Source organism: Citrobacter sp. Cu096 (assembly GCF_030332285.1).
GTDB classification, from domain to species: Bacteria; Pseudomonadota; Gammaproteobacteria; order Enterobacterales; family Enterobacteriaceae; genus Citrobacter; species Citrobacter meridianamericanus.
On the sequence record NZ_JAOWID010000030.1, the window covers coordinates 1667527 to 1782869 of the forward strand.

Genomic DNA, 115343 nt, shown 5'->3' on the forward strand with positions numbered 1-115343 from the left:
ATATCCGGTCCATGATCGGTAATGGCAAACAACTTGATGCCTTTGCGACGGGCTTCAGCGATGTAATCACTTAAGGTGCTGTAAGCGTGGGTGCTGGCGACGGTATGCATATGCAGGTCAACGGGATACATAACTCTCTCCTGTAGTCATTTTCCGTCAAGGATAGCAGGTATCGTCGCCAATAATACCCTAAATAATTCGAGTTACAGGCTGGCGGCAAGGGGGTGATACCCGATGAGCTTACTGAAGTAAGTTATTCGGGTGAACAACCGCAGCCAACGCACATGCAGCTTGAAGTATGACGGGTATTTAGCTGAAACCCGGCATCGACTGGCTTGGCTTTAGTAGCCTCGCACGCGATCGACCTGACCCGTAACAGATTTCCCGCTCTCAAGATCCAAAATCGTGCGGGAGATATAGTCCACCGCCTCTGCCGGACGTGTTACGGCAGCAATATGCGGTGTCATGGCCACACGTGGATGTTTCCAAAGAGGGCTGGTTTCCGGCAGCGGTTCACGGCTATAGACATCCAGCATGGCACCTTTCACCTTGCCACTGTCCAGCGATGCCAGGAGATCGTCTTCATTGAGATGAACGCCACGCGCCAGGTTCAGCACGTAAGCGCCATCCTGCAATTGGTTGAGTAACTCCGCGTTAATGATGCCCACGGTTTCTGCCGTATTGGGTAGAAGGTTGATAAGCACGCGTGTCTGACTCAGAAACGCGCCTAACTCTTCAGTACCGGCAAAGCTTTCCACACCAGACCAGGATTTACGCGTACGACTCCAGCAGCGCAGCGGGAAGCCCCATGTTTGCAGACTTTCTGCAACTTTCGCCCCTAAAACACCGGCACCCATGATCCCGACGGTAAACTCATCGCGGGTATATTCTGGCAAAGGTTGCCATTTCGCCTGGTTTTTTAATGCCTGGTAATCATCAAAGCGACGAAACCAGTGCAGTACCTGACTGACCGCATATTCCTGCATTTGCAGGCCCATACCCGTATCTTCCAGACGGAAAAGCGGGATTGAGGCATCCAGCATTTCCGGATGAGTGTTGAGTTTACTGAGGATAGAATCGACGCCCGCGCCCAGCGCAAATACAGCTTTTAATTTTCGTCCGGCGAGCATTTCAACCGGAGGATGCCAGACCAGCGCATAGTCTGCATGGGCATTATCACCCGCTTTCCACTGCCGAACGTTCGCTCCAGGAATGGCCTTTATCAGCGCCTTAAGCCACCAGTTCGTATCGAATGTTGGGTGATAGAAAATTATATCCATATTGTCTCCTGAACATTGTTATGCGGAGCTTTCTCGCACTTATAATCATCATTTTTAGAGGGAACATCAGAGTAGCAAATTTTAGGATGCTGGCAAAAAAAACAATTCCCGCTTATTTAAGCTCCATATTGATTGAAGTTTGTGTAAATGCACGTTTTTTTCAAAAAGTTGATTGACGCCGCAGCGGTATTTCCCTAAATTAGCGCCCGTTCCGGTAGCACAGGAACAACAATATGGTGAGGTGTCCGAGTGGCTGAAGGAGCACGCCTGGAAAGTGTGTATACGGCAACGTATCCGGGGTTCGAATCCCCGCCTCACCGCCATATTTAAAGAAGAGCTCGTACGCAAGTACGGGCTTTTTTTTTCGCATAATGCACAGCATGGCGGGGATGAGAAGCCCGGACCGGGGTTCGACTACTGGCGCAGCCAGTTGGACAGACTGCGAGTGCAGCGAGCAGGCTGCCCGCAGGGCGAGCTAAGCGAGTCAATCCCCGCCTCACCGCCATATTACGAGTGCATATTATTAATTAACATAGGATTTTTATTTTATCTTTGCTGCAATGCAACGGCTTAAAGGTACTGATAATGTTCTCTTCGCTGATGGCGGGGATATCGTCCCACTCAAGGTTTCTGCTCCACTTATCGCGGGCAACAGAAGCCATCACCCATTGCCCAGTCCTGCACAGTTGGCCCGCCAATACTCCCGATTAGTGCTGAGATATCAGCAAGCTGTTGGGTCAGCGAGAATGGCCGCATTACCTGTGGCTGCTCAGAAATGTCCTCCATCAGTCCGCGATACAAATCGGAAGTCTTCCCATTGATTTTTATCATCATTTACCGATACGACTATGATAAAATTGACCTTATTTTTTATATCAACCTGACTGTAAATGAGATTGAGTTCTGTAACAGAAAACTTTGCTCTTAAGAGCAGGTACGAGCCAGAATGAAGGGCTAAAAATGCTCTTCAGAAGGACATGTCGGTATGGCAAGCAAGGATACACATAAATGGTAAAGTTTCTGCGAAATGGACCCGCAGTTGTTGTTCTGGCATTTATATTATGGGGCCTGATCCCATTGTTTTATCAATATCTGTCCGGCGGAGCCCTTGCTGAGATTTTGATGTACAGAGTTTTCTGGTCTATACCTCTATTACTGCCAATAAGACTGTTATTTCGTAAGAGAACGTTTTTTCGCGATTTACTGAAAGATAAAACATCCTTCATATCCTGCATGATAGCAGGTTTGTTAATGGTAATTTCGTGGTCAGCTTTTATTTATGCACTAACAAATCATAAAGTACTTGATGCCAGTCTGGGATATTTTATCAATCCACTTATTGTCATTTCCCTTGGCTGTATTTTCCTTAAAGAAAAACTATCATTATTTCAGCTTATAGCGGTAATATCCGGGGTATGTGGTCTTGCCTATCAGATTATTTCCGCGAACAGTTTCCCTTCACTGGCGCTAATCATGGGGTTTTCTTTTGCATTGTACGGACTGGCGCGTAAATTTATCCATTACGATGCAATAACGTCAATCACACTTGAAACATTCTGGGCTCTGCCTGTCGCTATTATCATTTTTATATATACTGACTCTAGTATAACAACATCATCTGATATCCCTGTCTTTCTTTATATATTAACCGCTCCCGTTACAGTCATCCCGTTAGTGTTATTTGCGGTAGCGTTAAATCATACATCCCTTATTGTGACAGGTCTTGCACAGTATATAGAGCCATCACTGCAATTTCTCATTGCCATACTTATATTTAGAGAGGTTATTAATTACCCCGAGTTATTGTGTTTTTCAGCAGTATGGTTTGGATTATTGCTATGTATATTTGAGAGTCTTTACTATCATTACCGACGTTATCCTCCAGGAGCTAAAAGGAATCATCCGGAAGGCACTTTACGGTAATGTACATGCTGAGTGTATAACTCAGTATGCATTTTCGTTTTACTGGAACACGCGCTCAGATATGAATGAGTAAACAACTCGAGTTTGTTTACTCAAGATTACCCCGTCATTTATCGAGATTATATAAAACGCCAACGAATCAGGTCTCCCCTGGTATTTTTTTTGCTGACCAGTTTCATAAACATACAAAGCGAACGCCTTTCAGCACAAAAAGTTACCAAAAATATACAGGGCATTATATCCGGAAAGAAGTCAGGAATGACGCCCCCCCCATTTAAGATATTCAATTTGAACTTAATCTACGAAAATCGGCATATTTCGCGGGATTACATCCAATTAAGTTAGCCGTCATCGTTCGGAAATTTGTCCTGTCGTTCAAAATCGTGCATTCCCCCCATGTTCGCTGAAGCACATGATTTACTTCGCTATGTTGTTGACAACTCAACTCACCAGTTTACTCAATGAACAGCGATATGTTTGTAAAACACATTTTGTTTAACAAATATATATGTTCTTCTCTGTAGAATGAAAAATTGTTTTATCAGGACAGGCTAACGAGAGAGCACCCTAATGATTATCAATAAAACTGGCATGTCAGACATGAATTCATTTAACAGTAATTTTTCGCATTAACAAAACAGTGTAGAGACTCCAGCATTTACACCTTGCACGTAAATGAATTTATACATCCTGGCTTAATGATAAATACTTATGAAAAATACATCATACCTAAGCTTTTTTAACAAAACTTTATTGGCACGTGACCCGTTACATGGCAAATGGAAGAACAAAAAATTTCGACTCATGTATCTTTTACGCTCTATGATAAGTCCAGCCTCCAGTGTTCGATATTATCAAGAATTACTTTCTCTTAAATCAATTGATAAGATTCTGGAGATGCAACCTACGTTACCAGCAAAAATTCATCGTCCCTATTTGTATAAAGGAGGGTTGGCACGAAATCGAAGGAAAAACATTGTCGGACACTACCGTTTTGTCCAAAGTTTACCAATGAAACAACAGGCGTTTTTATTACCAGACAAAGATGTGCTATTGGTTCAATTCACCGGAAAAAATGGTGAGGATTTTAATATTCACTGTTCTTCAGGCGGTTTTGATCGTGAAGGCGAACTGATGTTGTCTCTTAGTTTTAACAACATCCCGGTGGCCCGATTGTCCTTCTCGGTTATCCCGTCAAAAAAAGGACATTGTGCATTTATTGGCGGTTTGCAGGGGGCGCCAAAAAATATTGGTCCAGACATTATTCGGGACGCTACTAAAGCCTGCTATGGACTATTCCCTAAGCGGATCGTTTTTGAGGCACTTTGTTCATTGATGCGTTGCTGTGAAATCACTGATATTTTAGCAGTCAGTGAACAGAGCCATGTTTTCAGGCAATGGCGATACCGGTATAAGAAACGTAAATACTTTGTTGCCCTGTACAGTGATTTTTGGGAATCAGTTGCTGGTCGTCCATACGGTAAGTGGTATAAGTTGCCAATTTCTGTAGAGCGTAAGTCATTTAATGAGCTTGCCAGTAAAAAACGCGCGGAATACCGGAGACGGTATGCCTTGTTGGACCATATAAATGAGGAAATCATGATTCTTCTGCAAAATCAGATGTAAGATAATGACGTTACTCTGCTCGGAAACAGGCTGATGAATGCGACGTCCCATCAAAAGCGCTGCTGCCATTCCACGTCGGCCAACAATTATACGAACGTCCGCTGAGAGCAGTGATTTCAACGGGTCTATGCAACGCTATCCTTAATCAAAGGGGGACGTTGCAATAAAACGAAGAACGCTCATTTACTACACGCCCGAACAGAAAGCGACTATCTGGGACTGTCATAAATCCCCTCAAGCCCCGGATGCTGCCATAAACTGGCGGGTGTGACCGTTTTTCTGTCCCACGGAATGGCGCCCAGGAACCAGAACCGCCAGAACAGCAGATCGGCTCCCGGGTTATTTTTCAGTAACTGGCCAAAGGTCTCCACGCTGCCAACCTGAACACCCAACGCATCTCTGTAAATATCAAACACGAACTTTGAACAAAATTGCCGGGAACACTCGTAGTCAAACCCCGTATGGTACAGTTTATGCAGACGTGTGGGGACCTGCTGCATCACTGCCAGCTTTTGTTCCACGGTCAGCCCTCCCTGCAGACGACGCACGGCATAACGTTGTCCGGCAGAACGCTGAATGAATGCCGACAGAGTAGTGACGCCGGAGAGGGGAATACGGCTTTCAGCCACCTGATAATCATCACCATGATATCCGGTGATGATCCCGACATGGTTGCACCAGCACCGCGAGGCGGTCGACACTTCACGGAACAAGGACGCTCCGATACAGGTAAAAACGATATCACCCGTTTCAAAAACGGCTGGGTAATTATTCTTCATGTTTTTTTCCATTCTTTTTCTAAACACGTTAACCGGTTTCAGCGCTGTTTTCCTGTATATCCCGCTATTAGCATGGCGATATTCCTCCATTAGCCTTTTAAGAATAAGAAAATAATGTCAAACATAGATTTAATGTCATACACAATTAATGAAAAAGTGATTAGATAAAATTCAACATTATCAAACATTGCCGCAACAACCTCTCCTTTTGATACATTTTGAATTTTCCTTCTTATTGGCTCAAGATAGTTATTAAGATAGAAAGAATATAGAACAGAAAATATAGCCACTAAAAACAGAGGGATAACTATTGTTTTTAAAATTATTGAATCGCAAAATTCATTAATAATTGAACCGATTACTTGCGAATAGATTGCAGTTGCAAAAAAACAATCAAATCGCTTATCAAAAAAATTGTATTTTTTGAATTTAATACCATCTTTAATATCTTCATTATTACTTGCCATCATCATTTTATCTCAATAACATTGTATTTCTCTTTAATTTCATATAAGGCAGCGCCAGAATCAGATTTTCTCTTGAAGCATGCTTCACCATGGAGTAGCCGCAGCGGTGGAAGTAGTTTTTCCAGGCGTGAGTGATTGTGGAAAGCGACTTGCTCACGCCCAAAGTCATTGCAGGCGCGGCCTTCGGGGAGTAATTTCTCGTTAACAAAAACCATGACTGAATTCTCAGGAAGGAAATATAACGATACCGTAGCGACCTGGGACGAGATTTGACAGAGGGTCAATAAAAATCAGACTAATTCAAATGATGGTTATCTCTGCTATATGTTAATGCCATTGAAGTGTCAGCACGGGAGTTCATGGGCAGCAGGTCTTGTTAATGTCGAGAGCTACATGGTGCAGAATGCCGCCAGGGTGTCCAGCTATCCGGGCCCAATATGGTACTGCAGCGCCAAACACCGCGGCTTACAATTTTCAAATATCGGATTAATGAAAAATCAATAATACCAGGAGTTTTCCTGCTCATCTGATCACCTTTGAACAGAATATTAATTTGCGGCATATCATATTTTTTTTGCTATTTATTTGGCATATAAGTATTACCCAGACTGGATTCTGGGTGACAAACTAACGTTATCCCATACATGTTGCAGATTTACTCTTATCAACAAGGAAATAATCAGTGAAAAAAATCATCATCCTCTCCCTGAGTTTATTATTTGTAAACAGTGCCCTTGCTGCCACTTCAGAATCATGCGAATCTTATAAAAAGCAGATGGATTCATACTTAATTAAAATGAAAGAAATGGGTACTCAGCAAACTCAGATAGATATGTTGTCACAGCAATTCGAACAGTCTTTTACACAGATTAAAAACCTGCCAGCAGAAAGTCAGGAAATGACATGTAAACAAGGACTTGACGCGCTCAAGCAAACAATGGAAGCCGCAAATATTAAATAAAAACCTAACTAAAACCACCTGTTAACGGTGGTTTTAGTTTAAAATTCTTTATGAATATACTGTTTAATCAAACTTTTATATTTCTTAATAATTACAGTTTCAGTTTATTTAACTCTTTGACACATAAGAAAACGGGACGCGCTGGTAAGATCACTCTCGAGCCCGGCAGGCACTTAAATCACATCACGGTTATCCTCAGAAAGATATAAAGAAAAAGGCGTGTAAACACATCATTGATAGTGTCCAGGCATTTCCAGAATGACAGGCGTCGTGGAACGGTTAATTCCTGCCCTCCGGCCAGCCATCGCTGCTCCGTGTGATTGTCTCCAGGCTTTTCAACACAGCCACCTCTTCTTTCATTTACCGCTACTCTTCGTGGCAGAGCTGTCAGCCTGGAGTACTTTTTAAAACAGGGTTCAGTATGAGGAATGGAAAGGTCGAGTAGCAGCATCGGTAACTGGTCACCAGGATTAATTCACCATCAAATGATAATGATTGCCATTTATTATAATAATTTTTATCTTTAAAATTCAATCTCTTTCCTGAGCCTGTCAGGCCCCCAGTCAAAAAATTTCCCTCCGTTTTTTTCTTCAACTGTCAGAGTTGAATCGAATGAAAAAAATCCATCTTATTTTCGCTTCAGTATCAAAAAAACCCCGCGATTGCGGGGCCTCAGGATAGTAGAAATTTCGCTATCAGGATTTTGAACTCACTTCGAGGAGTATCTGATACATTGCATCTTTAGTTTGTAGCTTTTCTTTTTTCAGCTTTGCCACCTCCTGTCCATACCCGTGTCCATCTTCACCTTCCAGTCGTGCTATTTCATGATCAAGCGCGTTGTGCTTCTCAAACAGTGACTGAAAACGTGGGTGCTGTGTTTTTAAACGTGTAATTAACTCTCGATACTCTGGAAACATTAAACATCCCGGGATACGTTAAACACATCGCAGATAGCTCTCTTCTGCATCTCCAAACTATCGCCATCTGTGATATTTATGTGTGAGCATTGCCACATAACAGAAATCGTTTGAGGCTCCGTCGATACAGATTTTCACCAGCAAAAAGCAGTGGCAATGCTATCTGCAGGCATTGGCAACAGGATAAGTGATGGTGATCTGCCTGCCATTACGGCTGAAGGTCAGTTTTGACACAGCTTCTTTCGGGGACGGTTTCAGACCAGCCGGACGGACATACAGCTTTATACGGGTGGCGGCCGACAGCATCAGAACGTTTTTCCCTGCAGTCCCGGATTTGTCAACAGCCGGAATGGCTTTGACCGAGAGATATAAAGAGGGTTTCACGGTCAGACGGTAGAGCGGGACCGGCATTCATCAGACGCAGGGTGTTCTCACTCCCCGGATTGCTGACATAAAGCGGTGGAGTGATGATAAAATCGGCAGCCTTTTTACCGTTGCGGTCTTCTGCCCGGGACTGCACCAAAAAGCGGGACGTGTCCGACGTGTTACGCACCGAAATGCTGGCTTCTTTTTGACCGGCAGGATAGATAATACAGGTTCCGCCCAGCACGATACCGCCGCCTGCATAGGCCATTGCCGGGAACAACCCGGCCAGTAATACTGATACCACCCACTTTTTAGTAAAAAATGAGACACGCATGATTTATTCCTGAAAGAGGAAGTTCTTCCAAATTGTCGACGTCTTTGCAATTGTTATGTCACAGTCGTCCAGTACGATAGAGAATGCCGTGTCCCTGGTTGTGGTGCCGGTGCCTGTAAATGCATTTGCGGATACATCACCCAGAGGAACAGACTGATTTTTTTGACGCCGAGGCCAGGCTGCGGGTATCCACAACGACATTACCCTCGAATTTGATAACGCTAGTTTCCCCCGCAATATTCGACGCTGAAGATGCAAAAATAAAGAGTAAAAAAGACACTAAATTTAATCGCATAACCGGATATAATCTTAGATTGTTAATTAATTATTATTATTCAACCCATTAAAGATAGAATAAATATTCAATACACGTACTGAGTTAAGTATCAATAAATATCGCATGATAATAAAAATATTATTTATAGCATTCTCATCATAATGATATAATTTTTTTCTTCGTACAGAGAATCAGTTATCATCAATATAAAACAATGAGTAACTCACAAAATAAAATCTTATATCCTCGGTAATTCTACCACACTCCGACATGAAGTAATGTTATTTATATTCATGCTCTCTATGAATACAAATAACATTGAAATAAGAAAAGTAATAATTTATTTTATTAAAATCTTCAAAAATGCCAGGTGTTTATTTGTGAACAAAAGTTTCAAAGGAATCACTGTTCTTTCCGCTGCCCGCAAACGCATCTCATGGACATTTGATACATTCAGGCATATCTGTGTTTCTTTTTCTGGGGGCAAAGATTCGACAGTACTCCTGCATCTTGTCGCTGAGTCTGCAAGAAGACAAAAAAGGAAAATATCGGTACTGTTCATCGATTGGGAAGCGCAATTTTCTCTGACTATTGAGCATATCGAAAAGATGAAACATCTGTACGCTGATGTTATTGATAATTTCTACTGGGTGGCACTCCCCATGACGACTGTCAGTGGAGTATCCCAGCATGAGCCCGAATGGGTGGCCTGGGCACCGGGCGCTCAGTGGGTTCGAAAACCACCACATGGTGCTATCACGGATGAGTCTTTTTTCTCCTTTTACAAACATGCAATGACATTCGAGGAATTCATCCCCGCATTCTCCCGCTGGCTGACAAAAAAGAATGGCGATTATTCCCAGATTATACTCGTGGGTATACGGGCTGATGAATCACTGCACCGAATGATGGCCATCAGCTCGCACTCGAAATTGCGCTACGCCGATGACAAACCGTGGACAACAGCATCAGTTGAAGGTACGTATTATACTGCCTATCCCCTTTATGACTGGAAAGCCAGTGATATATGGACGTACTGTGCCAAAGAGAACAAAGCATATAACTCACTGTATGATTTAATGTACCAGGCAGGAGTTCCTCTTGGAAGTATGCGCGTGTGTGAACCTTTTGGACCTGAACAAAGACGAGGCCTCTGGCTTTACCATGTTCTGGAACCTGATACCTGGGAGCGGATGTGTTACCGGGTAGCTGGCGCGAACAGTGGAGCCTGTTACGGAAGTCAGAGCGGGGAATTTTTTGCACTACATAAAAGCATCACCAAACCAGAACATCACACCTGGGAAAGTTATGCCTATTTTTTACTGGAAAGCATGCCCGAACACACAGCAGAACATTACCGGAACAAGCTGGCGATTTATCTCAAGTGGTATCTGGAGCACGACTGGCCGCACGGCATTCCTGACGAGCAAGAAAAGGACCTGGGTTGTAAAGATATTCCGTCCTGGCGAAGAATATGCAAGACACTAATAAGAAATGATTTCTGGTGCCAGCGACTTTCTTTCAGCCCCAACGCCCCCCGACATTACAAGCGTTACCTTGAGCGAATGAAACAAAAGCGTCAGCAATGGGGAATAATATAATGATGTCTTTAAAAGATTTACTGGCTGAAGTTGATACTTTTTTCGAAAATATAATTGACGAGAAGCAAAAAATTGAAGTGCTTAACACCTTTAAAAAAGCACTACATCAACATAGTCCGTTTTCAGGTGAACCGGTTGACTGTGTACTCTGGATTCAGTCAACGGCACTACATCCCAATGATTATAATCCAAATGTCATGGCTCCCCCGGAAAAAAAACTGCTTCAGCGGTCCCTTGAAACCGATGGGTATACCCAGCCTGTTGTTGTGACAGCGTGTGCTAAAGGCTATGCCATCATTGATGGCTTCCATCGTTATTCTCTGGGCAAATCTAAACCTGTGCTGCGGAAAAAACTGAATGGTTATCTCCCTGTTACGCTGGTAACGGAACGAAACCTGAAACCGGCCGATCGCATTGCAGCAACCATCCGTCATAATCGTGCCAGAGGAAAACATCATATAGCCGCAATGAGTGCGATTGTACAGGACCTGTATAAACTGGGCTGGGGTGATGCTCGAATTTCTGAAGAGTTAGGCATGGATGCTGACGAAGTGCTGAGACTAAAGCAAATCAGCGGGCTGGCGGAATTGTTCCAGGAAAAGGAGTACAGCGAGGCGTGGACCGTGAAGTAGTGATGGCTGGTATGTGCGCCAGTTTAAATGGAGATTTGAATCGGCGCTAAATTTACTGTTCTTTAATTTAACGTCAAAGCAGCATAACTGCGTATTACCATGAAGGAGATCGGTGAGCAACGGCGTTTGTCATAGAAATTGTCGCTTAATGCAATAAAATTACGTTATGACGTTTCTTTTTCAGGGTTCAAATAAACTTCTGATATGTAGTCCCAGTGACGTAGTTGCTTACTCTAATGTTCAGGATGAGCGCCCAGGCTAATCAACAGACCGATTTTCTGGCTGCCAGTATTTTCTCGTCCAGACTTTGATGGCGTTCTTCTGGCGTGATATATTTTATCACACTATGTTTATGGTTTATGTTCAACGTTGTACCAGTTTGTGAAACTGCCACCCTATGCTCTGGCATCATCTCAAGTGCGATTATGCCGGAGGATCTCTAAATGTGAATGGCACGATTATGCGGGATACTTACAACAGTTTTTGATAGTTTTAGATATACTTTTTTTATTAAAGATCGCGAAGAACTTTGATGCCTTCAAGAGTAATTAGATCTTGCAATATCCTTGCATAGTATATTGAACTGGCAGTACCCTTCTCATTAAATGTAGCCTTTACAATATTATTTTCGAGGGCACTATCCACACAGAGTTGGGCATGTAATAATGCTGGACTACATGTACCAAATTTTACAATCACGTTCCGCCTGTCCTCGCTGACCGACCTTATACTGAGCCCATATGTTTCAGCATATAATTTGCAACTTTGATTAGAAAGCATTCCCACAATGGACGCTTTTTCGGCAATGGTAACTCTATCGACAATAGATTGTTCCGGCAGTGTCCCAAAGTTATTTTTTACTTCATCCGCAACACTATTCAAAATGTTTTTAAGATGACTGGTGATCGCCTGAAGACTAATTGTTCCATCCAAATAATAGACATAATCACGCTGAAGGTGCAGATGATAGTTTGATAATGCTCTAGATCTAAGCTCAATAATGATTACTATCATGGAAGGATCTGTGATGACTTGTGTAATAATTTTATGTTGTTTTTCAGTATAAGGAAGCCCACCCGTCATAACAAAAATATGTTTATTAGACAAAATGCTACGCGACGGTAGATTCTCTAAGATGTTACAAACCCCTATGGCTGCTGGAGAATTATCATTCGTTAATAATAACCTCATATTTCCCATCATATTATACTTCTCCTGTTCATCTCATCAAGAGAATTAGCAACTCATTACAAAAATACCACCAACAACCATGCTTCGTATTATCACACTTGCACTCAGTGAAACACCCACCATCATAGTTAAATATTATAAATTTACTTCATCAATAGCATTAATTACTTCTTTGGTAGCGCCTGAAGCTACCAAAGAAGTAATAGAGAAATCGTTGGTAAGTTCTGTGTGCTATTTATTTTCTTGCGTTGATATTTTCAGAAACATACCTACTAATTAACCCCTCACGAATATAACGATGAAAAATGTCATCACCCATAATTTTATGCCAGTAAAGATAATTTGTGATTTTTATTTTATTCTTAGTTTTTACTTGGGCAAGCCCACGCTTATTAATAATATCATCAGATAATGAACATATTGCATCAGAATGACTTAGCAACGTAATTGCCGCATTCGCTGAAGATGTTTTTAATACACACCTCATGTTATTAATTGCCTCTCCCCAATGTTCATTCGCATAAGAATTGGCTTTTTCTCGAAAAAGAATATCTATCCAAGGATATTTAACTATATCTGCAAGTTGAACTGTTTTATTTGCCAGAGGGTGATCTGCTCTAACTGCCAGGCAAAATTCTGTTTCTATTAATTTACTGGAGCATATAGCTCCTGATAAATTGTCGCTGGAACCAAAGAAAAAGTCAATTTTCCCCTCATTTAAATCTGAAATGCAAGAATCATATCTATTAAAAACTTCGAAGGTTACATTATCACGAATATTTTCATCATGAGCAAAATCATAAAATAGTACAGATACATCCTCAATATAAGTATCTTCAGGCACACATATTCTATAGATATCCTTTATTGGATGTGGATGTAAATTTTTATTCTTCTTTTTTAGCAATACCTCAAGGTCAGCAACAACATTTCCAAGTGTCGGATAGATTTGTTCAGCAAAGGGAGTTAGCATCATCCCTGCTGCGGTTCGAACTAATAATTGATCATCAAACATTTCACGCAAACGATTTAGCTGATGGCTAACTGCAGACTGACCTATATATAGTTGTTTTGCAGTTCTACTCACTTGCCTGTTTTCCAATAAAAAATATAAAGTAACTAATAAGTTGATATCACTCCTGATTACTTTTGAAAAATTATTTTGCAACATATGATTCCCTTTGCACTAGAAAATTTATGTTATGAAGCATAACATTTTATTAATTATTATCAGCATATTTTCTTAAAACTAAATGTAAGTATCATTTACATCATTGGTAATGGAGGGTTTATGCACCCTTTATCATGAGTATGATAAAGGGTGCAGAACATCTTAAACAGTATACTCGTAAGTCGCTTGCTAAAAAATACTCAAAAGGTATATGTAATGCCCATAGACAATATACTATCCCAAGAATCTTCCACCATTGGACTATCAGTTATTTCATCACTTAAACGTGTCCAGCGACCTACACCATATATATTCCAGTTGGATAAAAACTCATAACTGACTGATAATTCAGCATAAGGATTGATACTTGCATCTGGAGTATACGAGTTAATTCCACTACGTTTTGATTCGTATTTTGACACTCCATAATAATAATCATTCTGATTATCACTGTTCCATTTGAAACCTATTGCAGGGGTAATTGTGAATGCTCCATTTTCATAGCGGTACAACCAAGCCATGTCGACTACCATCCCATCGCTGTTATCGAGTACATCGCCAGCTAAGGCAGCTCTTAACGATCCATAACGCGTTTTGTGAACATATGAAAGCCCGGCCATCATTGTTCCTTTACGTGTTAGTAAACGCCGCATTTCCCGGCTATCGCTATCGTCATGCTTAAATTGTGTAGGATCATAATAACCAATAATCGACAATTTATCTGTGGCATCATTGAAGAGATAGTAACCCGCCCCCAGTCCATTTATCCAGAAATTGTCGCCTTTGTAATTAATGACAGGAAACGGGGTGGTTTGCATGTCATAGTCTTTATAGGGAGTATTTAATGCAATAATCCCGGTACCTAATGACAGTTCCGCTCGCGCAGAAACAATGATGCAGTTTGTAAGTAACAGTGTTAATGGTAATATAATGTGCCTTTTTTTTAAATTCATTTTACTACCTATTAAATAGTTTTCTTTCACAAATATTCTTATATGATATTTTTTTATGCTCATTTTGCAAGTCATTAATATTCATTATTATCATGAGTACAATTAATAATTCTATACATAACTTATATTCATTTAATAAAACACATCACTCTTTAATATTGCTGGAAATGTATTTTGCATAAAAATAACTCATAACCAACCCAAGAATCAAATAAAATAAATGACATTGTTTTTATATGATTAGAGAATATAAAAAAGCCTCAAACATACGTTTGAGGCAAAAATAAAATAAACATCAAAATATATAGCAAACAGTGGCAAAGACAAGCTTAACGTAGAGTATTCCAGCTGTAAAATTATTAACATTCATAGCTATTATGCTTAACCACGCCAACAAGAAATCAATTAAACTGTATTTTCTAACGCTGGCGTCTATCTTAGGGGTGACCATAAAAAAGAAGAACCACTGGTTCTTCTTTTGATAATTGCTTTAAATAAATAATTTTCTTGAAAACTAGAACTGGTAAACCAATCCTAATGCAACAATATCATCAGTACCGATACCATTACTCTCGTAGAATGAATCATCTTCGTCCAACAGATTGATCTTGTAATCAACGTAGGTAGACATATTTTTATTGAAGTAGTAGGTTGCGCCTACATCAACATATTTAACAAGATCTTTATCGCCGCTGGTTCCCGCAGGGCCTGTTGCATTTCCTCGCAGAGTCAGATCTTTACCTTTAGACATCAGGAAGGATACCGCCGGACGCAGACCAAAGTCGAATTGGTATTGCGCGGTAACTTCAAAGTTCTGCGTTTTGTTGGCTATGGTATTACTGCTGTCACCATAAGGCGTCATGTTGCGAGTTTCCGAGTACATCGTTGCGAAATAGATGTTGTTTGCATCATATTTCGCACCAACGGTCCACGCATCCGCTTTGTCGCCGCCCGCAGTAGACTTGCTCGTTTGCTCACTGGTACGATCGGACGTACTGTAAGCCGCGCCGGCACTGAAGCCCATGCCAATATCATAAGTAGATGAGATACCAAAGCCGTCGCCGTTAGAGCTCTTCATATTGCGGTCACCGCCGTTACCTGTACCTTCTTGTTCAGGTGACTGATTTTCGTTAGCACCTTGGTACTGTAAAGCAAAGGCCAAACCATCAACCAGACCAAAGAAATTGCCATTTCGATAGGTTGCCAGGCCACTTGCACGATGAGTCATAAAGTTATCGGCTTTGGAGTAAGAATCACCACCAAACTCAGGTAATGTATCGGTCCACGCTTCAATGTCATACAGTACGCCATAATTACGGCCATAATCGAATGAACCGTAATCACCAAACTTCAGACCAGCAAAGGCAACACGAGTCCATGAATCATTACCGCCATTCTCGGTTTGATTAGCCTGCATCTGGTATTCCCACTGACCATAACCAGTCAGTTGTTCGGAAATCTGTGTCTCACCTCTGAAACCAAATCGAACATACGATTGATCTCCATCATTATTTGAGTCATCAGAAAAGTAATGCAGGCCATCTACCTTACCGTAGAGATCAAGCTTGTTGCCATCTTTATTGTACACTTCTGCAGCATGTGCTGTCCCCATTCCCAGTAATGCGGGAATAACCAGAGCCAGTGCTTTTCTTTTCATGTTTTAGGATCCTTTATTTTATAAAACCATGCTAGATATTGATGAGATTGAGCGAGGTGCACAACCTCTGTTATTACATCTCCTTCGTATTCCACTAACGTTAACACTGGATGTACGCTATCATTTGATAATATCCCAGCCACGCTTAATGCAATACATTACGCCATATATATAGCACAAGTTAATCTTTAAGTTCCGCACAAGAAACGGATTAATTTTAATCACCATTATTATTGAGATTAATTATAATGATTTATAATAAAACCCCATAATTTTAACTTCTGAGGTAAGTGAAACAGAAGCACCAGAAAGCAATTAAAAAATCAGTGGCAGGTAGAGAGTAGCATTGTAAAGACGCCTAAAAGAATATTAATAAGGGTACTTAACTGAGAATACGTTTGGATGTTCCAGACAACAATATAAAAAATTAGCGTAAAGCGTAATTCCGTAATGCGGTCATTAGACAACTTTGCGAAAGCAACCACATTTTCAGGTAAACGCGAACTATGTTATATTCAGAATTAGCTGGAAAGAATGAGGCTCACTACAATGAAACATTGATGAACAGGTGTTACGGTACCGAGATTAACCGGTGAGTTTTTGGTCAGCCACAGTCCTATTACGTGTTCGTTCGAGCATTGTTTTGCCCCACCGCTCAGGGGATTCACTACATATTAGTGATTTTAATCCTATCGGGCTGCCTTACCGATCATTCCACCGGCACCAGCGCCAACGGTAGCCCCGGCAATAGCTCCCCCAGCTGTTTTATCCATCGCAACAGCACCTGTTGATGTTAATATGTAACTTAACCCAATAATTGACATTGCGTCGAAAACCAGACAGTGAAGTCATTGTGTGTTCGAATCTGAGCGGATACTCTGGCAGAGGTTTTGAAAACGGTTCTATAAAACCCGGGCTCTGATCTTCGATTACATTGAAGTGTTCTACAACTGGGTCTGACACCACTGTCACCTTGAAGATATAAGCCCTGAGACTTTCGAACAGGTTTTGTTACAAGAGCATAAAATGTCTATTGTCATGAGGTCCGTCCATAAATGGCTCTGAGGTGTAGATTCATTGTTATTTACAATCCCCCCTCGCCCCAGGAATATTAATAAAGATATTTAACACAATTAATTTGCAAGATAAGCATTACACTGGCAATATAGTTTTGCGTATATGAGTAGGTGAACTGTTCTTACTTTCCTTTGAAGTTTTATTGCCTCAACCTTTTTGGGTTGAGGCTTTTTTTTTCTTTTTAACTCACTGATTCAATGATGTAATTGCTGTCCAGTTTAATCCTTTCTGGCTGTCACTTGCCACAAATTCATCATATCTGATGCACAGTCAATATTGGAAATCCGTTTCAACTCACCCCCTGTATAAACGATGTTACGTTCATATTAATTTCGTTCAGCCAAGTGAACTAAAAGGTGCCGCAAGCAATCCAAAAACCAAGATCTTTACAAAAGCTCTGATTATCGCATTATTTTTTATCACCAAAGTAGCTAATTAATGTGGCTACCGTCCAGCTAACCATTAATGTACCAACAAGTCCTTCAGCCGCCCCAGTTAATCGGAACCCCTCAGGTAAAAGTACATCACCGTAACCAACAGTTGCATAACTGGCCAGTGAAAAATACATGGATGTTTCCATATCTGGCAAAGCATCATTAACATAATAAAATATTGCAAAAATGGATGCTTCCATACAATGAATCAATAAAACAGACACCATCACAAATAACATCTCAATTTTTATAAAAAATGAACTCCTGACGCACTTCACTGTTTTTCTTTGAAGTAAGAAGCTGCTCCACGCCGTATGCATCATGACCATAACAGAGATTAACCCTGTCAAATAATACAATTGCTTAATCATTACCCACCTACTTAGTAGTCAAAAAAACACTCAAGAGATATGCCAGGAAAAATTATTGACAGGATATGTAAATTTTTTTGGTGTTATACACTGGATATCTTGTAAAAATCGGCCGACAACCCCATCAGTCTACTCTTGAGATACAGGTAGGCTTTCCATAGAGCAGGGATTTTGTGTTCAGTAGTTTTTTCTATGTTTACCCTAGCTTCATTTCTCATAGAAGGTAGCATTACAGCTTGTAAGATAAAATACAGTGTAACTGTCACGAATTGTAAGCAACATTTTACCCGCACTTAGTGGATTACTTCCCCACACCTTTCATTATGCGTTAGCACCATCTCACACACAGTGAATATATCTGTAATAAGGACAAAAAGCACCCCCTCGCTGATATTGTATTCTCTGGATATCGCAATGATGTTCTTTTTCATTTCATCATTTGAATCAGGGTTATCAACCAACCTTGCTATAACATAGGTTAATCCTTCCTTAGCCCCATCATGAAGGTTATCAATGCTATTAAGACATTCAGCTACTGTTCTCGCGACGATCCTCTTACACATATCATCTTCCTCTTTGCATGAAGACATCCTTCCCTCCTTTCTTTATTGAAAATAACATTCCCATGAGCTTTAACTGGGAATACTTTAGTACTCGAAATCTATGAAAACCATTGAAATAACAGAAAAGATGTTAAGTATCGGAATGTTGTATTCCTTTGATACCTCATGTACCTTCAGATTTATTTTTCTCCTGCTTTCTTCGTCTTCGTTAGCATTCGTCTCCACAGCTTCCACTATGATCGAAAGCAAATCGTCTTTTGCTTCATCACTGAGATCACCCATTGTGTTCATGAACCCAACCATCGTATCACTCACCATTCTACGATATACTTTTTCATCTCTGCTCTGGATATTTTTCATATTTATCCTTTTGAATGTTTTAGTTAATAAACTACGTTACGGTTACGGGATATGCTCCATTTCTGCGATTAACTCATGCCCCCAGGCAGTCCTCCTTCCTTCCTGCGCCATCACAATTTTGAACATTCTACTTTCGTGCTTTTCCGCAGTGCTTATCATCGCCTCTATCGCATAATTTAGAGTTGCTCTTATCTCATCGTTAATCCAGTCGATGTTGTTTAAATATTCTTCTACCGCTTCCAGCGCGATCGTTTAATCGCGTTCTTTTGTCACCAAACTAATCCCCTTTTCTCTGGGTCACGAGTGCATAATTACCCGTTTTGCATTTTGTTTTTTTAACAAAAAAATGTTTTTCATGACAAATACTTCATTCATTACATGATAATTATTAATTCCATATATTAATAAATCGCAAAGTCGATGATTAATAAGGAAATTAAAACTACTAATTATACTCTTTTCCAGATTCGGCATACTGACGCAGCCATAGAGGAGCCCCAAGAGGGAAAAATGAAGATAAAAGACGGATTCCTGGCCAGAATGGCATTTTCCTCCGTAACTGTTCACTCGCAGCACTGTCCGGGATTAGGTGACATATGCCAGCTTACATAAACAGTATAATGATGCCGATACTGAACTTTGGCGTGCATACATACCATCCGAACTTGAAGGTTCGAACGGGTAAAATATCCGGATCATACAGCAGTCGCCCCAATATAAGCGCCATAATCAAACCGATACAGCGGGAATCGTCCTTCCTGAGGAAGAATTTCGCGCCGGCAGAACCGAGAAACAGTGGCCAGGGCGGTGATGATGACAATCAGCATAGCATGGGCATTTTCGTTAACCAGGATACCAGACAGATGATTCAGTCCGGCATTCAGCTGCAGGACGCCGTCCCCCCAGCGCTAGTGGTAACCCGTGCCGGTAGCTGAAAAAGGCCGGAATATAAAACCAGCTGACATTTGTGAAAATTTGTTGCTGTAGGAGTCTGAAGTTTTTACTCAATAAACCTTGCTTTACTCCATTATAATAATGACAATTAAAATCATACGTGCTAACACATTGACGACAGATAATAACAACACAACTTCAAACACTACCTTCCCCATCATCTCCGTTGGGGATTTTTTTATCTCACACCGTCCCGTTTCGCCCGTCTGATGATTTCTGTTATTACACCGATATAGATCATCGCACGAACATCATAATAATCCACCCGGTGCGTGATGAAAGTCTCATTGCTAAATATCCAGTCGTAGCCTGTGAAACTCTGCCAGCAGAGTGGCCGGGTGTGTACGACCCTTCAGTTGTGCTCTGTAACAGAATGCCAGACATTGAATAGCACCACGTCGCTCTGTGTCGCAACTGCCGTCCGCCACCGGGGTTCAATAAACTCGTCAGCAATACCATCATCCGCATTCAGGACACCACCCACTCTCCCTGATGCAACGCCAGCGCAGCATTACGGGCCGCGTAGCCCCTGATTAGATTGTTCGAGAAAATGAGCGCTCATCGCGGATTTGTCGGATAACGCGACTGGTGTAAAGACGTCATATCAGTGCGCAGTATTCCGACTTATTGTTCAGCCTGATATGCCAACGCCGGTGAACCTGTGAAAAACGGTCCGTCGCCACCACTCAGGTGGTTCTTAACAAATTGATCCAGAGACACCGGACGGCCATAGCGATAGCCTTGTAGATATTTCACATTACGCCCCTGTAAATATGCCTCCTGCGACGCAGTTTCAACGCCTTCAGCGATAATATTGATATTCAGACTTTCTGCCAGTGCGATGACGTTATCTACAATATGCCGGGATATATCATCAACACCTGCCATCTGAATAAAGCTTTTGTCTATCTTGATATAATCAGCACTGAAATTCTGCAGACAGGCGTGCGTCGAATATCCGGTTCCAAAATCGTCAAGCGCGAACTTTATCCCCTCCTGCTTTAATTTGCTGAACGCAGTTTTCATTTCAGCAGTGCATTCAGCGGTATCCCGTTCCAGTAACTCGAGGACCAGCTCTGCCCTGCAGGGCAACAACTCGGCCAGGATATTCTGACAATCCTCCATGAGGTGACGGTCTGCAAGGTGAGACTTGCTGATATTGAATCCCAGGTGAAAACCGGCTGGAAGCCGGGCTGTGTGCGCCTGAAAAAAGCGGCCTGTATCTGCAAACAACTGCCGCGTCATGGGCACAATCAGACCTGAGGTTTCCGCCAGCGGGATAAACTGGTCCGGAGGGATGAGGCCTGCTTCCGGATGTTTCCAGCGAATTAAAATCTCACCACCTTTAATGCGATGTGTAGTGATATCGACGATCGGCTGAATATATGGCACGAATTCATGGCGTGCCAGCGCGTTTTGTAATTGCTCCACAGGAGTCAGAGGGCGAGTCAATATCCGGTAACACAGAAGTGAGGCCGCCAAAGCAAGCAGCAGGCAAACCAACACACTCCTCCAGTAGTTATGCACGATGTTGCCGAACAGTGTCCCCGTCGGCGTGACGATAACAAGCCGGTAAGACCAGTCCGGAGATGTAATGAACTCGCGTTTCCCGGCGGGGAGTTGCGCAGGTGTCAGGATTTGGCCGGATTTCGACATCAGAGTATTCCCGACCTGAAAATAAACCAAAGGGAGTGTACGAATCGCAAAGAGCGTTTCAGCAACAAAATACCCGTCAATACTAATAAGTAACGTGCCCTTGGGCCGGGTAGTACGGTATACCAGCACAGATAAATGCGGTGTGGCTGTGTTACCGGGAAGCAACTGCAGGTTGTTCCGGGCAGACGGGAGGGAGAGCCTGTCGGGTTCATCTGTTGCGCCATACAGCGAAGTGCAGTAAATGCGACCCTGACGTACCAGGTCGATAGCGCGCACATTCGGTGTGCGGATTACATCATGACGGAGCTGGGAAAGTGTGTTTCCGGTACAGGGCATCCCGGCAAGATTTCGGGTCACATTCGCCACCGCTCTGGCATTTGAAATAATGGTGTCAATGTGATGTTGTGCAAAATTTATACGTGTGAGAGTGTCTTTCCGGAGGGATTCGACAGACCACCAGGTCACAGTTGCCAGAGTTACGGCCAGTACCAGCCCCCCAGAAAAAGCGACATACAAGGCTTTTTTTCCGCAGGAGATAGCGAAAAGCATCTTGTTATTTATCATTGCTTCTGTCCCTGGCATCATTCAGCTCTGGAAGTTGGTGCTAAGACCGGTTAAGTGCATACGCTCAAAACTGGATAAACACCATATACCAGGAATACGGGTAGTTCATCATATAAAAATATGAAACAATTATTTTTCTTCAATAATTAATGTCGCATTCGCGTTAAAACTACCGGTAGCAATATCACGTGTAATTACGCTTGGATTCTTGGCTAAGGCCGCCTTTACTGTCACATTTAGCGCCCCACCGCTTGTTGACCCAAGATCGAAGGGTGAAGAATTTGCATTGACGTCCTTGCCCGCAATATTAAACTTCACACCAAGTGCGGGGTTGGAAGTCTTAAGCTGTCCACCAGCCCATGTTACTCCTGTACCACTTAATTTGGCCTGAAAAGTATGAACGGGAAGCACGGAGACCCCACTACAGTTAATACTCAATTTAACAGATTTTTCGTAGGCTCCAGTATTCGTTATACCGGCTCTATCAACCTCACCAAAATCAATATTCAGCGTACTAGTCGCTACACATTTTTCGATCGGAGGTTTACTTTCTGAGCCCCCCATATCACTCTTACAACCAAAGCCTTCCACTAAACCAGAAATACCCGTGGGGTTACCAATACCAGTGTCATAGAATAAACCCACGCAATAAACATTACCCACACCCGTAGTAATCGTAGAACCGAGCTGAGGGTAATAATAAGCGATGCCCTGAGCTAAGTAACCGGGATCGGTTTGATCTATATTAACCCATTTCATAGTTTTAAACCCCCCCGCGGACTTAGACAAATCGTGGTATGCAGTCAGCCAAATATACTTATTTGAGTCCGTATACCTATTGGTACCCACTGAACTTTGACGAACACCAAGTGCAATTCTAATTGCGCTTGATTTAGCCCAAACAGCAGGATTACCATTCATTACTACATCGAATACATGTGGTACGGCAGTGACATAATTATTAGCTGGACCGCTTTTAACACAAGCAATTCCAGAGGTGCTCCCACACCCCGCATCACCCGGCTTACCATAAAAAAAACTTGCAGATACTGGGGGTGTGACTAAAGTCACAACCACGAGAAAAATATATACCAATGATTTAATCACCTATAGCCCCTCCACAAGAACAAAATTGTTAAGTAATATATTAAAACTCAGTTAATGCAAATCTATCCTGGAAATAAAATATACTATTCTCATAAATAGTGTTGAAAAACATAGTTTATGACCCTCGCTAAGGATAAAGTACAGTACACTCTCTTTTCAGTGCGGAATATTTATCTGCCAATCGAAAATGCTTCGCAATATTCACCCTCGTCCAACAGACGTTTCGATCGTTATTTCGGTCGCTATAGTCACGGGCCCAACGCTCAAACTCAATTAGTAATTGATCATTTCGCGTAGTATTATAACTCAACAACATACTGATATGTCGATCGAACTGATAGCGCTCCCATTGAAGCATGGGCATATCGATTCGTGCCAGATAGTCTTTATTCTTCATCCCACTACGCTCAAACTGATATAAATAGAAATTAGCCTGTAGCATAAAGATAAAAATCGCAGCAAGAAGAAAAAAAACAACGCCAAAAGTTATTCTAAGCAGACGTGCGCGCCCCCTGAGAATAGGTCTTCCATCATCACGCAAGAAAGAGATGCACAGCAAAGAAATAAATAAATGCGGCATTGACAGATAAAAGGGAAACTCGGTCATTGTATGCAAGGCAATGGGAATCATCACATATAGCCATAAGTAATTCTCATTACATTTAGGTGTGGTCGCCTGACGCAGAATCCCATAGATGATACAACCGATCCCAACAAGTGCTAATATTCCTCCTTCAACCCACCAATATAGAATTTCATTATGCGGGTGTGTCACCCGCCAGGCCTCTTGCGCCTGGGGTGCAGAGAGGGTACGTAATAAGGTATAGGCGTATTCACCATATCCCACCCCGGTGAGTAAATGGGCCTTTATCATTGACCAAGTGGCAATCAAAAGGATCCATCGCAAGTGGCTCGACATCTGCTTATCAACCAATAAGCCGTCCAAAACCCACCAACCTTGTTGCACGGCATACATGATCCCGATGCCCACTCCCGCGCCGAGCAAAGGGTACAACAAGACAGCAGCAACCGTATCGTGCCGTCTGGTCAGATAACGGCCTAAATACAGTGTATAGACCACTATCCCCGCCAACCAGCCGACTCGCGATGACAACATCACCAAAATCAGAGATATCATAATCTGGCTAAGTGCCAGGAAAGCCCTCACCCAAGCTGGCTTACTCATCGAATAGAGGATAAAAGAGATGGCCAGCCCCGTCGCAAGAAAAGAAGCCAGTACGTTAACTTGTTGAAAAATTCCGCCGGGGCGGCTTCCCGCTCCCATCAGCAATTGACCGATCTGCCATAAGGAGACAACCGCTTCAATCACGGTAGCGCCGAAGATCGCCCACATTACCCTGATCTTTTGCGTGAAACATAATCTCAATTGGTATAGCAGGACGTAAATAAACAGCCCACCCCATAATGCCATTACTCGCCAGACAGCATTCATCATGCCTGCGCGGCTGGCCCAAAACAGGGGAACCGTCAGCAGAAAGCCCCCCAAAACCATAGCGCTGATGTAACGCGGATAGATAAAGCGGCCTCGATTGCCACTGAACGCAATTACGCACATCAACATACAGATCCACAGCCATGAAAAGATATTGAGAGGAAGATTCAGGCCATTTCCGCCTCGGTTTGGTAAATAGATATGCATCAGAACCAGGAAGTACAATGCAATCAGTAGGCATATTGCATTCTTATAGGTATAGCTTCGCAGTAGATTAATCGTCATACCAGCCTCAGGGGTACTCGATAGTAAAGGTTGATACGGCGCTAAAGTTACCGCGAACAATACTATGCGAGGCAATCGCGCTAGGTATTCCCTGTATAAAAGCACGAAATCTCAACGTCGTCGTACCATTAAACAGTGGCGAGGTCGGCATAGCCTCATTAAAGGGTAATAACTGTACGATTGGGCCAGAACCGTCATTGACGACGCGCTCCATACCCACGGCGATACCCGTCTTCTCACCGGACGATGGAACAATATAACCAGGTAATTCTGTGCTCGGTGTACCGCTAAACGTCATCTGTACGATGTTTCCAGAGTCAATATCACAATCTTTTAAATTAATAACAAATTGTTGGCTATGCGTTCTCTGGTTCAAATACAAATACTTGTCGACAATGGTTCCAAAAGATACCTCAACATCAGAGGTATCTGGGTCCAGTTCACATGGATCCATAACTAAAAAACCACTAAACTTTAAGTTATCATCTGCCTGAGCCGAATGTATTCCCGCCATATCTATTAAACAAATCAACATAAGCAAACTGATTCTAATACTCATGTCTCCCCCTTATAAATACTCTGCGAGTAGCGTCGCCGTGGCGCTAAAAGCTTTCTCAGGTAGCGTTGCACCTGGTTTCTGCACGGGAACCGCCTCAAGGATTAGACTTCCCGAATCGAAATTAATCTGAACCGGTTTATTCATTTCAAAGTCTGCACCGTTAGCAAGTAATTTTAAGCCTAACCCATCTACCGTTGTCGTTAGCACGGACTTCTCGAAATAACTGGCTCCATTAATCGCCAGAGTCAGCTTTAACTCTGGAGAATACTCTTCGCATGTGATGGAGTAAGGGATTTTTTGTTTATAATTTAATCCATCTATTTTTTTGATCCTTACTTTTCCAAAATCGATATTTATCAAACTGTCACCATTAATATGGCATGGTTTTCTTTTTAATACCCCATAGAATCTTAAATTAGTCGTATCACCTGTTAGATGATTATCAGAAGTTATTGCTTGACTAACTGGCATTATTAATATCCACAGGCCTAAACAAAGCATCAACGTCCTCATTAAAACGCCCCCTTCACTTAATTAAATGCCACAGTCAAGGTTGCAGAGGTAAAAAACCTCACACCATTTAACTTAGAAACATCGGCATCACCAATAACTACCGCAGCCCTTAATTTAGGTGCTATGGATGGATCGTCACCGAGTGAAATTATTTCATCTGGCTTAAGTTGAATATTATCACGAAATAGCTTAATACCGACGCCTGGTACATTTGTTGCTAAAAGAGACCTATCACTACTACTCACAGTGCCCGATATATGTAACTGAATATCGCTATACGCATAGTCACCCGTACAGCTAAGGGTATAGCCAATGTCTTTACGGTTGCTATCTCCTACCAAATCAGCAATATATACGTCACCAAAATTGATATCGAGCTCAGTCTTATTAAAACTACAAGCTCCGGTCGAAATTACAGTCCCCGATATATTAATACCCGTAGAAAAATTTAACTTTCTCGTATCGGCCCTGCCAATAATGGTAACGCTGGATAACAGTATAAATAAAAACATCCTGTACATCATAGCACGTCCCCTCCAATAAATACCTCCCCCTGCCTTATAATTCGTCAATCGTAATCCAACTTAAAGTTAAGCGTCGCACGGTAAGGTCCGGCGATCAACTTATGGTTATTACGTACAACTTGCACATTATAAATAAGCTTATCATTGATAGAATTGATGACGTAGGGCCTATTATTATCATTCAAATAGACAGGACGATATTGCGAGTCACTCAATCGTAAAGAGATGCCCTGTGCCATGCCTTCGACCTCGATAACGTTTTTTTGCTCTTGTTCTTGTACTGTAGCAAATGAGATCTTAACAATAGGCTGCATGCTGTTCGTCGTCAGATTACCGTTACGCGCGTCACGCATATCTCCAGAATAATAAATGCAATCACGCAAGGCGATAAAGAATCGGCGAGGCTGAATATTCGCATTCTCATCAGCCAGTTCGGCAAAGTTCACTTCACCCAGCTCGATTTGTTGATACACCGAGCCATTATCGATCCAGCATGCCCCTTCGACTAACTCACCAATTACATTTAAAGTCCCATGCTCACCATCAATGGCCAGCGAGTCAAGGGCTCTGGCATTAACACTCACCGTGATCATCAGAGACGCGAGTACAATATACAGTCTCTTTATATAGGAGCTAATCATATGCCTCCACCGATAAAAGCCACCAATATCGCGCCGTTTCAATCACACATTAACCGTTAATATTCGATGTGACTTTACACTGGCTTCCGCTACAGCCAAACACCAGTTTCGGTCGGCCACCAAAGTCATTGATATACGTCAGAACTGGCGTGCTCCCCAACGCCTTCTCATCTCCCTTATAATCGGCACTCGACTTCGGTGCAATCATGATGGGCTCAAACCCGCCAAGCGCTTTTCCCTTCTCTGAATTAGAAGCATAAGCAATAGTTACGTTATAAGGTGTCGGGTTATTAACCACGAGTTTATTCCCCTTGCGCTCAATAGTTATCCCCTTTTGAAAAGGATCGCCATAGTCCTTAATGACGATAGCTTTCGGTCGATAAAAAATCTTGATTTTTGTCTGCAAGGCAATCTGCAACGTATTAGGCTTATTGCTTTTAGGTGGAATCTCTCTCAAGTTAAAGAAAAAAAGACTCTCTCTGTCTTGAGGTAACCCTCTGGCCGCCTCGTTGGTCAGCTGCAATTTTACCTGGCTCTTTGCTCCCGGTTCAACGCGCTGCAAAGGAGGCAGAATAGTCAATGGCGAGGTGATCTTTTTCCCATGGGCATCCTCTGCCCATGCCTGCGCTAAATAGGGTAGCTGTTTATTATGATTCTGAATATTGACGCTCATAGATGAAGCGTCACCATTAAACACAATGCGCGTCCGATCCAGGGCAATTGCCGCATGAGCGTAGCCAGACAGTGCATACAGAACGCTAATCAAGGTCATCGACAGCTGTTTTTTTAAGTTCATTAAAATTCAACCTATATCATTTACATAACAACAGTAATTTAGTGTCAAACGCAGTGGGGATCTCATGCGGCAAGGTGAATTCACATGTATTCCCATCCCCCCAGGCAACTTTCATTGTTTCATCAGGGTTCATCCCGGCCAGCCATATCACGCCATTATCCGCGACCATACCTGTAGAGATATCTTTCAAATTGCTCGCCATCGCGCCGAACGGTGGATAACTCCCATCGGCAAAGCGGATTACCGCCATTGCCTTACTACCGGCTAACACATTAAAGGATTGATAACCAATAGCACCTTCCGTCAGGGCCGACTGTTTGAGCGAAACAATAGCCTCGGCGTTATCAGGTAATTTATTTAAATCGATATAATAACTATTCTTATAATAACTCTGGACATCGGGACTAACGGCCTTGCCGAAACGGTTAGTAAAGATGACCCCGCCATACTCAGCACGTACCGGGATCCCTGCCACCCCTGTATCCAACATAATCCGAGTATCACCCGGGCTATTGATGCGATGCAGAGCAATCCCTTGTGTCGTTGCAGTCACCCCCCCCTCCATGGAAAGCCCCAAACTGCGATAACTCTGGTTGTAATACCCCGCCGACGCCGTGACTGAAGCCATGTCACCATCATGTTGAAAGTAACCGCTCGCCCGCGAGCGATCGCCATTGTCTAATCCAGCTCTAACCTGGTAAGAGTTATTATCGTCAATAGCATTGTAATAACTTAAACCCGTGGATACCTTGCCTCTATCTTCTTGCAGGTTATAGCCTATACTTCCACGATCGCCGATAGGAATCGACATACCGAGATAATATGAAGTCTCATCATTTTGATAATTATTCTTGGTCTTCGTCGCCGATAAACTGACATTCACATTCTTAAAATTACCAATATCAAAATAACGAGAAACAGTCAGACTGTAGGTGCTGTCGGGCTGTCGATCCCAGTAAGTCTGGCGACTGTAGTTAAGAAAAAAGTTTAGATTTAGTTTTTTTAATTGCTGATTAAATGTGACAGTGTAAAGTTCCCTCCCCCTCGAATAGATAGCATCATCGCGTAACAGATCGATAAACTGATCCATACTCAGGAAGTCTTTATCGGAAAAGCGATATCCGGCAAACGTTATCTGGCTATCGTAATCACTAAAAGTCTTCGAATAGTTAATGCGATACGATCTTCCCGACAGGGAGTACTCCCTAACCTGCGCTTTCGACTGAGAGATATCCAGCGATATTGCCCCGAAAGTCAATAAATCGCGGCCAATCCCCACAGCACCAATTCCGTAATCCTTTGCAAAGAGCCCCCCACCATAGATTGACCAACCATTATTCACCCCATAGGTCGCCTCTGTAGAGGCAAACAATGGACCTTCAACACTATGATCCATGTTGCTTGGTCGCCCGGAGGCAAATTTATAGCGTACAGTTCCCGGACGAGTCAGATAAGGCACGTAGGCAGTATCGACCTGGAACGTATTGACCGAACCATCCTCTTCCTGCACCTTGACGTCGAGCTTACCGTTCACCGTATCTCCCAAATCCTGAATACGGAACGGCCCGGCTGCCACTTGCGTTTGATAGATTATCCGACCCTTTTGGCTCACCGTTACCTTGGCGTTACTTTGCGCAATCCCTCTCACCTCCGGCGCATATCCCCGCAGGCCTGGCGGTAACATGCTGTCATCCGAGCGCACACTTAGCCCTGCAAAACGAAATGAATCAAATACATCCGAACGAAAATAATCCTCTCCCAAAACCAACTTCAATTGCAGATCCTTTAAGGCTCGATAGGCATAAAAACGCGAAAAATCGAACTGAGAATCCGTCACGAACTTACTTTTCTCATACTGTTCCTGCCAGTCGGCACGTAGACGCCAGGGACCAGCATTCAACCCTAATACTCCATTGGCACTAACGTTCGTTGAATTATCGCCCTGATAGATATATTGCCGCTGCGCATTAATGTTGTAATCAAGCATGACACCGGAAAGTCCCTCATCCCAACGTGCAGAAGGCTCCCAGTTTTCATCCACATACTCAACATAAGCCTGAGGAACATTAATGTATAATGCCCCCGCCGACAGATCGCCTTTCGCACTAAATCCCTTGAGGCTAGACAAATCTAAGCATTGATTATCACGAACCCACTTTAGATCGCTAAGAAACTTCTTCTTAAATCCTAAAGAATCAACAATGTCTTTATTGACACAGGGTAAACTCTTATCATCGGACTCAGCATAAAATTCAACCAACTGCTCAGGCAAGGTACTCTCACCGATCTGAATAACCATCGGATATTTGCCTGGCATAATGTAACCACCAGCAGAAAACTTCGACAAATCCACTGAGGAGCGATCAGCAACATCCAAGACATCTGTATTAAATTCAATTTGTTCTTGCGCTGCATTACTACAATTAGAGTATATAATCAGAATGAAAAACATAAACAATTTTTCACCTGAAAAGGAAATGTATTGAAAATAATGAGTCATAATATTAATAATAATTCATGGCGAATCGAATCACTGCACTATAAGTACCACGCTTAATCTTTTGCCCATTTGATTCTAAATACATGGAGTACGCCAGTATGTTCTCGCCCTTAGCTATCATGTGATTATCAAAGGAAGCCCCTGGAGTAGCTTGCTCACCCGCAACTGTTCTTATCGCCAGCCCAACTCCCTTTGCCTCACCTTTTACATCAAATAATCTCGAAGGGTACGTTTGGCTGGTATTATCACCATAGAATGTAATACTATAATATCCCCATTGATGATCTGGTTTACTCACTGAAACTGTGTCGCAGTTGATTAACTTAATAAAAAAATCTTTTTTATTCTTCTTGTTTTGTCCTAATATAGAACCAACCGTCATCGTCGGCATAAGCACAGTCTGATCCTGGCTTTCGGTATCAATAGCACAAGGAGTATCAACAATCGAACCACCGACATTGACATTACCATGTCCAAAATCTGTCGCACCCACCCAAGCTGGCGTCAATAATAAAATAGGTAAATGCAGGCTAAACTTATCAATAATAAAAAGCCGCCCCATACATTTAACCTTTATTTATCAGAATTGATAAAAGGGGATTGCTCCCCTTTTCGTTTACTCAGTACTTAGTTATAAGCCAGAGTGAAGTTTGCTACAGAAGTGAAGTCACCTGGAACGATGGCGCTCGAAGCATCCAACGCGGTCAGATAGGCGGCAAAATTCAGCTCATTGTCACCGCTCATAATACCAGTGGTTGAGGCCGCTTCACCTAATGTCACGGGAACGCCATCGTCAGCAGTAACGGCAACGCCTGCGCCAGAAGCAGTACCTGCAATGGCAAACAGATCCGTTGCAGAACCGGCCGGAGTACCATCAAACGTTGTCGTTACTGTTTTATCTGTCAGCGATTCGACATTACAATCTTCCAGTTTGATCTGGAAAGGAACCGGTGTTGACTTGCCGCCACCTTCCAACACCTTGTTAGAGATCTGTCCCAGACTAACAGTCTGATCGATAGAGTCAGGGGCAATGGAGCACGGCGCATCAATAATGGTCCCCGTAAAAGTCACGGTACCATGACCAGAGTCAGCACCCGGCAAAGCTAAGGCGCTACCTGAAGCCATTACCAAACCTACTCCCACAGCAATGACAAGTTTATTAATTTTCATATATGAAATATTCCGTTAGTTTTAACTAAAAATAGAAAATGAATTAATCAAGATTAAATTCACGTCTGCATACTAATCACATCAAACAATAACATCAAGAGCATTAAAATGATGTTTTATAATATAAAACATTAATTCATTTAATATCGCCATATTTATTAAATTAAGAATCTATCTCAATTAGAGTTTATTCCACAACCGCGAATCCCCTGCATTTTCAGGACGCCAGCTGCGCAAAATCTACAACAGCCGCCAGTTTTTACAACTTGTGTATATTTCGCTTCTGAGGAACGTGAACGCGTTATTTCTTAACATGCCCTAACATTAATTTATCAGCTCCACTATTCATTTTGTGTCAACCTGTACCAGCATATCTCGTTGGTTCACCTTTCATCCCAACCGGTGAGTGTTATGCTCAGACAGTCCAGGATAAGCAGTTGTGTTTTTGACAACTGAGCAAACTGTTTTCTGTAGCTGTCATCAAGAAGAACCAGGAGGCGGAAAGTATCAGGATTGACTATCAGCGTGCCGTGTAGCACACCTTTGTATTCATATTTAGCAGTTCCCTTCACCGCCATCTTTAAACAAGATCTCGTACGCAAGCACAGACTTTTTTTCGTATGTGATCCGTCCGGAATAGCATTAAATCCCCTGGCAACCCCAATAAATATTCTATCTCTATTGAGTCGCATGCTACCGTGGTATCCCGCATGTATACATGGACAATAAAATGAGCGTTATTAGTGTGGTCGTTTTAACCTATGTCAAACCGTTAAATGAAGTTGATAGCCTACTTCCTGCACACGTCGAGTGGCTGAAAAAGGGTTATGCCGAGGGTTTATTCCTGACTTCAGGTCCTAAAATCCCACGTTCTGGTGGCGTGATATTGGCAAAATGTGATGATACTGAAAAACTTAAAAACTACCTCAACCAGGATCCCTTCCAACAGTCAGGTATCGTAAAAGTTGAGCTGATCCCATTTGAAGCAACAATGACGACGGCAGCTATAAAAGATATTCTGTAATACCGTTAACAAATAACAAAGCCCGGTTTCCCGGGCTCTGGAGACGGAGTACTTATCAGTTGTAAGCGTTGAGCGTCCGCTGACAGAGCGCCGAACGGACGCAATCGTCTTTATTGAAACGAACTATACCAACCATATCATCTTCTTCGAAACGGGCCAGCGCATCGCTTAGCCCTGAGCGAACGTGCGCAGGTAGATCGCACTGGGTCACATCCCCATTCACAATCACCGTCACATTCTCCCCGAGGCGAGTTAAAAACATCTTCATTTGCGCAGCAGTAACGTTCTGAGCCTCGTCAAGAATGACCACTGCATTTTCAAATGTACGTCCACGCATATAGGCGAACGGTGCGATTTCCACCTTACCAATCTCAGGTCGCAGGCAATATTGCATGAAGGAGGCTCCCAGGCGCTTCACCAGTACGTCATACACTGGGCGAAAATAGGGAGCGAACTTCTCAGAAACATCTCCAGGTAAGAAGCCGAGGTCTTCATCAGCTTGCAGAACTGGACGGGTTACAATGATCCGGTCCACGTCTTTGTGGATCAGGGCCTCTGCTGCTTTTGCTGCGCTGATCCAGGTTTTACCACACCCGGCTTCACCGGTGGCGAAGATCAGCTGTTTACTCTCGATAGCATTCAGGTAGTGCGCCTGAGCCTCATTTCGCGCCGTGATTGGCGTGGCATCGCGACTATCACGCGCCATACCGATCGCTTCTACGCCGCCCATCTGCACAAGCGATGTGACCGACTCATCTTCACGTTGTTTATGACTACGCGAATCCCGCCTCAGCACACGTTTTGCTTCACGACGAGCTTTGATCACTGCTTTTTGTCTTCCCATGGATAGCACCTTGAGTTGTAGGTATACATCACACGCGCCGTTGGCGGCACGATTATGCGCACGAACATCTGAGGGTTGGCTTCCTTGTAAGCCATTGCTTGCTTTCGGATAAGACGCCACACACGGCTACGCGCACCGTACAGGGTGTCAGTTACAAGGAGAAGAAGTGAATGAGAGAGAGATTTAGCGGTGACGAGGAGGCTACCGGAAGAGAAACGTCCGCGTAGGGTACAGCTGCTATTGTGAAAAACATGTCCAATGCAGGACTTTTCCATTCGCGATCTCCATAGTGAACAACCATCACCGCCGGGAACTACCGCTAATACTTATAAGTACATCATAATCTTTTGCTAATGCAACAATATTTTTACTTGTCGTTAACTTAATATCTATCTTATCACCAGAGACAGTCTCTTGCAGAGAGATGACAGAAATATTTCAGTCCCCCACCAAGCATAAAAAATAATTTGTTGATTCATCAAGATGTCAGGAAAAGCCCCGCTGTACAACGGGGCATAATTATCAGGCTTCGATCAGGGCCTGTCCCAGATAATGGTCTGCGGTTTTGACGCCCGGCAAAGCAAAGAAGTATCCCCCACCAATCGGTTTGACATACTCTTCGAGTGCTTCGCCGTTCAGACGTTTCTGCACCGTCAAAAAACCTTTTTCCAGGTCATGCTGATAGCAAACAAACAACAGTCCCATATCCAGCTGACCGGAACTGGTCACGCCGAGTGAATAGCTATAGCCACGGCGCATCATCAAACTGGAGTCAGTCTCTTTGGTGCGAGGATTTGCCAGACGGATATGGCTGTCGAGCGCAATCACCTCACCGTCAGGATCGTTGGCATAGTCAGGCACATCGTGCTCGTGCCGCATACCCAGCGGCGCGCCGGTATGTTTATCGCGACCAAAAATCGTTTGCTGCTCTTGTAGCGGCGTACGATCCCAGAACTCAACGCGGAACTGAATGAGCCTGACGGCCTGATAACTCCCACCTTGCGCCCACGCGGGTTCACCCTGCCCATCCGTCACCCACACGACCTCTTGCATCAACTTCGCATTCGTAGCGTCAGGATTCGCGGTGCCGTCCTTAAAGCCAAGTAAGTTGACCGGGGTCTCTTTACCCTTACTGCGCGCGGCGTGGTCGGAAATAAACCCTTCACGTTTCCAACGTACGCTGAGGAGATCAGGCGTATGTTTAATAATATCGCGCAGCGCATGGATGACGGTGTCCTGCGTGTTGGCACAAATCTGCAGCAGCAAATCACCATGACACAGCGCCGCATCCAGCGAATCATTCGGGAAGCGGGTCATTTTTTGCAGCTTTTTCGGCATCTGCGATTTCAGACCATAACGTTCATCAAATAGCGAGGAGCCGACTGATAACGTCATCGTCAGGTTGTCTGGTGCAATATATGCGCCGAGGATACCGGAATCCATAGGGGGGAGACGCGGATTCGGCGTTTCCGGCGCCGGCCCGCCGGTGGTCAGAAACGCAAATCGGCCGGTCAGTAACCGGAACAATCGTTCAAGATCGGCTTTATCGCTGGCGAGCACATCGAACGCCACCAGCATCATTGATGCCTGCTGCGGCGTCAGGATCCCAGCCTGATGCTGACCATAAAACGGCTGCGCTTCGCTACGCGCATCAGGGGACAGCGTTCCCGGCGCGCTTTGTGGTTTTTGCGCGTGAGCAACCGGACACCCACCCGCCAGCGCCAGCGCCCCACCCAGAGCGCCCATCCCTTTCAGTAAACGTCGGCGTGACGGTTCGCTCACGCCGTTTTCATAATCTTGCTGCATAGTGCTTAATCCAGGCCCAGAACACCGCGTAATTGCGACAAGTCTTCCGCCAGCGTCGTGATCGGCCCTTTCAGCGCATTGCGATCGGCATCGGTCAGTTTGTCATAGGTTTCAAAACCGTCTTTGGTACGGTACTTACTCAGAATGCTATCGACTTTTTTGAAGTTCGCATCCACCTTCGCCAGCAGTTCAGCATTGGATTTTTGTAACTGAGGACGCAGGAGATCGACAATTTTCTGTGCGCCATCGACGTTGGCCTGGAAATCCCACAGATCGGTATGGCTGTAGCGATCTTCTTCCCCGCTGATTTTGCTGGCAGCGACTTCTTCAATCAAACCGGCTGCCCCGCCAACCACTTTTGACGGTGGGAAGGCCAGTTCGCTAATGCGCGTTTGCAGATCGATAACGTCACTGTTCAACTGATCGGCGTATTTATCCATACCCTTGGTGGTATTGTCGCCAAACAGCGCTTTTTCCAGGCGGTGGAAACCGGTGAAATTAGGATCAGCGGCTTTTTGCTCGTAGTCGTCTTCACGGGCATCGATGCTGCCGTCGAGATCGGAGAACAATTCAGCAATCGGTTCAATACGCTCATAATGCTGACGCGTTGGCGCATACAGCGATTTCGCTTTTTCCACATCGCCGGCTTTAATCGCATCGGTGAAGGCTTTAGTCCCCGTAACCAGCTGCGCGGTTTCTGCTGTCACATAGGCTTTGTATCCGGTAATCGCACCGTCCAGGCTCAGTAGAGCATCGCTCTGCGCAGCATCCGCCGTTGCGCTACCTTTTACGATCAGTTTGCCTTTCGGGTTAGTCAACAGACCACAGGTCATCTCATATTCGCCAGGCTGCAGATTAGCCGTCATTTTCTGGCTAAAGCCTGGCGCAATGTTTTCACGCTCTTCAACCACCATGACGCCTTTAAGAATTTCCCACTCCAGCGCTTTCTGACTATGGTTCTGGATGATGAATTGCGTTTTCCCGGCGTTAACCGTGAGGGTCATCGGCTCACACTGTTTGTCGTTAACCGTGACTTTTACCTGCGGAATATCGGCGGCTTGAGCAGAAAAAGCGGATGCAAACAGCACAGCAATACCCAACTGCAGCGCACTACGGCGAAAATGAAGCGTCATAACCTGGCCCTTTAATAAGTATGTTGTAACTAAAAAATATTCTGCATCGCATTTTTATCAGGGTGCGGTACGCGATGCCGTAGTACCTGAGCGCGGCGGTAGTGCAAACATAACCAAAGCTGGAATCAGGTAGATAAACCAGACAGCAACTTCACTGACGCTTGGCGCTTCCTGATAACCGAAAATACCTTCCATTAATGTGCCAAACAGCGAATGCGTCGAAAGCACGCTACTCATGTCGAACGCCACATCCTGAAAATGATTCCATAACCCGGCTTCGTGGAACGCGCGGATGGCCCCAGCGGCAAGACCGGCAGCCACCAGCAGAATAAACAGGCTGGTCCATTTGAAGAATGCCCCGAGATTGAGTTTGATCCCGCCGAGGTAAATCAGGTAACCCAGTACCACCGCAGTGCCCAACCCCAGAATCGCACCTAACGGCGGCCAGATGCCGACATCCTGCTGGAATGCCGCCAGCAGGAAGAACACAGATTCCAGTCCTTCACGGGCAACAGCAAAAAAGACCATCATTACCAGCGCCCAACCGTGATGATTACTGCGTTGCAACGCGTTATCGACAGCCTGTTCAAGCTGGACTTTGACGTTGCGGGAAACGTTGCGCATCCAGAACACCATCCAGGTGAGGATCACTACGGCAATCAGCGCCACGATACCTTCAAACAGCTCCTGTTCTTTTTGCGGAAATTCGCCGGTGGTTTCGTTGATGAAAACGCCTAAGGCCAGGCACAATGCCGCCGCCAGCAGAACACCAATCCACATCACCCCAATCCATCGACCACGCTGAGTCCGTTTCAGGTAACTGGCAATCAGGCTGACAATCAGCGCGGCCTCTAAGCCTTCGCGCAACATAATGAGAAATGGAACAAACATGCGAAGAACCCTTAAACGTTATTCTCAGTCAATTGATGAAAAGAAAAGTAAATTACAGTGATAGTGATTATCATTACAGAAGAAAAAAACTCAAGCAGAATGTTTTAGGAATGATGACTGAATGTAAAAAGTTAGGCTAGTAACGGTTATGACTGTTTTACGAGCGGGTAATAAAAAAGCCCGCACGCGGCGGGCTTAGGGACAGAGGCTGATTATTCTACCTGTAAACGCGACGGCGGAGCGGAGTGATAATGGGCGTCGGCTTCAGCAAAACGTTGCTGCATAGCCACTGACGGCGCTTTACCTACCAGGCTGAAAATCACAATACCGATGCTGCCGAAAACAAAGCCCGGGATGATTTCATACAGACCCAGCCAGGCGAACTGCTTCCAGACGATTACCGTTACCGCACCGATGATCATCCCTGCCAGCGCGCCGTTGCGGGTCATACGCGACCACATTACCGAGAACAGAACCACCGGGCCAAACGCCGCGCCGAAGCCCGCCCAGGCGTAGCTTACCAAGCCCAGCACGCGGTTCTCCGGGTTCGCCGCCAGCGCAATAGACACCAGCGCTACAACCAGCACCATGATGCGACCAATCCAAACCAGCTCTTTCTGGCTGGCATTTTTACGCAGGAACGCTTTGTACAAATCTTCAGTGATTGCACTCGAGCATACCAGCAGCTGGCAGCTCAGCGTCGACATCACCGCAGCGAGGATCGCAGACAGCAGAATACCGGCAATCCACGGGTTGAACAGGATTTGCGCCAGTTCAATAAACACGCGCTCGGCGTTCTGATTAACGGCACCGGCCAACGTCGGATTGTTGTTAAAGTAAGCGATACCAAAGAAGCCAACGGCAACTGCTCCTGCCAGACAGAGGATCATCCAGGCCATACTGATACGGCGAGCATGAACAATACTATGATGAGAATCTGCCGCCATAAAGCGCGCCAGAATATGCGGCTGACCGAAATAGCCCAGACCCCAGCCCATCAGCGAAATGATGGCAACAAAATTCAGCCCTTTGAACATGTCCACGTTCTCAATGCTCTTTTGTTTAATCACTTCCAGTGAATCATCGAACCCACCCACGCCAATAATAACCATCACCGGCGTCAGGAGCAGGGCGAAAATCATCAGGCTGGCCTGGACAGTATCGGTCCAGCTTACCGCCAGGAAACCACCGATAAAGGTGTAAATGATAGTCGCGGCCGCCCCCGCCCACAGCGCGGTTTCGTAGCTCATACCAAAGGTGCTTTCAAACAGACGCGCCCCTGCCACAATACCGGAAGCACAATAGATGGTGAAAAACAGCAGAATAACCAGCGCGGAGATAATACGCAGAATCCGGCTTTTATCTTCAAAGCGTCCGGTAAAGTAATCCGGTAACGTCAGTGCATTGTTATTGTATTCGGTGTGTACGCGTAAACGTCCGGCCACCAGTTTCCAGTTGATCCATGCGCCCAAAATAAGACCGATAGCGATCCAGCTTTCTGAAATCCCCGACAGGAAAATTGCGCCAGGCAGCCCCATCAGCAGCCAGCCGCTCATGTCAGATGCCCCGGCGGATAACGCGGTCACGAATGGACCCAGACTGCGCCCACCAAGAATGTAATCGTCAAAGTTTTTGGTCGAACGCCATGCAATAAACCCTATCAATATCATGCCGAAAATATAGACACAGAATGTCACTAACATCGGTGTGCTAATAGCCATCAAAACTCTCCAAAATTATGTATCAGCAATGCCGTGGCTTGCCGTTTTATTACCCTGCCGGAACGTGGCAAAGATATCTATGTTTACCAGGCGACCGTATCCTGCCGGAAGCGATGGTTATTCACAATCGATTTAACACACCATTTACATCAAATTTAATCCAGAGTAGATAGCATTTTTCTGTAGGTTGCACTCTCTCACATTTTTTTCGGTTGCACCTTTTAAAAGTGTTAACTACCGCAGAGAAAAAGATTCAGTAACTTTTTCAGTCCCTGGCATAACGATCATATTTATTAACATTTCATTCATTTCCAAGCTTGCAAACCAAGTCACATTTAACATGGTTGCACAAAGTTGCAACATGATGGATATTTCTCGGTAACTATCAGACCCGTATTTAAGTACAACAGGAGTAAATGGCATGGGAACCACCACGATGGGGGTTAAGCTGGATGACGCCACTCGCGAGCGTATTAAAACAGCAGCATCACGAATCGATCGCACACCACACTGGCTGATTAAGCAAGCCATCTTTAATTATCTCGAAAGACTGGAAAATGACGATGCGCTTCCTGAACTGCCAGCTCTGCTGGCGGGCGCTGCGAATGAGGGTGAGGAATCCACCACGCTGCAGAATGAAGCGTATCAGCCTTTCCTGGAGTTCGCCGAACAGATCCTGCCACAGTCTGTTTCACGCGCAGCAATTACCGCCGCGTACCGCCGTGCCGAAACCGACGCAGTGCCAATGCTGATGGAGCAGGCTCGCCTGCCGCAACCCATCGCCGAGCAGGCGCATAAGCTGGCGTACAGCCTGGCCGATAAACTGCGCAACCAGAAGACCGCCAGCGGGCGCGCCGGGATGGTACAGGGTTTATTGCAGGAGTTCTCTCTTTCTTCGCAGGAAGGTGTCGCGCTAATGTGTCTGGCCGAAGCCTTGTTGCGTATTCCTGATAAGGCAACCCGCGATGCGTTAATCCGCGACAAAATCAGCAACGGTAACTGGCAGTCGCACATTGGACGCAGCCCGTCCCTGTTCGTCAACGCGGCGACCTGGGGGTTGTTGTTTACCGGTCGTTTGGTTTCTACGCATAACGAAGCCAGTCTCTCACGCTCACTGAACCGTATTATCGGCAAGAGCGGTGAACCGCTGGTGCGTAAAGGCGTCGATATGGCAATGCGCTTAATGGGTGAGCAGTTTGTCACCGGGGAGACCATCGCCGAAGCGCTGGCTAATGCGCGTAAACTGGAAGAAAAAGGCTTCCGCTACTCTTATGACATGCTGGGCGAAGCGGCGCTGACCGCCGCTGATGCTCAGGCTTATATGGTTTCATACCAACAGGCGATCCACGCCATTGGTAAAGCCTCGAACGGTCGTGGTATCTATGAAGGACCAGGTATTTCTATCAAACTGTCGGCGCTGCATCCACGTTATAGCCGCGCGCAGTATGACCGCGTCATGGACGAGCTCTATCCTCGACTGAAATCGCTTACTCTGCTGGCACGTCAGTACGATATCGGCATTAACATTGACGCTGAAGAAGCCGACCGACTGGAGATCTCCCTCGATCTGCTGGAAAAACTGTGCTTTGAACCTGAGCTGGCGGGCTGGAACGGGATTGGCTTTGTAATCCAGGCTTACCAGAAGCGCTGCCCGTATGTGATTGATTATCTCATTGATCTGGCTACACGCAGCCGCCGCCGACTGATGATCCGCCTGGTCAAAGGCGCGTACTGGGATAGCGAAATCAAACGCGCTCAGATGGACGGTCTTGAGGGGTATCCGGTCTACACCCGTAAGGTGTACACCGACGTCTCCTATCTGGCCTGTGCGAAAAAACTACTGGCCGTCCCCAACCTGATCTATCCACAGTTTGCCACCCACAATGCCCATACGCTGGCGGCCATTTATCAGTTAGCGGGTCAAAACTACTATCCAGGGCAGTACGAGTTCCAGTGCCTGCACGGCATGGGTGAGCCGCTATATGAGCAGGTCACCGGCAAAGTCGCTGATGGCAAGTTGAACCGTCCATGCCGCATTTATGCGCCGGTCGGCACGCACGAAACGCTGCTGGCGTACCTGGTGCGTCGTCTGCTGGAAAACGGCGCCAACACCTCATTCGTCAACCGTATTGCAGACACCACCCTGCCGCTGGATGAACTGGTTGCTGATCCTGTCGAAGCCGTTGAAAAACTGGCACAGCAGGAAGGTCAGGCCGGGCTGCCGCATCCGAAGATTGCCCTGCCGCGAGACCTGTACGGTAAAGGCCGGGAAAACTCAGGCGGACTGGATTTAGCTAACGAACATCGTCTGGCCTCGCTGTCTTCTGCCCTGCTCAACAGCGCGCTACAAAAATGGCACGCCAAACCAATGCTCGAACAACCGGTCGCTGACGGTGAAATGACGCCAGTCGTCAACCCGGCTGAACCGAAAGACATTGTCGGTTACGTGCGTGAAGCGACACACAGCGAAGTGGAACTGGCGTTGCAGAACGCGGTAAATAACGCGCCGATCTGGTTCGCCACGCCGCCCCAGGAGCGCGCCGCTATTTTGCATCGCGCCGCCGTGCTGATGGAAGGTCAGATGCAGCAGTTGATTGGCATCCTGGTGCGTGAAGCAGGTAAAACCTTCAGCAACGCCATTGCGGAAGTACGCGAAGCGGTCGACTTCCTGCACTATTATGCCGGCCAGGTCCGCGATGACTTTGATAATGAAACTCATCGTCCGTTAGGCCCGGTGGTCTGTATCAGCCCATGGAACTTCCCGCTGGCTATTTTCACCGGACAGATTGCCGCCGCGCTGGCAGCGGGCAATAGCGTGCTGGCGAAACCGGCAGAACAAACCCCGCTGATTGCCGCTCAGGGCATCGCAATCTTGCTTGAAGCGGGAGTCCCTCCGGGCGTGGTGCAACTGTTGCCCGGTCAGGGTGAAACCGTTGGGGCGCAGCTCACTTCCGATGAGCGCGTTCGCGGCGTGATGTTTACCGGCTCCACAGAAGTCGCCACGCTGTTACAACGCAATATCGCAACCCGCCTTGATGCTCAGGGGCGCCCAATCCCACTTATCGCCGAAACGGGTGGGATGAACGCAATGATTGTCGACTCCTCCGCCCTGACGGAACAGGTCGTGGTCGACGTCCTGGCCTCTGCATTTGACAGTGCCGGACAACGCTGCTCCGCGCTGCGCGTCCTGTGTCTGCAGGATGATGTGGCCGACCACACGCTGAAAATGCTGCGCGGCGCGATGGCGGAATGCCGCATGGGCAACCCGGGCCGCCTGACGACCGATATCGGGCCGGTTATCGATGAAGAAGCGAAAAGCAATATTGAGCGCCACATTCAGACTATGCGCGCCAAAGGACGTCCGGTATTCCAGGCCGTGCGTGAAAACAGCGACGATGCCCGTGAATGGCAAACCGGTACCTTTATCGCGCCAACGCTTATCGAGCTGGAAAGCTTCGACGAATTACAAAAAGAGGTGTTCGGCCCGGTACTGCATGTCGTGCGTTTCACCCGTAACAATCTGGGCAGCCTCATTGAGCAAATTAATGCCTCCGGCTACGGCCTGACGTTGGGTGTGCATACCCGTATCGATGAAACCATTGCCCAGGTCACGGGATCGGCACATGTGGGTAACTTGTACGTTAACCGCAATATGGTCGGTGCCGTCGTCGGCGTGCAGCCATTCGGCGGCGAAGGCTTGTCAGGAACCGGGCCAAAAGCAGGTGGACCGCTGTATCTGTATCGCCTGCTGGCTAACCGTCCGGAAAATGCGTTAGGCATCACGCTTGCGCGTCAGGATGCAGACTACCCGGTTGATGCGCAGCTAAAAACTGCACTCATTCAGCCGCTGGAAGCGCTCAGTGAATGGGCAACCGATCGTCCATCGCTGCGTGCGCTCTGCCAGCAGTTTGGCGAACTGGCGCAAGCCGGTACCCAACGTCTGCTGCCAGGCCCCACCGGCGAGCGCAATACCTGGACGCTGTTGCCGCGCGAACGCGTGCTATGTATTGCCGATGACGAACAAGATGCACTGGTACAGGTTGCCGCCGTGGCTTCCGTAGGTAGCTTAATCCTGTGGCCTGATGATGCATTCCATCGCGACCTGGCAAAATGCCTGCCAACTGAGGTTTCCGGGCGCATTCAGTTTGCCAAAGCAGACAACATCACCTCGCAGCCGTTTGATGCCGTTATTTTCCACGGTGATTCCGATCAGCTTCGCGCATTGTGCGAAGCGGTGGCGGCCCGCGAAGGGGCGATTGTCTCGGTCCAGGGCTTTGCCCGCGGCGAAAGCAATATTCTGCTGGAGAGGCTGTACATTGAGCGCTCCCTGAGCGTCAATACCGCCGCTGCCGGGGGGAACGCCAGCCTGATGACAATCGGTTAAGGTTGTGGTTAATTAAGGCTCCGGTAACGGGGCTTTTTTGTAAAGTCAGAGGGAAACATGAAACGAATTTTACTGACATGTGCAGCGCTGCTGCTTAGCGGCCAGGTACTGGCGGATGACTGCGCCAGCGCGAACACGCAGATTGAAATGAACACCTGTGCGGCAGAACAGTTTAAGACAGCAGATGCCAAACTGAATGAAACCTATCAGAATGCGCTGAAGCGCGCCGCCCCAACTCAGCGCGATTTACTGAAAAAAGCGCAAAACGCATGGATAACCTTGCGCGATGCGGACTGTGCGTTAATCAGTTCCGGTACCGAAGGCGGCAGTGTCCAGGCGATGATATCCAGCCAGTGCCTGACGGATAAAACCAACGAGCGCGAAGCGTTTCTCGCCTCGCTCTTACAGTGCGAAGAAGGTGATTTAAGTTGTCCGTTACCGCCGGCCGGTTAACGCACGCGGATCCCTTCAATAATCATCCGCTGCACGCTCTCAACGGTTTGGTTAAAAAAGGCTTCATCACGCAGCGTTGCGCCCGTCACCGCCTCCACCTGTGGAGCAAAATCGGCGTAATGCTGGGTTGATGCCCAAATCATAAAAATCAGATGGTGCGGATCGACCGGCGCCAGCTTCCCGCTTTTAATCCACCCGGCGATCAGCGCGGACTTCTCATCAATCAGCGTTTTGAGATCGCCCGTTAATTCAGCCATCAACAACGGTGCGCCTGCCAGCATCTCCATACAAAACAGCCGTGACGCCTGAGGGTAATCCCGGGACACTTCCAGCTTAAGACGAATATATTCTTTGATGGCCACCAGCGGCGCAAAGTCTTCGCGAAACGCCTTCAACGGTGCCAGCCAGATGTCGAGGATTTGCCGTAAAACGGCAATATAAAGCACCTCTTTTGACGAGTAGTAATAAAGCAGATTGGTTTTTGACACCCCCGCCTGCTCAGCGACCTGTTCGAGGCGCGTGCCGTGGATCCCATATTGGGAGAAGATATTTAATGCCGCGGTTAATATGGCCTGGCGTTTTGCACTGACGGCCTGCGAGCGCTTACCTGTTTTTTTCTCTGCGCGTTGAACCATGCGCCCTCTCCTTCTTGTGAGGGCGTCAGCATACCAAATCACGCGGTGAATGGTTAAATTAAAGCGACTCCGGCGGTACCTCTTGTACCACCGTTTTTTTCTTTTTGAACTTTAGTTCACTGACCAGCACGCCAACAATAATGAAGGCCGCGCCGAGCAAAGCCAGGAGCGGTAAGCGTTCCCCCGCCAGACGACCAAAGATCCCTGCCCATACCGGCTCGCCGGTATAAATGACCGTCGCGCGCGTCGGCGAAACGCTGCGCTGCGCCCAGTTCATGGTAACCTGGATAATCGCACTGAAAATCCCCAGCCCCAACGCCACAACCAGCAATCCGGTAGACATCGACGGTACGGACTCTCCGGCAGGGGCCATCGCAATAAACGCCACGATAGAAGCAGTTGCCAGTTGTACCACCGTTACCCGCCGCACATCCACTTTCCCCGCCCACGCGCTAATCAGGATAATTTCCGCCGCAATCGCCACCGCGCCAGCGAGCGTTATCCACTCCCCTTCGCCTAAAGCCAACACATTGCCTCCCGGCCCGGCAAGGAAAATCAACCCGATAAAGGCCAGAACAATACCGATACACGGCATCAGTCCGGGCATACGTCCCAGACACAACCATTGTAAAAGCGGTACCAACGGCACGTACATCGCAGTAATAAACGCCGATTTACTGCTGGGAATAAACTGTAGTCCCCAGGTTTGCAGACTATAGCCCAGCGCAATGGCGATACCGATTGCCACCCCTGCTTTGAATTCCAGCCACGTTAGCTGATGCAATGTGCGTAACGACAAAAGCGCGACCGCCAGCGCAGCGGTGGCAAAACGTACGCCAACAAAGAAAAAAGGTCCGCTCAGGGTAACGGCATATTGCACCGCCAGAAACGTGCCACCCCAGAACATGGTGATCACAATAAGGATCGCTTCCTGAGGTTTAACAGAGAAGGAATAACGAGAAAGTAATGACATGAGACACCCGATTAACTGAATATCGTTAGTCTGCGTTGCGTTTTGTTACAGTTCAACCTTGCAGATAAAAAAAACCGCCGGAAAAACCCGGCGGCGGTGGCTTCGTAACGTCTGACTCTGATCCTCAGCCGTCACGCTATATCTGACAGATAACCTGGCAATTACGATTTGTTGTTGCCGTGGCTATTTTTGCCCCCTTTTTTGCCTGCCTCTGAAGCGCGTTGCGGGTCATTCTTAAAGTTGCCCCCGCTGTGCTGGCCACCTTTTCGACCTGCTTCTGATGCTCTTTCGCGGTCTTCCGCAAAGTTACCGGAACCGCCCCGATGGTTTGCCATTACTGACCTCCGTCATTGTTTAGACATCATATTGCATAGGTACTGAGGAGTGATACCTCACGCAGCGTTATGGGCGATGCCCTGAAAATAACTGCGTGGGATTAAGCATAGTGAAGCATGGCCTGAACAATGGCTGGCTGTAATATTCTGCAACAGGATAAGTGGCGATATACAAATAATCACACAAGAAATCAATAAGCCTTTCTTATCATTACTGAAATCAGCCCGTTTAAATATGTATCATTTTGCTACAAAACGTGGTTGTGTAAAAATTGTTATAAATCAAAGAAGTGATTGTGAAATTTGCACTCCTGACAGTACGTCATATCTTTAAATGTAGGTAGCGAATCGCTACGGACACGGTTAACTCGAGGAGTAGTGTAAAATGGCAAAAGTTCTGGTGCTTTATTATTCCATGTACGGACACATTGAAACTATGGCCCATGCAGTCGCAGAAGGCGCAAATAAGGTAGATGGTGCGGAAGTGATTATTAAGCGCGTACCAGAGACCATGCAGCCTGAGATTTTCCTCAAGGCTGGCGGCAAAACCCAAAACGCACCAGTCGCAACCCCGCAAGAACTGGCTGATTACGACGCCATTATTTTTGGTACCCCGACACGCTTTGGCAATATGTCCGGCCAGATGCGCACCTTCCTCGACCAGACTGGCGGACTGTGGGCTTCTGGCGGCCTGTACGGCAAACTCGCCAGCGTATTCAGCTCAACGGGCACCGGTGGTGGCCAGGAACAAACCATCACCTCAACCTGGACTACGCTTGCCCACCATGGGATGGTGATTGTGCCCATCGGTTACGCGGCGCAAGAACTGTTTGATGTCTCTCAAGTTCGCGGCGGTACACCTTACGGCGCAACGACCATCGCCGGAGGCGACGGCTCTCGCCAGCCAAGTCAGGAAGAATTATCTATCGCCCGCTATCAGGGTGAATATGTCGCGGGTCTGGCAGTAAAACTCAACGGCTAATCTTCAACAGGAGGATTCGAATGCCAACTCAAGAAGCGAAAGCTCATCACGTCGGTGAATGGGCAAGTCTGCGCAATACATCGCCGGAAATAGCCGAAGCCATTTTTGAAGTCGCGAATTATGACGAGAAACTGGCGGAAAAAATTTGGGAAGAAGGTAGCGACGAAGTACTCATCAAAGCCTTTGAGAAAACAGACAAAGATTCGCTCTTTTGGGGTGAACAGACTATCGAACGCAAAAACGTCTAGCGCTCTGACTCCCCCGCGCTCGCGGGGGAGTTTTTCTTTTACTTCGCCGCCTCATTCAACACGCTGTCGAACTTATCTATCGGACAAAAACCATCCGCATCTATCGGGCAGCCTTTCAGCTCCAGCGTTACGCGCTGCGCCGGAGACTTCAGCGTCAGGGCCTCAGCATTACGCAACTGCTGCGAGCTCTGATACACGTACTCGATCTTCATCAGGTCACGATTCGCGTTACTGTCATGCCAGCGCTGGAAGACTATCTTCCCGCCAATCGGCGTACGCTCGTTCTGATCGTGAAGCTGGTATGGTTTGAAATCCAGCGCAGTGAGCAGCGATGCGATGTTTGAATCATGGCCCACCAACACGGTAATTTTCGGCGCTTTCACGCGTTCCGTAACCAACGCATTATCAATATATTTCACCAGCGGTTTGGCGACGTTCTGCGCCACTTCAGGGGAGGTGAACAGGCTGTCCTGATAGCCGTTTTTCAGCTTCGACAATACCTTCCATTGTTGATCGGATTTAATCTCGCCCCAGGCGACCTGGTCCATCGGGAAACCTTCGTAATATTGCAACGTGAAGGCATCAACCAGCGAATTCCCCACCTTCAGCGGCCCCGAAACACCAGGCTCCTGCTGATATTTCGCGCTGAACGTATCTTTGGCATCGGTCAGGGAACACTGCTGCTTTTCTTTACAGGACGGTGAGTCCTTGTAGTCGGTCATTTGCTCAAGCAACTGATAGCTGTCGTTGAGCTGCATTTTGCTACGCTCTTTCTCCATTGCCTGAACGGCCTGCTGGCTGAAGGCGGCAGAATCATCGGTGATCACCGGGTTAAAGGTGGGATCCATGGTACCCATTTTTTCCTGATGATGAACCGGAACGTCACAACCAGGGAAAGCGCCGGTGACAAAGAACTGCGCCGTGGCGACCGTACGCTGCAGACTGTTAGCATAGGTATAGACTGTATCCGGTGCCGGACATTCGCCCGATTTCACCATCCCCTGCTCTGCCAGCCACTCCCGCATATAGTGGCCCATATAGATTTCCAGCACACCGCCTTTAGTAGTCAGTTGTCCGCCGGGGACATCCCATTCTGGCCATTGCTTGGGGGTGGACTGTTCAAGAACGCTGCCGTTATTGGCTAAAGGTGCGCGTAAGTTATGCCGACTCATCATCAATACTTGTTGAAGCTGATAGCCTTCCGGCGCGGTCTGAGCCTGCGCGGCGGTAGACAGTAATACAGCCCCTGCCACGGCTGCGGCGATTAACGATTTATTCATCCCTACGACCTCTTGTTGTTATCAATCACAACAGAGTGTGACAGAAATATGACATTTTTCCGGGAACGCTTTCGCAAAACGAATCATCTACCGCGTTGTTTTAACGCCGAACTCACTTTCAATTTTCCTGAAAAGCGAAGATAACCTGTTCTGGACGTTGAACGCCGTGCCAGCTTCGCCAGGCAACGAAATATGTCTTCCCATTTACGGGGAATGATAAAAAAATGCCGGGTTTCCCCGGCACGAATATCAGAACGTTTTCGCCCACCACAACCGAAGCTTCATGCCCCAGTAGCTGGTCCAACCGCTGGTTGTTGATACTACCCGTCCTTGTGACATCACCACCAATGTCGGTGTGACGCTAATATCCCAACTACGGGAGATGGCTCCGTTCGCATCATTGATCACCGGAAACTCCACGCCTTTATGCAACAGCCAGCGAGATACCTCGGCTTCACTTCCGGAGCGTAACGCAATGGTCATCACGTTTTCCCCTTCTGAACGCAGTCTGGCAACTTCCGGCGTTGTAAAGCGACATACACCGCACCAGCTCGCCCAGAAATAGAGCAACACCGGTTTGTCTTTACTGAGCGTCGCCAGGGTGACGGTTTCCCCCTCCAGCGTTTGCAAAGGCGTGCTGTCAAAAGAGGCAGGGACCTGCGGCGCGCGCCAGACATCCATCAGTAGCATCGTCCCTGCCAACAGCGCCAGTAAAATCAGTCCTTCGCGCAGCCAGCGGCGCAGCTTACTGAGCATTGGCCGCCGCCAGCTTTTCTTTTACCACTTCCTCAAGAGTTTCCCACGGCACTGCACCGGGAATAAGTTCATCGCCAATAATCGTTGCGGGAGTTCCCTGCACACCCACCAGCCGCGCCAATTGCAGGTTAGTGCTCAGCGTTTCCGCACTTTGGGCGTCCAACGTCACCGGATTGACACCCGCTCTTTCCTGCGCCTGTTTGATGCTGACGTCGGTATGGTAACCTTTCTTCTGCATCAGTTTTTCATGTAGCGCCGGAAACTGCTGCGGATGCTCACGCCAGGTAGTCAGCACGGTCCGCGCCGCAAGTTCCGAACTTTCCCCTTTAAACGGTAACGGTTTAATCACTACCGCCACGTCAGGGTATTTCTGCACTATTTTTTCCAGCATCGGATCCAGTTGCTTGCAGTATGGGCAGTTGTAATCAGTGAAGTTTATCAGGGTCAGTTTTGCCTGCTTTGCGCCAATCCGCGGGCTGTTGGGATCGTTGAACAGGGCTTCCTGAATTAATGCTTCAATTTGCTTTTCCTGTTCCGGAGTAAACGGTGCCGGCTCTTTCGCTACGCTGACGGCAGAAAACAGGGTTAACAGCAGAACAATCATCATCTTCATGGAGTGACTCCTTGGGCATTGGTCAGCGTTTGCAGTACCGCATCGCGGGTTAACAACGTGGGTAACGCCTGGCCTTCCGGCAGACCGGGGCCATAAATTTGGTTATACGGCACAGCAACCTGGCCGCGTTTTTTGAGAAATTCGGTGATGGCTTCAGAAGGGAGCGTCCAGTCGCCGCGCAACGCCACCACATCCGGTTGTTGTAAAGCGGCTTGTACGTCATCTGTATTCAAGACGTTGTATTTATTTACTTTACAGGTAATGCACCAGTCGGCAGTCACGTCAATGAACACGCGCTTATGTTGCGCCAGTGCATCCTCTATCGCCTGCTCGCTTAGCGGTTGCCAGTTCACGCTTTCTTTCGCGCCACCTTGCCCACCAAATCCTAAATGCGGGAGCAGCAGTGTCGCAAGCCAGATAGCCGAACCCAGCATCATCACACCGAGCAGACGCCGCAAAATATTCATCCAGCGCCCTGGCCGCGGCAAACGCAGCGCCAGACCGGGACGCAGGGCCACGAGCAGCCACGGCAAGCTCATCCCCACCCCAAGTGCGATAAACAGCCCCCACAATGTTGGCAGCGAAGCGGTTAAAGCTACCGCCACCGCTGTTCCCAGAAACGGGGCGCTGCACGGCGTAGCAAGCAGCGTCGCAAATGCGCCTTGCCAGAAATGTCCCGACAGGCCGTTGCCGCCGTGAGTCGCCAGCGTCGTGGTCATCGCCGACGGCAGGCGGAATTCAAACCAACCAAACAGGCTGGCGCTGAACGTCAGCATCACCAATACCATCACGCCAATGAACCACGGATTCTGAAACTGGATCCCCCAGCCGAGCGCCTGATTGGTTAAACGCAACACCGTCATCATTAGCGCCAGGGCCATAAAGGAAACCAGTATTCCGGCTACCGATGCCAGAAACTGACGGCGGATCTGGCGACGGCTTTTTTCCTCAACCAGCAAAATTGAGCCCAGCTTCATGCCCAGAACCGGTAACACACAGGGCATCAGGTTGAGAATCAAACCGCCCAATAACGCCATTAACACCACCTGCCACAACGGGAGTGAGGCGTTTTCAATAACCGGGGCTTCGCCAATCGTAAGACGACTTTCCTGGGCAACACCGTTATCCGCCAGAACCAGCGTGACTGACTTACCGCGTAAATCCGGCGCGCCTTCCCCCCAACCGTCATGAACAGGTACCGTAGCGCGTAGGGTCTCACCTTCGACGTGAATTTGCGGCATACCAAAATCCGCATCATCAACGGTATCCAGAAAAAGTTCAGGCTGGGTCCAGCCGCCCTGGCGATGAGCTTCGACGACTAACTCTCCCGCCCGTGCGCCGGCGCTCAGAGCATCGGTCAGGCCGCTGGCCAGCGGAACCTGCCCCATCGCCTGAGCATAGTCATGCGCAAAAGCCGGGTCCTGAGCTGTGGGCGTCACGGAAAAGGGAAAATCCGTCAGCAGGCATACGTTGCTACAGGTGGATAGCGTCAAAATACCGTTGAGCGTGGCAGGTGATCTGTCGCGCACAACCATTGGGAACGTCACCTGATCGTGATACCCCTGGGTAGTAATGTTGGCAACTTCAAAGCGTGCAGGGGTTGGCCAGAACCAGTCGACCACGGGCATTTCCCCTTGCCAGGCGACAGAAGGTGCGACCCCGCCCTCACCCGGCGAACGCCAGTAAGTTTTCCAGCCATCTTCCAGTTTAACATCCAGCAACAGACGGGTTTCGCCACCAGCGGACGTATCAGCGCGTAACCGTACGCTGGCGTGATCGTTATCGGGTGAACGCAGCCAGCCGGGTTCAGCCGCCCAGGATACGGGCAGCCATAGCAATAACAGACAGAACAGCGCCTGCCTGAAAACAGTCATCATAAATTTTCTCCGTGAATAATTATCTAACAGTCAGCAACAGCTGTTCTGTCATTCACGGAAGACACAAAATCGCAGATGTACCCTGAGAGTGGGGGGCGAGATGGCTCGCGGTGGGAAAAAAGGCAAACGAAATGCCCGCACTGGCGCCAGCAGCGACAAAAGCAGACACAGCACCAGAATAGCGCCTTCAAACAGTACAGGAGGTGCGGCAAGTAACGACTTCGCGCTCAGTTCACACGGGGTAACGGGTGAGGCCTCATCGGTCTGCGCGGGTGCGCTTACGACAATGCTGGCGGCAACAGTGTTCATCTGCAACGCATGCAGACCTGCCATGCGTTGTGCGGTGCAAACCATCACCACAACACATGCCAGACAGAGGAACCACCATCCCATCCGTTGACGTTTCGCCATTATACCCTCACTGATTGATGCGAGTTATCTTAACCACTCGCCAGGTTTTGGCAACCTTTGTGCTGTAAAGTTATGTCCTGCTGTCGGCTGGATATACCGCAATTTCAATCAGATTAAGATCGGGATCTCTGATGTAAACCGAGCGAATCGCTCCTGTCGCGCCAGTGCGCGCCACCGGTCCCTCAACGATATCGATCCCATGCGTTTGAAACGTTGCCATCACTTCATCCAGCGTACGCGTGGTGATAAAACACAGATCCAGCGCCCCCGGTGTAGGCAGATAAGCTTTGGGTTCAAACTCTTTTCCCCGAATGTGGAGGTTAATCTTTTGATTACCAAAGACGAAGGCTTTGCGCCCTTGCGCGAAAGTTTCCAGCCTCATCCCTAATAGTTCGACATAAAAACGTACGCAAGCCTCTTCATTATTGGTGGTCAGTACCAGGTGATCCAGGCGGTCAATCATAACGATATCCATTTGGTTGCTCGTCTCTGACACTTACCCTATTCATTCCTGTGCGACAAGAAAATCTTTCAGATACTTTGGCATAATGTATGCGCAACGCCTTACCACTCACGTTTTACAAGCGAAATGATAATGACTCTATTTTCGCCTTTATTCATTACACTATAACATTGCTAAAAATAACCACAGAAATATCACGGAAGTTATTATTCACTATTTGCGAAGAATACCCGTGAGTATTTCTATGACTGCACATAAATAATGACCACAACTTACGAATGCGTAAATGAAAGTAAGGGTCAGCGCATTTTCAGGTCATTATCGTATTATAGCCAGACGCAATGAATGGTGTATTCATTCGCCGAAATTTGTTTGTTAAATGTTATTTAGAGTATATGGAAATGAAAAAATATTTATTACCCCTGATTGCGTTACTTTTTACAATGAGCGCCCAGGCAGCATCATTTACCGACGGCAAAGAGTTCATCTCACTGGAAAAACCTGTCGCTTCCGCACCAGCTGCATTGAAGTTTTTCTCATTCTATTGCCCTTCCTGTTATCAGTACGATGAAGTTTTTGAAATCACCGATAACGTGAAAAAAGTCTTGCCTGCTGATGTAAAACTCACCGAATACCATGTCGACTTTTTAGGCCCGTTGGGGCAAGACATGACGCATGCCTGGTCCGTCGCCATGCTGTTGAATGTACAAGATAAAGTTAAACCGTTGCTTTTTGATGCCGTGCAGAAAAAACAAACCATTAAAACAGCGGACGATATTCGTAGCGTATTTATCAGCGCGGGCGTCAGCGCCAGTGATTATGATGCCGCATGGAACAGTTTTGCCGTGAAATCACTAACCGCAAAACAGCAAGAAATGGCTAAAGCTGTAGATTTAACCGGTGTGCCCGCCATTTTTATCAACGGTAAATATATGATCAATCCGAAAGGACTGAAATCGGATGACCTGAACTCTTTTGTGAAGAGCTACGCAGATACGGTCCGCTATCTGATCACCAAATCCTGACCTTTCGCTAATCTCACTTTTCGCACCACACAACTGGCAAAAAGCGCTGTTGGTGGTGCGCAATCACATCATTTATACCAATATCCTTTCTTCCCGGTTGGCATTCGCCGTTATCAGGATTACCCTAAACTTAGCGGTGTTACCTGTTGTCGGGGTACACCTTCTTCAAGTGTTGATTTACACGAGAGAACGCTATGGAATTAAAGGATTATTACGCCATTATGGGCGTGAAACCGACAGACGATCTCAAGACAATCAAGACCGCCTATCGTCGACTCGCCCGTAAATATCATCCTGATGTCAGCAAAGAGACTGACGCTGAGGCCCGGTTTAAAGAGGTTGCTGAAGCCTGGGAAGTCCTGAGTGATGAACAGCGACGTGCCGAGTACGACCAGCTGTGGCAGCATCGCAACGACCCACAGTTCAACCGTCAATTCCAGCAAGGTGAGGGGCAAAGCTACAGCGCCGAAGATTTCGACGATATCTTCTCCTCCATTTTTGGTCAGCATGCACACCAGCCGCGCCAGCGTCATGCCAGCCGCGGACACGATATTGAAATTGAAGTTGCGGTGTTCCTGGAAGAAACGCTTACTGAGCATAGCCGCACGATCAGTTACAACCTGCCGGTCTACAACGCATTCGGCATGGTAGAACGTGAAATTCCCAAAACGCTGAATGTGAAAATTCCGGCTGGCGTCGGCAACGGTCAGCGTATCCGTCTTAAAGGCCAGGGCACCCCAGGTGAAAACGGTGGGCCGAACGGTGACTTGTGGCTGGTAATTCATATTGCACCGCATCCGCTGTTCGACATCGTTAATCAGGATCTTGAAGTGGTGGTTCCTCTGGCACCATGGGAAGCCGCATTGGGCGCGAAAGTAACGGTTCCTACGCTAAAAGAGAGCATCCTGCTGACCATTCCAGCGGGTAGCCAGGCCGGGCAGCGGTTACGCATTAAGGGCAAGGGCCTGGTAAGTAAAAAACACACTGGCGATTTGTATGCAGTGATCAAAATCGTCATGCCGCCAAAACCAGACGACACCAGCGCCGCCCTGTGGCAGCAACTGGCGGATGCACAAAAGTCCTTTGATCCGCGCAAAGAGTGGGGGAAAGCATAATGGCTAACGTCACCGTCACCTTTACTATTACCGAATTTTGTCTGTACACCGGGGTATCAGAAGAGGAGCTGCATGAGATTGTCGGCTTAGGAGTGATAGAACCCCATGAAGACGAAACGTTCGACGATCATGCGCTAACCATAATGCGTCGCGCGGTGCGCCTGCGTCAGGAACTGGAGCTTGACTGGCCAGGAATAGCCGTTGCGTTGACGTTGCTGGAAGAGAACGTTCAACTGCGGCAGGAAAATCGCCTCCTGCGCCAGCGTTTGTCTCGTTTTATCAGTCATCCTTAAATTCTCAGGGCCGGCATGGGGCTGGCCCTTTTATTGTCCGAAACCTGCTCTTAATGACATTAAGCAGTAGATAGCATACAGTCAGTGATAAGAATTTTCGCAAACACTAAGACGTTGAGTCATGCAGCTTAAGCCCCTCACAAAAGGTCGTTTTCACAATATCTGGCAGCAGGATGATGCCTTAATTGAGAAGATATTCCAGGAGCTACTCTCTGAAACGCAGATTATCCACGAAGATGAGTATCTCTATCACCAGGGACAGGTAGTCGATCGACTTATCATGGTGCAATCAGGGAGAATTTCCCTGCGTTACAGTGCGGAAAATGGTCGCCGTTTTCAGCTTGGCGCAATGGAATGCGATGAGCAACTGTTTGGTGAAATGGAGTTTTTTACCGGGTATCGCTGCCAGCTCGATATCGTGGCCGAAGAGCCGCTGACCGTGGCGGTGTGTAGCTGCGAACGTCTGGAAGAAGCGCTGAACCAACATCCCAGACTGGCGATATTTTTTGCCAGTGCGATGGCGATTGATTATCAGGATATGCTGGAAATCTTCCTGCACCGGATGCTCTACCCTATCGTTCATAACGTGGCGTATGACCTGTATCGCCAGCATCAGAACAAACAACCGATGGATGGTTTCCATAAAAAATATCAGGAAGCAGAACGATTCGGTACCACCGATCGGGTCTATCGGCGGGCGGTTAAAGCCCTGACGGATGCCGGGTTGGTAACGCGCACGAAACAAGGACTGGAAATTAAGGATCTGGATGGGCTACGAAAATTCCTCGGCAATGACATCATTGACTGACACACCATCCCCGCAAAGAGGGTAAGTGTGTCAGTTCAGCACAATCAGAATTTATAGCTGAGGTTGAAATAGTGACCGAGTCCGGTGGTGCGCCCTGCTCCACCGTGATTTTCCATCAATGCCATGTTACGGAAATACTTAAGGCCATAACCTACCGCATAATGCTCTGAATGCCAGTAGATGCCGTTATACCATTCAATCGCGTTATTGCTGTATAACGGTTGATTAGCAATCTTGTTAGCGGCGAACTGATAGTCAAAGTAACCCTGATAATTCAGGTAGCTGCCGTTGGCAAAGGTATAGAACGGCGTCGACCAGTTGGTCGAGAACATATAGCCATCCCACTTGCCTTCATTATCCGCACCGTAGTTTTCTCGCACATAATGCGCATAGATGTTCATTCCCACAAGGCCAAACCACGGAACCTTAACATCCGTGCCCAGACCGACATAATGCTCAAATAACTCCCGGTCGCCAATGTTATTTACCGTTGCGATATAGAATTCGTTAAACGGCCCAACGGATAAATCCTTATTAAAAAGAGCATCCAGGGAAAACCGTGGGGATATCTTGGCGAAGAAGTTATCGCCGCCGTGGCGGTCATCCTGCTTGCGGTCCAAAATATCGAAGAAATCGACATAACCATACAGATCGATAATTCCGGAACGTGCCCCAAACTCCAGTTCCAGATAAGTGTCATTACGAATACCATATGGCACTTTCGCATCCACACTTTGCATTAAGTTCATCTGCATCCAGTTAAAATCATTTTTTCGGATGTTGCCATCGGTATAATCAGCAGCAAGCGCTTGCGTACAGCTCATAGCAACGACTGCGCCCAGAACAGCTTTTTTAATCATTAATTTATTCTTCAGCATTTTCAATTCCTTTGAGCAAGGTTGAGTGTCGCCCCACCAAATAAATGGTGTGGCGACTGACTATCTAATTAGAGAGGTAAGAGTTATTACTGCACTTTGTTACGTTTAAGTCTTAATGTACCTATCAACATGATAAAGATAATTAAATATAATACTGGTATTGCGTACATGATTTTCTGCAATCCCATTGTTTTTTCCATTAACGCACTGATCGCTGGACTAAACATGGCCCCGGCGCTACCGCTAATTAAAATATAAGAAACGTTCTGACTACTTGCGCGCTTCACAAATGAAACTCCATAGGCGATAAAGGAGTTATACAGCGCCGCACAAACAAATCCGTAACTATATGCCAGATAATCAAGTCCGGAGATATTTTCTTTCGATACAATAATTGTAGTAATTACGCAAGCGAGCAATATAATACTCAACAGGAAATAATGTATCCTTACACGAGAAACAATGACAGTTGATACTAGCGCCCCAACCAACGCCGCTCCCCAGTATTGCGTAATAATATTGCCAGCTTCTTCAAAAGGAATGCCAAATTTGTTCTTCACAAATAATGGTGCCCAGGTCAGGAAGGTATACAACGCCAACATACCTAAGAACAGACCAATTCCTCCGCTGATAATCCCTGGGTTCCACTCAGATTTCACCGCGTCTGTCCGATCCTCCGCAGGTGCGGTTTCACAGGCAGTAAAACGAGTGAGCGCCACAACACCTAACGTAAGTAAGGCCACCATGCCAACGCTCAGATAGCTGTAACTCCATGACATATTGTGCGTCAGGGCGAAGGTGGTGATCAGCGGGAAAACCACGCCTGCGACGTTAAAGGTGGCGTCTTGCACCACCAGCATCGTACTTTGAATGCGATCCTGCCACACCGAAACGACAATCGTTCCCGCCACGCACAGACCAATCCCACCGCAGAATCCCACCAGAGTCATGGCGACCATCACCGGCCATAAGCCAGGGCTTAAGTGCATTGCCAGAGCGCAAAGGAACACTATCGAATAGATAATAAACGTCATTCGCTTGACGCCAATTTTTTCTATCAGGAAAAAGGCAGCAATGGTCCCAGCTAACGCCCCACCGTTAAGCAGCGAAAATATCGAAGCAACGGTATTCACATCAGCACTGTAACGTACCGCAATCGGTTCAATCAGCATTCCAAACTGACTGGCAAACCCCGCCATAATAAAATTTGCCAGAAAACTAATCAGTGTAAGCGCTATTTTATTCTTCATATAATGACATCCCTGATTGGTTCAATTAAAAGCCTATGCTAAGCCGTAACGGCTGTATTTAGCGCCAGCTCAATCATATTTTTAAAGGTTAATTGTCGTTCCTCTGCCGTGGTTTCTTCGCCTGTCAGGCAATGATCGGACACCGTTAAAATAGCCAGTGCTTCAATATTAAATTGGTGTGCTAAGGCGTATAAGCCGGCCACTTCCATATCCACACCCAGTACACCAAACTTTTCCAGTGCCGGAATGAGGTTTTCGTCAGGATCGTAATAAAGATCGCCACTAAAAATATTGCCGACTTTAATGTCAATCCCGGCCTTCTGCGCCAGCATCCACGCTTGTTGTAGTAATGGGAAGTGAGCGGATGTCGCCATCGTGTAGCCCGCGCTACGTTTTAAATTTGTGACAGAGTCCGTTCCGGCAGCAAGAGCCAGGATAATGTCGCGCATTTTTACATGCTGTTGTGTTGCCCCCAGGCTACCAACGCGAATAATTCTCTTCACATCAAAATCATGTACCAACTCATGGGCGTATAGCGTCATAGACGGAATACCCATGCCGTGTCCCATCACCGAAACAGGTTGCCCAAAATAAAGACCGGTATAGCCCAGCATATTGCGCACGTTGGTAACTTCGCGGTAATCCATAAGATAATTTTCGGCAATAAATTTAGCGCGCAGCGGATCGCCCGGCATAATCACGGTTGGCGCAAAATCACCCGCTTTAGCATTAATATGTGCAGTCATAACAATTCCTGAATTATGAGTATTGGAGATATGCAGGGATTGTAACCAGACGTTTGAAGAGGATTGAGGACAAAAGTCCTGCTCAGAGGATCGGCCTCTCATTTCTGAGAGTTAGATGCGGGGGGTTGCACAGGGAGCTTGTTTTCCCCTCCTGCACATAAGCAGAGCATTTTATCCGATATGCCACTCACCTCATTTTTACGAAAAGTAAATGCGAAAAGTGATCTTCCTGGCCGGATAGATGAAAGCTACAACGCAAAACAAAATTCTGTACGTACAAAACGGGGAGTCCATAGATGTAGAAAGTGGGCTCAGAAATTTTCTTCTTTCTGCAGACTTCCCCGATGCAAGACTGATTCTAACTCGTAATCATCAATGCCGCTCAATGCGGTGGTTGCTGGAAATTTAGCTACCTTACCGTCACTGCCAATCTTTTTCTCAGAAGAACACATAATCAGAAAAAGTGTCGTGGTATTGGGTACAACTTTTTCTCATCTTTGTGATTATCAACTTGCTATTTATTGCCGAATGATGATGCTAAATTTTTTTCATACAGTTCCTTCCAGACTTTTATATACGACTCAGTCATTTTCCCAAGAGTAAACTCAGAGCGGTTGACGCTATTTCGAAAAGTATTCTCAGCTTGATCGCTACGCAGTTTTTTCACATTTGATAAATAGCCTATAATCTTATTCTGTATCGCGGAAACCGTTGGTTCACAGCTATATTCAGATTTCATATAGCTATCCATACCTAACCCTGGTGTAGCGATAAGCGCGCAGTTTGATAGTAATGCTTCCAGCCCCACTATTCCGTAGCTTTCTTGTATACTTGGGAAAACGACAATATCAGTTTCAGCCAGCGCTTGTTTTTTATCTTCTCCCTGAACGAATGTCAGTCCTTTAAACCCCTCATTTACCAGATAATCAGGGATTTTTTCAGGGCCATAGACTCTTGCTTCCACGCGATTTCGATATGACGAAGGTAATGTGTTGATAGCATCGCGAAAAACATAAAAGTTTTTAACAATATCAGTAAAACGTCCAAAAAAGCTAATGACAATCTTCCCTTCAGGATGATGTATTTTCTTTGTCGGGTAGTGAGTGAAGTCAACGCCGATAGGAAAGATATTGGGTGTAATACTATCAGCGGATACAAAATCAATAACTGAACGATGAGCCCAATTACTATGCAATATGAGAGCACCACTTTGCCTGACGGCGATTCGTTGTTCCCAATAATTCTGCATACCTTTTTGCGTCCGGGTTAGATAATGCTGCATGCCTATATAGCTTGAATGCAGAGTGAACTGAACACGTTCCAATTCGAAATAGAACGGAAGCAATGGAGTATTCTCGTGTACAGAGATAACATCTGGATTGAATTCCTTCAAAATTGGAGCGATTTTCTGTGATGTACTCCATGCTACGTTTAATACAAGAGACTCAAACGATGAATCAAAAGGTAAAGCAGGCTCAACTATTACCTCATAGTCAGCCAATTGGGATGGTCGTGTTTTTTGGTTATTCAGATATAAAACTTTAAAAGGATAGTTGCGACGTTTTAACTCCGCCCAAAACTCTTGATTAAAGAAGCTAAGGCCACTGAAAAATATATCAGGAGCTTCAGTTGTAACAATTAAAACCCGAGGTTGCATAGTTGTTCCTGTTGTACAATCTGAGATGCATGTAGCAATATCAATAGGTTAATCATGAAATCAGTCAACTATAACAAGCTTGACTGATTTCCTTTGTGGTCAGAAACGGTATTTAAGGCTCAACATAGCCTGGGTGTCGCTGTAACCATTATCTCCCAGCTGTTGTGCCACATTGCCCCACAAATCCACGTTTTTGGACAGTTGTCCTTCGACCCCCACCTTCAATTCAGCAATGTTTTTAGTTCCATCAATATTGTTATAGTCGTTATTGACAGTTACACCAAAAGCTCGGGTGTTATGGATCCAGTTCGTTTCAACAAACGGCTGGAATTGGCGATCTTTCCCGTTATCAATCGTGTTGTGACCATTGATATAAGCCCGGACACCAACTCTGCTCTGAATATTACCATCGCCTTCAAATGAGATTCGCGAACCGTTGCGCTCTGTGTGCTCGTCAGCTCTGACATTCATCCACACAAGCTGAATTTTGGGCTGAAGAAAGTATTTATCACCATTACTGTATCTTTCTCCTAGCTTGTAAGTATAGCCCGCTTCAAGTGAGGTAGTTATCCCACGGGATTTGTATTTTTCCGTTGCGAGTTGCTCACCTTTTACCTCGTTATCAAACCAGTTATAAAGTGCCCATGTATCAATATAGCTACCTGTTTTATCCTTATTATTGGCATACCACGTACCGTAAAGACCCACACTGTACCCTTCAACGGAGCCGCTGGATGTATATTCAGAGTATTCAGATACTGTATTGCTATTTTGTCTCGCATATCCCGACATCAGGCCGAGATGCCAGCGATCCAGGCCATCGCTACTCCATTGAGCGATATCTCCCCCAATCTGAGTAACATAGCGATTCCCCTGATTTTTCAACTGCTGGCTGTTGTCACTGGCTCGGTTGTGTCCACCAGTTTGGCGTAACCACAAACTGGTTACTTTGTCCTCTCCTGTCAGGATATCTGTATATTGAGTCTCCCCTGAGCGGTCGTGTAGACGTAGCAAAAAGAGAGTATTTGTTGCCATATGATTAAACATATAACTGCCAGGTTCGGGCCTGTTAATAGGGGTAAGTGGTACTGGGTCAGTAGTTGGCGGTACTGGGTCAGTAATAGGTGGTACTGGGTCCGTAGTCGGCGGTATTATTGCAGGAAGTTGCGATCGCAAGTACCAATCTCCATTTTGGTCGTTCACACCATTTTTATGCAGATAGTACTCGTATGCCCCACCGACAATACGGCCTTGCTGTACAAATTCACCTAATGAGGCCCCCTGGACTTCAATAACCTTGATGCCTTCAACTGTCTGAGCACCTTTCCCGCCAATATTATTAACCGATAGATAGGTTTGACCTGATGTCGAGCCATTAATAATCACTCTGTCTGACGGAGAGTCGTCGCTTCCAAGATGAGTATCAAGTTCAATTACACCTTGATCGCCAATGTAATCACCTCCAATTATGAACCGATCGCCTGCAACACCGTTGGCCAATGTCAATCGACCCTGGTTTTTAAATGTATTCAGATTTTGAAAGAGTGCATCGTTAGGGGTTCCATCACTGTTGGCCGCCAGTATAATTTGTCCACGATTGATTAACTCTGTTGTTCCACCACCAAAGTCACTTGTTGCCACAGGTGCAATGGTATCCCTGATGCCATCACGATCAGAATCTGACCACTCTCTAACATTCCAGACACCAGTCACTTCATTAATGAAGGTATCTTTTCCGCTAGTCAGTTGAATAACACCATTCAGACTTCCTGCATTCGTGATGTTTGTCTCCGCGCCCGTATAATGACGCGATACAAATTCACCATAATCATTATAACCATAATGTTCATAACCATCAGCGCTAATAGCAATGTCTGATAGAGCCCCCAATGTTGCACCTGCATCAATAATAATATTAGAGGTAGCGCCACCGATAATTTTCAGACCAGCCCCTTCAGCTCCCCCCTCAACGACGCTACCAGCCTGAAGTTTAACGTCAAAAATATTTTCTGGGTCGTGAATGACATATCCCCCGCTGCTATAATTATAAACGGGGCCTGTATCTTGTAGTCGTACTGCATCGCCAACCTGAGAACGAATAATACCGGAGGTTGTAACGCGGGATTCGAGAGCCTTAATATAAACAGCCGCAGTATCCTTGCTGGCGCTTTTATTGATAATCTGACTATCTACGTTCTGATGTACAACACCCAAACCTAAGAGCATACCAGAAGCCCCCGCCATATAAATACCCGAATGTTGTGTCTCTCGAATATTATTCTCGGCAAAGATCATAGAGCCAGAAGGCCCTACAATTGGTTCTTGTGGTGCAGAACCATCAATATCGGTGGATCTACCAGTATATATATTCCCTGAAACATTAATTTCAATTTGCTCTGCATTTACATATGGCTCTCCATGAGAGTCATATGACGCCAAAGGAAACCCTAAAGCCATAATGCCTGTAACATCTGACGTAATTGTTTTCCCATCTTCCAGATTAATAACTGTTTTGTAAGTAATGTTATCGGCATGGTAAGACTCAAAATGATAAGCAGGGGCAAGGTTATCACTTTTAAGAATATCATTGTTAATATTAATATTCCTCCAGTCATCGACTAATGAACAGGTTACTCCAGGAACAGGAGCCACTGGTGAGATATAGTCACATGCTCCTGCAGCATAGGCCGGACTAACAAAAAGAGTAATCAAACTGGCAAGCAGTTTTTTATTAAATATTACTGAGTTAATGTTGCGCATACGTGAAATGTTCATATGTTCAGTCATCTCCCGGAAGGAATTAAATGTTGTAAAAATGTAACTCTTAAAATTCACCATTTGATGAATAAAAGGTTTCTATATTTCGGATATATGAATTGCCTGCATCCTGTCTCATGGCGCTATTCTTAAAAAAATGCCAGGTTAGTTTTTATATCAATGAGTTATGTCTTCGGTTATTGTTTATAATAACGTTATTAAATATCCCTATTTTATTTTTGTTATTATCTTTTATTGTTATTGTCTTATATATAAGAAAACACCCATTTGTTCTGGGCGCTTTCTTATATAACGGTCTAACCTTATAAAAAAATTATATTTTTTGAAGCATCGGATGAGTGTAACTGGAGCGCCTGAAGCTAAATTTACATTACGTGAGAAGGATCACAGAGCACGTTGGCGGTAACAGATGAACCCGTGGTTGGTATTGAGCTTGTCTCATCACAGTAATAATTATTGTCACCTTATAGTTCAGTATGTTGGATAATGAACATGTAATCACAGAAAGGTTGTTATAAAAATACAAATGATAATTTTCGAGCGAATTACTGGATAAGTTGACACCGAGTAAATGTTTCTTCCATATTATCTGAACTTAATAAAAACTCAGGAGGAGTTTAGATTGTTAATTTATGACGTGGTTAGACCATTGTAAAAGTTATTTTCTTATAAAACATTTTCATTAATATAACAGTAAAAATTATGATGAAATAAATAATCCTTATCCCCTCAGTTAGAAAAAATAACTTTCACTAACTTCATTTAAAATGTAATATTTATTGCGTAACGAAATTTCTATGCATTATTTAGGATTTAACACTTTTGTACTTCGCGGCTTAACAGCAAAATAGTTACACATTAGGCGCAATACGAGTTATGAGAACAATAGTTAGCCAGCTTCCCACTGGTTAACACGGTGCGATATGAATGAGTATTCGTCGCGAGATTCGAATATTGGATTTTATATCCATGATCTCTGTCGTAAACGCACTATCTCTAACTGTCACTTTTTATAGATAATGTAAACAGTGATGACATGAAAAGACCGAAGTAAAGACGATTACACAGGAACACAGATGCGTCGATTGCCGTCGTATATAACTGCTCCTCTGGCGTGGGGAAATGGAACCACACCACAAAGAATTTGCAATAGAGCATCTGCTATTAGTCAATGTTGCAACCTCTTCTAACGTAGTTAGAAGTATTTTGTTATAAATGTGTTAAATAACAATCATTATATTAAGTGGCTGGCCTGAGTGTGGGTAATCTATTAAGAATTATCTGGGTAATCAGTAGTTATAGCGTTGTTTTTTGGTTATCCGACAACTAGCAGAACCGTTGAGGCGCTGAACCAAAGAGTTTTAATGGGCGTTACGAGATGAATACTGGAACATAGATAGGCGTCTGCTACAGAAAAAAGTCGACAACTGTCACAAAGAATATACTCATTAAAGAGCATGTTCATCATTAAATAGCATAGGTTCTGTCTGAGTTTATCTGGAGTATACAAAAGGCCTCTGATTTAGCATTGCATTGATTTTAGGATAAAACCATTTTATAAAAGCCTACTGGTTCCTGGCTCAACATAGACTACATAACAAGAACTTTATACATCTCATCCTGGTGGATGAGATGATTCCTAGTTCAAATGGGTATTTTCTTATATACGCAGACTTAATCAAAATAAGATAATTACATATACAAAGTGAGGATATTAATGACATTACCGATAACTGGTGATAGGACGCATTATTTGTCAAATTTGAACATTAATTTCATCGTGTTTAGTGAAGATAATCTCCTGAAATTTGCGCTGAGTAATCTACTATCAGAAATCAGGAAGCTTCCAACTTATCAGAAGGTAAACTTTATTCTTACAGATGTCATAGACCTGAATGAGGTTTTCAGGAGCCTATTGAAAAATGAAAACAGTTCATTGATCATATTTGATTTTGATGCCGTTTTTTTTCGGAAAAAATTAGGGTAATTGAGAAAATAGCAAAGCTTCATCGAACTGTAAAAACTGTGGCGATATGCAGTCACTGGGACTATAAGCATAATGCTTATTTTTATAATACCTTCTGCGATATTGTACTAAAAAGAAATGATCCAGTAGAGATCTACTCAAGCATTATAAATCACGAACTTAACATATTGTTAGCAAAAGAATCGAATGAAAGCTATAGAAGGAAAGAAAAGAATGCGCTTCATTACCTTTCACTTTCAAGTCGAGAGAGTGAAATCCTGAAGCTAATAATGAAAGGAAGAAGTAGCTCAGAAATTTCCGACTTACTATTTATCAGCGTAAAGACGGTATCGACGCATCGTTCTAATATTTATGCAAAATTTAACGTCAGGTCAATTAGTGAGTTATATAAGATACTTGTTGGTGAGAACCTGATTGAATAGGAGGCGTTGCAGTTAAAAATATATCGAATACAAATATTGATCATGTAGTTTCATTAAACACCTTAATAAACATACAGTTACCCATTTCAATAACGGATTTTGCTGGCTCTTTAATTAAGACATTGCATTAATGAGAGAGACGTAAAAGTGTAGTTATATATTGGCAAATAACATTGTTATATGCTTGATTCAGAAATAAGGAAAATTAAATATGAAAAGAATGACGCTAGCTCTCATTTGTACTGTTGCTATCTCGGCTTCAGCAGTGGCGGATAACACTATTCGTTTTCAGGGTGAAGTAGCCGATCAAACGTGCGTTGTTAGTATTAACGGCAATGCCTCTTCACCGCTGGTTCTTTTGCCTACGGTGCCTAAATCTGCCCTGGCTGCTTCCGGTCAGACCGCGGGCCAAACGCCTTTCGCTGTTTCTCTGAGTGGTTGTACAGCTACCACCTCTGCAACCGCGATCAAAACGGTATTTGTCGGAAATAACCTGACCAGTAATGGTCGTATGGGAAACTCCGGTAGCGCAACGAATGTTTCATTACAACTGGTTGATCCTGCAAACCCAACTACACCGTTAGATCTGACAGGTCAAACTGGCTCTCCTGGCTTAAACCTTGCAGCTAACGCAACTTCAGCATCCTATGACTTTGCAGTTGAATACTATGCCGAAGGCGTTGCTACCGCTGGCTCAGTTCTGGGAAGCGTACAGTACGCTGTGTCTTACCAATAAGCACCAATCCCCTTCCAGTTTATGGAAGGGGTATTTATACACGAGAAATTATAATGCCAAGAAAAATCCTCAACGCGCTATTGTGGGCTGCATTAGTTTTAACAGTAACCACGCCAGTAATGGCTAGTGTGGTAATGCTCAACACCAGGGTCATTTATCCAGGGGATGCTCAATCTGAAACCTTACAATTTACTAATAATGATAACATTCCCTATATAATGCAAATCTGGTCAGATAAAAATAATCCAGCATCTACCCCAGATAATGCCGATGGCCCTTTTATGGCGGTGCCCGCTTTATTTCGTATTGAACCCAGAACAGGTCAATCGGTGCGCCTTTTTTTTACTGGAAAGAATCTACCTCAAGATCGCGAATCTGTTTTTTATCTTAACTTTGTGCAAATTCCACCGAAGAATATGGCCAAAGCACAAAACCAAATGGTCGTCGTTCTGAGAAACAGAAATAAAATATTTTACAGACCAAAAACGATCATTGGCAGTGTTGATGACGTGGTGAATCAGATTCATTTTTCCGTTAAAGAAGAACGTGGAAATGTACAGCTCACCGTGATTAATGATTCAGGTTATTATGCCTCTTTCATTAGTGCAGACGTTATTGCTGGTACACAGAAAATTGCTTTTCCTGCCAGTATGGTTGCTCCCAAAACTCAAATGCTTTGGGTCGCTAAAAATAGCCGGCTTTCTTCAAAACCGTTGAAAGTTAAATTTACTTTGGTGAATGACTACGGTGGTCATACGAGTGCTGAAGCTCCACTCAAAAACTAACTTTTCAACTCTGAGTGCAGAGTTTATTCAATTACTGGAGGAATGGATGCTGTACATTCCAGAAGCTAAAACTTTGCATAGCAATGTACCAAGTAGTCAGGTTTATTTCCGTCTTATTTCGGGGCGGAGAATTCCTATCAAATGCTTACTCATCGCTCTAATTTTATGTCCATCTTTTGCGTTTTCCGAAACTCAACTGGAGGCTGAAAACCAATATCAGTTTGATGATGCCATGCTGCTTGGTAACGCAAAAGACCAACAGATCATTGCGCGGTTTAACCATGCAAATAGCGTTGCCGCTGGTACGTATCAGGTCGATATTTTTATTAACGGTAATTTCTATTCCCGAGAATCGCTCGTTTTTGCGCCCAATGCTCAGGGAAAGGTATCTCCTTGCCTATCGCAAGAACTGTTAACCAAAGGTGGCGTCGACCCACAGAGTATTACGCCAGTAGATCATACGGCGCAATGTGCAACGCTGGAAAGTCAGATTAAAGATTCGTCAAACCATTTTGACTTTGCGAGGTTACGACTGGATTTATTTATTCCTCAGGCACTCATGGTGCGTACCCCTCGTGGCAAAGTTTCTGCAGGCGATTTGTCTGCGGGAGAAACAGTCGCGTTTGCGAATTATGATACGAACTACTATCGCACTGATACGTCTGGTCAGACGTCAGAATCTACTTATTTAGGCCTCAACGCCGGGTTAAACCTGGGGTTGTGGCAATTCCGCCACCAGGCAAACTATAACCGTTATTCTAGCGATTCAGGTCCAGGCAGCAACCACTGGACACCACTACGAACTTATGTTCAGAGACCTATCATGGCCTTGCGCAGTCAACTGACACTGGGCGACAGTTATACCTCTGGCAATCTGTTTAGCAGTATTGGATTTCGCGGACTCCAGTTGGAAACGGACGATCGTATGTTGCCGGAATCTCAACGAGGCTATGCACCAACAATTCGCGGTATTGCATCTACTGCAGCAAAAGTCACTGTGTCTCAATCAGGCAATAAAATTTATCAAACCACCGTGACGCCGGGAGCATTTGTCATTGATGACCTTTACCCCACCAGTTATGAAGGGGATTTAGTTGTTGAAATTCAGGAAGCCGATGGGCGTATTTCGTCATTTACCGTACCATTTTCTGCCGTGCCAAACTCCATGCGGCCTGGACGTTCCCATGTGAATTTCTCTGCCGGGCAGGTACGGGACATTGGCGACAGTGACGCAAATTTCACCGATCTGACGTGGCAAACTGGCTTAAGCAATGCCATAACGGCGAATAGTGGTGTACGAATTTCGCAGGGGTATCAGTCTTTGCTGGGCGGTTTTGTCTTCACTAATCAGTTAGGGGCGCTGGGTTTGAATGCCGTTTATTCGCGAGCGGATATTCTGGGTGAAAACCTTAATGGCTGGCGTCTGGGAGCCACCTATAGTCGTACATTTTCTCCGACGGCAACTACTGTCGCGTTGGCGGGCTATCGATACTCGACCGATGGCTACCGCGATCTCGGCGATGTACTAGGTTTGCGCGATGCGCACGATCGCAACGGCACATGGAATTCCAGCACCTATCAACAGAAAAATCAGTTCGTACTGACAATAAGTCAGGGGCTATCCAGCTACGGGCAACTCTACGTTTCTGGTTCAACCAGCGATTATCGTGACCGTCGTAGCCGCGACACGCAGTATCAGATGGGATACTCCAATAGCTGGGGTTCAGTCAGTTATAACCTCTCGTTGAGCAGGCAGCAAACCGGCAGCACTCGTTATGGCGTGCAGTCTTCACAAGGCTATAGCAATAATGCTTCTGGTTATTCTGGTCGTACGCAAAACACCCTGATGTTTTCAATCACGGTCCCGTTTGGTGAAGGTTCTCGTTCGCCTATTCTGACCACTGGCGTAAGCCACCAATCCGGAGACGATAGCAGCACCTTTTATCAAAGTTCACTCACTGGGACGCTGGGAGAAAATCAAGCACTTAGTTACACCGTGAATGGGGCTTATGACAACGCAGGAACCGGCACTACCGTAGGCGCAAACGTCACCCAACAATTGCCTTGGGTCACAGTTAACGGTAGCGCATCACATAGTCGTGATTACACCCAAGGGGGGGCAAGCTTACGTGGTGCTCTGGTTGCCCATTCTGGTGGCGTTACACTTGGTCCCTACCTTGGCGATACTTTTGGTGTTATCGAAGCTGAAGGTGTAGATGGCGCAGAGGTTCAAAACGGTATGGGGGCAAAAATTAACAACTTTGGATATGCCATTGTCCCTTCGTTGGTGCCTTATCGGTACAACGATATCGGCCTCGACGCCAAAGGTATAAAAAACCAGAGCGCGGAGTTGGCCGAAAACCAGCAACGCGTAGCACCTTATGCCGGAGCAGTCGTCAAGGTGCGCTTCAGAACATTGGTCGGATATCCCCTGTTAATCAAGATCCAGCGAAAAGCTGAAGGAAGTCTCCCGTTAGGGGCGGATGTTTATGACAGTAAAGACACTGTTATTGGTCTCGTCGGCCAGGGAAATCAGGTGTATGCCCGCGCACCAAAGAAAAAAGGAACGCTGCGTGTGAAATGGGGTGAATCGCCATCCGAACAATGTCTCTTAAAGTATGACTTACAGGACACCGATATATCGCAGTCCCTTTACAGACTCGACCTGCCATGCATCAGTATCTGATGGGAAATAAATCATGAATAATAGAATATCTGTGGCGTTTCTGATGCTGTTTGCGTTGCTGCTGGTTGAGCCTACATGGGCCGCCTGCTATCGAATCACTACGACTAATACTAACTCAAGCTCTAATTATTACACCGAGCCAGGAAAAGGCACGGCGGCGAACTGGGATGGAGCTACCGATTCATCGGGTTCTGCAGGGACATTACCCACGGTAATAAATATTAATAACAGTACTTTTCAACCAAATGGGACTTTGATCGCTTCCGGCGTTGTCAACGTCTTGCAATCCGGCGCTCAGTCCTACAACAGCGACCAAATTCTATTTCGTTGTACTGCCAGCGAAGACGGCAAGTTGTATGAATACTATGCCACTAACGGTGACTCAACATATGGTGGACAAGTCGAAGTCGGTGCAAGCAACGGGTTACCGGAAAGCTATCAAACCTATGCCAGCGGAATGGCACTACGTGCAACCAATATGGTGACCGGTGAATATTACAGCCGTTACTGGAAATCCAGACCGCTAACTAATCTCGATCGTGATTCTTTGGGCTGGATTTTGGTAAAAGCCAAAGACTTCAGTGACACCAGGATTGAGCTCTTTCGACTCGACAGAAGCGCGGGAGCGGTATTTACAGGTATTTACCCACATTCACAGCCAGCCACCTACATTGCATTCCAGGGAGGAGGCTTTTCATCCGGTCTGACCATCGGCAGCGACTCAAACTCACAATATAGTGGTTGGTATAATGCCTGGCCCGGCGCTGTAAATTTGTATAACCGTATATATATCCGTCGTTCAGCGACCTGTTCGGTGACAAACGTGACGCCAACTGTCGTTTTTCCGACAATTTCTGTTTCAGAACTTTCGTCGGGCGTAACACGGCAGAAACCTATAGCTATCCGTTTTAACTGTCAAACGGGAAGTCCAGCCAATACGGGTGTTGGTGCCTTTGTCAGCGGTGTTGCCGCAAATCAGACCGCGATGGGAATTCTGGTCAATCCAGCTAACGCCGCTGCCGCTGTTTCGGAAGGCTTTGGTACGGCAGGTTCCGGCGTCAGTTATCTCCTTTCCGATAATTACAACTCTTCTCCAAATATCGCTACCGGTGTGGGCATCCAGTTTACCCGAGCCAACGGCTCGCCGCTGAATCTCCTCAGCACGCTCAGCGGAGCGGTATTAGGTGGCAATGCGGTCGGATGGTATCCGGTGCTGGATGATGCTTCCGCAGGTTCAGTGGTGAATGGAGTTACAACCTACACAAAAACAATAAACGCCACGTTTAAGGCTTTACCGGGGAAAACCATTACGCCGGGTAAGTTTAATGCAACAGCACAGGTGATCATCCAGGTACAATAATGAAAAAGCTAAGAATATATCTTCTGCACCTCCTGTTACTCGGCAATGTCTGTCAGGCAGGGATGACCATCGAGTCCTCTCGAGTGGTGTTTTCAGCGTCTGATCGAGAACGCTCGTTACTGCTGGCTAACAATAATAGTTATCCGGTGATCGTACAAACGTGGGTGGATAATGGTGACTTGAAAAATACGCCGGAAACGGTAGACAACGTTCCAGTAATTCCTTTACCTGCCGTTTTTCGTCTGGAACCACAAGAGAAAAAAAATCTCCGACTACTGGCCACTCACATACCTCAGGCAACCGATCGCGAATCATTATACTGGCTGAATATGTATGAAATCTCGCCAGTAGAGACGAAACTACCAGCCAGTTTATCAGCGGTAAAAGTTGCGGTTCGTTTGCAGCTTAAACTGTTTTTCCGCCCGGAAAACTTGTCTCCTTCACCAGATAAAGTCGTTGAAGAACAAAAGATAGAGCCACAAAGAATGCCGGGTAGACTGGCAATAAAGATAAGTAATCCAACGCCATATTTTGCAACCTATCGCTCATTAAGTCTGGTAGGAGAAAAGAGCATGCAAACAATTGATCCGGGAATGCTATCACCCTTTAGCGCCAAAATAATCAATGCAGATATTGTTTCCTTAGGTGAGCCAAAGCGAGCTACATTTGAATTGATTGATGATGATGGCAATATCGTTAAAGGCAACCGCAGCTTTTAAGTGCGCTGCTGATAAGAGAACATGATGCACGTAATGCTACGTTTACAACCAATTTATTCTGTCACAAAACGGATAATTCACGGTTATGAAGTCCTGAGTGGTCCTTTACCTGCTCAGGATTGCGAGACATTTTTTTCGTCGCTGAGTTCCGCCTCACATCAAACCCTATTGGTACAGCAGTTAAATATAATCAAACAGCGAAATGATTATTCTCGTTATTATTTAAACTTACCCGTTGCCTTATTAAGCGATATGTTTGCTATAGAACAGCTTCTGCCAGAACTACATAACAACATAATTATTGAACTACAGGATCCGGAAAATATTAGTCGCCTTTCTCCCTCGGCGGCACGTGTGTTAAATCACAACCTAAACCTGATTCGTGCTAACGATATCCCCATCTGGCTGGATGACATTGCGCCAGCGTTATTTGATGACGTTTCTTCACTTCTTTTTAAATTTGATGGGATTAAAATCGATAAACATGCGTTCTGGACTCTCAGCGAAACGCCCGAACACTTACGGCAATTTATATACGATTGCCATACGCTAACTCAAAATGTAACAGTAGAAGGTATTGAAAATATCCAGCAACAGAGAGTCGCAACTCGTTGCGGAGCAAATTTTCTACAAGGATTCTTATGGCCTGAAATTCATATACAACATCCTTATTTATTTACGTATTGTTATCCGTAATCTTCACAAATCGAGATAGGCAATACCTCTAATTTGTTGAATCTGATGAACAAGATCGTCTTTTGAGGTTTTCCCCTGCGTTTATTTTCTGCTCAAATTTATTACCATGGTCAGAACCTTAAAGGAGATGACAGATATCGATGGGTTACTGCTCTCGCGCGCTTTAGCTAACTCAGGCGTATGAGGTCAGTAAACCGGGTGTAGAAGAATAGATAACCGAACGGAGGAGCCAACGTTCGCGGCACGACCACGGCTGTTATGACCGGGACAATCGAAGGATAAGTATCTGGCCGGAAAAATATTCAACCGACACATTGTGCGTATTCACCTGTCCCCCTTGCCGACATTACGTAGTTAATGTCATACATCTTTCTTTGATAAAGTTTCAATAAAAGAATTTCTCAAATATCTATGAAAGCTATCATTTTCCATATTTTTATGCCAGTACAAATATTGCTGTAAGAATATACTTTCAGTGCCGACATAAACGCGTGATAATCCCAGCTTATTTATTGAACGGACGGTTAAAAAAGAAAAGTAATCACTTCGATTCAAAAAGTCAGCAATCGTTCTGATTGATTGTATTTTGATGAAGGGTCTAAATGGCTCACGACCAAAAACATCTTTATACTTTTCCTCTAGTTTTTCCGGTAAACTTAACAAGGCTATGTATTTAAACTCATTTAATTCATCAATTGACGATAGTTTTATTTTCTTCCCTGCAAGAGGATGATGCTTCCCTACCGCGAATGAGTATTCCAGGTCGCTTACCTTTATACGCGTTAAATTATCTTCCAATACATTCACATTGCCAAAATAAAAATCAAGTTTCGCTGAAAGTAAATCATGAATGGAATTATCATCCCTCAACAAGATAGAGAAAGAGACATCGAGATCGCCACCTGATTCTTGCACACAGGCATCAAGAAACCCAATATCCTCGTAAAAATGAGTATCCGCATTAACCGATAGCACATACTCTCTTTTTAATGGAATAATTGTATTGTTGTAGTATTCGCTGATGTTGTAGAAACTTTCAATTTTCAGCACAATACTTTCAAGACTTGGAAGAAGAACTTCACTTAGGGTTGTTAAAATCATCCCTTTTTTACTTCGTACCAACAAAGGATCGTTAAAGATTTCCCTTAGTCGTGATAATTTCTGACTGACTGCTGGTGGGGTAAGGTGAAGTTGAGCCGCTACCGCCTTTACATTCTTCAACTTTAAAAGGAGATATAACACTATCAGCAAGTCGCTATTATACCTCAGTGTTTTTGGAAAGCCGCTACGATACATATGACCCCACAAGTAAAGTATACTTTTAATTAACTCAACATTTCAACAATCGAACATTGTAATTTATTTTAGCCCTCAAAAGCAGTCTTTATTGAGGGGATGAACTCTCAAACTCAGCCAAAGCGCCCTGAATAGTAGATAATGATATCCGATTCTGATGTACAAACGACACTACAATCTCTCGTTAGAGCAAGAACCAGAGCAAAAAAACAGGAAAGATAGGCCACTACAATGTCAGTTTCTCACCCAAAGCGGTCGCTCTATGTCGTTCATCTGTGCTTCTCTCGAACATGACAAGTTGTTTCACGCGGGAACACTCTGGCTATAGAATATCCATCCTCAACGACCGGTATGGGCAAGACATGGATATCGTAAAAATTAAAGAGCGTTTGATCTTCCTTCAGGAGGCAGAAAAACTCAAAAGTGTGCTTCGTAGTGCGCATACCTCTACTGGTAGAACGGAGAGCACGGCCGAGCACTCGTGGCGCCTGAGCCTGATGGCCATGATCTTTGAGGATGAATTAGCAGGGGTAGATATGCTCAGAGTTCTCAAGATGTGTCTCGTTCACGATCTGGGAGAAGCAATCCATGGTGATATTCCCGCTGTCGAGCGGGATCTGCACCCGGATAAGGGAGAACAGGAGAAAGACGCGCTGTTGCATCTCACTCGTGCGCTTGGTGAAAAACAACGGGAGGAAATTCTGTCACTCTGGCAGGAATACGAATGTGCCGCTTCACCGGAAGCCAGAGCCGTCAAGGCACTCGACAAACTCGAAACGATCCTCCAGCACAACCAGGGGATTAATCCGCCAGACTTCAATTATGCATTTAATCTTACTTATGGTCAGGAGTACACCAGCACGCATCCCTTGTTCATGCAGCTGCGCGAAATTCTCAATGAGGATACGCGCCAAAAAATTACCGGGCGAGCACAACGGTGATCTTCCTGAAGGCGGCTGGGCGAGATGCCATCATTGGCAGGCCAGTCGTTTTCACTTTATCCAATCCAACCTGGTTCGAAGTATAAAGTCTTTTCTCATGAACAGTCCGAGGGGTATCTACACAAAATTGCAGAATTCAACCGGGCGGTAGTAAAGCGCTCCTTAATCAAGGAGTAATGTACGCAACTTTAGTTCCAACAAGTGCATCAAATCTAGCCCAAAAAAAGATATCTCACAGCCCCCATTAAAATGAACGCTGGAATGACATTCGCGCGCCGGGATGTGCAGTGGTAGCATGCGTACGTGCAATACTCTTTTGAACACTATTTTTTGTTCTTATATAAATAAAAGACAATAAGTACTGGGAGGCAATAGATTATTGCCGTATCGAAAATGAAACTTCTCACCAATAATAACCAATTCATATATCACCATTGAGGAAACATAAAGCATTCCCCAAAAAAACAAAAGGCATAGAATGAGACACACCATCCAGACTATCTCATTTAACCATTCATCTTTCATTCTCAACTTCCATTCACATGACTTCTTAGACATCGCAGCATATTCACGAAAACAAAAAAACAAAACTAAAATAATCAGGATAATTTTGATTGCTAGGCTCATGGCATCCTTTTCGGGCGTCGCTAATTAAATAAATCATTCCATTATGAAGCACTGGCCTTGATTAGGGTTAAAGTGTAATAAGAAAATCATTATTCTCTACTATTTAATAAATAAACCACAAAAAGCAACTATTCAATAACTTAGTTTCGGATATTGATTTATCTTCACGACAGCTATTAACGAAATTTCTTAGTCGTAATAACGTCCTAAAATCGATTTAGTTAATATCTGTATTTTTGTTAAAGGTATAGTTATTGCTATCACTGATTTTAGAAGCGTTAGCCATACGGGGATCATATTGTCAGATTCCGTTAGATGACTTATTGAATAATGGCATCCTATGGGCATAAAGTCGCAACTACACTTAATACTATTGGTTATAATATGATTTCATTAATTATGATTTTTACACACAGTATATAACGTTGCTTTACACGTGGCAGGTACCAGTACAAGTCACTACAGTCACATGCTTTCATTTCGCTGATACACGGCTCCTTCTCTCAGACAGAGCTGGCAGTACTCTGTTGTATTTTATGTGGTCCAGCACCAGTTCGTTAAAGTTCCTGAGCCCAGCACGCTTCACAGCCAATATCCGATAACGGCTAACAGCCTGCACCGTCAGATTCATCCTTTCAGCTACCTGCGATGTAGGATAGCCATGCAGAAGCAACGCCAGAACCTGCTGTTCAGTAATGGAAGCGCATTTTCGTTTCCATTCTTTAGCAGGACGAAAACGGTTTGTCTCACGAGCTCTCAGTGCCCGCAACATCTGCTGTTTTAACGCTGCTGGTTGTATTTTTTTACTGACGACCAGGTCCGCACCAGCATGTATACTGGGCGACACGTCTAAAACCGACCGGACCAATGATACAATAAAAAACGTTTTCCGGCAGGCAGGATTGACTCGTAGTGGTGTAGCCGCATCCCCGTCCGTGAACATCACACACATAGTGTCCCGCCCTGGCTGTAAACGCCTGAACTCATCATTCAGTTCATCCACCAGGGCGCTGAACGTGATATTGCTGTACAAACAAAATGTGTTTGGGACTATCTTTGTCATCGGCTTACCCTTGCGTCTGTATCCTTTGTCATGTTCTCCAGCACTATTTCGTGTTGTCATACCATTTCATCACGCGTTCTACTTTGGCAGTCAATCACTGTAGTCGTTGCAACATTGTGGCAGGAGTATATATATTTCACATTACTAGAACATTTTCAGAGTTAACGATTCTACCACTGTCAGGATCATGATTATTTTAAATAGTATTAAATTTGTAATGTAAGTACCAAAATCTCATGATTTTCTGTAATCAGTCAAGGTGTCAGATCTTTTTTAAAAATCCAATAATCAGCAGGTAAAAAAAGACAATGATAAAACGTGTAGCACGCTGATGCTGCCAATGTAAATATTGACTTATTGATTAAATTGCAAAGTTATTTCGGGGAACTTAAATGCCATCAATTAAAAACGACATATAAATATGAAAAACAATTATTCTAACAACCTCCAACCCCGACTCTATATAATCGAAATAGACTTTTCCCTGGTGTCCGCGATGCCCGGATTGAATATAAAAAAAGTGTCGCAATGATTTTATCTTCAGTGATCATCACCGTGATAAACAACGAGACCAATATTAAAATATTATAAATTTTTCCTCGCCATCAATGGCTCGTATTATCATTAAGTTTTGTGCTGGAATTATATCCTTTAAATTATTTATGAATATATAAGATTCATCACATTTAAACTAGGCAAAATCTCATTTTGTATCACCAAAATATTTAAACGTTTCGTTTTGTGACTCATGTTAAATAACCACCTTCTATAAATAGTTTGATTGCAGAATCAGTCTGGTGATAAATCAAGGCACTTTGCCTTTCAGAAACTTTACAAACGGGTTATCTGTCAGTTTTCAGGAAAGAAAAGTACATCGTGATTACATTGTTCATATGCCCATTTATCCAGACTGATCTGAGATAAACTCGCTGCCGTTTTCTGTCTTAAGACATACCAGCAGGCACTTATCCTGCATTCTCAGCGCTTTTATTGCGCTGACAACGTCCTCAGTCTTCAATGATATTTTGGCATGGAACGCCTGACATTTCTGATTAAAATTATTCTCTACAGTCAGTGCATGGAAACGGTTTCCGTTAACCAGACTATCCAACACAAAATCCATACTCCAGCACTGCTCAATGTGTGTCAGGGGTGAGTATCGAAATGCTTTCCCCCACGCCGTCAAATATCTACTTCCAGTTAAGACAGAATGGTCAAAGATCATGGCGTTGACATGGGTAAGAGGCCGTCACAACGGTATCTGGCCTGTGAGGGACCTGCCAGCCTCATATTCACGGACGCAGGTCAAGCGCCAAAGGCAATACTGCAAAGGGTCTGTCTGCGCTGCTCCACTGAACGCGAGGATATACACATCATGAAATCACCGGTTAGTATTTGTATCGTGAAAAAATCACATATTAAACGAGATCATCTTTCTCACAGAACCGACCTCGGGCTAAGTACTGCCTGGCTTTGCCACCTTCGACTGGTAACCATCCTCAGTAATCACCAGCTATTTTCATGCCCAATTAACCACTGAAACCGCTCTCAATATCTGAACGATTGGCTACAGGGCAACATCTGTTGCAACAGCAGGATCATTTTCGATAACAATGAAGACAACACAGATTCAGCTGTACTGTTGTCGTCAAATGAACAAGCTCTCAGGGAAGTCGGAATGCTAAGTCTGATGAATTCTCATGCCCACCAGTGCAATCCGGACGGCAATGGCATACTGGGTATTCATAATGGAAACGGATAAAAACAAAAAACCCAAGTCGCATAACGACTTGGGTTTCGAATTTGGCGGAAGCGTAGAGATTCGAACTCTAGAACCCTTTCGGGTCGCCGGTTTTCAAGACCGGTGCCTTCAACCGCTCGGCCACGCTTCCAATGAGGCGCACTATAAACATCCCGAACGGACCTGTAAAGCACCAATGTGTTCGTTTGCCTGAAAAACAGCCAAAATGCTGTTAATTGACTTAAATAACAACAAATTGACCGTTTATTCAGCACAAATACGGGCTCCAGCGCTTAAAGTTTTTTGATGTACATATCTTTGGTGTAGTAGTTTCCGCGGTTATCCGGTGCGAATCCCCCCACCCACGGCTTCACCAGATGCGTGCGAACATAGTGGTAAACCGGAATCGCTGGCACATCTGCCCCTAAAAGGTCTTCAGCCTGCTGGTAATATTTGCCTCGCTCCTGGAGCGAAGTTGCTTTCGCTGCATTACGCATCGCTTCATCAAAGGCGGGATTGCTGTAGCCGGTGGTGTTTTCGCTATCTCCGGTACGGAAGATGTTGAGGAAACTTGAAGCATCATCATAGTCAGCGATCCACGCGTAACGTACGACGTCAAAATTACCGGTATGCATGGTGTCCAGCATGGTTTTCCATTCCTGATTTTGCAGCTTCGCCTCTACGCCGAGGTTTTTCTTCCACATTGATGATGCGGCAATAGCAATACGCTGATGGGTTTCAAACGTGTTATAGAGCAGATTTAAACTAAGCGGATGCTCGGGGCCAAAACCGGCTTCAGCCAGCAGCTTCTTCGCTTCAGTGATACGTTTTTCAAGCGGCCACGACGCATATTCCGGCGCATGCAGTTGTACTCCCCCTATTTCCGGCTGGCTGATAAGCCACGCCGCGCGTTGCCCCTGCCCCATTACCTTTTGTGCAATGATGTCTTTATCTAACGCCATATTCAGCGCACGACGCACGCGCGGGTCATTAAACGGCGCTCGGGTCGTATTGAACTGATAGTAATAGGTTGAAAGCTGAGGTGAGACATGAAGTTCATCACCCATCGTCTTTTTCAGCTGCGCGAACTGATTGACCGGTACGCTATACACGATGTCAATTTCACCGGCCTTATAGCGGTTAACGTCAGCAGACTCTGAACTGATAGGCAAATAGGTAACCTTATTAATGACCGTGTGCTGATCGTCCCAGTAATGTGGGTTACGCTCGGCAACAATGCGCTCATTGACCACCCACTGCGACAATTTGTACGGTCCGCTACTGACAAAATGTTCTGGTCGGGTCCACTTATCGCCAAAGCGGCCTATCAGCACTTTATCCAGTGGAACCAGAGACGGGTGCGCTAGCATCGCCAGAAACGCCGCCGTCGGCTGCGTAAGAGTAATTTCCAGCGTGCTATCATCGAGGGCTTTGACTCCTAGCATGGCAGGATCTTTTTTCCCTTGAGCAATATCGACGGCGTTCGCAACATGCATATTGCCCAGATACGAAGAATAAGGGGAAGCCGTTTGTACAGAGACCAGACGCTGCCAGCTCCAGACAACATCCTGCGCGGTAATAGCTGACCCATCTGACCAGGTTATGCCCGGACGCAAATGAAAGGTCCACACGGTCTTGTCTTTGTTCTCCCAGGACGCGGCAAGACGGGGTTCAATAGAGCCATCCGGCTTAACTGCCACCAGCCCGTCGAACATATCACTGATTAAATTAAACTCAACGTTGCTTTCGACTTTATGCGGATCCAGCGACGCTGGCTCACTGCCGTTGTTCCTGACCAGCTCCTGTTTTTCTGCAAGTAGTGTACCTGCAGGCACATTTGCCGCCCTCGTCACGCCGTTGATAGACATCAAACAGACAGCCAACAGCGTAAACGTCAATATCTTCGATTTGTGTTGAATCATTCCCTTTACCTTATCGCTCTGTTTTTGTAGACACCTCAGTCACTGTCAGAGAGATTCGGGAATAACGCAATATTTTTCAGTTACCTGGCAGAGGTGGATCTGACATTTTTTCACATACAGTGCTAACATCTGATTCGGGAGCTTTTGTTGAAATAATATGCTTAAGCCTGGCGGGTTAAAATGCGTAAAGATGGGTAAAACCGCTGTGTCATTCCCCTTGATTTCATTATCCTTCATCATTAATTACATCTGTCATAAGAGAGTGACTCATGGATCGTATTATTAGTTCTTCACGCGATCGTACATCGCTACTCAGCACACATAAGGTGCTGCGCAATACCTATTTCCTGCTCAGCCTTACGCTGGCGTTTTCAGCGCTCACGGCGACCGCCAGTACCGTACTGATGTTGCCTTCTCCGGGACTTATCCTGACGCTGGTGGGTATGTATGGTCTGATGTTCCTGACCTATAAAACGGCGGATAAACCGGTCGGTATTCTGTCCGCTTTCGCTTTCACCGGTTTCCTGGGCTACATTCTGGGACCGATACTGAACACTTACCTGTCTGCAGGCATGGGTGATGTTATCGCCATGGCTTTGGGCGGTACGGCGCTGGTCTTCTTCAGCTGCTCGGCCTATGTGCTGACCACGCGTAAAGATATGTCCTTCCTCGGCGGTATGCTGATGGCAGGTATCGTGGTGGTGCTGATTGGTATGGTTGCGAATATCTTCCTGCAGCTGCCGGCGTTACATTTGGCGATCAGCGCGGTGTTTATCCTGATTTCTTCAGGTGCAATCCTGTTTGAAACCAGCAATATCATCCGTGGCGGTGAAACCAACTACATCCGTGCCACCGTTAGCCTGTACGTTTCGCTGTACAACATCTTCGTCAGCCTGCTGAGCATTCTGGGCTTCGCCAGCCGCGATTAAGGTGTCAACACGCATTATCCAGCCCCGCTTATGCGGGGCTTTCTTTTTTGGTAAACTGCCGCCAGTTTGACTAACGCAGTGACAAATTATGTTGATCTTTGAAGGTAAAGAAATCAGTACCGATAGCGAAGGCTATCTAAAAGATACTACCGAATGGAGCGAGCCGCTGGCGGCTGCCATTGCCGAAAACGAAGGTATTACGCTGTCCGCGGAACACTGGGAAGTTGTGCGTTTTGTTCGCGAGTTTTATCTGGAGTTTAATACCTCCCCCGCTATACGCATGCTGGTAAAAGCGATGGCCAACAAGTTTGGCGAAGAGAAAGGCAACAGCCGTTATCTCTACCGCCTGTTTCCGAAAGGTCCGGCTAAGCAGGCGACTAAAATTGCCGGCCTGCCGAAACCGGTGAAATGCATTTAATAGCGGATACTAAATCCTTTTAGCTCGTCGCCAGGGCGGTGCGGTTCGCTGAGGATCCGGTCAACTCTGGCGCTACGCGGTCCTCCGGCTTCCAACCACTTCATCAGTTGTTCCACCTGCTCACTTTCGCCACAGGCAACAACCTCTACGCTGCCATCATCCATATTCTTTGCGTAGCCGGTCAGTCCGAGGCGTTGCGCTTCATGCTGGGTGGTGTAGCGAAATCCTACCCCCTGAACCCGGCCATAAACCCAGGCGATGATGCAGACTTTCGACATGGCGGTTCTCCTTATCAACATAAATGAAGAAACAGTTCCCGATGCCTCAACGCACCTGCTTCGGCAGGCATCCATAATGCTGGCGAAATCTTGCGGTAAACCGTGAACCTGACAGATAACCACAGCGTAACGCAATTTCACCAATCGGCAGCGTGGTCGATTGCAGCTGAGAGAGTGCGCAGGACATACGCACTTCCTCTACGATTTGCCGATAACTCTGCGACTCCATCTGCAATCGTCTGCGTAGCGTTGAGGTACCGATGGAAAGATGACCGGCAATTTCCTGAGCTGTCCATAGCTTAGAAGGGGATAACATAATAAGTTGTCGCACCTGTTCGGTTAGATTAAATCGACGCTCGATAAGCAGTGGTCCCGCCACACCATCGTGCAGTAACGCCAGCAATAATCCCATCGCCTGATGCTCCTGCAATTTTGCCGGTAAATTCTGGCGTACTGCATCCAGCAAGCTTTCCCACATAAATGCCAAACCGCTGCTCATGGGCGTGCAGAGCGATGTCAACTTTGCCGGTGGGAAATCCTCGACCCAGTTATTTTTAAACGCGGTAATGATATTTGTCGACAGCAACAGCAAATCCGAGCGAAATGCCCCCTGCTCCGGCTGATTAATAATCTCCAGAGGCGTATTGGCTGGGATGATAATCAGCTCGCCCGGCCCCGCAACCAGGCGGTTTTCGTCCTGAATAATGACCTTACTTCCCTGCGTAATGTGGCAAATAGCAGCAGAAAACAGTTTTACCCGGTGCAGGCGGTGCAAATGGCCGGAACGCACCTCTGCGGTGGTAAGGTTGTTATGGCGAAAATGTACATCCTGCACCCGTTCATCCTCTTTTATCTTGCGTACGTCGCGGTTAATTCAGCTTTGGCAATCACATGGCTGTTCAGCATAAAACCGACCAGCGCGCCGCTGGCATTACTGTCAATTGGCAACGCGTCGGTATTTAACGCCCACACGGTAAACTGATAGCGGTGAGGTTTATCGCCCGGCGGCGGGCAGGCGCCCCCAAATCCAGCATAACCGAAATCATTACGTCCCTGAACAGCTCCTGCGGGTATCTTATTCGTGCTGGCCCCGCCAGGAAGCGAATGCACCTGGGCCGGAATATTCACGATGGTCCAGTGCCACCAGCCGCTTCCCGTTGGCGCATCGGGATCAAACAGCGTAATGGCAAAACTTTTGGCATCAGTTGGCGGATTTTGCCAGCTCAGCTGCGGGGAGATATTGTCACCACTGCAGCCAAACCCCTTAAACACCTGTTTTTGCGTTAATTGCAGGTTAGCGGGTATGTCGGTGCTGGTGAGGCGAAACGCCGAGGCTGCAGAGGCATCAAAACTCAGCGCGACAATGGCGGCGGTAGCCAGAGAGAAGATAGCTTTCATTGTATTTCCTTTTTCTCATTAAGAAATAGCAATGTAAACGGTGGGCATAAAAGAAACTGTGCCTCTGCGATAGCGTTTTGTGCCGAAACGCTCAGCGCCATGCGCTGATGATTGACCTCATCATCTGTGCTACTCTACGCGCCATTTTATTTTAATGGTTTCAGGCTGGTATTTTACTCCAGCCCGCGTCACTGTTTGTGAGAGGTTGCTCCGCATGACTGAATCTACAACTCTACATTATCCTCGTTTAGTGTTAGCCAAAGGGCGCGAAAAGTCCTTAGTTCGCCGCCATCCGTGGGTATTTTCCGGTGCTGTCGCCCGTATGGAAGGCAAAGCCAACCTTGGTGAAACCGTTGATATTGTTGATCACCAGGGTAAATGGTTAGCGCGCGGCGCGTTCTCACCTGCGTCACAGATCCGCGCGCGCGTCTGGACCTTTGACAAGTCTGAATCCATCGATATTGATTTCTTCACTCGTCGTCTGCAGAAAGCACAGACATGGCGTGACTGGCTGGCAAGCAAAGATGGCCTGGACAGCTACCGTCTGATCGCTGGCGAATCTGATGGCTTGCCAGGCATCACTATTGACCGCTTTGGTAACTTCCTGGTATTGCAGTTGCTCAGCGCTGGTGCTGAATATCAACGTGCGGCGCTGATCAGCGCCTTGCAAATTGTTTTCCCGGACTGCGCAATTTATGACCGTAGCGATGTCGCCGTGCGCAAAAAAGAAGGTATGGAGCTGACCCAAGGGCCTGTAACAGGCGAATTGCCGCCTGCTCTGCTGCCGATTGAAGAGCACGGCATGAAGCTACTGGTTGATATTCAGCACGGTCACAAAACTGGCTATTACCTCGATCAACGCGACAGTCGCCTGGCCACGCGTCGTTACGTGGAAAACAAACGTGTCCTGAACTGTTTCTCTTATACCGGCGGCTTTGCTGTCTCAGCATTAATGGGTGGATGCCGTCAGGTAGTCAGCGTCGACACCTCCCAGGAGGCGCTTGATATTGCCCGCCAGAACGTGGAACTGAACAAACTGGATCTGAACAAAGCCGAGTTCGTGCGTGATGACGTGTTCAAACTGCTGCGCGCCTATCGCGATCGCGGTGAGAAATTTGATGTCATCGTCATGGATCCGCCTAAATTTGTCGAAAACAAAAGCCAGTTGATGGGTGCCTGCCGCGGTTATAAAGACATTAATATGCTGGCGATTCAATTACTCAATCCGGGCGGCGTACTGCTGACTTTCTCCTGTTCCGGGCTGATGACCACCGATTTATTTCAGAAAATCATCGCTGATGCCGCAATAGATGCTGGTCGTGATGTACAATTTATAGAGCAGTTCCGTCAGGCCGCCGATCACCCGGTGATCGCTACCTACCCGGAAGGGCTGTATCTGAAAGGGTTTGCCTGTCGCATCATGTAACTTGAAAAGTGGAATATTACCCTTACATAGAGGGTATCTATTTCCCGGGAGGTGACTATGATTGCCAGCAAATTCGGTATCGGCCAGCAGGTCCGCCATTCCCTGTTAGGTTACCTCGGAGTGGTCGTGGATATCGACCCGAAATATTCGCTTGATGAGCCGTCAGCCGATGAGTTGGCGGTTAACGACGAACTTCGCGCCGCTCCCTGGTATCACGTGGTGATGGAAGACGATAATGGCCTGCCCGTACATACGTATCTGGCCGAAGCACAGCTGAGTAGCGAGCTACAGGAAGAACATCCGGAGCAACCGTCAATGGATGAACTGGCGCGAACAATCCGTAAACAGCTTCAGGCTCCACGCCTGCGTAACTGATCGCGTTTACCCGGCCTACAACGATATCTGTCGTAGGCCGGATTCGTATCCAATCATCCGCACGAATTTACTTCGCCAACCCCAAACGCGGGATCTCAATCGCCGGACAGCGATCCATTACCACCATCAGCCCTGCGTCACGCGCCAACACGGCCGCCTGCTCGTTAATCACGCCAAGCTGCATCCACAGTGTCTTCGCACCGATGGCGATAGCTTCCTGAGCAACGCCCCACGCCGCTTCTGAATTACGAAAGACATCAACCATATCCACTTTCTCAGGCACATCCGCCAGCGTCGCATAGCCCTGTTGTCCCAGCAGCGTTTTCCCGGCAACCTTCGGCGAAACAGGGATAACGTGATAGCCCTGGTCAAGTAAATATTTCATGACCCGATAGCTTGGGCGATCGGGTTTATCACTTGCTCCCACCAGTGCAATCGTGCGGGTCGTTGTCAAAATGCCAGCAATATCGGTCTCTTTCATCGTTTTCCTCCAGGCTGTTTAGCAAAGTGTACGACAAACCTGAGCACGCAACCATTCATCCCATACTGGCGTATGAGAGCTAAACTCAAAAATATGTCTATATGTTAGTAAACATGATTATCGAAAAATTTAGATACATCTTATACAGATAATTTCTGGTCAGGAGAAACCTATGAAAACCGGCATTGTGACAGCCTTAATAGCCCTGTGTTTGCCGGTAACCGTTTTTGCTACCTCTTTACGTCTGTCAAATGATATTGACCTGCTGGTGCTCGACGGAAAAAAAGTCTCCAGCTCATTACTACGTGGTGCCGACAGTATTGAGCTGGAAAATGGTCGGCACCAGCTCGTGTTTCGCGTAGAAAAATCCATTCGTCTGTCCAGCCACGAAGAACGTCTCTATATCTCATCCCCGCTGGTCATAAGCTTTGATACCCAACTCGTCAGTCAGGTTAATTTTCACCTCCCGCGTCTGAACAATGAGCTGGATGCCGCTCGTTTCGATGAGGTTCCCCGCGTGGAACTGCTGGATGGGGACTCTATGCCTATCCCCGTCAAGCTGGATATTCTGTCCATCACCTCCACGGCGAAAACCGTGGATTATGAAATGGAAACAGAACGCTATAACAAAGCGGCTAAACATGCTTCGTTGCCACAATTCGCCACAATGATGGCCGATGACAGCTCTCTGCTATCCGGGGTTTCTGAACTGGATCGCGTGCCGCCTCAGTCGCAAACGCTGACCGAACAGCGCTTAAAATATTGGTTCCAACAGGCTGACGCGCAAACGCGAAGTAACTTTTTGCAATGGGCCCAAAAACAACCTCCTTCATGACATTTATCTTCGCATCGCATTTTTTTGGTCTTTCTCTTGCAGCGTCAAGCGCTTCCAGTACTCTGTAACCAGGTTAACTTGGGAGCTGTACTATGGAATTAACGACTCGCACATTGCCAGCGCGTAAGCATATTGCGTTGGTTGCACACGATCACTGTAAAAAGATGTTGATGAGCTGGGTGGAACGCCACCAACCCTTGCTGGAAAAGCATGTTCTGTATGCCACCGGGACGACAGGAAACTTAATCCAACGCGCGACCGGAATGGACGTCAACGCCATGCTGAGCGGCCCAATGGGCGGTGACCAGCAGGTGGGCGCGCTCATTTCAGAAGGGAAAATTGATGTGCTGATCTTCTTCTGGGATCCGCTCAACGCCGTACCACACGATCCGGATGTCAAAGCCCTGCTGCGTCTGGCGACGGTATGGAATATCCCGGTCGCCACCAACGTGTCGACGGCCGATTTTATTATTCAGTCGCCAAACTTCAACGATGCTGCGGACATCTTGATCCCAGATTACGCCCGCTATCTTGCAGAACGCCTCAAATGATCCCAAGCAGGTGGCTACCGCCGCCTGCGTTTCAGGGTTTTCGGATAACCGGAACATCCAGTTGCTTAAGCTCATCAACAAAGCATGAGGGTGTTTCTTTATTAAATAGCAGCCATACCCGATGCCGCGCACGTGTTAGTGCCACATACAGCAGGCGTCTCTCTTCTGCATCCGGAAAATCTTCCACCGCCGGGAGCAACGCCTCTTCCATAATCGACTCGCGGGCCGGAGCTGGAAAACCATCATTACCGTCGTGAAGCCCCACAATAATGACGTAATCCGCCTGCTGTCCTTTGCTGGCATGGATAGTCATAAAGTCCAGCTGTAGCTTAGGCCAGCGGGTGGCCGCTTTCTCCAGACTCGCTGGTTTCAGATGATGGTATCGCGCCAACACCAAAATCCGCTCTTCAGTCTTCACAAACCCTGACAACTTATCCAGCAGCAGATCCAGCTGATTTTCATCGAGCAACGTGACGGCTTTTTTATCACCGGTCATCAGACTGTTGAGCGGTTTCGTAAGTTGGTGAGGGTTTCGCTGGATAAACTGGTTTGCAACTTCACCAATACGATTGTTAAAACGGTAAGTCGTGTCCAGATTGCAACGATCGCCCTCGCCGAAGTTTTGCTGAAATGCGGTAGTCAACGAAAGTTGCGCCCCGCTAAAGCGATAAATGGCCTGCCAGTCATCCCCCACGGCGAACAGCGTAGTCTGTGAGTTCTGCTTACGCAGGGCGGCTAACAGAGCGGCACGCTGAGGAGAAATATCCTGAAATTCATCGACCAGAATGTGCTTCCACGGGCTGATAAACCGCCCCTTCTCCAGAATAACGACAGCCTGATGAATCAACCCGGAAAAATCGACGGCATTCTCATCCTTCAGCGCGCTCTTCCAGGCCTTGAGCAGGGGCGACATCAGCTTAATGCGTTTACTGAACAGATCGCGGATCTCTTCTGGTGCAGTGGCAATCATCTCCGCCTGCGCTCCGCCATGCATACGCATCAGGCTAACCCAACGATCCAGCCGGGAAGCCAGACGGCGCTGTAATTTTTCGTCATCCCAGAAGTTGCCTTCGGGTACAGACCACTGCATCTCTTCTTCTAACCATTGCCGCCAGCCTTTGGCCTGAGCTTTTTTCTCGCTGCACTGCTGACGCCAGGTCGTTATAAAGAGTTTACTGCGAGCGGCGGCATCATTTTCCAGCTTGCTAACCGTCGGAACTTTTTTGCTGCCCTGCGAAATAATGTGCAGCGCCAGCGAATGAAACGTGCGCGCGGTGACGTCTTGCGTATGCAGGCGTTCACGGATCCGATCGTCCATCTCCTGGGCCGCTTTTCGTCCAAACGCCAGCAGCAGGATCTGTTCAGCCGCTGCCTCTCCTCGCGCAAGCAACCAGCCCGCACGAGCGACCAATACGGATGTTTTGCCGCTTCCCGCCCCTGCAAGGACCAATAAGGATTGCTCACCGTTGACCACAGCACGCGCCTGGGCCGGATTCAGCGGTGAGGATTCAATTTGCTGGAAAAACTCGGCATGCTCTTCCAGCATTGCTTCGGTATAGGCCTGATTGTGCTTTAGGCGACAGGCTTCAATGTCCTTCAACCATGCCTGGCATTGGTGCAACGCCTCACGGCAATTATCAAATTCTTCCAGTCGGTTGATTGGAAGTGGTAGCGCGGCAAAGGCACGACGGATCTGCTGCTGCAGCCCTGTCGTTTGTTCGCGCGTCAGCCATTTGTTATCACTGGTACGTGCCGCGATCGCATCCAGCTGTTGCTGTAAAACTCCCGCAGCGACGGCGCTCATTTCCTGACTCCACTGCTGCCAGAGTGCGTTCAAGTGGTGATGGAAACGCTGCGTCTCCGCCCACTCTGTACCGTGAAGTCGCACCACCTTATCATCCGGGAGCACAAACTCCAGCTCGCCCCATACCAGGCCGCGTTTACAATGAATAGCCAGTAACTGATTGAAGGGAATAAGATACTCGTGACGATCGCCGGAAACTTTAATCCCGGCATTGAGAATAACAGCCCGATCGTAAGGGTGTTGTGCCAGACGTTTTCCAAGAGAAGTTGCTTTCAGTTCCATAAGACTCAGGCGGATCCACACGAAGAGGTTTACTTATCAGTGTAACCGCCAGAGAAAACGTGCTCCAGCCCAAAAAAACGTTACAATTGCCGAAATCACAGAAAACCAGAGTTAACCGAGGGTTTATGCGTACTGTTCTGAATATTTTAAATTTTGTGCTCGGGGGCTTCGCCACCACCTTAGCCTGGTTACTGGCTACGCTGGTCAGTATTGTGCTTATTTTTACTCTACCCTTGACCCGTTCATGTTGGGAGATAACCCGACTCTCGCTGTTTCCTTATGGCAACGAAGCAATTCATGTCGATGAACTGAACCCGGCAGGTAAAAACGTTTTGTTGAATACCGGCGGCACAGTGCTCAATATTTTCTGGCTGATTTTCTTCGGCTGGTGGCTGTGCCTGATGCACATTGTCTCCGGTATTGCCCAGTGCATTACCATCATCGGTATTCCGGTTGGCATCGCGAATTTTAAAATCGCCGCAATTGCACTCTGGCCAGTTGGTCGCCGGGTGGTATCAGTAGAAGTTGCTCGTGCAGCACGTGAAGCCAATGCGCGTCGTCGCTTTGAATAATCAGGACCGATGGCCTTTATGTTAAGTCCTCTGCTCAAACGCTATACCTGGAACAGCACCTGGCTGTACTACGTGCGGATTTTTATCGCGCTCTGCGGCACAACGGCACTGCCCTGGTGGCTGGGCGACGTTAAACTAACCATCCCGCTCACGCTGGGTATGGTTGCTGCCGCACTGACCGACCTGGACGATCGTCTTGCAGGCCGGCTACGCAATTTGATTATTACGTTGGTCTGCTTTTTTATTGCCTCGGCTTCTGTCGAACTGCTCTTCCCATGGCCATGGCTGTTTGCCATTGGGTTAACGCTCTCCACCAGCGGCTTTATATTACTGGGTGGATTAGGTCAACGCTATGCAACCATCGCTTTTGGCGCGTTGCTGATCGCCATTTACACGATGCTTGGCACTTCGCTTTACGATCAGTGGTATCAGCAACCGATCCTGCTGCTCGCTGGCGCTATTTGGTACAACCTGTTAACACTGACCGGGCATCTTCTGTTCCCCATCCGTCCCTTGCAGGATAATCTGGCACGTAGCTACGAACAGTTAGCGCACTATCTGGAACTGAAATCGCGTCTGTTTGATCCCGATATAGAAGATGAAAGCCAGGCACCGTTGTATGATTTAGCTCTCGCGAATGGGCAACTGATGGCGACGTTAAACCAGACGAAGGTGTCGTTACTGACTCGCCTGCGCGGCGACCGCGGGCAACGGGGAACTCGGCGTACGCTACATTACTATTTTGTGGCGCAGGATATCCATGAACGCGCCAGCTCCTCGCATATTCAGTACCAAACGCTGCGCGATCATTTCCGCCACAGCGATGTGATGTTCCGCTTCCAGCGTCTGATGTCGATGCAGGGGCAAGCCTGTTCACAGCTGTCCCGTTGTATTTTATTGCGCACACCTTATCAGCACGACCCACACTTTGAGCGCGTTTTCACCCATATAGATGCTGCGCTTGAGCGCATGCGTGCCAGTGGTGAGCCAGCCGATCTGCTCAACACGTTGGGATTTTTGCTGTCGAATCTGCGAGCCATCGATGCCCAGTTGGCTACTATTGAGTCCGAACAGGCTCAGGTACTCTCACGCAATGAGTCTGAAAATCAGCTTGCTGATGACAGTCCGCATGGGTTCAGTGATATCTGGTTACGTCTGAGTCGTAATTTCACGCCCGAGTCCGCCCTGTTTCGCCATGCTATCCGTATGTCGCTGGTGCTCTGCGTCGGCTATGCCATTATCCAGATAACAGGTATGAACCACGGGTACTGGATCCTGTTGACCAGCCTGTTTGTCTGTCAGCCAAACTACAACGCAACACGACATCGCCTGGCGCTGAGGATTATCGGTACACTCGTCGGGATCGCTATTGGTTTACCGATCCTGTGGTTTGTGCCTTCTCTCGAAGGGCAATTGATACTTTTAGTGATCACCGGCGTACTGTTTTTTGCTTTTCGCAACGTCCAGTATGCGCATGCCACAATGTTTATCACGCTGCTGGTGCTACTGTGCTTTAACCTGCTTGGTGAAGGTTTTGAGGTCGCACTGCCGCGTGTCATTGATACGCTGATTGGTTGCGCTATCGCCTGGGCTGCTGTCAGCTTTATCTGGCCAGACTGGCGTTTTCGTAATCTGCCGCGGGTGATTGAACGGGCGACTGATGCAAACTGTCGTTATCTTGATGCAATACTCGAACAATATCATCAGGGTCGCGATAATCGCCTTACATACCGTATCGCCCGGAGGGACGCGCACAATCGTGACGCGGAACTGGCCTCCGTGGTGTCGAACATGTCGAGTGAACCGGACGTCACGGCCCAAACGCGCGAAACGGCGTTCCGCTTGCTGTGTCTGAACCATACGTTTACCAGCTATATTTCCGCATTGGGCGCGCATCGCGAACAGCTAACCAATCCGGAGGTCCTGGCATTGCTAGACGATGCCGTCTGCTATGTTGATGATGCGCTTCACCATCAACCCGCTGACGAGCAGCGCGTATACCAGGCACTGGAGGGACTGAAGCAGCGAATTCAGCGTCTTGAGCCGCGTTCGGACAGTAAAGAGCCACTGGTCATACAGCAAGTTGGACTATTGATTGCCTTACTCCCGGAGATCCGGCGATTACAGCAGCAAATTGCCGTGCTGCCCTCTAATACCCCAGTTTCGACGTAAGAGAACTCACCCACTCTACCAGCTCCCGGCGACGCGTCGCCGGGAGCGCAGCTTCATGCACTCCCCCGACAGCTCCTTCAAGGGCGTAGAGTATTTTTACCGTCAAGGCGGGGTTATTTTGCCGAAGTTTCAGCCAGCACATTTGTGCTCCCAGCGAACGCAATGTCCCCTCATCTTTAATTCCTGCTTCATTTAGCAGAGTCTCCAGATGAAACGTCATATTGGGTAGCTCCCGCAGACGATGTTGTGCAAAGCGGCTCTGTTTTTCCTTAACAGCTGCATCCAGCGAATAGCGTGATAGCATCACCAACTGCGGCTGGTTTTGCCACAGGGCATCGTTCACCTGGTAATAATTGAGTACAACCGGACGTCCGCGCTTGATAAATGTCAGCCAGACAGGAGAGTTTTTTACACAGTACTGAGCGCTCTGCTCACATGCCCGAAGATATAGTTCACCGCTGGCAACCATGGCAAAGACCGTATCCCCAACAGTCAGACTGTAGCTGCCAAACAATGAGCGATAGTGAATCGCCCCCAAAGAAGCCAGATATTCTTGAGATTTATAGATCCTTGCATAAGAAAGTTCTTTCATAAAAATCCTTTTAAATCATAACGTAACCAAATGATTTTCAGTAGCAGATCCGTTAATGACGAAAATAGGCAACTTATTCGAATGGGGCAAGATGAATTTAATTTTTCCCGTGACGGCGACTAAAAATTGCGAACCTGTTTCCGAAAATAAGGTTGATCTTTATTGATGGCAGGGTTACTGTATATCCATACAGTAACTCACAGGGCTGGATTGATTATGTACACTTCAGGTTATGCAAATCGTTCTTCGTCGTTCTCTTCTGCATCAAGCAGCATTGCGCGCGTGTCGTCAGAGAACGCTACCACTGGGCTTATCAGTGAAGTGGTCTATCGCGAAGACCAGCCCATGATGACACAGCTCCTGCTGCTTCCACTCCTGCAACAGTTAGGGCAGCAATCCCGCTGGCAGCTGTGGCTGACACCTCAGCAAAAATTAAGTCGGGAGTGGGTACAGTCGGCCGGGCTTCCATTGACGAAAGTCATGCAAATTAGTCAGCTCTCTCCCTGCAATACGCTGGAATCTATGGTTCGAGCACTGCGCACGGGCAACTACAGCGTCGTTATCGGCTGGCTGACGGAGGAGTTAACCGAAGATGAACATGCCGAACTGGTAAAAGCGGCAGATGAAGGTAATGCGATGGGGTTTATTATGCGTCCTGTTCGCGCTCAGACACTTGCGGGGAGACAGCATTCCGGGCTAAAAATTCACTCGAATTTGTATCATTAAGTAAAATTAGGATTTATCCTGGAATTTTTTTTCATGTCTCAATTTGGTTTTGAGCCTTAACGGGTTTTTCGTGAGAACGCTTGTCTGAAGCGGTTTTCAGGATATCCTCAGTACATTTATTCATCCAAAAATGTTAAATATTGTGTATACAAGCCTTTTTTTTTCATATGCCTGACGGACTTCACACTTGTAAGTTTTCAACTACGTTGTAGACTTTACATCGCCAGGGGTGCTCGGCGTAAGCCGCAGATATCGGTAGAGTAACTATTGAACTGGTCCCCGGGTGAAGGATTTAACCGTGTTATCTCTCTTCGGAGATATTCATGGCGAATTTTGGATGATAACGAGGCGCAAAAAATGAAAAAGACAGCTATCGCAATTGCAGTGGCACTGGCTGGTTTCGCTACCGTGGCGCAGGCCGCTCCGAAAGATAACACCTGGTACGCTGGTGCTAAAATGGGCTGGTCTCAGTACCATGACATTGGTAACAACCAGATCAACAACGCCGGTCCTACCCACGAAAGCCAACTGGGTGCTGGTGCGTTCGGTGGTTATCAGGTTAACCCGTACGTTGGTTTTGAAATGGGTTACGACTGGTTAGGTCGTATGCCGTACAAAGGCTACACCGACGCTACTCATCAAAACGGCGCTTTCAAAGCTCAGGGCGTTCAGCTGACCGCTAAACTGGGTTACCCAATCACTGACGATCTGGACGTTTATACCCGTCTGGGTGGTATGGTTTGGCGTGCAGACGCTAAAAACAACGAAGGTTTCAAAGACCACGACACTGGTGTATCCCCAGTATTCGCTGGTGGCGTAGAGTATGCAATTACTCCTGAAATCGCTACCCGTCTGGAATACCAGTGGACCAACAACATCGGTGACGCGAACACCGTTGGTGGTCGTCCGGATAACGGCCTGCTGAGCGTTGGCGTTTCTTACCGTTTCGGTCAGGAAACTGTAGCTCCAGTAGTTGCACCGGCTCCGGCTCCAGCTCCAGAAGTACAGACCAAACACTTCACTCTGAAGTCTGACGTTCTGTTCAACTTCAACAAAGCAACTCTGAAACCAGAAGGCCAGCAGGCTCTGGACCAGATGTACAGCCAGCTGAGCAACCTGGATCCGAAAGACGGTTCCGTAGTGGTTCTGGGCTTCACTGACCGCATCGGTTCTGACGCTTACAACCAGGGTCTGTCCGAGAAACGTGCTCAGTCCGTTGTTGATTACCTGATCTCTAAAGGTATTCCTTCTGACAAAATCTCTGCACGTGGTATGGGCGAATCCAACCCGGTTACTGGCAACACCTGTGACAACGTGAAAGCTCGCGCTGCACTGATCGACTGCCTGGCTCCGGATCGTCGTGTTGAGATCGAAGTTAAAGGTATCAAAGACGTTGTAACTCAGCCTCAGGCTTAAGTTATCGTCTAGTAAAAAACCCCGCTTTGCGGGGTTTTTTTTCAGCTGTTTTTCGTTAAAAACGCACCAGAACGTTACGCCGAACCACACCCTACCGCTATTCTTTTCCCAGCAACGCCTGTAAATCCTGCTTTAATGTCGACATTTTGTTCGCGTACTTCTCTTTATGCTCTGCATCTTCAATGAGTTGCACAATAGTTTCAGAAAGCGTTTTACCACGCCGCTGCGCAAGCCCCGCTAAGCGCTGCCAGACCATAAATTCCAGATCGATTGATTTTTTGCGCGTATGCTGATGCTCAGCATTAAAATGCCGTTTACGCCTTGCTCGTATGGTTTGTTTCATACGATTTAGCAGCGCCGGGTTCATGTGTTTTTCAATCCAGGTATTGACCCGAACCGGTTCATTTTCGAGGGTTAGCAATAAATCAACGGCTTCTTTGGCAGCGCTGGCCTCTACGTAACGGGTGATTAACTCCCCCTCACGATGCTTCTTCACCAGATACTTCCATTTCCAGCCGCTTTCAAGGTTTTCAAGTTGTTGATATTTCATTGCGATCTCAATGTTACCGTGTAACTCTTATCAGAATATCAGCTTTTTCGGCATCTGAAGAAAAGAATATCCAGCCTGTGAACTGCCGCGCGTCATCACATTCGTTTCCCGGCGCTTTCCACGTGTGCAGTGATGATGGTTACGGTATAATCGCGTTTTTTACAACAGACTAAAAAACATCAACTTTGACCATTACGAAACTTGCATGGCGTGATCTGGCTCCTGATACCGACAGTTATCAGGAAGTATTTGCACAGCCGCACGTCACTGACGACACCGACACCTTACTTAGCGATACTCAACCGCGTTTACAATTTGCATTAGAGCAGCTTCTTCAGCACTGGACGACGTCCTCGTTCATGCTGGTAAAAGCGCCGGAAGAGCTTGAGTATCTCAACCTTATTGCAGCAGCAGCACGTACGCTGCACACGGATGCCGGAAGCCTGACCGGAGGTCATTATGATATCTCCGGTCACACTATTCGCTATCGTACAGCTGAGAAAGCAGAAGACAATTTTGCAACGTTAACTCAGGTAGTCAGCGCTGACTGGGTTGAAGCCGAACAGCTATTTGGCTGCCTGCGTCAGTTCAATGGCGAAGTGACCCTGCAGCCAGGACTTGTACATCAGGCTAACGGTGGCGTGCTGGTTATTTCATTGCGCACGCTGTTGGCCCAGCCGCTGCTGTGGATGCGCCTGAAAGCCATTGTCAGCCACGAGCGTTTTGACTGGGTAGCTTTTGATGAGTCGCGCCCACTTCCTGTCTCCGTTCCACCTATGCCGCTCAAACTGAAAGTGGTATTAGTGGGTGAACGTGAATCACTGGCAGACTTCCAGGAAATGGAGCCAGAACTGGCTGAGCAGGCTATTTATAGCGAGTTTGAAGATAATCTACAGATAGTGGATGCCGAAACCATGACGCAGTGGTGTCAGTGGGTAACGCATACCGCTACGCGTAACCATTTACCTTATCCCGCTCCTGATGCCTGGCAGGTACTGATTCGTGAAGCCGTGCGCTACACCGGCGAACAGGATACATTGCCGCTTAATCCATTATGGATAATCCGGCAGTTCAAAGAAGTGGCTCCGTTATGCGAGAGCGACACCTGCAACGCTGAGCAGTTTGGCCTGATGCTAGCTCAGCGAGAATGGCGGGAAGGTTTCCTGGCTGAACGTATGCAAGATGAGATCCTTCAGGAACAGATCCTTATTGAGACGGAAGGCGAGCGTATTGGCCAAATTAACGCCCTGTCGGTGATTGAATTCCCTGGACATCCGCGCGCGTTTGGTGAGCCTTCACGTATCAGCTGTGTGGTGCATATTGGCGATGGCGAATTTACGGATATTGAGCGCAAAGCCGAGCTCGGCGGAAATATTCATGCCAAGGGCATGATGATTATGCAGGCGTTCCTGATGTCGGAACTCCAGCTTGAACAGCAAATCCCCTTCTCCGCCTCACTGACCTTTGAGCAATCGTACAGCGAAGTCGACGGCGACAGCGCATCCATGGCCGAATTGTGCGCATTGATTAGCGCCCTCGCCGACGTTCCTGTTAATCAAAGCATCGCCATTACCGGTTCTGTCGATCAGTTTGGTCGCGCGCAACCTGTTGGTGGTCTGAACGAGAAAATTGAAGGTTTCTTCGCCATCTGCCAGCAGCGTGAGCTGACCGGCAAGCAGGGCGTTATTATTCCTTCAGCTAATGTCAGACATCTGAGCCTGCAGCCCACGCTGCTACAAGCTGTAGAAGAAGAAAAATTCACTATCTGGGCGGTGGACGACGTGACCGATGCGCTGCCACTGTTGTTAAATCTGGTGTGGGATGGTGAAGGTCAGACAACGTTGATGCAAACTATCCAGGAGCGTATTGCTACGGCAACGCAACAGGAAGGTCGTCACCGTTTTCCCTGGCCGCTACGTTGGCTGAACTGGATTATTCCGAACTGATCGGACTTGTTCAGCGTACACGTGTTAGCTATCCTGCGTGCTTCAATAAAATAAGGCTTACAGAGAACATGGTAGATAAACGCGAATCCTATACAAAAGAAGACCTTCTTGCCTCTGGTCGCGGTGAGCTGTTTGGCGCAAAAGGGCCACAACTGCCTGCACCAAGCATGCTGATGATGGACCGTGTCATCAAGATGACCGAAACTGGCGGCAACTTTGACAAAGGTTATGTTGAAGCTGAACTGGATATCAACCCGGACCTGTGGTTCTTCGGATGCCACTTTATCGGCGATCCGGTGATGCCAGGCTGCCTGGGTCTTGATGCCATGTGGCAGTTGGTTGGATTCTATCTCGGCTGGCTGGGTGGCGAAGGTAAAGGCCGCGCGCTGGGCGTAGGCGAAGTTAAATTCACCGGCCAGGTTCTGCCGACCGCGAAGAAAGTGACTTACCGCATTCACTTCAAACGCATCGTTAACCGTCGCCTGATCATGGGCCTGGCTGATGGTGAAGTGCTGGTTGATGGTCGTCTGATCTATACCGCAAACGATCTGAAAGTGGGTCTGTTCCAGGATACTTCCGCGTTCTAATCCAGGTCCGTGTATCTGCCAGTCATTAACGTTTATTCGTCTTGTCTGGTGGGCAAAAAGGCGAAACCTCCGCTCTGCGGAGGTTTCTTTTATCTAAAGAGACAGAATCAGGCCATTAAAACCCTATCCCCCATGGCTTCTCGCCAGCCTCCCAGCCAGTATGACCTCTGATTCAGCGTCTGATAGGGACACATTTCTTTTGAGCGTCCGGCAATGCCGGCCTGATAACCACGTTGATGTGCCCGTTCCAGGCGATCTCGTTTTTGTCTCTTCATGCCTCGTTTCCCTCATCTTTAGGTCTGGTGGAAAAGAAAACAGTGATTACTAAGTGTGCAATCACACTAAACGAATACCCCTAAACATCAGACCCGTCAATGCGCAAAATTCACGCCAGTGTCATATTTGTGAGCTACCCGAAAAATCATTTGTACAAAAATAGTCAGTCAGAACAGCTATCTCCACGGCTAAAAAAATAAAAAAAACCGCCCCGGGCAATGAACCAGAGGCGGCATAATTTACAATTATTTAAGCTTAAGGCAGGCGTTTCAGCTCCTGAGCAATAGCCGTCGCTTCCTGGCTCCAGGCACTGGCCAGCACCTTCACCATTTCATCGTAACCATCCTGAGTCTGCACCGCTTCGATGTGGAACGGACGTTTAATTAACTGACCCTGATGATTCAGCAACCACTCCCCACTTACAATTACCTTCCCATCATAGCGCCCCTGGAAGCCTGTCACGGTGACGTTAAGAGTGTCCTGTACGCTTCCCAATGGTTGAGAAGCAACAACCCATCCCGGTAATTGGGTGCTGAGATTCGCCACTAGCGTGTTACGCAGTTGCTGGTCTAATGGACTGGCCCAGAGATTATTATTGGCGATCACGTATTTTACATCGCTGGTCTGGTATACCACGCCATTACCCGCCAGGTAGTCAGGTACCGAAATCTGCTCAACCCACAACAGACGATTCCCCTGGTTAGTTGTGCTCTGTACCCCACCCTGTGCAATAGGAAGCTGGTAATAGCTTTTATTTTCTCCGCTGGAGCTACATGACGTCAGCCAGACCGCCATCATCACCATTAGCCACTTTTTCATTGTTTCGCCCTCTTCGGCTCTGGATCTTTTTTATCCTTCGCTTCAAACACCAGCGCGTTGCTCTTATCGTTCAGCGTTTTCAGTACCGGCTGCAGCTCACGCAGAACCTGATCAAGACGTTGCATATCTGCCACCATCTTGTTGTAGGCAGCGGAGCCCGGCTGGAAGCCCTGCATACTCCGATTCAGTTCGCGCAATGTGTTCTGCATATCCCCCGGAAGCTGCTGCATTGACTGGCTGGAAGTAATCTTATTCATGTTATCCAGCGTAGTTTGCAGATGTTTCATCGTGCGCTGACTTTCCGACAGAGTCGTAGTCGCCTGCTCAATCATTGGGTTCAACGGCAGATTATTAATCTTATCCAACGCCTCCATCAGACGCTGCTGGATTTGCGCCAGCCCTCCACTCACGGTCGGAATGATTTGGTAGCCGTCAAACTCACGAATGCCTTTTAACGGTGGATCTTTAGGATAGAAGTCCAGATCCACATACAGTGCCCCTGTTACCAGGTTCCCGGTCTTCAGAGAAGCTCTTAACCCACGGTTCAGCAGATCCGTCAGATGCGCCCCCACGTCGGTGCTCTCGCCAAGCTGCGCTTTCAGACGTTCCGGTTCAATACGAATCAACACCGGGATACGGTAATCGTCATTGAATGCCTGGCGTAGACCTGGCGCAAAGAAAGGCACTTTGCCGACGGTTCCTAAACGGATCCCACGGAATTCTACCGGCGCGCCCGGCTGTAAACCGCGAATAGAATCCTTAAAGAACATCAGATAATCGATATGGTCGGTATACAGAGAATCCTGAATACTCTTTTGATCGTCGTACAAATTAAACGCGGTTTTTTCCGCGACGGGTTGCCCCTGGTCCAGCCCCTCTGGGACGTCGAAACTCACGCCGCCACCAAACAGCGTCGTCAGGGATCCCATTTCTACACGCATTCCCGCAGACGTCAGATCGACCGCGATCCCGCTGTCTTTCCAGAAGCGCACATTGCTGGTGACCAGGCGATCGTTAGGCGCATTGATGAAAAGTTGATAACTAATGCTTCGCTTTTGCGGATCAAAGGTACTGGTCTCAACAGAACCTACGCGGTATCCACGGAATAACACTGGATCGCCCGGACTAAGCTGTCCGGCTTTTTTGCTGTCAAGCACCACACGGATCCCCTTGGCATCCGGCGGCGCCAGCGGCGGCGAGTCCAGCAACTGGTAATTTTCCAGTTTGCTGCCTTTATTGCCGGGCTGCAGTTCAATATATACCCCAGACAACAACGTACCCAGACCGCTGATACCTTCACGCCCTATCTGCGGCTTCACCACCCAAAAGACAGAATCTTTATGCAGCAGCTTTTCCATACCGGAATTAAGACGGGCTTTAATCTGCACATGGGTCAAATCATCTGTCAGGGTCGCGCTTTCAACGACGCCGACATCTACGCTGCGGCTCTTAATTGTCGTTTTCCCCCCCTCAATGCCTTCGGCATTGGTGGTGATCAGCGTAACTTCTGGTCCCTGATGGCTGTAATGATAAAACAGCACCCATGCACCAATGAGCGCAGTGACGATTGGGAATATCCATACCGGAGACCAGTTTTTTACCTTCTGCACTTTGGCTTCCCCACTTTTAGATTCCATGCTGTCAGGACTCCTCATGATCTGGTTCTGGTTCACGGTCCCACGACAGACGCGGATCAAATGTCATCGCAGAAAACATTGTCATAATGACGACTAAAGCAAACATCAAAGCACCCATTGCAGGATAAATGTTCATTAACCCCCCCATGCGCACCAGCGCAGAGAGTACGGCAATTACAAAAACGTCGATCATTGACCAGCGACCAACAAATTCTACAACCTCATAAATAAAATGCATCCGTTCACTGTCGCGTTTGCCGTGCCCCTTAGCATCCCAACACAACCAGGCAATCGCGATCATTTTTAAGGTCGGCACCATAATACTGGCAATAAAGATAACCGCTGCCACCGGGTAAGAACCTTCACTCCAGATTAAAACTACCCCCTCAAGGATCGTCGATGGCAATTTTGACCCGAGCAGGTCGGTGATCATAATCGGCAGAATATTGGCAGGAAGATAAAGCATGATAGACGTAAACAGTAATGCCAACGTCCATTGCAGACTGTTTTTACGCCGCGCATAACCTTTGGCCTGACATCGCGGACATACTAATTCGTCAGCGGGAAGAATAGCAGTGCAGCAAGAGCAAGAGCGCAAACCCTGCCGGATTCCAGGCACACCAGGCTTTAATTCCTGTTCGATAGCTGGCATAGGAGCAATATCATCCCACAGCCAACGGCGGTCCACACACTGGAACGCCCGCAACTGGAGTACACAAAACAAACACCACGGGATGAAGCTGCTACCTACGCCGATATCGCCATAGGCCATCAGCTTAACAAAGCTCACCAGCACGCCCGCGAGGAAGATTTCTGCCATTCCCCAGCTTTTTAACTGAAACAAAATACGCGCCAGCCATGCTTTAAGCCGATCAGGCATCTGAGCGCGGTTTACCAGTAGCAGGATCGTCAGCAGACAAAAGGCCGGAACCAGCTGTACGAATAAGATAAAGAAGGTACCGAGACTGGCGTAATCTTCAGAAAAGAGCACGCTCGGAATTTGCAGCAGTGTCACTTCACTACTCACCCCTGCGACGTTCATATTCACAAAGGGAAAGAGGTTTGACAGCAGCAGCATAAATAGTGCGGCTAAAACATAGGCAGTGGGACGCTGCCGGGGGGCGTCCCACTCAACGGTTAACGTAGTGCCACATCGTGGACATGCCGCTTTCTGACCATGCTCCAGGCGAGGTAACGCCACCAGCATGTCACACTGCGAGCACAAAATATGCTTCGCGGCATGGTGATGTTCGCACATATGTGCTCCTTTAATTATGCGCCATTCTTCAAAGACTCAAGATACTCCCAGCGCTCAAAGGCTTGCTCAAGTTCTTGTTCCGCTTCGTTCAGATTAGCCAATACCTGCTGCGTTTGCTCGTGCGGCTGACTGAAAAACGTGGCGTCAGCAACCTGAGCCTGTAAGGCTTCCAGCTTAGCTTCCAGTTCTTCAAGCAGCGCGGGGAGTTGCTCCAGTTCGCGCTGCAGTTTATAGCTTAGTTTGCTGGTGCTGCGTTTGACAATTTCTGCTTTAGGAGCAGCAGGTTCCTCTGTTTTTTTCGCAACTGGCTGCTTAAACGCCACATACTGCGATTGTTGACTGCGCGCATCATGATAACCGCCGACATAACGGCCAATTTTACCGCCGCCTTCGAAGATCCAGCATTCGGTCACGGTATTATCGACAAACTGACGGTCGTGGCTCACCAGCAGCACGGTGCCCTGATAGCTATCAATCAATTCTTCAAGCAGTTCCAGCGTTTCGACGTCCAGATCGTTCGTGGGTTCATCGAGAATTAACAAATTGCTGGGTTTCAGGAACAAACGCGCCAACAGCAGGCGATTGCGTTCCCCGCCAGAGAGCGCGCGTACTGGCGTCATCGCGCGTTTCGGATGGAACATGAAATCCTGAAGGTAGCCCAGCACGTGGCGGGGTTTGCCGTTAACCATCACCTCTTGCTTACCTTCAGCAAGGTTGTCCATCACGGTTTTATCCGGATCCAGTTCGGCGCGATGCTGATCGAAATATGCCACTTCCAGCTTAGTTCCAACATGAATGCGTCCACTGTCAGCCTGAAGCTGACCTAACATCAGCTTCAACAGCGTAGTTTTGCCGCAGCCGTTAGGTCCGATTAGCGCGATCTTGTCGCTACGCTGCACCTGCGCGGAGAAATCTTTCACCAGTTGCTTTCCGTCAACCTGGTAATCAACATTCTCCATCTCAAAGACAATCTTGCCAGAACGGCTTGCCTCTTCGACCTGCATCTTCGCTGTGCCCATCACTTCGCGACGTTCACCACGCTCGCGACGCATGGCTTTCAGCGCACGCACGCGACCTTCGTTACGCGTACGACGCGCTTTGATACCCTGACGGATCCAGACTTCTTCCTGTGCCAACTTGCGATCAAATTCCGCGTTTTGTAACTCTTCTACGCGTAATGCTTCTTCTTTATCCAGCAGATACTGATCGTAGTTACCCGGATAGGTAACCAGCTTGCCGCGGTCAAGATCGACAATGCGCGTCGCCATATTGCGGATAAACGAACGGTCGTGGGAAATAAAAATGATTGTCCCATTGAAGGTTTTCAGGAACCCTTCCAGCCAGTCAATGGTTTCAATATCCAGGTGGTTCGTCGGTTCATCCAGCAGCAATACGCGCGGGTTACTCACTAACGCGCGGCCCAGCGCCGCCTTACGTAGCCAGCCGCCGGAAAGCGATGCCAGCTCCATGTCTGCTTCAAGGCCAAGCTGTTCCAGTACTTCATTAATACGGTTTTCCAGCTGCCACAGATTGTGGTGATCCAGCTGTTCCTGAACCTTCGCCAGTTCCTGAAGGTTTTTATCACTCGGATCGGCGATCACCAGATGCGAGATATCGTGATAACGCTTGAGGTAAACCGCCTGTTCTGCAATTCCTTCAGCGACGAAATCGTAGACGCTACCCTGCACGTTGCGCGGCGGATCCTGCTGCAGACGCGCCACAACCAGATCCTGCTCATAAATAATACGCCCATCGTCAAGACCCTGTTCACGATTCAGGATCTTCATTAGCGTCGATTTGCCTGCGCCATTACGGCCAACCAGACAGACGCGCTCGTTATCTTCGATATGCAGTTCAGCATTATCGAGAAGCGGCGCATCGCTGAACGACAGCCATGCACCATGCATACTGATTAATGACATTTAATTTTCCTTTCAGGCTGCGGTAATCAGCCAGCAGTTGTGGATCTGACGGTTACGGGCAAAATCCTGGGAAAGCGTTTTTTGAGTGATTTCTTGTGCTTTCAATCCCAGTGCTGCCAGACCGTCGAGATCCATACGGAATCCACGTTTGTTGTTGGAGAACATGATTGTGCCGTCTTTACGAAGCAGGCGTTTTAGATCTTTCATCAACACCAGATGATCGCGCTGTACGTCAAACGAGTCTTCCATACGTTTTGAGTTAGAGAACGTCGGCGGATCGATGAAAATCAGATCAAACTGTTCATTGGCTTCGCGCAGCCAGCCCAGGCAATCGGCCTGAATTAAACGGTGCGCGCGGCCACTCAGGCCATTCAGACGCAGGTTACGCTCCGCCCATTCCAGGTAGGTGCGCGACATATCAACAGTCGTGGTGCTACGCGCACCGCCCAATCCTGCATGTACGCTGGCGCTGCCGGTGTAGGAGAACAGGTTAAGGAAATCCTTACCTTTACTCATCTGACCGAGCATGCGGCGTGCAATACGATGATCGAGGAACAAACCGGTATCAAGATAGTCTGTCAGGTTGACCCACAGGCGCGCGTTGTACTCGCTTACCTCAATGAATTCACCCTTCTCATTCATCTTCTGATACTGATTCTTCCCTTTCTGCCGTTCACGGGTTTTCAGCACCAGTTTATTCGGCGCGATTTCCAGTACCGACAGCGTTGCGGCGATAATGTCGAACAGGCGTTGACGTGCTTTTTGTGCATCAACTGTCTTCGGCGGAGCATATTCCTGAACCACAACCCAGTCGCCGTAACGGTCAACTGCAACATTGTATTCCGGCAGGTCAGCGTCATACAGGCGATAGCATTCAATGCCTTCCTGGCGCGCCCATTTTTCCAGCTTCTTGATGTTCTTGCGCAGGCGGTTGGCATAATCTTCCGCGACCGTGGCTGGCTTGCTGTCCGCGGTGGTCTCTGCAACGTGATAGTTCTTCTGTACACAATCCAGCGGGCCGTTTTTCGCTTTGAACTGCTTGTCGGCACGTAATTGCAGGCTGCTGAGCAGATCCGGCGAGGCGCTAAACAACGACAAATTCCAGCCGCCAAACTGGTTTTTCATCGTCCGCCCCAGCAGGCTGTGCAGGGCTATCAGCGCCGGTTCGCTATCCAGACGTTCGCCGTATGGTGGGTTACTGATAACCGTACCATACGGTCCTTTCGGCAGCGGATTGCTCAGTTTGGCAACATCTTTAACGTCAAACGTCATCAGGTCGGCAATACCCGCGCGGCGGGCGTTACTGCGCGCTTTTTCAATTACCCGCGCATCGCTGTCGGAACCATAGAAATGCGAGGAGTAGTCAGCCAGCCCTTTACGCGCACGCACCTGTGCTTCGGCTTTGACTTCTTGCCAGACGACTTCATCGTGCTGCGCCCAACCGCTAAAACCCCAGTACCCGCGGTGCAGGCCCGGCGCACGATCGGTTGCCCACATCGCAGCTTCAATCAGCAGCGTGCCGGAGCCGCACATCGGATCGAGCAACGGTGTGCCTGGCTGCCAGCCAGAACGCATAACGATGGCCGCAGCCAGCGTCTCTTTGATCGGCGCCTGGCCAGCGCGATCGCGATAACCACGCTGATGCAAACCGTCACCGCTAAGATCGAGCGCAATGCTGGCGGTATCTTTGTTCAACCAGACGTTGATGCGCAGATCCGGAGATTCACGATCCACATTTGGACGCGGCAGATTTTTACGGGTGAAGGCATCGACAATCGCATCCTTGACCTTCAGCGCGCCGTACTGACTGTTACGAATGGTCTCGTTCAGGCCACTAAAATGGACGGCAAACGTCGCACCGGGATTAAATATCTCTGTCCAGTCGATTGCCTGAACACCGAGGTACAGATCAAGATCGCTGTAGACCTTGCACTCTCCCATCGGCAGGATAATGCGCGAGGCCAGGCGGCTCCACATCAGGCTCTGGTAAACAAGCCGCGTGTCGCCCTTAAAATGGACCCCACCCTGAACGACCTGGCACTCCAGCGCGCCGAGGTTTTCCAGTTCAGTTTTTAACAGCTCTTCCAGCCCGCGGGCCGTACTGGCAAACAGAGAATTCATAATGTCACTTTTACTCCAATAAAATTGCTGCGCATTATAGCTAATATGGGCTGTATGTCATAAAGTTGAAGGCTTATTTTCGCTCGAGGGGCTGTACAGTGGTAACGTTGACCCGACTTTTTATTCATCCGGTTAAATCTATGCGTGGAATTGGGCTCACGCACGCCCTGGCAGACGTCAGCGGCCTCGCCTTTGACCGTATATTTATGATTACCGAAGCCGACGGAACGTTCATTACTGCCCGACAGTTCCCGCAAATGGTCCGCTTTACCCCTTCCCCTTTCCACGATGGACTGCATCTTACGGCGCCAGACGGCAGCAGCGCGCTGGTGCGATTTGCCGATTTCGCCACCCAGGATGCGCCGACAGAAGTGTGGGGAAACCATTTTACCGCGCGTATCGCGCCATCCGCTATCAACCAATGGCTGAGCAGCTTTTTCTCCCGTGACGTGCAGCTGCGCTGGGTTGGCCCACAATTGACGCGTCGGGTGAAGCGCCACGATGATGTTCCTTTATCCTTCGCCGACGGTTATCCCTACCTGCTGACCAATGAAGCGTCGCTGCGCGATCTGCAGCAACGCTGCCCGGCAAGCGTGAAAATGGAACAGTTTCGCCCTAATCTGGTGATTTCAGGGGCTGGCGCCTGGGAAGAAGATACCTGGAAAGTGATTCGCATTGGCGACGTCATTTTTGATGTGGCAAAACCTTGTAGCCGATGCATATTCACCACCGTCAGCCCAGAGAAAGGCCAGAAACATCCATCTGGCGAGCCGCTCGCCACGCTGCAAACTTTCCGCACGGCCGTGGATAACGGCGATGTTGATTTCGGCCAGAATCTCATCGCGCGCAACAGCGGCGTGATTCGCGTTGGCGATGACGTCGAAATTTTGGCAACCGGCCCCGCCAGAGCATACGGCGCGGCGGAGTCAGATGATACCGCACAGGAACAACAGCCTGATGCCACGGTACTGATTGACTGGCAGGGGCAGACCTTCCGTGGCAATAATCAACAGGTATTGCTTGAACAGTTGGAAAATCAGGGTATCCGGATTCCCTATTCATGTCGGGCAGGGATTTGCGGATGTTGTCGAATTCGACTGGTAGAAGGCGAAGTTAACCCGCTGAAAAAATCAGCGATAGGAGATGACGGGACAATTCTGTGCTGCAGTTGTGTTCCGAAAACGACAATCAGGCTGGAGAGTTAAACCGCCTGCTCAAGGCTGAAACTGTCAACAACGACCTGCGGTTTCAGTCTGTCATTCATTATTTTAATCGCGTCACCAAGCTGCATGGTTCTTCCAGCAATAACCACGCCAGGTTGTGCAAGCAGACAAAGCGCGGCGTTTTCACCCGGCTCGACCACTAACAGGTTTACCTGTTCATCGGTATCGCTTAAATCCACACAGGCGGCATCACCCACGGTTGGCGACCAGTTAATACCGTGCGCGACAAAGTGCCAGCTTTTTGGCATTTGTGGTTTAAGATAACGAATCGCCACCAGTGCATTGAGCACCAGTTCCGCTTTTTGTTCTTTGGCTAAATCCAGATAGCGACATTTTTCTTCAAAGGAAAAATAAAGCGCGGCGTCATCAACACAAAAACCCGACGGTGAAAATGCATCGGGAGTGAGCATTTTACGAGCAAAACGCGAACGGAATAACATGCCATTGGCTAAATCGAGCATCATACGATCGTGCTCTTCATCATAATACCAGCGCCAGTTATCGTCGGGTTTAATTCGCATCAGTTTCTCTCCTTTCCTTAATCATCGCCATTACGACAGTATCCTTTTGCCGCTTCGCTTATTGCCTTAATAATAAAAGCTCAGAATGTTTAAATAAGCAACAGTAAAGGAATATAAAACAACCAGGGCCAGAAATAAAGCCCTGGATTGTGATTAAGGTAGCATTCAGATATTGGTGACGATTTCTTTTATCAGCGGCGGACCTTTAAAAATAAAGCCCGAATAAATCTGCACCAGTGAAGCACCGGCAGCTATTTTCTCACGTGCGGCGATGACCGAGTCGATACCACCAACTCCGATAATCGGCAGTTGACCTTTTAATTCCTGAGACAACTGGCGAATAATTTCTGTACTTTTTAATTGCAATGGTCGCCCGCTAAGACCACCCATTTGATCGCAATTTTTCATTCCCTGAACGAGAGAGCGATCGAGCGTGGTGTTAGTCGCAATTACGCCATCAATATTATGCCGAACTAAACTGTCAGCAACCTGGATCAGTTCTTCCACAGAAAGATCCGGCGCGATCTTTACCGCCACTGGAACATATTTATGGTGGATCGCTTGCAGATCATTTTGCTTATTTTTAATTGCCGTCAGGAGATCGTCCAGCGCCTCACCGTATTGCAGCGTACGTAATCCCGGTGTATTCGGTGAAGAGATATTAATCGCGATATAACCCGCATAAGCATAGACTTTTTCCATACAAATCAGATAGTCATCTTTGCCATTCTCTACCGGGGTATCTTTATTCTTGCCAATATTAATCCCCAGAATACCGTCAAAATGCGATTTTTTAACGTTCTCAACCAGGTTATCAACACCCAAGTTATTAAACCCCATGCGGTTGATCAAACCTTCTGCATCAACCAGACGGAACAGACGCGGTTTATCGTTACCCGGCTGAGGACGCGGCGTTACGGTGCCAATCTCAATGGAACCGAATCCCATCGCGCCGAGCGCATCAATACACTCCCCGTCTTTATCCAGTCCGGCAGCAAGCCCGAGCGGATTTTTAAACGTCAGCCCCATACAGGTAACCGGTTTTGCAGGTACCTTCTGGCGGACAAGCGCTTCAAGCGGCGTGCCGGTAATGCGACGTAATTGCTGGAATGTCAATTCATGAGCGCGCTCTGGATCGAGCTGAAAAAGGGCTTTACGAACGAAGGGGTAGTACATGAACTCTCCTGGATTCCCGGTGTGCAAACCGGGGGCGTATTATGTGCGATCGTGAGCAAAAAGGGAATTGACCTGCGGCAATAAATAGCAATCGTTTTCCTGTCTCACTCATTTTATCCATTTTTCAACTTTTCTATCCCGCATAAATCATTTCGATAAACAGAGCCTCTCTGCCAGACTGCAATAATTGTTATCAATGTTAAACAAAGGCAAACAATTAGTTATAAGTGGAGATTAAAATTATGCGCGTCATTACTCTGGCGGGAAGCCCACGCTTTCCCTCTCGCTCCAGCGCGTTACTGGAATATGCCCGAGAAAAACTCAATGGTCAGGATGTCGAAGTCTTTCACTGGAACCTGCACAACTTTGCCCCGGAAGACCTCATCTATGCCCGTTTTGATAGTCCGACGCTGAAGACATTTAGCGAACAATTGCAGGATGCTGACGGGCTGATTGTCGCCACGCCGATCTACAAAGCCGCTTACTCTGGCGTATTGAAAACGCTGCTCGATCTGCTTCCCGAGCGGGCGCTGGAAGGAAAAGTGGTGTTGCCGCTGGCGACCGGCGGCAGCGTGGCGCATTTACTGGCCGTCGATTACGCGCTGAAACCGGTACTAAGTACGTTAAAAGCCCAGGAGATCCTGCACGGCGTATTTGCCGATGATTCACAGGTCATCGATTATCAGCATAAACCGCAGTTTACGCCCAACCTGCAGCAGCGCCTGGACAGTGCGCTCGACACCTTCTGGCTGGCATTGCATCGTCGCGATATCCAACGCCCCCAATTGAACACACTGCGGGGTACTGCCCATGCTTAATTTGCTCAAGCGCCAGAGGTCATGGCTCGCACTGGCCGGGTTGCTGTCACTGTCAACGCTGGCGTATGCCGCAGAGTCTGCGCCCGATGCTCTGCGTATCGGCTATCAGAAAGGAAGCGTCAGTATGGTGCTGGCAAAAAGCCATCAATTGTTGGAAAAGCGCTATCCACAGACCAAAATCTCGTGGGTTGAGTTCCCAGCCGGGCCGCAAATGCTGGAAGCCTTGAATATCGGCAGTATCGATCTCGGCAGTACGGGTGACATTCCACCAATATTCGCCCAGGCTGCCGGAGCCGATCTGGTGTACGTGGGCGTTGAGCCCCCCAAACCGAAAGCTGAAGTGATTCTGGTGCCAAAAGATAGCCCGATTCAGAACGTCGCGCAGCTTAAAGGACATAAAGTCGCATTCCAGAAAGGGTCAAGCGCCCACAATTTACTGCTCCGAGCGCTGCAACAGGCCGGGCTGAAATTTACCGATATTCAACCGACTTATCTGACCCCCGCCGATGCGCGAGCGGCCTTCCAGCAAGGAAACGTTGAGGCATGGGCTATCTGGGATCCCTACTATTCCGCCGTGTTACTGCAAGGTGATGTGCGCGTGCTCAAAGACGGCTCAGATCTGAAGCAGACCGGTTCGTTTTATCTCGCCGCTCGTCCTTATGCCGAGAAAAATGGCGCTTTTGTTCTTGACGTACTGAATACCTTTAGCCAGGCCGATGCGTTAACCCTCAGCCAGCGCCAGCAAAGCATCACCCTGCTGGCTAAAACCATGGGTCTGCCCGAACCGGTGATTGCGTCCTATCTGGATCACCGCCCGCCAACCACCATTACACCCATCAGCGACTCTGTTGCCGCATTGCAGCAACAAACCGCCAATCTGTTTTATGACAACCGTCTGGTGCCGAAAAAAATCGATATCCGCCAGCGTATCTGGCAACCCACCCAGCAGGCAGGAGAAAAATTATGAGTCTGAACATGTTCTGGTTTTTACCCACCCACGGTGACGGTCATTATCTTGGAACGGAAGAGGGTTCGCGCCCGGTCGATCATGGTTATCTGCAACAAATTGCGCAAACGGCCGATCGTCTGGGATTTACCGGTGTGCTGATCCCCACCGGACGCTCCTGCGAAGATGCCTGGCTGGTGGCCGCCTCGATGATCCCGGTGACTCAGCGATTAAAATTTCTGGTCGCGCTGCGTCCAAGCGTCACCTCACCAACGGTTGCCGCGCGTCAGGCAGCAACGCTCGACAGGCTTTCTAATGGTCGGGCGCTATTTAACCTGGTGACCGGTAGCGATCCGCAGGAGTTGGCTGGCGACGGCGTGTTCCTCGATCACACCGAGCGCTATGAAGCCTCTGGCGAATTTACTCAGGTCTGGCGACGCTTACTGCAAGGTGAAACCGTGGATTTCAACGGCAAATATATTCATGTCCGCGGGGCAAAACTGTTCTTCCCGCCGATCCAGCAGCCGCATCCTCCACTCTATTTCGGCGGCTCGTCTGATGTCGCACAAGATCTGGCTGCCGAGCAGGTTGATCTCTACCTGACCTGGGGCGAACCGCCTGAACAGGTGAAACAGAAGATTGAACAAGTACGGGCCAAAGCGGCGGCGCTCGGGCGCAAGATCCGCTTTGGTATTCGTCTGCATGTGATCGTACGAGAGACAACGCAAGAGGCGTGGCAGGCTGCGGATCGTCTGATAGCCCATCTGGATGACGACACCATCGCCAAAGCCCAGGCCGCCTTCTCAAAAACGGATTCGGTTGGTCAGCAGCGAATGGCTGCACTGCACAACGGTAAGCGCGACAAACTGGAAATTAGCCCGAACCTGTGGGCAGGAGTAGGACTGGTGCGCGGTGGCGCAGGGACCGCCCTGGTTGGAGATGGTCCTACGGTCGCAGCGCGTATTAACGAGTATGCCGCGCTGGGAATCGACAGCTTTGTGCTGTCCGGCTATCCGCATCTGGAAGAAGCGTACAAGGTTGGTGAGCTGCTGTTCCCACATCTGGATGTCGCGATACCCGAAATTCCGCAACCACAGCGCCTGCAACAGCAAGGCGAAGTGGTTGCGAATGAATTCATCCCGCGCAAAGTCGCACAAAGCTAAGGAGCGGCTAATGGCAACGCCGAAAAACAGATGGTTATTGCGCCTCGCGCCCTGGTTTTTACCGCTCGGTCTGGTGGCACTCTGGCAGCTCGCATCATCAATGGGCTGGCTGTCCACCCGCATACTGCCCTCACCGGAGGGCGTGATCGAAGCTTTCTGGACGCTTTCAGCCAGCGGCGAACTTTGGCAGCATCTGGCGATCAGCGCCTGGCGGGCGCTGATCGGATTCTCCATCGGTGGATCGATTGGTCTGACGCTGGGACTGATCAGCGGTCTTTCGCGTTGGGGAGAACGCCTGCTGGATACCTCGGTGCAGATGCTGCGTAACGTACCGCATCTGGCGCTGATCCCACTGGTCATTTTATGGTTCGGTATTGATGAGTCCGCCAAGATCTTTCTCGTCGCGCTGGGCACGCTGTTCCCGATTTACATCAACACCTGGCATGGGATCCGTAACATCGATCGCGGGCTGGTAGAGATGGCACGCAGCTATGGGTTATCCGGCTTTTCACTGTTTATTCATGTGATCCTCCCCGGTGCCCTGCCCTCGATTATGGTCGGCGTACGTTTTGCTCTCGGGCTGATGTGGCTGACGCTCATTGTTGCGGAAACTATTTCGGCTGATGCCGGTATTGGCTACCTGGCAATGAATGCTCGTGAATTTCTGCAAACCGATGTAGTCGTGGTAGCCATTATTCTCTACGCCCTGCTCGGCAAACTTGCCGATGTCAGCGCGCAATTACTGGAACGTATCTGGCTACGCTGGAACCCGGCTTACCATTTAAAGGAAACTAATGTATGAACACCGCTCGCCTGAACCAGGGCACACCGCTTTTGCTGAGCGCCGTGACGAAACAATACGCCGCCAATACGGTGCTCAATCAGTTAGATTTGCATATTCCAGCCGGACAGTTCGTTGCCGTGGTCGGTCGCAGCGGCGGAGGTAAAAGCACGTTACTGCGCCTGCTGGCTGGGTTGGAGTCGCCCACCTCAGGCGCATTACTCGCCGGAACCACACCGCTGGCAGAGATTCAGGATGATACACGAATGATGTTTCAGGATGCGCGTCTGCTGCCATGGAAGACGGTTATCGATAACGTGGGTCTGGGTCTGCAAGGTCACTGGCGCAATGCAGCGCGAGATGCGCTGGCCGCAGTTGGACTGGAGAGTCGTGCCCAGGAATGGCCTGCGGCCCTTTCTGGTGGACAAAAACAGCGCGTGGCCCTGGCGCGGGCTTTAATTCACCGCCCCGGTCTGCTGCTGTTGGATGAACCCCTCGGCGCGCTGGATGCGTTAACCCGCCTTGAGATGCAGGATCTGATTGTCTCTTTATGGCAGGAACACGGCTTTACCGTATTGTTAGTCACCCATGATGTCAGCGAAGCAGTAGCAATGGCCGATCGCGTATTGCTCATTGAAGACGGAAAAATCGGACTGGATTTAACGGTGGATATTGCGCGACCACGCCGGATTGGTTCAGTGCGTCTGGCAGAACTGGAAGCTGAGGTGTTGAACCGGGTGATGCAACGCGGCGAAAATGAAGTTCAGCTACGCAGGCATGGTTAAAAATACCGGATGGCGCTACCGCTTATCCGGCCTACACGTGAATGGTAGGCCGGCCCCATCCGGCAATATTATCAGGCTAATGCTTTAGCTATCTTCTCGAACAGATCGCCGGAGAGATTCTCCAGGCCTTTCAACTGTTCCAGCGCCGCACGCATCTTCGCCTGACGTTTTGCATCATAACGTTTTAAACGAATCAGCGGCTCAATCAGACGTGACGCTACCTGCGGGTTACGGCTATTGAGCTCAGTCAGCATGTCGACCAGGAACTGATAGCCGCTGCCATCTTCCGCATGAAATGCCGCCGGGTTGCTACCTGCAAAGGCACCGATCAGCGAACGGATGCGATTCGGGTTGCTCATGCTAAAGGAGCGATGCTTCAACAGGCCGCGTACCGTTTCCAGTACATTATCCGCCGGGCTGGTAGATTGCAGGATAAACCATTTATCCATCACCAGACCGTCATGGTGCCACTTATCGTCATACTCCTGCATCAGCGCGTCACGGCAAGGAAGTTGCGCCGCTACTGCCGCAGACAACGCCGCCAGCGCATCGGTCATATTGTTCGCTTCACGGTACTGCTTGCTGACCAGCGTGTCAGCCAGATGGGTTTCGCCAAAGGCCAGGAATCGCAGGCAGGCGTTGCGCAGCGTACGCTTGCCAATATCGGCATGCTCTACGCGGTACTCATCAAGATGATTAGCGTTATAGATGGCGAGGAATTCATCCGCCAGCTCTGCCGCCAGCGTGCGGGTTAACGCTTCACGTACTTCTGTTATCGCCACCGGATCGATGATGTCGAACAGTTCGGCGATTTCATTTACCGAAGGCAGTGTCAGGATCTCAGCCGCCAGCGCCGGATCGATTTTCTCATCCAGTAAAATCGCGCGGAATGCATCGGCCACGTGTACCGGCAGTGACAGCGGCTGTCCCTGCTGATGACGGGCAACGTTGAGCTTAATATAGGTCGCCAGCAGGCTTTGCGCCGCATCCCAACGAGAAAAATCGTTACGCGCATGACGCATCAGGAAGGTCAGTTGCTGATCGCTCCATTTATATTCCAGTTTCACCGGCGCGGAGAATTCGCACAGCAGCGCGGGTACCGGCTGGAAGTAGACGTTATCAAAGACAAACGTCTGCTCTGCCTGGGTAACGTTGAGTACTGAATTCACCGGGTGCCCGCCTTTTTGTAACGGGATCACTTTCCCTTCGTTGTCATACAACTCGAGGGCGAAAGGAATATGCAGCGGTTGTTTTTCTGCCTGATCCGGCGTGGCCGGCGTGCGCTGGCTGATAGTCAGCGTGTACTCTTCCGTTGATGGGTTATAGTCATCACGCACGGTCAAAATCGGCGTACCGGACTGACTGTACCAGCGGCGGAAATGCGAGAGATCGACGTTGGACGCATCCTCCATCGCCTGCACAAAATCATCACAGGTTGCAGCGCTGCCATCATGGCGCTCAAAGTACAGCTGCATCCCTTTCTGGAAGTTAGCCTCACCCAACAGGGTGTGGATCATACGAATGACTTCTGCACCCTTCTCATAGACGGTCAGGGTATAGAAATTGTTCATTTCGATAACCATATCCGGGCGGATAGGATGCGCCATCGGGCTGGCGTCCTCAGCAAACTGCAGACCGCGCATGGTACGCACATTGCTGATACGGTTTACCGCACGTGAGCCAAGATCGGAACTGAATTCCTGATCGCGAAACACGGTTAACCCCTCTTTCAGGCTCAACTGGAACCAGTCGCGACAGGTCACGCGGTTGCCAGTCCAGTTATGGAAATATTCGTGCCCAATGACGCGCTCAATATCGAGGTAGTCTTTGTCAGTAGCGGTATCGGTACGTGCCAGCACGTATTTGGAGTTAAAGATGTTCAGTCCTTTATTCTCCATCGCGCCCATGTTGAAGAAATCCACGGCGACAATCATATAGATGTCGAGGTCATATTCGAGGCCAAAACGCTCTTCATCCCATTTCATGGAGTTTTTCAGCGAGGTCATCGCCCACGGCGCGCGGTCCAGGTTGCCGCGATCGACGTACAGTTCCAGTGCCACTTCACGCCCGGAGCGGGTGGTAAAAGTGTCACGCAGCACGTCGAAATCACCCGCTACCAGCGCAAACAGATAGCACGGTTTAGGGAAGGGATCCTGCCACTGAACCCAATGGCGACCGTTTTCCAGTTCGCCCTGCGCCACGCGGTTGCCGTTGGAAAGCAGGAACGGATATTGGGTTTTATCGGCGATAATTTTGGTAGTAAAGCGCGCCAGCACGTCCGGGCGATCAAGATACCAGGTAATATGGCGGAAACCTTCTGCTTCGCACTGGGTACACAGCGCATCTCCTGACTTGTAAAGCCCTTCCAGCGCGGTATTCGCCGCTGGGCTAATTTCATTCACGATACGCAGCGTAAAACGTTCCGGCAGTTGATTGATGACCAGAGCGCCCTCTTCTTCTTTATATGCTTGCCACGGTTCATCATTCACGTGGATTGACACCAGGGTCAAATCTTCGCCATTCAGGTGCAGGGGCGC

General features: G+C 47.4%; 105 protein-coding genes, 2 tRNA genes, 1 other RNA gene and 1 pseudogene (2 of these 109 only partly in view). 43 read left to right on the forward strand and 66 right to left on the reverse strand.

The annotated features are described in order from the left end of the window. Positions 1-131, reverse strand: the start of a protein-coding gene (locus OGX99_RS22490) for a phosphatase (RefSeq protein WP_151219655.1). It extends 607 nt beyond the left edge of the window; the window shows 131 of its 738 coding nt (coding positions 1-131); it begins with the start codon at positions 129-131; its stop codon lies off the left edge, out of view. A 210-nt stretch (positions 132-341) separates the two neighbouring features. Beyond that, on the reverse strand, positions 342-1280 hold the full coding sequence (gene ghrA / locus OGX99_RS22495) for a glyoxylate/hydroxypyruvate reductase GhrA (protein ID WP_151219654.1): 939 nt from the start codon (positions 1278-1280) through the stop codon (positions 342-344). 235 nt (positions 1281-1515) lie between these two features. Between ghrA and OGX99_RS22500 the strand changes: the two genes are divergently transcribed. Together OGX99_RS22500 and OGX99_RS22505 are read left to right on the forward strand one after the other, a co-directional pair. After that, positions 1516-1603: transfer RNA gene (locus OGX99_RS22500), tRNA-Ser, on the forward strand. 45 nt (positions 1604-1648) lie between these two features. Further along, a non-coding RNA gene (locus OGX99_RS22505) (RtT sRNA) lies at positions 1649-1785 on the forward strand. 22 nt (positions 1786-1807) lie between these two features. On the opposite strand, the gene OGX99_RS23950 is transcribed toward OGX99_RS22505, so the two are convergent. Beyond that, positions 1808-1942, reverse strand: coding sequence for a DUF4942 domain-containing protein (locus tag OGX99_RS23950; protein ID WP_373276863.1), 135 nt, complete (start codon positions 1940-1942; stop codon positions 1808-1810). A gap of 346 nt (positions 1943-2288) precedes the next feature. Here OGX99_RS23950 and rarD point away from each other — a divergent pair, with 346 nt between their 5' ends. Beyond that, positions 2289-3203 carry an EamA family transporter RarD gene (gene rarD, locus OGX99_RS22510; RefSeq protein ID WP_187259664.1) on the forward strand — a complete coding sequence of 305 codons (915 nt, stop codon included), beginning with the start codon at positions 2289-2291 and terminating at the stop codon, positions 3201-3203. A 711-nt stretch (positions 3204-3914) separates the two neighbouring features. Next, positions 3915-4829 carry a VirK/YbjX family protein gene (locus OGX99_RS22515; RefSeq protein WP_286545118.1) on the forward strand — a complete coding sequence of 305 codons (915 nt, stop codon included), beginning with the start codon at positions 3915-3917 and terminating at the stop codon, positions 4827-4829. 209 nt (positions 4830-5038) lie between these two features. Here the strand turns inward: OGX99_RS22515 and OGX99_RS22520 are convergent, their stop codons facing one another. The 3 genes from OGX99_RS22520 to OGX99_RS22530 all read right to left on the reverse strand — a co-directional run bounded on the left by OGX99_RS22520 (position 5039) and on the right by OGX99_RS22530 (position 6290). After that, a complete protein-coding gene (locus OGX99_RS22520) occupies positions 5039-5608 on the reverse strand; it encodes a YebB family permuted papain-like enzyme (RefSeq protein ID WP_151225218.1) in 570 nt (189 codons plus the stop codon). Positions 5609-5697: 89 nt separating this feature from the next. Then, positions 5698-6081 (reverse strand): hypothetical protein, encoded by a 384-nt coding sequence (locus OGX99_RS22525; RefSeq protein WP_286545121.1) that lies wholly within the window; start codon positions 6079-6081, stop codon positions 5698-5700. Then, complete coding sequence (locus OGX99_RS22530) at positions 6078-6290, reverse strand: hypothetical protein (RefSeq protein WP_286545123.1); 213 nt, start codon at positions 6288-6290, stop codon at positions 6078-6080. Before OGX99_RS22530 ends, OGX99_RS22525 begins: the two co-directional genes overlap by 4 nt. Before the next feature lie 467 nt (positions 6291-6757). Between OGX99_RS22530 and OGX99_RS22535 the strand changes: the two genes are divergently transcribed. Then, positions 6758-7036 carry a DUF5339 domain-containing protein gene (locus OGX99_RS22535; protein WP_151218808.1) on the forward strand — a complete coding sequence of 93 codons (279 nt, stop codon included), beginning with the start codon at positions 6758-6760 and terminating at the stop codon, positions 7034-7036. A 695-nt stretch (positions 7037-7731) separates the two neighbouring features. On the opposite strand, the gene OGX99_RS22540 is transcribed toward OGX99_RS22535, so the two are convergent. From OGX99_RS22540 to OGX99_RS22545, 3 genes are all read right to left on the reverse strand, one after another. Beyond that, on the reverse strand, positions 7732-7953 hold the full coding sequence (locus OGX99_RS22540) for an HP1242/YdcH family protein (RefSeq protein WP_151218806.1): 222 nt from the start codon (positions 7951-7953) through the stop codon (positions 7732-7734). Between the two features lie 159 nt (positions 7954-8112). Further along, positions 8113-8364: a fimbria/pilus periplasmic chaperone gene (locus OGX99_RS23825; RefSeq protein WP_151218805.1), complete on the reverse strand. Its 252-nt coding sequence runs from the start codon at positions 8362-8364 to the stop codon at positions 8113-8115. Next, positions 8291-8653: a fimbria/pilus periplasmic chaperone gene (locus OGX99_RS22545; protein ID WP_286545125.1), complete on the reverse strand. Its 363-nt coding sequence runs from the start codon at positions 8651-8653 to the stop codon at positions 8291-8293. The genes OGX99_RS23825 and OGX99_RS22545 overlap by 74 nt, the downstream gene beginning before the upstream one ends. A gap of 579 nt (positions 8654-9232) precedes the next feature. Between OGX99_RS22545 and OGX99_RS22550 the strand changes: the two genes are divergently transcribed. Then, positions 9233-10531, forward strand: coding sequence for a phosphoadenosine phosphosulfate reductase (locus tag OGX99_RS22550; RefSeq protein WP_151218803.1), 1299 nt, complete (start codon positions 9233-9235; stop codon positions 10529-10531). A 2-nt stretch (positions 10532-10533) separates the two neighbouring features. After that, a complete protein-coding gene (locus tag OGX99_RS22555; protein ID WP_151225212.1) occupies positions 10534-11163 on the forward strand; it encodes an IbrB-like domain-containing protein in 630 nt (209 codons plus the stop codon). A gap of 510 nt (positions 11164-11673) precedes the next feature. Here OGX99_RS22555 and OGX99_RS22560 read toward each other — a convergent pair. The 18 genes from OGX99_RS22560 to OGX99_RS22645 form a co-directional block, all read right to left on the reverse strand. Next, complete coding sequence (locus tag OGX99_RS22560) at positions 11674-12366, reverse strand: hypothetical protein (protein ID WP_252838128.1); 693 nt, start codon at positions 12364-12366, stop codon at positions 11674-11676. 223 nt (positions 12367-12589) lie between these two features. Next, positions 12590-13525, reverse strand: coding sequence for a LysR family transcriptional regulator (locus tag OGX99_RS22565; protein ID WP_210904927.1), 936 nt, complete (start codon positions 13523-13525; stop codon positions 12590-12592). Between the two features lie 200 nt (positions 13526-13725). Then, entirely contained in the window at positions 13726-14478 is a 753-nt protein-coding gene (locus OGX99_RS22570; RefSeq protein ID WP_502873437.1) for a MipA/OmpV family protein, read from the reverse strand. A gap of 514 nt (positions 14479-14992) precedes the next feature. Beyond that, on the reverse strand, positions 14993-16135 hold the full coding sequence (gene ompC / locus OGX99_RS22575; RefSeq protein ID WP_151218005.1) for a porin OmpC: 1143 nt from the start codon (positions 16133-16135) through the stop codon (positions 14993-14995). 1486 nt (positions 16136-17621) lie between these two features. Further along, complete coding sequence (locus OGX99_RS22580) at positions 17622-18017, reverse strand: ion channel (RefSeq protein ID WP_151218004.1); 396 nt, start codon at positions 18015-18017, stop codon at positions 17622-17624. Between the two features lie 293 nt (positions 18018-18310). Continuing rightward, a complete protein-coding gene (locus tag OGX99_RS22585) occupies positions 18311-18607 on the reverse strand; it encodes a hypothetical protein (protein ID WP_286545131.1) in 297 nt (98 codons plus the stop codon). Between the two features lie 57 nt (positions 18608-18664). Further along, complete coding sequence (locus tag OGX99_RS22590) at positions 18665-18940, reverse strand: hypothetical protein (RefSeq protein WP_286545134.1); 276 nt, start codon at positions 18938-18940, stop codon at positions 18665-18667. 1578 nt (positions 18941-20518) lie between these two features. Further along, positions 20519-22114 carry an EAL domain-containing protein gene (locus OGX99_RS22595; RefSeq protein ID WP_286545136.1) on the reverse strand — a complete coding sequence of 532 codons (1596 nt, stop codon included), beginning with the start codon at positions 22112-22114 and terminating at the stop codon, positions 20519-20521. A gap of 129 nt (positions 22115-22243) precedes the next feature. Further along, the gene (locus tag OGX99_RS22600; RefSeq protein WP_286545138.1) at positions 22244-23221 is read right to left on the reverse strand and encodes a fimbrial protein; all 978 of its coding nucleotides are present in this window, start codon (positions 23219-23221) and stop codon (positions 22244-22246) included. 127 nt (positions 23222-23348) lie between these two features. After that, entirely contained in the window at positions 23349-24959 is a 1611-nt protein-coding gene (locus tag OGX99_RS22605) for a PglL family O-oligosaccharyltransferase (protein WP_286545140.1), read from the reverse strand. A gap of 7 nt (positions 24960-24966) precedes the next feature. After that, positions 24967-25518, reverse strand: a complete 552-nt coding sequence (locus OGX99_RS22610) for a fimbrial protein (RefSeq protein WP_286545142.1) — start codon at positions 25516-25518, stop codon at positions 24967-24969. Positions 25519-25527: 9 nt separating this feature from the next. Continuing rightward, positions 25528-25989 (reverse strand): fimbrial protein, encoded by a 462-nt coding sequence (locus OGX99_RS22615; RefSeq protein ID WP_187259677.1) that lies wholly within the window; start codon positions 25987-25989, stop codon positions 25528-25530. A gap of 59 nt (positions 25990-26048) precedes the next feature. Continuing rightward, positions 26049-26555 (reverse strand): fimbrial protein, encoded by a 507-nt coding sequence (locus OGX99_RS22620; RefSeq protein ID WP_187259678.1) that lies wholly within the window; start codon positions 26553-26555, stop codon positions 26049-26051. 44 nt (positions 26556-26599) lie between these two features. Next, positions 26600-27196, reverse strand: a complete 597-nt coding sequence (locus OGX99_RS22625) for a fimbrial protein (protein ID WP_151217996.1) — start codon at positions 27194-27196, stop codon at positions 26600-26602. A gap of 49 nt (positions 27197-27245) precedes the next feature. Then, positions 27246-27992 carry a fimbria/pilus periplasmic chaperone gene (locus OGX99_RS22630; protein WP_286545146.1) on the reverse strand — a complete coding sequence of 249 codons (747 nt, stop codon included), beginning with the start codon at positions 27990-27992 and terminating at the stop codon, positions 27246-27248. 16 nt (positions 27993-28008) lie between these two features. After that, positions 28009-30492, reverse strand: coding sequence for a fimbria/pilus outer membrane usher protein (locus OGX99_RS22635; RefSeq protein ID WP_222841231.1), 2484 nt, complete (start codon positions 30490-30492; stop codon positions 28009-28011). 4 nt (positions 30493-30496) lie between these two features. Beyond that, positions 30497-31054 (reverse strand): fimbrial protein, encoded by a 558-nt coding sequence (locus tag OGX99_RS22640; RefSeq protein ID WP_187259681.1) that lies wholly within the window; start codon positions 31052-31054, stop codon positions 30497-30499. Positions 31055-31119: 65 nt separating this feature from the next. Then, positions 31120-31662 (reverse strand): fimbrial protein, encoded by a 543-nt coding sequence (locus tag OGX99_RS22645; protein WP_151217990.1) that lies wholly within the window; start codon positions 31660-31662, stop codon positions 31120-31122. 730 nt (positions 31663-32392) lie between these two features. On the opposite strand from OGX99_RS22645, the gene OGX99_RS22650 reads away from it, so the two are divergent. Continuing rightward, positions 32393-32686 (forward strand): YciI family protein, encoded by a 294-nt coding sequence (locus OGX99_RS22650; RefSeq protein ID WP_286545149.1) that lies wholly within the window; start codon positions 32393-32395, stop codon positions 32684-32686. Positions 32687-32741: 55 nt separating this feature from the next. Here the strand turns inward: OGX99_RS22650 and phoH are convergent, their stop codons facing one another. The 5 genes from phoH to putP form a co-directional block, all read right to left on the reverse strand. Further along, a complete protein-coding gene (gene phoH / locus OGX99_RS22655) occupies positions 32742-33530 on the reverse strand; it encodes a phosphate starvation-inducible protein PhoH (RefSeq protein WP_003036052.1) in 789 nt (262 codons plus the stop codon). Positions 33531-34052: 522 nt separating this feature from the next. Beyond that, the gene (gene efeB, locus OGX99_RS22660; RefSeq protein WP_286545151.1) at positions 34053-35336 is read right to left on the reverse strand and encodes an iron uptake transporter deferrochelatase/peroxidase subunit; all 1284 of its coding nucleotides are present in this window, start codon (positions 35334-35336) and stop codon (positions 34053-34055) included. 5 nt (positions 35337-35341) lie between these two features. Then, positions 35342-36469, reverse strand: coding sequence for an iron uptake system protein EfeO (gene efeO / locus OGX99_RS22665; protein ID WP_252838117.1), 1128 nt, complete (start codon positions 36467-36469; stop codon positions 35342-35344). Between the two features lie 57 nt (positions 36470-36526). Next, complete coding sequence (gene efeU / locus OGX99_RS22670) at positions 36527-37360, reverse strand: iron uptake transporter permease EfeU (protein WP_187252686.1); 834 nt, start codon at positions 37358-37360, stop codon at positions 36527-36529. Between the two features lie 212 nt (positions 37361-37572). Next, positions 37573-39081, reverse strand: a complete 1509-nt coding sequence (putP, locus tag OGX99_RS22675; RefSeq protein WP_286545156.1) for a sodium/proline symporter PutP — start codon at positions 39079-39081, stop codon at positions 37573-37575. Positions 39082-39502: 421 nt separating this feature from the next. On the opposite strand from putP, the gene putA reads away from it, so the two are divergent. Beyond that, positions 39503-43465, forward strand: a complete 3963-nt coding sequence (gene putA, locus OGX99_RS22680; RefSeq protein ID WP_151217985.1) for a trifunctional transcriptional regulator/proline dehydrogenase/L-glutamate gamma-semialdehyde dehydrogenase — start codon at positions 39503-39505, stop codon at positions 43463-43465. A 57-nt stretch (positions 43466-43522) separates the two neighbouring features. Further along, positions 43523-43918, forward strand: a complete 396-nt coding sequence (locus OGX99_RS22685; RefSeq protein WP_187252689.1) for a lysozyme inhibitor LprI family protein — start codon at positions 43523-43525, stop codon at positions 43916-43918. Here OGX99_RS22685 and rutR read toward each other — a convergent pair. The 3 genes from rutR to OGX99_RS22700 all read right to left on the reverse strand — a co-directional run bounded on the left by rutR (position 43915) and on the right by OGX99_RS22700 (position 45861). Next, the gene (gene rutR, locus OGX99_RS22690; RefSeq protein WP_151217983.1) at positions 43915-44553 is read right to left on the reverse strand and encodes an HTH-type transcriptional regulator RutR; all 639 of its coding nucleotides are present in this window, start codon (positions 44551-44553) and stop codon (positions 43915-43917) included. The two genes, OGX99_RS22685 and rutR, sit on opposite strands and share 4 nt — an antisense overlap. 58 nt (positions 44554-44611) lie before the next feature. Further along, on the reverse strand, positions 44612-45526 hold the full coding sequence (locus OGX99_RS22695; RefSeq protein ID WP_187259687.1) for a DMT family transporter: 915 nt from the start codon (positions 45524-45526) through the stop codon (positions 44612-44614). Between the two features lie 161 nt (positions 45527-45687). Continuing rightward, complete coding sequence (locus OGX99_RS22700) at positions 45688-45861, reverse strand: con-10 family general stress protein (protein WP_003036022.1); 174 nt, start codon at positions 45859-45861, stop codon at positions 45688-45690. A gap of 385 nt (positions 45862-46246) precedes the next feature. Between OGX99_RS22700 and wrbA the strand changes: the two genes are divergently transcribed. Together wrbA and OGX99_RS22710 are read left to right on the forward strand one after the other, a co-directional pair. Continuing rightward, on the forward strand, positions 46247-46843 hold the full coding sequence (gene wrbA / locus OGX99_RS22705; RefSeq protein ID WP_003832057.1) for an NAD(P)H:quinone oxidoreductase: 597 nt from the start codon (positions 46247-46249) through the stop codon (positions 46841-46843). Positions 46844-46863: 20 nt separating this feature from the next. Beyond that, entirely contained in the window at positions 46864-47091 is a 228-nt protein-coding gene (locus OGX99_RS22710) for a YccJ family protein (protein ID WP_061067654.1), read from the forward strand. A gap of 38 nt (positions 47092-47129) precedes the next feature. Here OGX99_RS22710 and agp read toward each other — a convergent pair whose 3' ends face one another. The 6 genes from agp to OGX99_RS22740 all read right to left on the reverse strand — a co-directional run bounded on the left by agp (position 47130) and on the right by OGX99_RS22740 (position 52503). Continuing rightward, entirely contained in the window at positions 47130-48371 is a 1242-nt protein-coding gene (agp, locus tag OGX99_RS22715; protein ID WP_151217982.1) for a bifunctional glucose-1-phosphatase/inositol phosphatase, read from the reverse strand. Positions 48372-48620: 249 nt separating this feature from the next. After that, entirely contained in the window at positions 48621-49127 is a 507-nt protein-coding gene (locus tag OGX99_RS22720) for a protein disulfide oxidoreductase (protein ID WP_151217981.1), read from the reverse strand. After that, positions 49117-49740 carry a DsbA family protein gene (locus OGX99_RS22725; protein ID WP_151217980.1) on the reverse strand — a complete coding sequence of 208 codons (624 nt, stop codon included), beginning with the start codon at positions 49738-49740 and terminating at the stop codon, positions 49117-49119. Before OGX99_RS22725 ends, OGX99_RS22720 begins: the two co-directional genes overlap by 11 nt. Continuing rightward, the gene (locus OGX99_RS22730) at positions 49737-51617 is read right to left on the reverse strand and encodes a protein-disulfide reductase DsbD family protein (RefSeq protein WP_286545160.1); all 1881 of its coding nucleotides are present in this window, start codon (positions 51615-51617) and stop codon (positions 49737-49739) included. The genes OGX99_RS22725 and OGX99_RS22730 overlap by 4 nt, the downstream gene beginning before the upstream one ends. 48 nt (positions 51618-51665) lie before the next feature. Next, positions 51666-52028: a copper resistance protein gene (locus OGX99_RS22735; RefSeq protein ID WP_151217979.1), complete on the reverse strand. Its 363-nt coding sequence runs from the start codon at positions 52026-52028 to the stop codon at positions 51666-51668. Between the two features lie 70 nt (positions 52029-52098). Beyond that, positions 52099-52503 (reverse strand): VOC family protein, encoded by a 405-nt coding sequence (locus OGX99_RS22740; protein WP_151217978.1) that lies wholly within the window; start codon positions 52501-52503, stop codon positions 52099-52101. Between the two features lie 389 nt (positions 52504-52892). Between OGX99_RS22740 and dsbA the strand changes: the two genes are divergently transcribed. The 4 genes from dsbA to OGX99_RS22760 all read left to right on the forward strand — a co-directional run bounded on the left by dsbA (position 52893) and on the right by OGX99_RS22760 (position 55732). Beyond that, complete coding sequence (dsbA, locus tag OGX99_RS22745; RefSeq protein WP_286545162.1) at positions 52893-53516, forward strand: thiol:disulfide interchange protein DsbA; 624 nt, start codon at positions 52893-52895, stop codon at positions 53514-53516. Between the two features lie 194 nt (positions 53517-53710). Then, complete coding sequence (cbpA, locus tag OGX99_RS22750; RefSeq protein ID WP_151217976.1) at positions 53711-54631, forward strand: curved DNA-binding protein; 921 nt, start codon at positions 53711-53713, stop codon at positions 54629-54631. Continuing rightward, complete coding sequence (cbpM, locus tag OGX99_RS22755) at positions 54631-54924, forward strand: chaperone modulator CbpM (protein ID WP_151217975.1); 294 nt, start codon at positions 54631-54633, stop codon at positions 54922-54924. Before cbpA ends, cbpM begins: the two co-directional genes overlap by 1 nt. Before the next feature lie 121 nt (positions 54925-55045). After that, entirely contained in the window at positions 55046-55732 is a 687-nt protein-coding gene (locus tag OGX99_RS22760) for a Crp/Fnr family transcriptional regulator (protein ID WP_151217974.1), read from the forward strand. A gap of 44 nt (positions 55733-55776) precedes the next feature. Here OGX99_RS22760 and OGX99_RS22765 read toward each other — a convergent pair whose 3' ends face one another. From OGX99_RS22765 to OGX99_RS22785, 5 genes are all read right to left on the reverse strand, one after another. After that, positions 55777-56610 (reverse strand): nucleoside-specific channel-forming Tsx family protein, encoded by an 834-nt coding sequence (locus tag OGX99_RS22765; RefSeq protein WP_151217973.1) that lies wholly within the window; start codon positions 56608-56610, stop codon positions 55777-55779. An 86-nt stretch (positions 56611-56696) separates the two neighbouring features. Beyond that, a complete protein-coding gene (gene tsgA / locus OGX99_RS22770) occupies positions 56697-57860 on the reverse strand; it encodes an MFS transporter TsgA (protein WP_151225181.1) in 1164 nt (387 codons plus the stop codon). Positions 57861-57898: 38 nt separating this feature from the next. After that, positions 57899-58606 (reverse strand): purine-nucleoside phosphorylase, encoded by a 708-nt coding sequence (gene deoD, locus OGX99_RS22775; RefSeq protein ID WP_151217971.1) that lies wholly within the window; start codon positions 58604-58606, stop codon positions 57899-57901. A 514-nt stretch (positions 58607-59120) separates the two neighbouring features. Further along, positions 59121-60263 (reverse strand): glycosyltransferase family 4 protein, encoded by a 1143-nt coding sequence (locus tag OGX99_RS22780; protein WP_151217970.1) that lies wholly within the window; start codon positions 60261-60263, stop codon positions 59121-59123. 99 nt (positions 60264-60362) lie between these two features. Next, positions 60363-63038, reverse strand: a complete 2676-nt coding sequence (locus tag OGX99_RS22785; protein ID WP_286545165.1) for an autotransporter outer membrane beta-barrel domain-containing protein — start codon at positions 63036-63038, stop codon at positions 60363-60365. Between the two features lie 2028 nt (positions 63039-65066). On the opposite strand from OGX99_RS22785, the gene OGX99_RS23835 reads away from it, so the two are divergent. The 7 genes from OGX99_RS23835 (at position 65067) to OGX99_RS22815 (ending at position 72432) form a co-directional block, all read left to right on the forward strand. Continuing rightward, positions 65067-65450 (forward strand): response regulator transcription factor, encoded by a 384-nt coding sequence (locus OGX99_RS23835; RefSeq protein ID WP_353655340.1) that lies wholly within the window; start codon positions 65067-65069, stop codon positions 65448-65450. 211 nt (positions 65451-65661) lie between these two features. Next, positions 65662-66186 (forward strand): fimbrial protein, encoded by a 525-nt coding sequence (locus OGX99_RS22790; RefSeq protein WP_210904912.1) that lies wholly within the window; start codon positions 65662-65664, stop codon positions 66184-66186. A 53-nt stretch (positions 66187-66239) separates the two neighbouring features. After that, a complete protein-coding gene (locus OGX99_RS22795; protein ID WP_247604983.1) occupies positions 66240-66971 on the forward strand; it encodes a fimbrial biogenesis chaperone in 732 nt (243 codons plus the stop codon). Between the two features lie 46 nt (positions 66972-67017). Further along, positions 67018-69657 carry a fimbria/pilus outer membrane usher protein gene (locus tag OGX99_RS22800; RefSeq protein WP_210904911.1) on the forward strand — a complete coding sequence of 880 codons (2640 nt, stop codon included), beginning with the start codon at positions 67018-67020 and terminating at the stop codon, positions 69655-69657. 13 nt (positions 69658-69670) lie between these two features. Further along, positions 69671-71017 carry a fimbrial protein gene (locus tag OGX99_RS22805; protein WP_210904910.1) on the forward strand — a complete coding sequence of 449 codons (1347 nt, stop codon included), beginning with the start codon at positions 69671-69673 and terminating at the stop codon, positions 71015-71017. Then, on the forward strand, positions 71017-71736 hold the full coding sequence (locus tag OGX99_RS22810; RefSeq protein WP_187259697.1) for a fimbrial biogenesis chaperone: 720 nt from the start codon (positions 71017-71019) through the stop codon (positions 71734-71736). The genes OGX99_RS22805 and OGX99_RS22810 overlap by 1 nt, the downstream gene beginning before the upstream one ends. 33 nt (positions 71737-71769) lie before the next feature. Continuing rightward, positions 71770-72432 (forward strand): EAL domain-containing protein, encoded by a 663-nt coding sequence (locus OGX99_RS22815; protein ID WP_252838109.1) that lies wholly within the window; start codon positions 71770-71772, stop codon positions 72430-72432. 360 nt (positions 72433-72792) lie between these two features. Here the strand turns inward: OGX99_RS22815 and OGX99_RS22820 are convergent, their stop codons facing one another. After that, positions 72793-73728, reverse strand: a complete 936-nt coding sequence (locus OGX99_RS22820) for a LysR family transcriptional regulator (protein ID WP_252838108.1) — start codon at positions 73726-73728, stop codon at positions 72793-72795. Positions 73729-74090: 362 nt separating this feature from the next. Here OGX99_RS22820 and OGX99_RS22825 point away from each other — a divergent pair, with 362 nt between their 5' ends. Next, the gene (locus OGX99_RS22825; RefSeq protein ID WP_286539592.1) at positions 74091-74669 is read left to right on the forward strand and encodes an HD domain-containing protein; all 579 of its coding nucleotides are present in this window, start codon (positions 74091-74093) and stop codon (positions 74667-74669) included. 1102 nt (positions 74670-75771) lie between these two features. Here the strand turns inward: OGX99_RS22825 and OGX99_RS22830 are convergent. Continuing rightward, positions 75772-76359: a helix-turn-helix domain-containing protein gene (locus OGX99_RS22830; RefSeq protein WP_286545167.1), complete on the reverse strand. Its 588-nt coding sequence runs from the start codon at positions 76357-76359 to the stop codon at positions 75772-75774. A gap of 1505 nt (positions 76360-77864) precedes the next feature. Here OGX99_RS22830 and OGX99_RS22835 point away from each other — a divergent pair. Further along, positions 77865-78121: pseudogene (locus OGX99_RS22835) on the forward strand (hypothetical protein). Positions 78122-78163: 42 nt separating this feature from the next. Here OGX99_RS22835 and OGX99_RS22840 read toward each other — a convergent pair. Together OGX99_RS22840 and OGX99_RS22845 are read right to left on the reverse strand one after the other, a co-directional pair. Next, positions 78164-78251: transfer RNA gene (locus tag OGX99_RS22840), tRNA-Ser, on the reverse strand. A gap of 142 nt (positions 78252-78393) precedes the next feature. Further along, positions 78394-80022, reverse strand: a complete 1629-nt coding sequence (locus tag OGX99_RS22845) for an ABC transporter substrate-binding protein (protein ID WP_286545169.1) — start codon at positions 80020-80022, stop codon at positions 78394-78396. 269 nt (positions 80023-80291) lie between these two features. Here OGX99_RS22845 and yccA point away from each other — a divergent pair, with 269 nt between their 5' ends. Beyond that, entirely contained in the window at positions 80292-80951 is a 660-nt protein-coding gene (gene yccA / locus OGX99_RS22850; RefSeq protein ID WP_016152501.1) for an FtsH protease modulator YccA, read from the forward strand. Between the two features lie 88 nt (positions 80952-81039). After that, a complete protein-coding gene (tusE, locus tag OGX99_RS22855) occupies positions 81040-81369 on the forward strand; it encodes a sulfurtransferase TusE (RefSeq protein ID WP_151217959.1) in 330 nt (109 codons plus the stop codon). Here tusE and yccX read toward each other — a convergent pair. Genes yccX through OGX99_RS22870 form a run of 3 tightly spaced genes read right to left on the reverse strand, consistent with a single transcriptional unit; the run spans position 81366 to position 83045 of the window. Beyond that, complete coding sequence (gene yccX, locus OGX99_RS22860) at positions 81366-81647, reverse strand: acylphosphatase (RefSeq protein ID WP_286545171.1); 282 nt, start codon at positions 81645-81647, stop codon at positions 81366-81368. The two genes, tusE and yccX, sit on opposite strands and share 4 nt — an antisense overlap. A 46-nt stretch (positions 81648-81693) precedes the next feature. Next, positions 81694-82482 (reverse strand): helix-turn-helix transcriptional regulator, encoded by a 789-nt coding sequence (locus OGX99_RS22865; RefSeq protein WP_286545173.1) that lies wholly within the window; start codon positions 82480-82482, stop codon positions 81694-81696. Positions 82483-82496: 14 nt separating this feature from the next. After that, a complete protein-coding gene (locus OGX99_RS22870; protein WP_187252698.1) occupies positions 82497-83045 on the reverse strand; it encodes a YbhB/YbcL family Raf kinase inhibitor-like protein in 549 nt (182 codons plus the stop codon). Between the two features lie 214 nt (positions 83046-83259). Here OGX99_RS22870 and rlmI point away from each other — a divergent pair, with 214 nt between their 5' ends. Together rlmI and hspQ are read left to right on the forward strand one after the other, a co-directional pair. Then, complete coding sequence (gene rlmI / locus OGX99_RS22875; protein ID WP_286545175.1) at positions 83260-84471, forward strand: 23S rRNA (cytosine(1962)-C(5))-methyltransferase RlmI; 1212 nt, start codon at positions 83260-83262, stop codon at positions 84469-84471. Positions 84472-84528: 57 nt separating this feature from the next. Then, the gene (gene hspQ, locus OGX99_RS22880) at positions 84529-84846 is read left to right on the forward strand and encodes a heat shock protein HspQ (protein WP_286545177.1); all 318 of its coding nucleotides are present in this window, start codon (positions 84529-84531) and stop codon (positions 84844-84846) included. A 67-nt stretch (positions 84847-84913) separates the two neighbouring features. Here hspQ and OGX99_RS22885 read toward each other — a convergent pair whose 3' ends face one another. Then, on the reverse strand, positions 84914-85327 hold the full coding sequence (locus tag OGX99_RS22885) for a CoA-binding protein (RefSeq protein WP_151217954.1): 414 nt from the start codon (positions 85325-85327) through the stop codon (positions 84914-84916). A 172-nt stretch (positions 85328-85499) separates the two neighbouring features. Between OGX99_RS22885 and csgI the strand changes: the two genes are divergently transcribed. Further along, a complete protein-coding gene (gene csgI / locus OGX99_RS22890; protein WP_151217953.1) occupies positions 85500-86162 on the forward strand; it encodes a curli synthesis inhibitor in 663 nt (220 codons plus the stop codon). 92 nt (positions 86163-86254) lie between these two features. Continuing rightward, positions 86255-86713 carry a methylglyoxal synthase gene (gene mgsA / locus OGX99_RS22895; RefSeq protein WP_114682373.1) on the forward strand — a complete coding sequence of 153 codons (459 nt, stop codon included), beginning with the start codon at positions 86255-86257 and terminating at the stop codon, positions 86711-86713. Between the two features lie 31 nt (positions 86714-86744). Here mgsA and helD read toward each other — a convergent pair whose 3' ends face one another. Next, a complete protein-coding gene (gene helD / locus OGX99_RS22900) occupies positions 86745-88799 on the reverse strand; it encodes a DNA helicase IV (RefSeq protein WP_252838070.1) in 2055 nt (684 codons plus the stop codon). A gap of 125 nt (positions 88800-88924) precedes the next feature. Here helD and OGX99_RS22905 point away from each other — a divergent pair, with 125 nt between their 5' ends. Then, positions 88925-89371 carry a YccF domain-containing protein gene (locus OGX99_RS22905; protein ID WP_016152485.1) on the forward strand — a complete coding sequence of 149 codons (447 nt, stop codon included), beginning with the start codon at positions 88925-88927 and terminating at the stop codon, positions 89369-89371. Between the two features lie 18 nt (positions 89372-89389). Next, complete coding sequence (gene yccS / locus OGX99_RS22910) at positions 89390-91543, forward strand: YccS family putative transporter (protein ID WP_151217952.1); 2154 nt, start codon at positions 89390-89392, stop codon at positions 91541-91543. Here the strand turns inward: yccS and OGX99_RS22915 are convergent. Continuing rightward, positions 91521-92135 carry a TfoX/Sxy family DNA transformation protein gene (locus OGX99_RS22915; RefSeq protein ID WP_151225160.1) on the reverse strand — a complete coding sequence of 205 codons (615 nt, stop codon included), beginning with the start codon at positions 92133-92135 and terminating at the stop codon, positions 91521-91523. The genes yccS and OGX99_RS22915 overlap by 23 nt on opposite strands. Before the next feature lie 216 nt (positions 92136-92351). Here OGX99_RS22915 and sulA point away from each other — a divergent pair, with 216 nt between their 5' ends. Both sulA and ompA read left to right on the forward strand, forming a co-directional pair. Next, positions 92352-92861, forward strand: a complete 510-nt coding sequence (gene sulA, locus OGX99_RS22920) for an SOS-induced cell division inhibitor SulA (RefSeq protein WP_151217950.1) — start codon at positions 92352-92354, stop codon at positions 92859-92861. A gap of 357 nt (positions 92862-93218) precedes the next feature. Further along, complete coding sequence (gene ompA / locus OGX99_RS22925) at positions 93219-94277, forward strand: porin OmpA (protein WP_151217949.1); 1059 nt, start codon at positions 93219-93221, stop codon at positions 94275-94277. 97 nt (positions 94278-94374) lie between these two features. Here the strand turns inward: ompA and matP are convergent, their stop codons facing one another. Next, positions 94375-94827, reverse strand: a complete 453-nt coding sequence (matP, locus tag OGX99_RS22930) for a macrodomain Ter protein MatP (protein WP_151217948.1) — start codon at positions 94825-94827, stop codon at positions 94375-94377. Between the two features lie 185 nt (positions 94828-95012). Here matP and OGX99_RS22935 point away from each other — a divergent pair, with 185 nt between their 5' ends. After that, on the forward strand, positions 95013-96773 hold the full coding sequence (locus tag OGX99_RS22935) for an AAA family ATPase (RefSeq protein ID WP_286545180.1): 1761 nt from the start codon (positions 95013-95015) through the stop codon (positions 96771-96773). A gap of 68 nt (positions 96774-96841) precedes the next feature. Beyond that, positions 96842-97360: a bifunctional 3-hydroxydecanoyl-ACP dehydratase/trans-2-decenoyl-ACP isomerase gene (fabA, locus tag OGX99_RS22940; protein ID WP_003035875.1), complete on the forward strand. Its 519-nt coding sequence runs from the start codon at positions 96842-96844 to the stop codon at positions 97358-97360. A gap of 107 nt (positions 97361-97467) precedes the next feature. On the opposite strand, the gene rmf is transcribed toward fabA, so the two are convergent. The 6 genes from rmf to rlmKL form a co-directional block, all read right to left on the reverse strand. Further along, positions 97468-97635, reverse strand: a complete 168-nt coding sequence (rmf, locus tag OGX99_RS22945; protein WP_003035871.1) for a ribosome modulation factor — start codon at positions 97633-97635, stop codon at positions 97468-97470. Between the two features lie 256 nt (positions 97636-97891). Next, positions 97892-98455: a membrane integrity-associated transporter subunit PqiC gene (gene pqiC / locus OGX99_RS22950; RefSeq protein ID WP_151217946.1), complete on the reverse strand. Its 564-nt coding sequence runs from the start codon at positions 98453-98455 to the stop codon at positions 97892-97894. After that, positions 98452-100092, reverse strand: coding sequence for an intermembrane transport protein PqiB (gene pqiB, locus OGX99_RS22955; protein WP_151217945.1), 1641 nt, complete (start codon positions 100090-100092; stop codon positions 98452-98454). The genes pqiC and pqiB overlap by 4 nt, the downstream gene beginning before the upstream one ends. Positions 100093-100096: 4 nt before the next feature. After that, positions 100097-101350: a membrane integrity-associated transporter subunit PqiA gene (gene pqiA, locus OGX99_RS22960; protein WP_151217944.1), complete on the reverse strand. Its 1254-nt coding sequence runs from the start codon at positions 101348-101350 to the stop codon at positions 100097-100099. Between the two features lie 14 nt (positions 101351-101364). Then, on the reverse strand, positions 101365-103272 hold the full coding sequence (locus OGX99_RS22965; RefSeq protein ID WP_151217943.1) for an ABC transporter ATP-binding protein: 1908 nt from the start codon (positions 103270-103272) through the stop codon (positions 101365-101367). Positions 103273-103284: 12 nt separating this feature from the next. Beyond that, entirely contained in the window at positions 103285-105393 is a 2109-nt protein-coding gene (gene rlmKL / locus OGX99_RS22970; protein ID WP_151217942.1) for a bifunctional 23S rRNA (guanine(2069)-N(7))-methyltransferase RlmK/23S rRNA (guanine(2445)-N(2))-methyltransferase RlmL, read from the reverse strand. 98 nt (positions 105394-105491) lie between these two features. Between rlmKL and OGX99_RS22975 the strand changes: the two genes are divergently transcribed. Beyond that, positions 105492-106598: a YcbX family protein gene (locus OGX99_RS22975; RefSeq protein WP_151217941.1), complete on the forward strand. Its 1107-nt coding sequence runs from the start codon at positions 105492-105494 to the stop codon at positions 106596-106598. Here OGX99_RS22975 and zapC read toward each other — a convergent pair. Beyond that, positions 106595-107137 (reverse strand): cell division protein ZapC, encoded by a 543-nt coding sequence (gene zapC, locus OGX99_RS22980; protein ID WP_151217940.1) that lies wholly within the window; start codon positions 107135-107137, stop codon positions 106595-106597. The genes OGX99_RS22975 and zapC overlap by 4 nt on opposite strands. Positions 107138-107302: 165 nt before the next feature. Continuing rightward, entirely contained in the window at positions 107303-108313 is a 1011-nt protein-coding gene (gene pyrD / locus OGX99_RS22985; RefSeq protein ID WP_016152472.1) for a quinone-dependent dihydroorotate dehydrogenase, read from the reverse strand. A 242-nt stretch (positions 108314-108555) separates the two neighbouring features. On the opposite strand from pyrD, the gene ssuE reads away from it, so the two are divergent. The 5 genes from ssuE to ssuB are packed head-to-tail and all read left to right on the forward strand — an operon-like array spanning position 108556 to position 112806. Next, positions 108556-109131, forward strand: coding sequence for an NADPH-dependent FMN reductase (ssuE, locus tag OGX99_RS22990; RefSeq protein WP_187252707.1), 576 nt, complete (start codon positions 108556-108558; stop codon positions 109129-109131). Next, on the forward strand, positions 109124-110098 hold the full coding sequence (locus tag OGX99_RS22995; protein WP_286545184.1) for a sulfonate ABC transporter substrate-binding protein: 975 nt from the start codon (positions 109124-109126) through the stop codon (positions 110096-110098). The genes ssuE and OGX99_RS22995 overlap by 8 nt, the downstream gene beginning before the upstream one ends. Next, positions 110095-111240, forward strand: coding sequence for an FMNH2-dependent alkanesulfonate monooxygenase (ssuD, locus tag OGX99_RS23000; RefSeq protein WP_286545186.1), 1146 nt, complete (start codon positions 110095-110097; stop codon positions 111238-111240). The genes OGX99_RS22995 and ssuD overlap by 4 nt, the downstream gene beginning before the upstream one ends. 10 nt (positions 111241-111250) lie before the next feature. Further along, the gene (gene ssuC, locus OGX99_RS23005) at positions 111251-112042 is read left to right on the forward strand and encodes an aliphatic sulfonate ABC transporter permease SsuC (protein ID WP_151217935.1); all 792 of its coding nucleotides are present in this window, start codon (positions 111251-111253) and stop codon (positions 112040-112042) included. Beyond that, positions 112039-112806: an aliphatic sulfonates ABC transporter ATP-binding protein gene (gene ssuB, locus OGX99_RS23010; protein ID WP_187252710.1), complete on the forward strand. Its 768-nt coding sequence runs from the start codon at positions 112039-112041 to the stop codon at positions 112804-112806. The genes ssuC and ssuB overlap by 4 nt, the downstream gene beginning before the upstream one ends. A 71-nt stretch (positions 112807-112877) precedes the next feature. Here ssuB and pepN read toward each other — a convergent pair whose 3' ends face one another. Next, positions 112878-115343: the 3' portion of an aminopeptidase N gene (gene pepN, locus OGX99_RS23015; RefSeq protein ID WP_187259715.1), read on the reverse strand. The gene runs 147 nt beyond the window's last position; only the last 2466 of its 2613 coding nucleotides appear in the window; the start codon falls outside the window, past its right edge — the gene reads right to left on this strand; its stop codon occupies positions 112878-112880.

Coding starts and splice junctions, on each gene's coding strand:
- cbpM (WP_151217975.1), top strand. CDS start 54,631: ATGGCTAACGTCACCGTCACCTTTACTATTACCGAATTTTGTCTGTAC.
- efeU (WP_187252686.1), bottom strand. CDS start 37,360: ATGTTTGTTCCATTTCTCATTATGTTGCGCGAAGGCTTAGAGGCCGCG.
- OGX99_RS22790 (WP_210904912.1), top strand. CDS start 65,662: ATGAAAAGAATGACGCTAGCTCTCATTTGTACTGTTGCTATCTCGGCT.
- OGX99_RS22540 (WP_151218806.1), bottom strand. CDS start 7,953: ATGTTTCCAGAGTATCGAGAGTTAATTACACGTTTAAAAACACAGCAC.
- pyrD (WP_016152472.1), bottom strand. CDS start 108,313: ATGTACTACCCCTTCGTTCGTAAAGCCCTTTTTCAGCTCGATCCAGAG.
- cbpA (WP_151217976.1), top strand. CDS start 53,711: ATGGAATTAAAGGATTATTACGCCATTATGGGCGTGAAACCGACAGAC.
- OGX99_RS22565 (WP_210904927.1), bottom strand. CDS start 13,525: ATGTTGCAAAATAATTTTTCAAAAGTAATCAGGAGTGATATCAACTTA.
- yccA (WP_016152501.1), top strand. CDS start 80,292: ATGGATCGTATTATTAGTTCTTCACGCGATCGTACATCGCTACTCAGC.
- OGX99_RS22605 (WP_286545140.1), bottom strand. CDS start 24,959: ATGACGATTAATCTACTGCGAAGCTATACCTATAAGAATGCAATATGC.
- mgsA (WP_114682373.1), top strand. CDS start 86,255: ATGGAATTAACGACTCGCACATTGCCAGCGCGTAAGCATATTGCGTTG.
- OGX99_RS22780 (WP_151217970.1), bottom strand. CDS start 60,263: ATGCAACCTCGGGTTTTAATTGTTACAACTGAAGCTCCTGATATATTT.
- putP (WP_286545156.1), bottom strand. CDS start 39,081: ATGGCTATTAGCACACCGATGTTAGTGACATTCTGTGTCTATATTTTC.
- OGX99_RS22555 (WP_151225212.1), top strand. CDS start 10,534: ATGTCTTTAAAAGATTTACTGGCTGAAGTTGATACTTTTTTCGAAAAT.
- OGX99_RS22735 (WP_151217979.1), bottom strand. CDS start 52,028: ATGGCGAAACGTCAACGGATGGGATGGTGGTTCCTCTGTCTGGCATGT.
- OGX99_RS22560 (WP_252838128.1), bottom strand. CDS start 12,366: ATGATGGGAAATATGAGGTTATTATTAACGAATGATAATTCTCCAGCA.
- tusE (WP_151217959.1), top strand. CDS start 81,040: ATGTTGATCTTTGAAGGTAAAGAAATCAGTACCGATAGCGAAGGCTAT.
- OGX99_RS22760 (WP_151217974.1), top strand. CDS start 55,046: ATGCAGCTTAAGCCCCTCACAAAAGGTCGTTTTCACAATATCTGGCAG.
- OGX99_RS22800 (WP_210904911.1), top strand. CDS start 67,018: ATGCTGTACATTCCAGAAGCTAAAACTTTGCATAGCAATGTACCAAGT.
- OGX99_RS22635 (WP_222841231.1), bottom strand. CDS start 30,492: ATGACTCATTATTTTCAATACATTTCCTTTTCAGGTGAAAAATTGTTT.
- OGX99_RS22590 (WP_286545134.1), bottom strand. CDS start 18,940: ATGAAAAATATCCAGAGCAGAGATGAAAAAGTATATCGTAGAATGGTG.
- OGX99_RS22610 (WP_286545142.1), bottom strand. CDS start 25,518: ATGAGTATTAGAATCAGTTTGCTTATGTTGATTTGTTTAATAGATATG.
- OGX99_RS22995 (WP_286545184.1), top strand. CDS start 109,124: ATGCTTAATTTGCTCAAGCGCCAGAGGTCATGGCTCGCACTGGCCGGG.
- OGX99_RS22515 (WP_286545118.1), top strand. CDS start 3,915: ATGAAAAATACATCATACCTAAGCTTTTTTAACAAAACTTTATTGGCA.
- OGX99_RS22820 (WP_252838108.1), bottom strand. CDS start 73,728: ATGTATCGTAGCGGCTTTCCAAAAACACTGAGGTATAATAGCGACTTG.
- rmf (WP_003035871.1), bottom strand. CDS start 97,635: ATGAAGAGACAAAAACGAGATCGCCTGGAACGGGCACATCAACGTGGT.
- OGX99_RS22570 (WP_502873437.1), bottom strand. CDS start 14,478: ATGAATTTAAAAAAAAGGCACATTATATTACCATTAACACTGTTACTT.
- OGX99_RS22595 (WP_286545136.1), bottom strand. CDS start 22,114: ATGATAAATAACAAGATGCTTTTCGCTATCTCCTGCGGAAAAAAAGCC.
- OGX99_RS22695 (WP_187259687.1), bottom strand. CDS start 45,526: ATGTCATTACTTTCTCGTTATTCCTTCTCTGTTAAACCTCAGGAAGCG.
- OGX99_RS22965 (WP_151217943.1), bottom strand. CDS start 103,272: ATGTCATTAATCAGTATGCATGGTGCATGGCTGTCGTTCAGCGATGCG.
- OGX99_RS22885 (WP_151217954.1), bottom strand. CDS start 85,327: ATGAAAGAGACCGATATTGCTGGCATTTTGACAACGACCCGCACGATT.
- dsbA (WP_286545162.1), top strand. CDS start 52,893: ATGAAAAAATATTTATTACCCCTGATTGCGTTACTTTTTACAATGAGC.
- ssuB (WP_187252710.1), top strand. CDS start 112,039: ATGAACACCGCTCGCCTGAACCAGGGCACACCGCTTTTGCTGAGCGCC.
- OGX99_RS22905 (WP_016152485.1), top strand. CDS start 88,925: ATGCGTACTGTTCTGAATATTTTAAATTTTGTGCTCGGGGGCTTCGCC.
- pqiA (WP_151217944.1), bottom strand. CDS start 101,350: ATGTGCGAACATCACCATGCCGCGAAGCATATTTTGTGCTCGCAGTGT.
- ssuD (WP_286545186.1), top strand. CDS start 110,095: ATGAGTCTGAACATGTTCTGGTTTTTACCCACCCACGGTGACGGTCAT.
- OGX99_RS22720 (WP_151217981.1), bottom strand. CDS start 49,127: ATGCTCAGTAAGCTGCGCCGCTGGCTGCGCGAAGGACTGATTTTACTG.
- rlmKL (WP_151217942.1), bottom strand. CDS start 105,393: ATGAATTCTCTGTTTGCCAGTACGGCCCGCGGGCTGGAAGAGCTGTTA.
- ssuE (WP_187252707.1), top strand. CDS start 108,556: ATGCGCGTCATTACTCTGGCGGGAAGCCCACGCTTTCCCTCTCGCTCC.
- OGX99_RS22740 (WP_151217978.1), bottom strand. CDS start 52,503: ATGGATATCGTTATGATTGACCGCCTGGATCACCTGGTACTGACCACC.
- pqiB (WP_151217945.1), bottom strand. CDS start 100,092: ATGGAATCTAAAAGTGGGGAAGCCAAAGTGCAGAAGGTAAAAAACTGG.
- OGX99_RS22815 (WP_252838109.1), top strand. CDS start 71,770: ATGCTACGTTTACAACCAATTTATTCTGTCACAAAACGGATAATTCAC.
- rutR (WP_151217983.1), bottom strand. CDS start 44,553: ATGGTTCAACGCGCAGAGAAAAAAACAGGTAAGCGCTCGCAGGCCGTC.
- OGX99_RS22645 (WP_151217990.1), bottom strand. CDS start 31,662: ATGAAAATTAATAAACTTGTCATTGCTGTGGGAGTAGGTTTGGTAATG.
- OGX99_RS22520 (WP_151225218.1), bottom strand. CDS start 5,608: ATGAAGAATAATTACCCAGCCGTTTTTGAAACGGGTGATATCGTTTTT.
- wrbA (WP_003832057.1), top strand. CDS start 46,247: ATGGCAAAAGTTCTGGTGCTTTATTATTCCATGTACGGACACATTGAA.
- csgI (WP_151217953.1), top strand. CDS start 85,500: ATGAAAACCGGCATTGTGACAGCCTTAATAGCCCTGTGTTTGCCGGTA.
- efeB (WP_286545151.1), bottom strand. CDS start 35,336: ATGCAGCAAGATTATGAAAACGGCGTGAGCGAACCGTCACGCCGACGT.
- OGX99_RS22685 (WP_187252689.1), top strand. CDS start 43,523: ATGAAACGAATTTTACTGACATGTGCAGCGCTGCTGCTTAGCGGCCAG.
- OGX99_RS22615 (WP_187259677.1), bottom strand. CDS start 25,989: ATGCCAGTTAGTCAAGCAATAACTTCTGATAATCATCTAACAGGTGAT.
- OGX99_RS22725 (WP_151217980.1), bottom strand. CDS start 49,740: ATGAAGATGATGATTGTTCTGCTGTTAACCCTGTTTTCTGCCGTCAGC.
- OGX99_RS22765 (WP_151217973.1), bottom strand. CDS start 56,610: ATGCTGAAGAATAAATTAATGATTAAAAAAGCTGTTCTGGGCGCAGTC.
- OGX99_RS22845 (WP_286545169.1), bottom strand. CDS start 80,022: ATGATTCAACACAAATCGAAGATATTGACGTTTACGCTGTTGGCTGTC.
- OGX99_RS22870 (WP_187252698.1), bottom strand. CDS start 83,045: ATGAAAGCTATCTTCTCTCTGGCTACCGCCGCCATTGTCGCGCTGAGT.
- sulA (WP_151217950.1), top strand. CDS start 92,352: ATGTACACTTCAGGTTATGCAAATCGTTCTTCGTCGTTCTCTTCTGCA.
- fabA (WP_003035875.1), top strand. CDS start 96,842: ATGGTAGATAAACGCGAATCCTATACAAAAGAAGACCTTCTTGCCTCT.
- putA (WP_151217985.1), top strand. CDS start 39,503: ATGGGAACCACCACGATGGGGGTTAAGCTGGATGACGCCACTCGCGAG.
- ompC (WP_151218005.1), bottom strand. CDS start 16,135: ATGAAAAGAAAAGCACTGGCTCTGGTTATTCCCGCATTACTGGGAATG.
- OGX99_RS22795 (WP_247604983.1), top strand. CDS start 66,240: ATGCCAAGAAAAATCCTCAACGCGCTATTGTGGGCTGCATTAGTTTTA.
- agp (WP_151217982.1), bottom strand. CDS start 48,371: ATGAATAAATCGTTAATCGCCGCAGCCGTGGCAGGGGCTGTATTACTG.
- deoD (WP_151217971.1), bottom strand. CDS start 58,606: ATGACTGCACATATTAATGCTAAAGCGGGTGATTTTGCGCCAACCGTG.
- OGX99_RS22825 (WP_286539592.1), top strand. CDS start 74,091: ATGGATATCGTAAAAATTAAAGAGCGTTTGATCTTCCTTCAGGAGGCA.
- hspQ (WP_286545177.1), top strand. CDS start 84,529: ATGATTGCCAGCAAATTCGGTATCGGCCAGCAGGTCCGCCATTCCCTG.
- zapC (WP_151217940.1), bottom strand. CDS start 107,137: ATGCGAATTAAACCCGACGATAACTGGCGCTGGTATTATGATGAAGAG.
- rarD (WP_187259664.1), top strand. CDS start 2,289: ATGGTAAAGTTTCTGCGAAATGGACCCGCAGTTGTTGTTCTGGCATTT.
- OGX99_RS22625 (WP_151217996.1), bottom strand. CDS start 27,196: ATGATTAGCTCCTATATAAAGAGACTGTATATTGTACTCGCGTCTCTG.
- helD (WP_252838070.1), bottom strand. CDS start 88,799: ATGGAACTGAAAGCAACTTCTCTTGGAAAACGTCTGGCACAACACCCT.
- matP (WP_151217948.1), bottom strand. CDS start 94,827: ATGAAATATCAACAACTTGAAAACCTTGAAAGCGGCTGGAAATGGAAG.
- OGX99_RS22640 (WP_187259681.1), bottom strand. CDS start 31,054: ATGGGGCGGCTTTTTATTATTGATAAGTTTAGCCTGCATTTACCTATT.
- OGX99_RS22585 (WP_286545131.1), bottom strand. CDS start 18,607: ATGTCTTCATGCAAAGAGGAAGATGATATGTGTAAGAGGATCGTCGCG.
- OGX99_RS22650 (WP_286545149.1), top strand. CDS start 32,393: ATGAGCGTTATTAGTGTGGTCGTTTTAACCTATGTCAAACCGTTAAAT.
- phoH (WP_003036052.1), bottom strand. CDS start 33,530: ATGGGAAGACAAAAAGCAGTGATCAAAGCTCGTCGTGAAGCAAAACGT.
- OGX99_RS22915 (WP_151225160.1), bottom strand. CDS start 92,135: ATGAAAGAACTTTCTTATGCAAGGATCTATAAATCTCAAGAATATCTG.
- ssuC (WP_151217935.1), top strand. CDS start 111,251: ATGGCAACGCCGAAAAACAGATGGTTATTGCGCCTCGCGCCCTGGTTT.
- rlmI (WP_286545175.1), top strand. CDS start 83,260: ATGACTGAATCTACAACTCTACATTATCCTCGTTTAGTGTTAGCCAAA.
- ghrA (WP_151219654.1), bottom strand. CDS start 1,280: ATGGATATAATTTTCTATCACCCAACATTCGATACGAACTGGTGGCTT.
- pqiC (WP_151217946.1), bottom strand. CDS start 98,455: ATGAAAAAGTGGCTAATGGTGATGATGGCGGTCTGGCTGACGTCATGT.
- OGX99_RS23950 (WP_373276863.1), bottom strand. CDS start 1,942: ATGGCTTCTGTTGCCCGCGATAAGTGGAGCAGAAACCTTGAGTGGGAC.
- ompA (WP_151217949.1), top strand. CDS start 93,219: ATGAAAAAGACAGCTATCGCAATTGCAGTGGCACTGGCTGGTTTCGCT.
- OGX99_RS22830 (WP_286545167.1), bottom strand. CDS start 76,359: ATGACAAAGATAGTCCCAAACACATTTTGTTTGTACAGCAATATCACG.
- yccX (WP_286545171.1), bottom strand. CDS start 81,647: ATGTCGAAAGTCTGCATCATCGCCTGGGTTTATGGCCGGGTTCAGGGG.
- OGX99_RS22700 (WP_003036022.1), bottom strand. CDS start 45,861: ATGGCAAACCATCGGGGCGGTTCCGGTAACTTTGCGGAAGACCGCGAA.
- OGX99_RS22630 (WP_286545146.1), bottom strand. CDS start 27,992: ATGAACTTAAAAAAACAGCTGTCGATGACCTTGATTAGCGTTCTGTAT.
- OGX99_RS22805 (WP_210904910.1), top strand. CDS start 69,671: ATGAATAATAGAATATCTGTGGCGTTTCTGATGCTGTTTGCGTTGCTG.
- OGX99_RS22545 (WP_286545125.1), bottom strand. CDS start 8,653: ATGCGTGTCTCATTTTTTACTAAAAAGTGGGTGGTATCAGTATTACTG.
- efeO (WP_252838117.1), bottom strand. CDS start 36,469: ATGACGCTTCATTTTCGCCGTAGTGCGCTGCAGTTGGGTATTGCTGTG.
- OGX99_RS22525 (WP_286545121.1), bottom strand. CDS start 6,081: ATGATGATGGCAAGTAATAATGAAGATATTAAAGATGGTATTAAATTC.
- OGX99_RS22550 (WP_151218803.1), top strand. CDS start 9,233: ATGAATACAAATAACATTGAAATAAGAAAAGTAATAATTTATTTTATT.
- tsgA (WP_151225181.1), bottom strand. CDS start 57,860: ATGAAGAATAAAATAGCGCTTACACTGATTAGTTTTCTGGCAAATTTT.
- yccS (WP_151217952.1), top strand. CDS start 89,390: ATGTTAAGTCCTCTGCTCAAACGCTATACCTGGAACAGCACCTGGCTG.
- OGX99_RS22620 (WP_187259678.1), bottom strand. CDS start 26,555: ATGATGTACAGGATGTTTTTATTTATACTGTTATCCAGCGTTACCATT.
- OGX99_RS22530 (WP_286545123.1), bottom strand. CDS start 6,290: ATGGTTTTTGTTAACGAGAAATTACTCCCCGAAGGCCGCGCCTGCAAT.
- OGX99_RS22580 (WP_151218004.1), bottom strand. CDS start 18,017: ATGATTAAGCAATTGTATTATTTGACAGGGTTAATCTCTGTTATGGTC.
- OGX99_RS23825 (WP_151218805.1), bottom strand. CDS start 8,364: ATGCCGGTCCCGCTCTACCGTCTGACCGTGAAACCCTCTTTATATCTC.
- OGX99_RS22785 (WP_286545165.1), bottom strand. CDS start 63,038: ATGAACATTTCACGTATGCGCAACATTAACTCAGTAATATTTAATAAA.
- OGX99_RS22810 (WP_187259697.1), top strand. CDS start 71,017: ATGAAAAAGCTAAGAATATATCTTCTGCACCTCCTGTTACTCGGCAAT.
- OGX99_RS22730 (WP_286545160.1), bottom strand. CDS start 51,617: ATGATGACTGTTTTCAGGCAGGCGCTGTTCTGTCTGTTATTGCTATGG.
- OGX99_RS22710 (WP_061067654.1), top strand. CDS start 46,864: ATGCCAACTCAAGAAGCGAAAGCTCATCACGTCGGTGAATGGGCAAGT.